Here is a 115,343-nt window from a genome sequence, read left to right as displayed (position 1 = left end):
TACATGATTCCCAAAACACATAACCATACTATTATTTTCTCGTTCATCGTGTCAAAGAATAAGGTTTGTTATCTTCTTTATAAATCCTGTTACGATTAGGCTTGCTATCCATTTCAAATTCCAACACTCCACCGGCTTGAATATCTTGTTGCGTAATATAGGCCTTCTCGTAGGGTTTCCCATTCAATTTTACAGACTTCACATAACGATTCTTATCGCTTACCTTCGCGGCACGCACCTCAAACAAATTTCCGTTTTCTAAACGCACTTTCATGTAAGGCAGGTAAGGGGCACCCAACACGTATTGATCTGTTCCGGGACATACGGGATAAAAGCCTAAAGCTGAAAATATATACCAAGCAGACATTTGCCCACAATCATCATTTCCACACAATCCGTCAATTTTGTTCCGATACATACGATTCATCACCTCTCGAACTCGATACTGGGTTTTCCACGGTTGAGAGGTCCACGCATATAAATATAACACATGGTGGCTCGGTTCATTACCATGGACATAATTTCCCATCAATCCTTCCTCCGTTATATCTTCGGTATCAGCATAATACTTCTCAGGAAGGAGCATCGTGAACAAGCTATCCAACCTCTCTGTAAAGCGCTTCTCTCCTCCCATTTGGTGAATCAAACCATTCACATCATGCGGGACATGAAATGAATAGTTCCATGAATTTCCTTCGATAAACCCTTCCCCGTGTGTATTCAACGGATCAAACGGCTCCTTCCAACTTCCATCAGATAAACGAGGATGTACAAATCCCAAACGTTCGTCAAATAAATTCCGATAATTCAATGCCCGTTTCTCGTATTCTACCATCACTTTTTGTTTTCCAAGCCTTTTGGCCGTCTGATAAATGGTCCAATCGTCATAAGCATTTTCCAAGGTAATTGATGCTCCACTACCATCCTTATCAACAGGCACATATCCTTTCTCCACGTAATCTTTAGTATCTTGATAATACAACACATTCGCACTATTTCTCATAGCCTCCAAAGCCAACGCATTATCCACATCTATTCCTTTTGCCAAAGCATCAGCAACCACCGCAACACCATGATAAGCAATCATACACCAATTCTCATTTCCCATATGCGACCAGACAGGCAAAGCTTTATGCACACTCTGTTGGTAATGTTCCAACATGGATTTCACCATATCTTGATTCCGATCTCGGTTCAGCACATTAAACAACGGGTGTAAGGCACGAAATGTATCCCACAATGAGAATACCGTATAATTTGTAAAACCATCCGCTTGATGAATCATATGATCCACGCCCCGGTAGCGACCATCCACATCCATGTAAACAGAAGGGTTTATCATCGTGTGATACAATGACGTATACAACATCGCCAATTGATTATCATTTCCTTGCGCCTCAATTACTGACAATTCTTTATTCCATTTGTCTTTTGCCTCTGCAACAAGTACATCAAAATTCTTTCCAGACGTTTCTACCTCCAGGTTTTTTAAAGCACCCTCCGTACTCACACACGAAAGAGCCACTTTCACTTCCAATTCCGGATCTTCCGCTAAATCAAAATCAAAGAACGCCACAATTCCACGGCCTCCCATTTCCGGAAAATTATCTTTCACATTAAAACGTCTCCAAAAACCTTGATATTTTACATCCTCAAAGTTCTCATGCCCGTAATTTCGAATCGGTTTGGAAAAGGTTATAACAAAATACGTGTAATTCGTTCTTGCCCACCCCCGGGTTATTCGATAACCGGTCAACAAAGTATCATTCTCCACCCTCAAATTGGCCCAAAGCACCTTGCCATCATAATTGTATATACCATGTAATAAATCCACAATCACATGCCCCTCTTTTGTTCCCATCGGATAGGTATATTTATGTACACCAACACGTTCCGTTGCCGTCAACTGCACTTTTACATTGTAATCTTGCAACTTCACTTCATAGTATCCGGGCGAAGCTTTTTCCATTTCATGTGAAAAACGAGAACGATACCCTTCTTCTGGCTTTTCTGCTGTACCAGGTACCAATTTCAAATCCCCAACCGTTGGCATTAAAAGAATATCCCCTAAATCCGAATGTCCGGTTCCACTCAAATGCGTGTGGCTAAACCCAATAATTGTTGGATCATCATACTGGTATCCAGCACAATAACGATAAGCCTCTTTTTGATAAACGCCATCAATGTTATGCGGAACATTCTCTGTATCAGGGCTCAATTGAACAGCCCCAAACGGCACGCAGGCCCCAGGAAACGTGTGTCCCATGCTCTTTGTTCCAATAAAAGGATTAACGTAATCTGCAGGATTCTTTTTTCCATCCTTTCCGGGAAACACTGCACTCAAACATAATAACAGTACACTCAAATTCATACACTTATTTATTTAAATATATCAACACTATATATAATGACACCTTGATTCTCTCAACGAGTGAAAACAAATGTAAAAAAAACAATCACTACAATTTAAACAAAAATATAAAATCACTCGTTTATCTTAATAACAAGCGCAATATGAAATACAAGATTCCGATCGCATTTGCTTTAATCTCCGCCAGTTTTCAACTATGCCTTCTCCCTCCTCTCGGGACATCCGAACCTATTTCTCCATATAACAAATATACTACACGACACACCCATATTTCAAACATAACCGTATTAAAAATCAATTTAATCGAAGGTGAATGCTGGATGAATGCAGGATGAATGCTCCGTGGTCTAAATGAACTTATAATCGAATCTCTATGAAATCACGAGCAAAGATAGCTTAATGCCATAGCAGTACCCGTCATTTCACAAGGTAATAATCTCCCATGTCCCATTCCACACCCTTTCATCCCCCTTTCATAGCCCTTCCACCATACCCGAGAAAGGAGGAGAAAAGCCTGAGATAAGTATTACGGAAGATTATTACCTATATATATACCAAGTATTTCAATGGGTTTACCTTAAAAATACATAGACTCGCCATCAGTACCCAATATTTATTCCACCGAAGAGTTTCAAAAGAAATCAGAATCGTTTATATTTGCATCACTATTAAGATAAAAGCTAAAAAAGAAGACATGGCACAGACACCATCTATTCCGAAAGGAACAAGAGACTATTCACCGGAAGTTATGGTGAAAAGAAATTATATATTCGATACGATCAAGTCCGTATTCAAACTCTATGGTTACTTGCCGCTGGAAACTCCGGCAATGGAAAATCTTTCCACCCTCATGGGAAAATACGGCGAGGAAGGGGATAAATTACTTTTCAAGATTCTGAACTCCGGAGATTTCCTGGCGTCTGTTACCAATAGCGAAGTAGAGGAACGTAATATTCCCCGGCTGACCAACAAAATTTGCGAGAAGGGACTACGTTATGACTTAACCGTGCCTTTCGCCCGATTCGTGGTACAACACCAAAATGAAATATCATTCCCGTTCAAACGCTACCAGATTCAACCCGTGTGGCGAGCCGACCGTCCGCAGAAGGGACGCTATCGCGAGTTCTACCAGTGTGACGTGGATGTCGTGGGAAGTGATTCTTTACTGAACGAGGTGGAATTGGTACAAATCGTGGACGAGGTGTACAAACGACTGAAAATAAATGTACGCCTGTTGATCAACAACCGAAAAGTGCTGGCCGGAATTGCCGAAACGATCGGCCACCCCGACAAGCTGGTTGACATCACCGTTGCCATTGACAAAATGGACAAGATCGGTGCCGAAAACGTGAATGCCGAACTCCGGGAAAAAGGAGTGTCAGAAGAGGCTATTGAAAAATTGCAACCCATATTACGCTTAGAAGGCTCCAACGAAGAGAAGGTGACCCGCTTGCAAGAAATTTTAAAAGACAGCGAAACCGGATTAAAAGGAGTTGCAGAACTTTCTACCGTATTCCGTTATTTGAATCAACTGGATATCCAAACAGAAATAAAACTCGACTTGACACTTGCCCGCGGTTTGAGTTACTACACCGGAGCCATCTTCGAGGTAAAAGCCAAGGACGTGGAGATCGGGAGCATCACCGGGGGAGGACGTTATGACGATTTGACGGGAATTTTCGGGATGAAAAATATGTCGGGTGTCGGTATATCCTTCGGGGCCGACCGCATCTTCGACGTGATGAACCAACTGGACATCTTCCCCAAAGATTCCACGGCAACCACCCGTGTACTTTTCGTGAACTTCGGGGAAAAAGAAGAGGCTTTCTGTCTTCCCGTACTGAAAACCTTACGGAACGCAGGAATCAATTCCGAGATATACCCGGAAGCCGCCAAGATGAAGAAACAAATGACTTACGCCGATAAAAAGAGTATCCCCTATGTGGCCTTAGTCGGTGAAAACGAGATAAACAATAACGTGGTCACGCTGAAAAATATGCTCACCGGAGAACAAGAAAGTGTAGCTATTTCCAGCCTAGTAGACAAACTTAAAAGCGAGAATTAAAGTATGCAACTATACCGCAAAGAACAACGCCCGCTGAAAAGCCACGGATTTGATGTTAGATTCCCGTGACCGGGAAGTGGTTTATAAAATTTGTAAGATTCATAAAGTTGAACCTTACAAACTCGCAAGGCAAAAGCCTCACTCGTGTGTATGCAATTTAAAATCTAAAATTTAAAATCTAAAATCCAATGACTCATTATATAACCCCAGAGAAATTAACTTTCGAGCAGATCGAAAAAATTTTAACTAAGAAGTATAAATTAGCTTTATCAGACGAGAGCAAGAAACTGATCAATGATTGCAAGGCTTACTTGGATCATAAAATCGCAACTTCTGACAAGCCTTTGTATGGAATCACAACCGGGTTCGGTTCTTTGTGTAAGATTTCCATCTCACAAGAAGATTTAAGCCAGTTACAAGCTAATCTGGTCATGTCTCACGCTTGTAGCTTGGGAGAACCCGTACACAAAGATATTATCCGTTTGATGTTGTTGCTCAAAGCTCACGCTCTTTCTTTGGGAAAATCCGGGGTACAACAAGTGACCGTGGAACGTATTATCGATATGTTCAACCATGACGTTCTTCCCGTGGTAAAAGAATTAGGCTCTTTGGGCGCATCCGGGGACTTGGCCCCGTTGGCAAACTTGTTCTTGCCATTGATCGGTGAGGGAGAGGTATTCTACAAGGATAAAATCTATCCGGCAAAAGAAATTAATGCCAAATTCGGCTGGGAACCCATCCAACTGGGAGCTAAAGAAGGATTGGCTTTGTTGAATGGTACTCAATTCATGAGTTCTCACGCTGTTTACGCTTTATTGAATGCCTTCAAAGTGGTAAAATATGCTGATATTATCGGGGCTTTATCACTGGAAGCATACGACGGACGCATTGATCCGTTTTTACCGCAAATCCACGAAGCTCGTCCTCATCCGGGACAAATTGAAACGGCTCGTAATATCCGCACCTTACTGGAAGGTTCAGAATTCCAGAAAATGGAAAAGACTCACGTGCAAGACCCGTACTCTTTCCGTTGTATGCCTCAAGTACACGGGGCTGTGAAAGATACCGTGGCTTACGTGGCATCTGTCGTTGAACGGGAAATCAACTCGGTAACCGACAACCCGACTATTTTCATGGAAGATGATTTGATTATTTCCGGTGGTAACTTCCACGGCGAACCGCTAGCTCTGGTATTAGATTTCTTGAGCATCGCTATCTCCGAATTGGGTAGCATCTCTGAAAGACGGGTATACCGTTTGATTGCCGGAGATCGTAAAACTCCTGAATTCCTCGTTGCCAATTCCGGCTTGAATTCCGGTTTCATGATCCCGCAATACGCCGCTGCTGCTATCGTCAGCAAGAACAAGCAGTTGTGCTCTCCGTGTTCCGTGGACTCCATCCCGTCATCCAACGAGCAGGAGGATCATGTCAGCATGGGTGGTAACGCCGCAACCAAAACAGTGAAAGTGATCGAGAACGTGGAAAGAGTGCTGGCTATCGAATTAATGAATGCCGCACAAGCCATTGATATGCAACGGCCGACGAAAACATCAGCATATTTGGAAAACTTCTTGGCCGAATTCCGCACGATCGTACCATTCAACAGCCAAGACCGGGTGATGTACCAGGACATCGAGGCTGCCGTTGAATTTTTGAAACAAGGGGAGTTCGCTAACTTCGAATAAATTCAATATAATAATATGAAAAAAGCCGGTGAAAACCGGCTTTTTTCATATCATTATTCGACTTTAACCCATTTCACAGCATCCGCAATGATCATCTGGGAACAAGTAATATTTGAATTCCCTTTTACTTTTAGCATTCTCGTTTTTATTACCGGTTGTAAATCAGTTCCACCTTTATCACTTAATCGTACAAAGTAGTTTCCCTCACTAAACTCATACGTTCCCAACTCAATCCATCCCGGAGCTTCCTCGTTCAAATCCAGTTCTACATAGGTATCCCCTTCCTCCGAAAATACTTGATAATACAACCTTGCATTTTTCAAGAAGGACCCCAAGTAAGTTGAAATCCAAAACAATAAATGTCGCCGAATGATCTTTCTCTCATAACTCGCAATTAATCGAATCTTATCAAGTGCCATACTCTATTGGTTTTAATTGAAATTCAAATACAAGGAGTGAATTGGCCTCTGTTTAAAAATAACGGTGTACAATTTTTATCGCTTTGGAACGAGACATCTCTCCGGGGCTTGTTCCAAGAACACCCTCCGGGATTGGGGTTTTATGACGTTCGAAATGCTTTTCCCATAAGGGACTGGTTTTTCCCGTCTCCTTATCTTTAAATGACATCGGAGTTGCCTTGAAAATCGATTTCCCGTTAGGACGTAAAAAAGCCAAGTAAATGATCTCACTGCAATAATATTTATCATTATCCGGTAAAAACACGTAATCATAAGGTTTCCCTAAAAATGATTTCAATATTTCTATCGCCCGGGGAATGGACTTTTGATATTTCGGTTTCAGCCTTCCGACGACAACGACCGGATTTCCATCCACGGATTTAGCCTGTTTAAGAAATTTCGCTAATGGGGTTTTACAAACATTCGGTTGAGTGGCCTCCAACACGAAAACCTGTCCATCCTCAACCAACACGACACCTACGTGGGAGAAGTTCAAATCATCCAAACTGGTTGTCACGTTCTCGATTGCTTTCACGAAAGAGGTGCGAGCCTTATTGGTCTGAAACAGGATGTCTCCTGTTTTCAGATCAAAAGTTTTTTGGGCGGAAAGAGCTATCGTTAGTAATAAAACGCCCAAGCTTAAAATAATCTTCTTTATCATGCTACCATTATTTACGGTTCGGGAAAATAAGCACGGCAATAAAGCCATATATACCACATGCCAATGTCACGACCAAATCCAAATAATTAAACAGATTCCGCATACTCCGTCTATGATACAATTTGATACAGAGCAATAACAATGTTAACGCTATATTCAAGTAAATAAACCGTTGCATGTCATAAGCCTCCACTTTCAACTTTTTGGCTCCATCACGGGTGAAACGAGCTTTAAAAGGGAATACATAATTCTCTCTCTGTCCCACTTTCGAATTTTCATAAAGAGGATAAACCAGCGTCTCGGAAGCTAGTAAATTATGTTCCTTATCCACCACGTAAATCTTGACACGATCCAAACCATACAATTGATAGGTATAGAAGAAAAGATCTTCACTCATCGTAATCAGACTTCCATAGTCCTTGTAGTCATATATCGGGAGCTGGAAAAAACTATAATCTTTGATACGCATCAAATAGATGTTATAGTTCTGATCGTACACGTATCCATAATTTACATCATCCACCAGACAATTCATTCCATTTACCTGCATACCGACTGGAAGAGGAATTTTATGGCATTGAGGTTCTCCATCATACATTTTTAAATGAAAGAAATCATCTTTATTGTCCACCATAAAATAGCCATCATCCTTTGATTTGGAGGTGGAAGGAAGTCCATAAATGTTCTTTATCGGAAATTGTATTCCCTCATTCTTCATGGCCTGGGTAAAACGCTCACTCTTTTCCTTATTCACGCCTTTAACCCGGTTAATATCCGTTTCAATAAACTCAATTCCCTCATCCGTTAGGCGAAACATATCTTCCGGAAGTTCCATTTTTATCTGATCTGTATGGGATTCGAACATCCACAATAAAGATTTTCGTCCGGGGCCTGCCCCAAGGAACAAGGGGAAACGTGCCGCATCCTGTATCATCTGTAATGTCACGTGTTGCCCACGAATCGTGTCAGGAAACCGATTCTCGTACATTAATTGCCGACAATTTCTCATCGGGAATATATCCATCAACGCTTTCGTGTCATATGTATTCCCTGCCCGATCTCTTCCGACCTGAATTTCACGTAACTGCACCGTGTCATATTCATATTTCAAGGTAACAAAATCATTCAACATTTCGCTAAATACGAGCTGAGTACGTCTTTCCCTTTGTTCGAATGTTTTCTTATATATTTTAGGGAACTCCAACGCCATTACCAATACAGCCAATAGCACTAGAGCTAATCTTATCATCTTTGGTATCATATTATTTTTCTCCTATTTTAAAACGATTAGCCGTATATATCATTCCAAGACTCGCGATGACCAGTACTATAATCATTAGTACATAGAGATTCGACACATTACCTCCCAACAGGTAAATATCCAATAATTCATACACCACGATCGCATATAAACACCGGAATTTCCAACTGGGTTCCATGGCAATCATTGCCACGAAGAAATAAGTCGTGAACCCGCCTAATATCCAAGGCAAGAACGCATTTATAGCCATAATATGCATCTCCACCGGGAAGAAATAAAGGTCTATCGTGAAAAACAGTATCATGAAGATAACCATCAATGAAAGAATCATTAGAAATCCATACAAAACCATCGTGTAAAGCATCACAATTTCATTTAACGGTAAGTGTAAGGTCAATTTTATTTTTTTTTGCAAGACCTCCGGCAAATACTGCGATCCGCCAATCAACAAGGCAATGATAAAAGGGATATTCTTGAAAATCCCATAATGCGGCCGTCCGGCTTGTGTAAACCATTCAAAAACATAATTCGATCCCCCATCAGCATTTATAATATTGCTGTTCAAGCCAATGAATGCATATAATATTGTTCCCACTCCCAACACCAGAGAAGCAAGTACAAACCATTTCGTTTTTAACCATTCTTTATAAAAAAGATGTAATGCCATAATCTTAATATTTACCTGTTAAACCAATAAAAGCATCTTCTAAAGTCATCTTTACAGGTTTAAAATCAGAATATTCCAACCCTTTTGCCTGCAACATGGCCTGAACTTCTTCTGCCGATGCATACGTGTAAAGTTCGTAATGATTTTTAATTCGATCCATCTCAACAGTCAGTGATTCTGCTTTAAGATTCACATCATCCCGGTTCAGATCAAATGTAAACTGGTGGAACTTTTCCATAAATTCGGATGCCGATCCCCGCATTAATACCCGGTTATAATCCATGATCAACACATCGTCGATCAATCGTTCCATATCCTGAATAATATGGGAGGTCAAGAATACGGTTTTATTTCCGGCCTTGGCATATTCACGCATGTGATCCACGAACAAGCGACGATAGCCGGGGTCCAATCCCAAAGAAAAGTCATCCAAGATCAATAAATCAGGATCTTGAGCAAGAATCAGCCCTAAAGCCACTTGAGCCCGCTGGCCGCATGACATACTGGAAACTTTTTGAGAAGGAAGTATTTTCATCCTTTTCATCAAATCAAAATAGGCATCCCGATTCCAGTTTTTATAAAAACCGGAATAAAATTTCTCGATCTGATAAATATTCATAAACGAGTACTGAATATGTCCCTCGATCAAATACCCTAAACGCCGTTTTGTTTCCGGGCTCAAATTCTGGGTTGATTCGCCATAGATCAAACATTCTCCGGAACGAGGTTGCAGAAAACCATTCAATATATTAATCGTGGTCGTTTTGCCACATCCATTTTTCCCCAATAATCCCATGATGTGCCCTTTCTTCACAGAAAAGTTGAGATTTTCATAGATTAACCGTTTCCCATAATAATGGGTCAGATTCTTACACTCTATTATATTTTCTTCCATTGTTGTCTAGATTAATTTATTTTCGAATCGGATAAATCAACACGCTTATAAATCCAAAGACTCCAAACGCCACGACCATGAATAGATCAATGATATGGAACGGATTTTTCACATTCAAGCCTTTACGTCGTTTTATATACAATAGAACTCCAGCTAACACGAGATTTAACCAAATGAACTTCACAAATGGTTGTCCCTCAGAACTTATATAATATCCATTAATATAAGAGTAGGTGGAAGTTACAAACGGGAAGAGAAAACCTTCAACCACTCCCGCTGCCGATTCTTCATACACGTCGGAATGCACCCCGTATTTATCCAATAATTTATAATTCCGATCAAAAACATATAGTTTCTCGTAACCGTCTTTCTGAATGGAGATCATGTGATAGAAGAGATTACCCATCACGTCAAAAACTTTAAATTGGTCATAGTTAAACTCATCCAGATCCAGTTTGATAATCTGATTGTCCACGGTCAGGATATATACACCATTATTATCTCCAAAAAGATAGGCAACAACTTCCGGATGATCAGGTTCCCATTCAACTCTTCGCAATTTGATCTGATCGGGGAGTTCGATTTTACGACAATCCGGTTTGTAAGCATGATAACGTACTTGAAACAACTGGTCTTTACTATCTATAAAGAATAAACCATCATCCCGTTTATACCCGGTAGCAGATCGACCATATATTTTTTTTGCCGGGGGACAATAACCCAATTTCCGTAATTCTTGATCAAAAAGGGCACTTTTTTCTTTATCAACCCGTCCATCCTCGCAATTATAAAATTCAATTCCATTCCGGTTTACCCGCATCATATCGTTTGTATAAATATAGCCGACACGATCCGTTCCCCCGTGAACAAGCGGAGACATGGCGTAATACCGCCCCCGCTCTGTTAAATTCACGATATGCCGATAATTATTTTCTGCCACAAGCTGAGGAGTCACCGGTACTCCCGCCACTGTATCCGGAAATTCATTTCGTTTTAGTAATTGCGGCATACTGGAGAAAGGTACCATCCGTTCATATTCCTGACGAGAATATTCATTCCCCAAAGTATCTAACAAGACACCATCTTTTAATCCCCATATCACAAACTGTTTGGTCACCTCACTATAATTCAACGAGACATATTTTACATTCCGTTTAAACGAGGTTTTATAAAAATCCGGTAGAACAATTGACGCAATAAAAACCGTCAATAGTATCATTATGATTCGTACTACTTTTGCTGTCATAATTATCTCTCTCCTTTCATGAACCGATATGATGTATACAATAATGCCGTACACGGCACAAAAGCCATGATGGCCAAGGCCGGAATAATATGGCGCGTATCTGCATGTTCTACTCCGATATAGAATTGCTTCACTAGATAATAAGCCACAAGTGCATAAATAAATTGATAGAATAAATTAGGTTCCATAGCAATCATGGCGATCATGAAATAAGCTGCAATTCCGCCCAAAAGCCAAGGCATCATAGAAGTAAGTACCGCCAAACTTTCCTCGAATGGGAAATAGCTGTTATTCAAATAAAAGAATGTCCCAAACACAACACCATATGACAAGATTAACAAAAGAAATCCGTAGCAAAGCATCGTATACAAAGCTATCGTGTTACGCAAAGGAAGATGGAGGGTCAACTTGATTCGTTTATCCAATACTTCCGGCACATATTGTGACAAACCGATACAAATCCCAATTAACAGAGGTACATATTTAATCAGAGAATTATAATAGTTCGCCTGAGGTATTCCATAAAAAACACTCATTAAATAATTGAATGAACCTTTCATTCGTACATTGTTATCCACATCCAAAAATATGTAGACAACTATCGCTAAACCCACAAGGGAAACGAAAAAAGCCGCCCAACGGGTCTTTAGCCATTCCTTATAAAAAAGGTGTAATATCATATTTTTAATATTTTCCAGTTAAACCAATAAATGCATCTTCCAATGTCATCTTTACTGATGCAAAATTTCGATACGCCAATCCTTTTGTTTCTAACATTGCCTTTACTTCATTATCAGAAGCATAGGTATAAATTTCATAGTGATTTTTAATACGATCTGCCTCAACAATCAATGGGTCTGACTTAAAATCCAGATCATCCCTGTCCAGATCAAAAGTAAACTGATGAAATTTTTCCATAAATTCGGATGCAGATCCCCGCATCAACACCCGGTTATAATCCATAATTAAAACATCATCTATCAGACGTTCCATATCCTGAATAATATGAGAGGTCAAGAATACGGTTTTATTTCCGGATTTTGCATACTCCCGCATGTGATCAACAAATAAACGGCGATAACCGGGATCCAGTCCTAACGAGAAATCATCCAAAATCAACAGATCAGGATCCTGAGCCAGAATTAAGCCCAACGCAACTTGAGCCCGTTGCCCGCAAGACATACTTGATACTTTCTGAGAAGGCAATATTTTCATCCGGTTCATAAGTTCGAAATAAGCATCTCGATTCCAATTTTTATAAAAACCGGAATAAAACTTCTCAATCTGATAGATATTCATAAACGAATACTGAATATGCCCTTCTATCAAGTAGCCTAAACGACGTTTAGTTTCCGGACTCAGATTCTGTGTACTTTCCCCATAGATTAAACACTCTCCGGAACGAGGTTGAAGGAAACCATTCAAAATATTAATCGTGGTTGTTTTACCACACCCATTTTTCCCCAACAATCCCATGATATGCCCTTTCTTCACTGAAAAATTCAAATTTTCATAGATCAATCGGGAACCATAGTAATGAGTTAGGTTTTTACACTCAATCACATTTTCTTCCATAATTCATTTTTTAACATATATAATTTACATACAAACATCTATTTTAGGCCATAGAATACCCATAAGAAAAAGATTAGAAGCGAACAAGCTCTCTTTGACAGCTTCATCTCCAAGAGCTTGTCTCTCTCAATTCATTTCCAAAACGTAATAAACTTCAATAACACGAATAATTTAATTTGAAAAATAGGGCAAATACATCAACACTTTACCCGGTATGGAATTCTCGCTAGACGCAAATTCTTCCACAACCGTTGTACGAGGGTTGATAATGTACATTGATCCTGTCTGTGTTGTTGAATTATAAGTAAATACTGCCGTATATAATTCATTACTTTCATCATTTCCAAAAAGGGAAGCATTCGGTGTCGGTACAACCGTAACAATATCATCCGGGAAACTCTTGACTATTGTGGGAGTTTCCAACCCTTCATAACTATACCGCCACAAATCTTTCCCCTTGGCAATATAAGCATAGTTCCAACCAACAGGCAGAACCGTGGTGAACCAGATCGCATTATCAGACATTCCACCAGCCCATTGGGTCACATCTTTTTCTGATAAATAAGAGATAATATCTGTTGCACCCGCAAATTGCTGGTATTCGTAAATATACATTTTATACTCATTGTCTTTCTTGCCCACGAGGAAGAATTTCAATTTAGTATTAGACAATCCTGTTGGTTCATGGTACAACCCAAGCATTTTATCCAATTTCACCACTTCTCCATTGGCATCAAACAAAGGCTGACGACTATATCCTTTATTGGCATTATAGAAATAATAATAAATACTACCATCTGTCAAACGTTGTAAGGTTACGGGAGCATTACGATTATATGGTAAGGCACCGATCACTTGCTCCACTCCTGTCTCTTCACCCGGAGAATTCGGATTGATTAACTGATAAGGATAATCACTGTTCATGGTGGAAAGGAACAATTCGTTTCCGATCAATATTTCCTGCATATGGTTGAAATAAGCATTTTTAGCTTTTACAATTGCTGTCGGTTTTTCCGTGAAAGTAAGACTTTGAACAGAACCCATTATCTGGCCAAACGGATATGTCTGTCCATCCGCAGCCTGAATCATCGTACCATATCCATCCGGATCTTGCGTGTAAATACTTAATTGTTTTGTATCAAACGTTGCTCCTACAAACGGACCTTTAATTACTTTATCCGAATTATAACGTTTAAACATTTCAGTAAAAATCGTCGTAAACTGTTGCGGCGTAGCTCGGTTGCTACCCTTAATGGATCCCCACTCAAGGGTTCCGTCAGCTTTCTCATAAATCATTACTCCAATCAACGGAATGGCTGTAGGCACAATCTTAACCTTTACCATATAAGCTCCATTATTGGAAGTAGCATAATGTTTCCAGCTTTCCCCGGTCACTTTATTACGAATGGCCAGCCAGAAATAAGCCTCTCCACTCAAGAATTCAATATTTTCAAAAGCAACTTCCCAAGAAAGTTTCAGACTAGTTCCAATAGTATCACCTCCCATAACCCACGCATACTCATAATCATTAGGATTCGTCCCCTCTTTAAAGGTAATTTTAGGATCTATCTCTAAAAGTTCTCCCTCGGACAAAGAGATACGTCCGTAAGAACTTCCCGGAATTTCTACTCCGGTCACGGAATCGATACCCGTCCACTCGGAATAGTTATAACTCCCCTTGTCCTCGTAGCATCCTGTAATGATCAGCATCAAGACAAAGGACATACATATAAAATCTTTTATCACTTTCATAGACCTGTTTTTTCAATATTCTATCGTTCCTTTAAATACTACCAATTCGCCATTGTCATACGTCGGGTTATTCTCAAACCATTCGTAAGTTTTCTTCGCATAGGCGTAGAGTATTGCCTTATTAGGAGCTTTCCAGTTTTCTTCTAATATACCATTCAGTTCAATGAACTTTTCCGCTTTCACGGATGAATAAGTCCCACCGTAAGTATCTAAAGAATTTGTCCGCCAGAGCGTGGGCTGACTACTTAATCCCACACCGGATACGTTTACAATCATGTACTGATAAAAATCCAAACCACGTACAAAGTTCTCGTTAGGAACCAATTCTATGTATATTCTTCCTTCAACTGCATCGTCTTTTACCGCTTGCACATTGATTTTCAACACCGTTGAATCGATATACCGTCCAGCTCGGAATAATTGTGTAGTTTCCAAAGTATAATGAGTATTCTCCGTAATACCATACGTTTCTTCCGGATTCACCCGCAATTTATATTCACGATCTTGATCAGAAACCGATCCTGCAACACGAATTGGAATATAAAAATCAGCCACTTCTTTTCCCCCACTGAATACGGAAGAAAATTGAAGGCTATCATACTTGTAAGTCGTGGAAAGATTCTGGTATTTAGGGAAATTCAAACTATTTTGCTCCTCCTTAAAAATCATGATCTCATCTCTACTGCAGGCATTTATACAGATACCGAGTAACAAACAAAAAATCAATAGTTTTATAGTCTCCATCATTTCTCGTTTTTAAGTTAATACGTTCTTCCACCATCAAACTCTGTCGTCGGAATATCCGGAGTATATTTTTCAACCGACATAGTAATCACGCCACTTGTAGCATACCCCTTTTCAATTTCCGGCACATTACGCCGTTTATACGCATAAAATACCTGCCCATCCCCGATCATTTCACGTCGATATTCTTTCAATATTTCCGAGATAATCGCCTCTTTATCATCACTTGTGAATATTCCTCCGTTACGAGACTGTTGTAAAATATTCAACAAACGAATCGCCTCTCCCGTAGAAACAGATTCCACCGCCCCTTCTGCCGCAATCAAGTACATTTCTCCTAGTTTCAACATTGAAACAACAGGTCTCGGGAAAAGAGCCAAATCTTTCTTCAATGTAGGACGTTCATATTTTGCCAAATACATACTTGAACCGGAACCTTTTTTCCAAGCCGTAATACGGATGTCGCCCGTGGAAGAATAGAATTTCGGATAACGGGTTGATTGTAACCGGAAACGTTCATAATAAGAATTCCCTGTCGTGTGATCCTCTTCGATATAATCCCCCAACTCATCGACAAGTAAACCAAAGATATTTTCCATGGGACAACTTCTATTCACGTAATTATTACCGGAATCCGTAGTCCCCAAATCTTCATTTGTCAAAAATCGAATACCTAGATTTTCTGCCGCTCCAATAACTTCCACGGCCGCATCATAAGCAGCTTTATACTCCCCTTTAAAAAGGTAAACCCGTGCTTGTAATGCTCTTACGGCATAATAGTTCATCTTGTATTTTCGTTCACTTTTTAAAACGGTTGTATTGTAAGTTTTTCCAGAAGAAATCGGGTCGGTATCTTTCAATAGTTTTTCTGCACGCTCCAAGTCTCCTATCAAATAACCTAATATTTCATCAGAGGAGGAGGAAGGGGTAAATTCCATTCCAAAATCCGTTTTGTAAGGAATCCGTTTCTGTGTTTTTCCTTCCTCCGTCAGATAAGGAGGCTGGAACAGACGCAACATATCAAAATGGATATAGGCTCGCAAAGCAAGAGCTTCTCCCAACACGACATCTCTCGCCCCCTCCTCAAAAATCGAAGGATCTTGCTTTTCCAAATTAGCAATCAATTCATTAGCATTTGCGATAGCATTATAGGAAGCTTTCCACATCCCTGTTATTGCATCTTCCACTTGATTATAACGAGTTGTCCGTTCATAGTAATAAGTTGCCAACCCATTAAACCACCCCTGATCATAATAAGGCTCAATAAATGAAGCTTGAAACATAGACAATGTCTGTCCCATAATTTCAACTGAACTAACCGTCATATGTTTTCCATAGGCGCTTTTATCTGCCATCTTCACGTATATACCGGCTAATGCTGAATAATAACCGTCTTCATTATCAAAAATCCCCTCTTCTGTCATTTGAGACTTCGGAAGTACATCCAGCCAATCTCCACAAGAACTAAACAGAAGAAGTCCGAATGTTATAGTTAGTAAAACACATATTTTCTTCATACGCTTTCTCTTTTAAAAATTAGCTTGTAATGAAAAATAGAAGGTACGGGCAAACGGGTAAGACAATCCTCGTTCTTGTTTAATCGTTGAAACATAGAACAGATCATTTGTTGAAAGTGTGAACTTTAACAACGAAATGCCAAGTGCCTGCAAATCATTCGCATTTAACGTATAACTCAATCTGGCCGATGTCATGGACAAAAAATCGTCTTTTTGAACAAAACGAGACGTGGGTTTTAATTGACTTGTATTTCCATACCCGCGATACTTCGCAACATCTCCTGGTTTTGTCCAACGCTGGGTTAAAGCCCGGCGATCAGCATTTTGAGCAAAATTACCTCCTTCGATCTTCTCGTATAAGGTCTTATTGTAACGATCCGCCCCGAAAGAATACTGGAAATTAGCCCCGAAACTCCAGCGCTTATAGTCAATATTAAGACCAAAATACCCTTTCAAAGTCGGCTCCGTGTTCCCGACGACAACTTGATCTGCCGCATTCCATTGGAATGTCTGAACACCATCTGCCGTTACAAAAATCTCCTGCCCTGTTCCCGGATCAATTCCCATTGAACGCACGGCAAAAATCGAATTTAAAGATTGCCCTTCTTCAAATAAGAATATCCGTTCTAATTGAGTATACCCTGCATAATTCAAATGAGCTGTCTGATTTTCTTTAATCACCTCATTATAATCTCTTAAAGCATCAGAAATATTCAACAATTTGTTCTTGTTATGAGCTCCATTCACAAAAGCATTGACAATCCAACCATTCTTCTTGATTGGGGTTATACTCAAACTAAATTCATATCCTTGGTTACGTACTTTACCCATATTCGCTTTATAAGTAGAGAAACCGGTAGAAGGTAAAATCGCAATATCCGTCAAATTGTTTTTGGTTATATTTGAGTAGTAATTGAAATCCAAGTTCACTAGACCTTGTAATAAACTAAATTCCAATCCGATGTTACGATTTAAAGTTGTTTGCCATTTCAATTCCGGGTTCGCAATAGACATAATCTCAGCTCCCATAACCCCATCATACATTTTCAAGAAATTATAAAGTGTCATGATCTGACTCAACTGGAAATTCTGATTCCCTACGGTACCAATATTTGCCCGAACAGCCAGATTTTCAAACCAACCATGAGTTTTCATAAATTTCTCATTATAAATATTCCAACGAACTCCGGCCGACCAGAAAGGTGCAGAGCGTTGTTTACTTGCGAAATTAGATGAACCGTCGATACGCCCCGTCAAATCTATCAAGTAACGATTATCCCATGAATAATTGAAATTCGCAAACATTCCGGCTGAACGAGAAATAGAACTACTCCCCGAAGGCCCTGTATAGGAATCAAATTGCACGGCGTAAGAAGGGTATCCTAAAGGATCATCCAAGAAACCAACGGTCTTATATGCATCACTCTCAGAATTCGTCTCTTTCAGTTCTCCCCCCACGATTCCTTGTACCAAATGTCTCCCGAATGACTTGGTATACGAAACATTGATGCTACCATAATAATCAAACTGGGATGAATTTGTCATCATATAAGTTCCCCGTTTGTAGATATTCTCCAAATTATACCCGTCATTCGTTTCCTCCCCGTCCGTCACAGATGTATAGTCAAAAAAATCCGCAGAAAGAGGAGAACGATACACTTCGGCTTTATCCTGTACATTAGTAATAGAGAAAGTACTTCTTACTCGCAATCCTTCTATGACTTCCCAGTTTAAGCCCAGATTGTAAGTCAGATTTGTTGTCTCCCCTCTACTGAAACTATTCAGATATTTCGCCTCATAAAGCGGATTCAATTGGGCAGAAAAAGTACTTCCCGTAAAATCCGGGGCAGGCAGTCCCTCGTAAGCCGGAATATTCTCGTAAGAAAGTCTGGGGAAGTATTTCCCATTCTCATCTTTCATCCGATAGATAGGTAACAAATTTGAATACGTTGAGAAACTTCCATACGGAGAATCTGTATTTTTCACTAAAGCGACTTGTATGTCACTTGTTATTTGCACATGAAGATCATTGTACAATAACTTCAAGCCGGCTCCATAACGATCTCGCTTTGAGCCTTTCATAACACCATTACTCGGAGCTGCCGACAAATTTACTTGATAACGCATACTTCTCCGGTCTTTCTCACCAAACCGCACACCACCTTCCAACATCAAAGAATGGGAATGTTGAACAGATGTCTGAAGTGGCTGAGACAACCAATAGGAATCCACACCATTCTCGACTTCTTTAGATAGCAAGGTGTACAAGTTCTGACGCCCCGGATTTCCCCCGACCAAATCTTCATAAATATTCGTAGAGGTATTATCTCCTTTATTTCCATTATTGAAAAGCTGGGCTTTTTCAAAATACTCCAATAATTCAGACGCATTCATTAAATTATAAGAAGTCAAGTCAGGCACCTGAATACTTCCGTTGAAGGTGTAGGAAAAACGTAATTTTCCACCTTCCGGAACTTTCGTTTCAATCACAATGACACCATTAGCAGCACGGGAACCATAGATAGATGCTGCCGCTGCATCCTTCAAGATCGTCACGGATTGTACCCGATTCATATCCAAGTCAAATACTTGTTGAACAGTAATCTGAAAACCATCCATAATAAAAATCGGCAAAGAAGTATAAGTCTGCAAATTCCCCTGTGAAATGTCAGGCATACTATTCTGGCCCCGAATTTCTATTTTGTCCGGAACTCTATTAGGGTCAGACCCAAACATTCCTTCGTCATCCAAAACGGCAAAAGACGGGTCAAATACTTTCAGAGCGGCAAATAGATTTGTCGGATTAACCTTACGTAAATCATCTCCTTTCACTTGTACGGCTGTTCCCGTAAAACTATTTTTTGCTTTCGGAACATACCCAGTTACGATAACCTCATCCATCTCTGTCGCTTCCTCCACCATCGTAACATCTATCTTTACCCGTTTTTTTATTGCTACTGCTTGTGTTTTCATTCCGATAAAAGAGAAAACCAATTCTCCATCCAAAGAAGGAACTAAAATCCGGTAGAAACCTTTTTCGTCAGTAGCCCGCCCTAGCGTAGGCGTACTCTTATAAATCACAGTTACCCCCGGTATTGGCATACCCTTCTTATCTTTTACAAAACCTGTAATTTCTAAAAGTTCCGGCTGAGTTTTAGCCGTAACCGGTTTTAAATTGGATACGACGATTGTTTTATTTACAAGCTTGTAAGTCATATCCAAAGGGGTAAGTAATGTATGTAATGCACTATCCAGCGATACATCCGTCACCTGTATTGACACTTTTTGTTTGGCATCCACCAATTCATTATTATAAAATACTTTATATCCGACTTGTTGCTGAATCATCATAAACACAGATTCCAATTCCACATTTTGTACATTCAGATTCACCTTTGTCGTTTGGGCATAACTTCGGGTTACCATTGTTCCCTGCAAAAAGAGGAACAAGCAGACACCCAAAATAACTTTCAGGATATATCCCTCTCTATTCCTGATCTTGATCAAATTATCTAATTTTTCCTTCATCATCTTATTCCATTTACAATTCCATAAATAGAGTTAATTCACAGGAATCGGCCACACATACTTAGCCTTTGTCATCTCTATACTCCGACCATTATAAGACGGAATAGAGGATAAATTCCAACGTTTATAGCAATAGAACAACTGCCCTTCTCCCAAAAATTCCCGTACATACTGTCTTTCAATCTCTTCCATAAGTTCCGTGGCTGTCGAAGTTTCCACGATAGAAGTCTTGGAAAAACGCTTATCTACAAACGAACTCAAGTAAGAATACGCCCCGGAGATGTCATTCAATTTTAAAGCTGACTCCGCACCTATTAAATAAATCTCTCCTAACTTGATATAGGGTATCTGTTGCGGAGCACCACTAAACACGGCAATACTTAAACTATCGTATTTAGGAAGTAAGTTTTGTAAGGTATTGTTCATTGACCTGAAACGAATATCATCAGGAGCTTCCTGTTTCCATTCCTCAACCTGCACAATAGGAGATAAAACGACTCCCTTGTCTCGGAATAAGGTGTATCCTAATGCCTGTAATCCCTCTTTCGGAGAAGGTAACCCCAACAAATGTTCTCTGGAAAATGCAAAATCAGTCCCGGCAGAAGTGGCAAAAGAAAAATATCCGCCTTCAAGAATTTCATCCACACAAGCCCGGGCATCAAGGTATCCGGTTTCCGTTCCTAATGCTAATGCAATACGTGCTTTTAATCCTAAAGCCGCATAATAATTCATTTTCCACACCCGATTAGAAGGCGCCATTCCGAACAACCCATCTGAATTCAAAGATTCACCTGTATAAATAGGATCATATTTTTTCAGAATTGCAATCGCCTCTGTCAATTGAGCTAACATTTTCGTACACAATTCTTGCGTAGACAATTGTTGTAGTTCATCCCCCGTACTCTCTTTCCAATATATGCCTTTAAAAGAAGGCTCAGAGGTATATGCCGGATGGAACAAGCGGACCAAATCATAATGCATTGCTACCCGCAACACTTTTAACTCTGCCAGCATCACTTCTCTAGCTCCTTTTATGAAAATCACATCTTGATTCTTATCAAATAACCGGAGCAAATTATTACATGAATAGATCGCACGGTACATGGATGCCCAAACTTGATCTATTTTTTCTTTCATGATCTCAGAATCATAATCAAATTCTGCTATCGGTTTCAATTCGGAATCAGGCACAAGAGTTTGTCCCATAAACTCTATTCCCCCCAAACCTAAATTTGAACCAAACAACTCAGATGAACGTAATTCCGTGTAAATCCCATTCAGTGCATTACGAAATGCAGATTCACTACTGAACAAAGCGTCCTCATCTATGTATTCCTCTTTCGGGGCGACATCAAACCAATTGTTACATGAACTTAGTGCCAATACCGCCACTACCATATATAGTAATTTCTTCATAATTATTTCTTTTTAAAAGGTAGCTTGAAGTGACAACGTGAAACTGCGGGCAAAAGGATAAATCAACCCTCTAGGCATTTTAACCGATGAATAATGGAATAAATCATTACAACTTAATCCAAGATGCAAATCCTGCATATATAATTTATTTGCCAGATTTTTATCAAATTGATAATCCACCCGTAAAGATGCTAAAGAAATCACATTCCTCGATTCAACAAAACGAGATGTCGGTAACGTCGTGGAATTATCAAAGCCTAAATATTCGGTCTGATCCCCGGCCTTTTGCCATTTATCCATCATATCAACCGGTCCGTTTTGTCCAATAAAGGCCTCGTCCACGTATCTCACCGCCGTTATATTGTATATCTTAGATCCGAAAGAATAACGGAACATACAATTAAAACTCCAATTTTTCAGACTTCCCAATAAACCAAAACTACCTGCCAACTTGGGAGTCGGATCTCCTTGATAAACCAAGTTAGTCGCCTCCCATTGATTCGTTTCGGTTCCATTCTGTGTAATGAAAATTTCTTTACCTGTTTGTGCATCAATCCCCTTTGAATCTACGGCATAAATCGCATTGACCGCTTTTCCTTCCTTCAGCTGAAGAGTTGATGTTTGATTACTTTCATTCCACTCAGTCATAAAATCATTCGGGCAAGTTTCTAATTTATTTTTATTGAATGTTCCATTCCATAAAAGGCCTAAAGACAACCCGTTTACATCTTTCAAGATGTCTGCATTTAACCCGAATTCTAACCCGCTATTCCGAATCTCTCCTCCATTATTCCATTTCCAAGCAGAACCATTTACAACATTACCCTTTATTCGGGTAATAACATCCTTGCTCAACGTATTGTAATAGCGTACGTTTGCTGATAAGTGGTCGAACAGAGTAAACCGGATTCCAACGTAGAAGTTATGATCACTTCTCCATTTCAATTTTTTATTATAATCGTTGATCGGATTCAATGTCACTAAACCCAGCTTATTAGAGCTACTTGTTGCATTCAAATAAGGATTATCAATATCATAAGCATACATTGGATTCACTTGATCGTAATCGAATTGGAATCCCGGAGTCATACCAATACCTGCCGACAATACAAGTTGATTTAGAATATTGCTCTCTTGCAGGAATTTCTCGTTACGAACATTCCAATATCCCCCCACGGACCAAGCCATGGTAACTCGTTTTTTTGGAGCTAAACGAGATGACTTGTCCGCCCGTAGGCTAACATCCACTCCATAACGCTGATCAAAATTATAACTACCGCTTAAATATCCGCTAAAAAGACGATCAAATGCCTCCCGGCCTCCCGGTCTTGTATTAAACGCATAAGTCTTTGCAAAAGAAATATAGTCCATATGATCACTGGGTAAGCCAACACCTATATAATTATCACTATAATCTTTTGCCGCATACCCGTGAATCCCTAATGACACGTTCAAATTGTGACGATCAAACTGATTCGAATAATTTAAAACCAAATCTTCTTCATACATTGTGGTATTTTCCCGACGGATTTTATATTGACCGGCTAGCTCGGCACTATCTAAAGGTAGATCACTAAAATATTCCGATTTAAAAGAAATATACTGATCGAACTTATTAAAATCTTTCGTAAAAGTGAAATTACCGGATAACTCCAGATGTTCCATGATCTGCCAAGTCATATTCAAGGTATTCATAACCCTTGTAGCTCTCGATTTTGAAAAACTGGATAAAGAGGCTTCATAATACGGGGATACTTGTTCACTAAAAGTTCCCTCTCCCATAACAGATGCAGAGTGTTGTCCCCCACTTCCCTTACGATAATACGGATTAATCAGCATGTAATCCTGAAATACACCATAAGGAGACTCTTTTCCATAAATCACATCTATACGTAACTCATCAGAAACATATAACTTACTATTTCGATAATCTAAACGAGTTCCGATAGCATAATGATCCCGCTTAGAGCCCTTCATGACACCTTTATTACCCGGTGTTGCCAAGAAATAGGCCCGATACAAAATTGAACTGTCCCCTCCTTCTATTTCAAGTTGATGTTTATGCCGGAATGGTGTTTGTAGAGGTACTTTCAACCAATTCGTGTTACCATTTCTCAGCCGCTCTTGATAAAGAGCATCATTCCCATCATACATACCCATACTTTTCTCTAATGCCAGTTTCTGAGAAGCATTCATTATATCGTAACTACTCAGATCTGCAACATCAATTCCTCCATCAAAACGATAATACAAGCGAAGGCTTCCTGCTTGCATTTTTTTAGTTGTAATTGCGATTACACCATTCCCGGCCCGGACACCATAAATAGCAGTTCCGGTTGCATCTTTAAGAATGGTTACACGTTCCACCCGATTTATATCGAAATCAGCCAAGCGATCCATCGATATTTCATAGCCATCGACAATAATCAATGGTAACACTCCTCCCTCTTTTCCCAAAATTGTTTTTACACCTCGAAAAGTAATTTCAGTCGGTACGTAATTAGGATCAGAGCCATACCACTCCTCAGCCCTATCTATTATCATAGAGGGTTCAACTACCTGCAAAGCTTTCAAAAGATTAGTTGGATGAAAACGTTTCAATTGATTCCCACTGAAACTATTTCCAAGGATTGCCTTCTCATCACGAGTTTGTACATTTTTCTTTATTCCGGTCTGTGCTGCCACCAATACAGAACTTCCAACCAGAATCATGACCCCGAAAATAGCTCGCCAAACAAAAATGTTACTTCGACTTTTTCCAGGATACTTTCTTTTTTTCCCTCGCAAAAGTTTAATCATAAGTTAATGAATTAATTGATTTAAGTATAAACAGTTATTATGCTTCTTCCCGGATAATTACTTTACCATTTTTAATGTCTAAAACGAAAGGAATACCTGTCGAGCGAATAATTTCAAGCACTCGATCAAGATTATCAAAACGTTTAAACTCTCCGGAGAAATGGTATTTATCCAAAAGCATATCAGGCACCTCATATTCAAAATCATACCATCGAGACAGTTGTTGCATAACCTCCCTCAACGTCGAATATCTAAAAATAAAATAACCATCTTTCCAAGCTGTATAAATCCGGGGATCAACATGCCGTAAAGAGATACTATTATTATTCTGGTTATAAACACTCTGCCTACCATTTTTTTGTAAAACTTGCCCTATATCCGGGCGATTAACCACACCCACGTTTACTTTCCCTTCAATTAACGTGGTGTAGATCATCGGAGCCCCTAAATAAGCATTAACATTAAACTCTGTTCCTAACACTTTCACCTCATGCTCGCCGGAAATAATCTTAAAAGGACGTTGCTCGTTTTTAGCAATTTTAAAATAAGCTTCCCCTTGAAGATATACAACACGTTCCTTTGCTATATCATGTACAAAATATTGCAATGTAGATTCTGCATTTAACCAGATTTCACTACCATCTGCCAATACCAGATGAAATTCTCCTCCCTTGGGAACAACAATTTTATTGTATTTTTCTTCTTTACCGATCTGATCTTTTGAATAAGTGATCATCTTCTTTCCAACTTCTATACCTCTTGTTCCTTCAATATCTAACGTATCTGCATTCAATGCAATCTGCCTATTATCATCAAGATATAAAACAGGCACTCCACGTCCCGGTAATATATTGGCAATCGCTTGATGGACCTCCACATTTTCCTTTACAATATCATCCTGTTGAAACAAATAAACGGTAACACTTAACAAAACGGCCACTGTTGCCGCAGCACCCCAGACCAATTTCCGCATCTTAGAGTGCATACTCTTCTGTTGAGCCAATTTCCGGACTTTTGCCCGTTTCCAGGCTCCCGCTATATCAAAACTTTTATAATACAATGTTTTTTCTTGGATATAATCCGGGTCTGATAATTTTTCTAACACCTTCTCTTTATCAGATGCGGTTTCATCCCAATCAGAAATTCTCCGTTTATCTGTTTCAGTCGCATTATCAGACAGTTTTCTTCCAACACTCTCTCCTAATTTAATTACATCAACAATCTTTTTCATCATCTTATTTCTCCTTTTCAATGCCTACAACACTCGTAAGAAAAAACAAGACGACACCTTTCTTAAAAAAAACGACATTTTTTTAAAGAATTATTTACATAGAAGTAATTATCAATGGATTACAAACGACTCAAATATAAAATATTCTAAAAATCACCACGACATTACGCTACCATGGCTGTAACAAGAGAAGTAAAATTCGTAATTCATTCAGACGTCCCCGAAGATATTGATAAGCTCGTGCCTTGTGTGTCCTGACCGTATTCACCGAGATTCCCAACTTTTCTGCAATCTCATCATTAGAAAATCCTTCCAATGCCAACAACATCACTTGTCGACCGACTTCAGACAATTTTAAAATTTCTTCATACACCATTCGAGATGCTTCCTCTTGAATAACGGCATCTACATAATAAGTTGTACTTTCAAGCTCTCCTTGAGCCTTTTGAAGGGAATTTACATATTTCAAAGCAATTCTCTGATGACGAATATGATTCAAACACTTATGACGTATTGTCTTATAAAAAAATGCTTTTACATAGTAGATATTTTCAAAGGATTCTTTCTGTTCCCAGAAAGTAACAAAGGTATCCTGTACAATATCCTCACAAGCATCGTCTCTCCCCAAAAAATCCTGTGCGAAAGCAACAAACAAAGCAAAGGTATCATCAAAGAAATTCTTCAGAACCTTTTGATCTCCTTGTTGCAATTTTTCAAACAAAATTTTTTCAGTAAAACGATTTACCATTATCTAAAATATAATATATAGACCACCAATTACCAATAGATCACCCACTCCCCTTCATTGCCTCAAATATATATTAAAATTCACCAATATCCAAAAAATTAAAATTTTCACATCATCCTTCACGCAATACTTAAAACGTCAATTATTTATTTTATTTTTATGGAATTTCTATTCCGTCTGCATCTATATTATAACTTTCCCCTTGGGGATTGCGAATAATACAAAATGATGAAAGGAATAACTAAAAAAGAAACGATATGATAAAGAGATTTTTTATAATCACGGTTTTACTATTCGGAGTTACCATGGCATTCGGCCAAAGCCGCAACTCCGATGCGGCAAATGAAGCTGCCCCGAAGACCGCATTACTTCAAGCACAAAAGGATTACCAGAAAGCTGTAAAAGAAAAGAACTCACCTTTGCTTATACAATCCCTGATCCGGCAGATTAAATATCAAAGCCTGATCAACTCGGATAGCATCCCTCCCATGCTGGTTTCATTGGAAGATTACATCCAAAAAGACAACAACATCGTGGAGAAAAGTATTCTTCATTCGCTAATTGCAGAACTATATAATATGTACTATCAGGCCGAGTCTCCCAAGCTTCAGACCCGCACCCCGATCACGGGATATATCCCCAAAGACATGAATGAATGGACAGGTAACATTTACCTGGAAAAAATCATACGCCACAGCTTGGATGCCGTGAAAGCACAACCCCAGTTGTCCGCAGTAAATTGCCTTCAATACAAAGAAATACTCATTTTAGGCAAAAATTCACCAGCACTTCGCCCGACCATGTACGACTTTTTAGTCTATCGCAGTATTGATTTATTACAACAACTCTATTGGGGCCAACAATATTTCAAACAAACCAAACTCACGAATAATCAATTACTCGCCCCCATTGAAGATTTCCTACAAGTAAGAATAAACGCTTCGTCCTATGATATAAACCCGAACATCGTGCAATTATACCAACAATTGTTACGAACCCAGATCGCGGCCAAACGCACGGATGCCCTTATCATTTCCGATCTCGACCGGCTGACATTCATCAACCAGAATGCAAATATCGCGAACAAAGATTCATTATATCTGAACACCTTGGAACGCCTAAACCGCAAATATCATGACTATCCTTATTCTGTCGAAATATTAAACGTAATCGCACAATACTATTACACCCCATCATACGGTTACTATAATCCACGAGAAAACACTCGAAGTAATCAAGCGAAACTATTATCCGATTACGAAAAGATTCTCAAAATATGTAATGACGGGATTCAACGTTTCCCAAAATACTTCCGAATAAATATCCTGAAAAATTGGGTTTCCACCATTAAACAACCGAACCTTAATTATACGATTGACAACAATGTATATCCGGGAGACAAACAAAAGATACAACTCAGATTCAAAAATGTTTCCAACGTTACATTTACGGTATACCAAATAAAAGCAAGCACGTTGGAATTCCTAAATTCAGACAAAAAAGAACTGAACCGGGAAAAAGTATATTCACATACATTCCGCTTGCCAAAACACCTCGTCACGCAAGACACATTACTGGAAATTCCCGTACAAGCACCCGGTTTGTACCAACTATCCGTAAATTCTTCCGCTCAATCCCTTAAAACGGATTCCCTATATTTCAACGCTAGCAAACTTTCCTCGATCGCTCGCAAAACAAGCGAAAAGGGATATAACATACTCGTTTGTGACCTGACAAGTGGCAAACCGATCCAAGGGGCAAAAGTAAAACTTTACAAGAGAACGTACCCGAACTACGAATTACTGGCCGAAGTTACGTCCGATGCCAACGGGATTGCCACCATCAAAAATCTAAACGCAAATCGCTTCTACCAGGTGACGCTGGGAAGCGATGACCACGGCCCTGTCAATCAAATGCCATATCAATACTTCAGCCATCCCCAACCGACAAAAGAACAAATCAATCTTTTCACGGACAGAGCTGTCTACAGACCGGGGCAAACTGTCTATTTCAGCGGAATATGCTGGGAAGCTGATTCCAGCGGGGCAAAAGCGATTACCAACTGTAAACATACCGTTATCCTTCGGGATGCCAATCAACAAGAGATAGCCAAACAAGAACTGGCGGTCAACTCTTTCGGCTCCTTTGCCGGCAGTTTCGTACTTCCCCAAGAGGTATTAAACGGAGAATTTACCATTCTCGCCGGAAATGCCAGCCACATGATCACCGTAGCCGAATACAAACGTCCGAAATTCGAAATCACCTTTGATCCCTTGAAGCAAGCCTATAAACTGGGAGATAACCTGACAATTACAGGGATTGCCAAGAGTTATTCCGGCGTGAATATTGAAAACGGGAAAGTCAGTTACAGCATTTCGGAAAGTACATTCGGCTGGGGTACATTTCAACAAACTCCAATCCTAGCCGGGGCAACCCAAACAGACAGTAAAGGAGAATTTCAATTCTCATTCAACACCCCGAAAACTTCGGATTTTGCACAAGGAATTCAACCCAGGATGTTTCCATCTTACCGGTATCGTGTAACCGTGACAATCACCTCTCCTAACGGAGAAACGCAAGAAGCCGAGTTTATAATAAACATCAACAATCAAAACTATCAACTAACGACACTCGTCACGCCAGAAATCAACAAGGATCAACCTGTTGAGATTCCGGTTATTGCACAAAACGCCAACGGGTACAAATTAAACCAAAAGATTCATTACACGTTATCCAGCTTGAAACCGCTGCAAAAACTAGGTGACGAATACGATTATTCGAATCCTCCCGTTGACAAAGAAATACTAACCGGTACATTCACCACGGGCGAAAAAGAAAATTTGGAATTAAAACTATCCGATTATCCTTCCGGAGCCTATTTACTAACTTTCACCGGGGAGGGAGAGAATAAGGAAATATCAACGAGACAAATCATTTACCTGTATTCACTCCAAGATAAACGCCCTCCTTATTTAACCTACAATTGGATTATTCAGGAGAAAACACAATGTAACCCCGGAGAAAACGCGGAAATTCTCCTAGGGACCTCGGCAAAAGACGTTTACGTCCTTTATGAGATTTACGCGAACGGGCAATTTGTCGCAAGAGAACGCTTCATGCTGAATGACGAAAATACCCGTCTTACCATTCCTTATCTGAACAGTTACGGGGAGACAGCCGACGTCTTGATCAGTTATGTCAAGAACGGCGAGTTCTTCCAGAACAGGATCATGCTTTCTAAAAAGCAAGAAAGTAATCACCTGAACATTATCACAAAAACATTCAGAGATCACTTAACTCCCGGCCAACAGGAAGAATGGTCATTTATCATCAAGAACGCACAGGAAAAACCAGCCATGGCTGAAATGATGACAACCATGTATGATGCCTCTTTGGATCAATTCGGGAAAAATGAATGGTATTTCAATCCGGTTTACAATTATCGTTCGATAACCCCGGACTGGAATTACATGCCAAACCGACAAACCCGCAATCTATATCGCTACTTCTACCCCCAATCAAACGAAGTCCCCAGATTCGAGTATGACAGATTAAACCTCTATGGACTCAACACATTCTATTTTAACGGGATGGGGAATATCGTAATTTGTGGATACGGTTCAACCAGATCGACAAAAAATATAATTCTTGCAGATCAAGTTGTAGAAGAAGTGGCAGAGGCAGACCATACATTATCGCTCAGTGATGGAAAGAAAATATCCTTATCTCCCGGAGCAAAACAGGAAGCAAGAGTTGCCAAACAACAAGCAGTGGAAGAAACACCTCAAAACATTCCGCTCCGGCAAAACTTCCAAGAGACCGCATTTTTCTACCCGCAACTCTTAACCGACCCGCAGGGTAACATCGTTATCAAATTCACGGTTCCCGAAGCCACAACAACCTGGCGTTTCATGGCCCTAGCCCACACGAAAGACATGCACTTCGGGCAAATCGAGAAATCCATTATCACGAGCAAGGAATTCATGGTCAGTACCAACTTACCCCGATTCGTGCGCACTGGTGATAAAATAGTTTTACAAGCTACTATAAATAATCTCACAGAAAAAGTACAACAGGGGAACGCTTACTTGGAGTTATTTAACCCTTCCACGGAAGTCGTTCTCAGCAAGCAAAACGTTCCGTTCAACGTGTCCGCACGACAGAATCAAACGGTTAGTTTCGAATTTACCGCTCCCGAAAATATTGATCTACTAGGTTGTCGCATTGTTGCTAATTCCCAGCAATTCAGTGACGGGGAACAGCATGTCCTTCCGATCGTCCCGAATGCCACGCTGGTCACTCAAACCTTACCGGTATTCACGATGAAACAGGGAGCACAAACTTTTACCCTGGATACCCCTAAAGGTGTATCGCCCTATCGTTTCACGCTCGAATTCACAGCAAACCCGATATGGTATGCAGTTCTGGCCTTGCCGACCATCAATACACCGCAAACGGAAAATGTCACGGATATCACGGCTTCTTATTATGTCAGTACCGTGGCCTCAGCCATCGCGACCGCGAATCCGCAAATCACAAGTGCGATTAAAACTTGGCTGACAAACCCGAAATCAACCCTAACTTCCCCGTTGGCTAAGAATCAGGAGTTGAAATCAGTTCTCCTGCAACTCTCCCCGTGGATGACCGAAGCTCAAAATGAAACGGAACGGATGCACTCGTTAGGCGAGCTACTGGATGTAAACCGTCAAAACTACATAACTAGCCAATCCCTGAACAAACTGACAGAACTACAGAATGAAGACGGTGGCTGGTCTTGGTTCAAAGGTTTCCAATCCAGCACGTTCATGACCGAAAACGTACTGGAAGCCATGTCCCGCCTAACCCAGCTAGGCGTTACCGAACATTCGGAACAAGCGAAAAAAATGCAGATCAAGGCCTTGAACTTCTTGGATCGTAACATCCAAACCTCTTTCGAGAAATATAAAGGGAAAGCCGGATATTCCGAAATCTTATACTTGTACACGAGAAGTGCTTACCGGGATATTCCTTTAACCAATGCCCTAGCCGCCCACAAGTATTACTTGAATGATCTGGAACAATCTTGGACGACGTTATCTCTTTACGAAAAAGCTCTACTAGCAACCACCTTGTACCGTTACGGGAAACAAGAAACCGCAAAACAAATCATCCGGTCATTAAAAGAATACTCTACAACCACACCCGAAATGGGAATGTTCTGGGCAAACAATCGGCCCACGTTATTCACCAACTCGGCCCTCCAGACTCACGTGGCAATCATGAGCGCATTCCACGAGATCGAGGATGATTCGAACGACACCGAACTCATGAAACAATGGTTGTTGCGCCAGAAACAAACTCTAAATTGGGGAAATACTCCAACCACGGTTGATGCCATTTACGCATTATTACTCACGGGTAATGATCAACTAGCCGTACAAGAAAATCTATCCGTGAAAGTCGGGAACCAAAAACTTCAACTTACCCCCGAAGAATCAAAACTGGGGTATATCAAACAAAGTTTCTCCGAAAAAGAGATCACGAAAAAGATGCTGAACGTCACCCTCACGAAAAACACGCAACAGGCAAGTTGGGGCGGGTTATACCTGCAATATTTCGAAAAACTGGATAAAATCACGAAACATTCAGGAGGAATCTCCGTGCAGAAACAACTTTTCATTGAAAAAGATTCTAAACTCATCCCCCTAGCCAACCAACCCCTGAAAGTCGGGGATAAAATAAATATCCGGATCACGGTCAACACCGATCAGGATATGCAATACGTGCATCTGAAAGACCTGCGTGCCGGTTGTTTCGAACCCACGGAACAACTTTCCGGTAACCGCTGGCAGGAATTGCTCTTGTACTACCAAGAAACCACGGACGTAGCCACGAACTTCTTCTTTGATTTCTTACCCAAAGGAACGCATGTGTTTGAATACACCGTGTGGATCGCACAAAGCGGGACCTATCAAGATGGCATCACCACGTTACAATGTATCTATGCCCCGCAATATTCGGCAAACAGTGATGCGAGAAGCATTATTGTTCAGTAAATAAAATAAGATAGAGAGAGGTCGAAACGGGAATTCCCGACTTCGACCTCTCTTATCATAACGATTTCTTTTCTAATTCTCTTCCAGAATCAACCGGAAACCTGATCCGTGTACATTTTCAATCTTGATTGCAGGATCATCTTTGAAATATTTTCTCAACTTGGTCACGTAAACATCCATACTACGAGCTGTGAAATAATCACTGGCCCCCCATATCTCATTCAATGCTTTATCGCGTTGCAACAAACCATCCTTGTGATAATACAACAATTCCAGCAAGCGGGATTCCTTCGGGGTCAATTTGATTACTTCGTCATCTTTCGTGATCGTACGTAATTCCGTGTTAAACAGGTAAGCCCCCAACTCGATCAATTTCGGCTTCACTTCTGTTTCCTCATGCTCGCAACGACTAAGAATAGCCTTGATCTTAAAGATCAACAACTCAGAATCAAAAGGTTTGATAATATAATCATCCGCACCAATCTCGTAACCGAGTTTCATATCATCTTTCATGCTCTTAGCCGTGATGTAAACAAAAGGCACTGTAACATCCAATTCCCGGATTTTTTTCCCTAACGTGAATCCATCCATTTCGGGCATCATGACATCTAACAGACACAAATCAAACTTTTCTTTACGAAAGGCTTCAAATCCATCAATCCCGTTCGTACAATGCACGACATCATAATCAGATAACTCCAAATAGGATTTCAGAACCGACCCAAAACAGGGATCGTCTTCTACCAAAAGTATTTTATGTCCCATATATTAATTTTAGATTTTAGATTTATCATTCCAACTCTATACTTTTCAACCCGTCCCCTCACTCATCTTCCATTTTAAAAATAATCTCCACCAAAGTACCTTTATTCTTCTTGGAAGTCAGGCGAATTTCCCCTCCATGCAATTCCACGATAGATTTCGCGTAACTCAACCCCAGGCCGAATCCTTTCACATTATGCACGTTCCCGCTAGGAACCCGGTAAAATCGTTTAAACACCTTATCCTGTGCTTCTTTCGGAATCCCAATCCCGGTATCCCGAACTCCGATAATAAAGCGATTTCCTTCCCGCTTCGTGTAAATATATATATTCAACGAATCATGCGAATATTTGATCGCGTTATCAATCAAATTACAAACCACATTCATCATGTGTACTTCGTCAGCCGACAGCACATATCCCTCCGGGTCCAATTCCGCCCGGATAACACCTCCCCGTTCTTCTACCTGCAAACGGAAATGCTCCACGCTCTCGTCCACCAACACGTTCAAATTCACCGGAACCTTCTTCAAATGTACCTCTCTGCGATCCAATTTTGCCTGTAACAAGATTCGCTCCACGTACTTGTTCATCCGTTCATTCTCATTCCGAATCATTGAATTGAATTTCAATATCTGGGTTCGGTCATTCAACACCTTCTCTTTCTCGATAGCGGCCGTAGCCAAAGAGATCGTGGCCAAGGGAGTTTTAAACTCGTGAGTCATGTTATTAATGAAATCATTCTTGATCACCGACAATTTCTGTTGCCGCATGATAATGATGATCGTGATAATCAACACACTCATCAAACCGATAATACAAAAACCGGAAGCGATGAACATCCACCCCATATTATTATAAAATAGCGAATCCTTTGCGTTAAACATGACACACAGGTTTGCATCCTTCGTGGTCTGGTCATTCGGGAACAATTCCACGTAATAAAAACCTTTTTTGCCGTGTTCTCGGATATATTGAACAATTTGCTCACGGGTCATAATCTTCCACGTGAACGGGTTCGTGATTCCCGTGTTGATCATTTCCTCTTTTAAATAAGGATTCAAGTCAACATTTTCAAGTCGTTTTTCCACTTGCGCGTTCTGGGGATCTTTCTCTTTCAGGTAACGGATCACGAAATCTCTCACCAAATCAGTCATCCGCTGACGTTCCACCGAATCCGCCAACCTCTCCCCCTCTGTTGTCGCCGAACGCATCACCTGGTAGAGCATATCCTTATCTCTTTCCACGACATATCCCGGAAGCATCTGTCCCCCCGTGTTCATCAGAATCCGGAAAGTATTGGAAATATTACTACTTTTTTGTCCCTCATTATTTTTACCTAACGTGTACTGGAACGAAAAAACAGATACCATATTATTATTCAATTCCTCCTCATTCATGCCAACCGAATCCTGAGGATGATTCATCGCAGAAATAACCTCTTCTACCTGCGTGTATTGCTCCTTCACATCATTAAAAAGACGGATATTATTGGTTTGCTCCACCAGATTAACAGCTTTCCCTAAAACATCATATACTTTGGAAGTAAAACGAGCTTCTCCCTCCCGCATACTATATTTTATCCAAATCCATTGCACGCTTACCACCGCAATAAAAGCGATAAGCATAATGATAGATAATATTCTGATTATTATTTTTTTTATCATAAGCTGCCATATACAATCAGCGAAAATAGCATTTTTTATGTCACAATGCAATGACTTGGAAAAAAATATCATGAAAAAGAGGTACCCGGGTAAGGTACCTCTAAAAAACAACTAAGTAATAAAAACGGGAAAATTAAAACCACTATTATGGTTTTATGCTTTATTTTAATTTACTTTCCAACACTTTGTAAATATTACTCTCTTTATTTTCTATTGCCATCTTGTTGAAAAGTTTCTTTTGCAAATCCAAACTATCCACTAACTGATCTTTAAGCAAAAATAAAGAAATTTCTTTACGAGGATTAGCAACGATCAAATCTTTTGTCCAGTTAGCCTGTTTTTTCAGGAAACGTTGTTTCTGTAACTGGTGGATACCCAGCATCACCTCATCATCTTTGGAAAGTTTTTCTTTCTTGCTGATTCTCTCAATTCGCTTGTCAACCTTCTCGATATCTTCACCGAATCTCTCCTTGTACATTTTTTTGATTTCCTTGTACTCGTCCATCAAACCGGAACCGGTAGCTTCGATCTGATCCGGGAATTTGATTTTTCCTTTGATCCAAGTCATATCTTTCGTGTCCACGATAGCCTCTACGGTCGCTTTTCCATCAATATCCACCCAAACTCTTCCCGGAATTTTAAATTGATCCGTTCTTAAATCTATTTTACCATCCTTCACTTCTTGTTGTGCCAAGATCGTCAAACCCGGTTCGCCAGGCATCTCTGCCAACAATTTCACGGTACCGTTTAAACCTTCTACTTCACCACGTACTTTCACCGAGTCATTATCACATGCACTGAACAAAAGCGTGGCAAGTACCAAAAATAAACTAATTCTTTTCATAGCAAATAAGTTTTGTCGTCCGTCCATAAATCCATTATGGATGTAAATTTCATCTGTTATTTTACAAGCTCAATATAATAAACCATACATCACAGCAAGCAATATATCACTCACTGTAAACATCGACAAATATACAAAAATAAATTATAACCCCACACTCCTTAAAAGTAATTTAGCGGAGCCCGATGGTTTTGGTGCGTTTACATCGACAATCCGGCCTTCCGGGTCGATAAGCATATAGCGGGGCATTAAAGACACCATGTAACGGGAAGAAAAAGCATGTATATTATTCACCACGAAATGTTCACCGGGCAAATCTTCCACCTGCGCCAAGCTTTGGGAAGGTCCCATGCAGAAAGTCACGAAACGGATATTCTTATCCTTGTACTCCCCGGCAAATTCTTTCCATTTCTCCTGTATATCCGGTTTCATTTCGCCATAACCGGGAGCCCAGGCGCATATATATAAAAATTCCCCTTTCAAATCTTTTAGATATAAAGCCTCCCCTTTATCATTCTGCAATGACACGCTAGGAGCCGTAACACCCGGAGATAATCTCCGCCACTGATCAACCAAACGTTTCACCTTCACGAGCTTACTGGTATCCGAAACTTCATTCCAACACACGGCAAGCAAATAATCAGAATCTCTCAGACCATTCTCCTGAAAATAGCCATAAACCACCTCTGACAATAAATAATCCCGTACTTTGACACTACTGACGTGAGATAAAATATAGTCCACCAACCGCCGCATACTTAGATTCTGTCCCTTGTAATACATGTAGTTCAACACGAATCGTTGATAGCTATCAAAAGAGAGCATTTCTTCATTATTCACATCAAACTCGGAGACAAACTGGTCAAAAATCTCACCCGGTTTATACTCTACATCCGTGGCGAGACGTCCGCGCATATAATGCATCGCCTGCTCCGCAACCCGGTACCTGATTCGTTCCCGCTCCAGCCGGGTAAACTCCTCTCCCAAATTCTTAGCTTCCAGCAAAACAATACTCGTGTTAATATTCCCTCGCATTCTATCCACGAAATCTTTTTCCTCCAACTGGAGCAAACTTGCATCATAAATAGCGACAAATCGGTATTGTTGTTCTTTCAAGTAGTTATTGATCGCGCTTAACGTTCCTTTGAACTGCAAAGAATTAGGCATATTACGAACATTATTCAAACTGATTTCCAAATCCTCCCCAGGTGTTAAAAAAACTTGAACCCAGTAAGGATGGAAACGGGCATACGTTCCCTTTTCCAGTTCAATTTTCCCTGAAAAATAATGTTTATCATCCAGCCGAAACTTGTACATGCTATCGTTTACCTGAAAATAAACGACAGAGTCACCCGTCTCGACCCGCCCCGATACTTGTACACTCGTATTACGTACACAAGCAACGAAAAGAATAATAATCAATATACCTACAAAACTCCTCATGCTTCGACACATTAACTTTTAGAATACAAAGATATGCATTCATAAAAAAACTATGTGTTAAAAAAAAGGTAAATAAAAAAGGCAACCTTACGATTGCCTTTTGATGTATTTTAACAAAACTTATTTCGTTATTGCAACAAAGTCATTGTTTTCGAAAAATTTGGCAAACTCCATATCGGTTGCAGCCAATTGTTTGAATGAAGCGTTCAAAGAACATGCTTTCTTCAAGTTCTCCATTACCATCGTAGCGTCGTTAGTTCTCGCACCGATAACAGCTTTCAAGTAATAAGACATCGGGCATTCTTTGTTTTCAGCGTTCAATTTCTTCAAAGCCTCGTTGTTATTTCCGGCAAGCACGTTAGCCAAAGCAGCGTTCACGCAATTGCATTTTCCGAAATAGTTAACAGCAGCAGCATAATCACCCGTCTTGATAGCGATGATACCCTTGTTGTAATCAACTTCTTGACCGGCTCCGGTTGCTGCACCAAAATAAACTTCAGCTTGTTTCAAATCGCCATTCTTCAATGCAACGGCACCCAAGTTATTCTGGATAACAGGATTGTTAGCAGACAAAGAGTTAGCTTTATTGAAGTTCGTTTGAGCCTCAGCAATGTTACCCATTTCGAATTGGATCAAACCAGCGTCGTTGAAACCTCTCCAGTCATTCGGGAATTGTCTCATACAAGCCTGATAGATAGCCAATTTGTCATTATTGTTATCAAACAATGTAGCAGAGTAAAGTAACTCGTCAACATTCAAAGAAGCAGCGTCCGATTTAGCCAAAGCTTTCAATTCGTCATCTGATTTACCAATCAACTCGGTATTCACAACAAACAAAGATCTTCTCAATTTCGGAAGGATTTGATCAGCAACAACAGCGAAAGCTGAAGCTATATTTCTGATTTCTCTTTCTCTTACTTCCGGATCAGAGTGCATAGCCAACACACGAAGGATCAATTCCTTATCTTGGATATTTGATGCTTCCATAGCTTTTTTGAAACCTTCCCAGTCCTCAGCTACAACGAAATTCTTAAAGAAATTCTCGTCTTTGTATTGCTCAACTTTACCTTTCTTCATCTGTTTTTTCAAGAAAGTAGAAGAACCTTTTTCACGTTGGTTAGCTAATTTCTCGTTGAAGTCATAAGCTCCATCAGGAGATGCGTATGATCTAACATCAATACTGTTCAAATTCATGTTTTCTTTGGTAGCAGCTTCTTTAATATAAGCTTCCAACTTCTTCATCTCTTCAGAAGTCATTTCTTTAGAACGGATGTTAGCTGAATTGATCAAATAATAGATTGCAGCCTCTTCTTGTTGTTTGATAATTCTTTGGAATTGATCTTCACCAAGAGTAGTAGCAGGAGCGTTCACAACCAAAGTCTCGGTAGCAATCACACCATCACCAATTTTTCTCGGTTCGAATTTAGCACTTTTAGCACCTTTTGATCCGGTAATATCAATTTCCAGATCAGAAAGTCTCATAGCATCCTCGTAAGAAATACGACTCGTATAAGAAATAGTCTTTCCCGACTCGTAAGGAATCACCTCTGCATTACCTTGAACTTTTTCTCCTTGGATAGCTTTCATTTCATAAGCTTTCTCACCGCCTTTAAACCTTAACACGGGAGTAGCTTCAAGAGCCACTTTCTTATTAAAATATTTAGCCGGGAAAGTTACGTCTATCTTCAAATCAACCATTCCACCTTTTGCCACAAGTGTTTCTGGAGTAACAGAATACGTAATTTCTCCTGCACGTTTCTTCATTTTATTCAAAGAAGAACAAGAAACAGTTATTAACCCAGATAAGGCAACAACGGCAACAAAACCTAATGTTTTTTTCATACTCATCTTAATTTTTATTGTAATACTCAAATTAGTTCACCTTTCTTTTTTCGCCAAACAAATGTATAAATTTTTATTAATATATTGAATGACTACACAAAATTTATACCAAAAACTAATTAATTTTATCCAAAATCAATTTTTCGGCTCGTTCGATCGCTTTCGTGATCCCCTCAGGATTTGATCCTCCGGCAGTTGCGAAGAAAGGTTGTCCCCCACCGCCGCCTTTCATTTCCTGCGCGGCATCTTTCACGATCTGCCCGGCATGTAACCCGAAATCCTTCACCAGCGAATCGCTAATCATCACGGTTAAATGAGGCTTATCGTTAAACACGCCCCCGATCACAAGGATCAGGTTATTCAACTCGCCCTTCAACTGGAAGGCAATATCCTTCACGTTAGCAGGGGCTATCATCACCGTCTTTACGATCATCGTGATATCTCGGATAACACGCTTTTCGTTTTTCCATCCCTCCTTCATGATCTTCAAACTATCCTGCGTGAACTTCTCGACATCTTTTTTCAACCCCTCATTCTCGTTCAGCAACTCCCTGACATTCTCCAACACGCCGCGATTCGACTTGAACATACTGTCTATTTCTTTCATCATCTTGAAATAATTCAGTATATACTCTTCGGCCTTGGCTGCCGTTATCGCTTCTATACGTCGTACTCCGGCAGAAACAGAACTTTCGGAAACAATCTTGAAGAACCCGATCTGTCCCGTGGCGTGTGCGTGCGTACCTCCACACAATTCCACAGATTCCCCAAATTTCACCACACGAACCAAATCCCCGTATTTCTCCCCGAAGATCGCCATGGCTCCCATCTTCTTTGCCTGACCGATAGGTATCGCACGACTTTCCTCCAATGAATAATTCTTCCGAATTTCACGATTCACGATAGCCGCCACCTTTTCCAACTCCTCGTCCGTCACTTTCTGGAAATGAGAAAAGTCAAAACGCAGGTATTCATCACTCACGTACGATCCTTTCTGTTCCACGTGAGTCCCCAACACCTTTCTCAACGCGTAATGCAACAAGTGAGTCGACGTGTGGTTATTCTCCGTGGCCACCCGTTTATCCAGATCCACTTTCGCCGTGAATACTTGTGTCAAATCCTCCGGCAAACGATCCGTGATATGAACCGTCAAGCCGTTTTCCTTCTGAGTATCCCAAATATTTATTTTCTCCGTTTCCGAAATCAACCAACCACGATCACCGACCTGCCCGCCACTCTCGCCATAAAACGGGGTAATATTAAACACTAACTGGTAAAGCGTCCTACCTTTCGTGCTAATCCGGCGATAGCGGGTAATCTGCACCTCCGTCTCCGTGTAATCATACCCCACGAACTCCTGAGTATCATCAGCAATCAACTCCACCCAGTCATCCGTATTCACGGCTGCAGCCGAACGAGAACGCTCTTTCTGGGCTTCCATCTCAGCCTTAAACTCCCGACGATTAACAACCAAGCCGTGTTCTTTCAGAATCAATTCGGTCAAATCCAACGGGAACCCGTAAGTATCATATAACTCGAAAGCGATATTTCCCGGTACGGTCAAATAATCTTCGGCCTTGGTTTTCTCGATAATCTTATCCAGTAATTTTATACCTTTATCTAAGGTGCGCAAGAAAGCATTTTCTTCCTCTTGTATCACCCGTTCGATCAAAACCTGTTGAGCGGATAACTCCGGGTAATGTTTTCCCATTACCTCGATCAAAACCGGCACCAACTTGTACATGAAAGCCTCTTTTTGATCCAGGAAAGTATAAGCGTAACGCACGGCACGACGCAATATCCGGCGAATCACGTAACCCGCTTTCACGTTCGAGGGCAATTGTCCGTCAGTAATTGAAAAAGCAATCGTGCGCAAGTGATCGGCAATCACCCGCATTGCCACGTCAGCGGCTGCATCCTTACCATACTCTTTCTCGCTCAAACGAGCGATCTCGTCGATAATGGGAGTAAACACGTCCGTGTCGTAATTGGACGTTTTCCCTTGCACGGCCATACACAAACGTTCGAATCCCATTCCCGTATCCACGTGATGACTCGGCAAATTCTCCAAACTACCATCCGCTTTCCGGTTATATTGCATGAACACCAGGTTCCAGATCTCGATCACCAACGGGTTATCCTTATTCACCAGATCACGCCCCGGTTTCAACTTACGCTCCTCTTCCGGACGCAAATCAATATGAATTTCCGAACAAGGACCGCAAGGCCCCATATCTCCCATTTCCCAAAAATTATCTTTCTTATTCCCGTATAGAATCCGATCTTCGGGCAAATACTGTTTCCAGTATTCCAACGCCTCCTTATCTTCCTCCAGGCGATCCTCTTTACTTCCCTCGAACACGGTAGCATACAACCGGTTCTTGTCCAATTTCATCTCTTCCGTCAAGAATTCCCAGGCAAAAGCGATCGCTTCCTTCTTAAAATAATCCCCGAACGACCAGTTCCCCAACATCTCGAACATCGTGTGATGATAGGTATCATGTCCCACTTCCTCCAAATCGTTATGCTTCCCGGAAACCCGCAAACATTTTTGTGAATCGGCAATCCGTGTTGCCTTGGGACGTACGTTCCCTAAAATAATATCTTTAAATTGATTCATCCCGGCATTCGTGAACATCAGGGTCGGGTCACCCTTGATGACCATCGGAGCCGAAGGTACTATCGTATGTGATTTCTTCTCAAAAAAATCTAAAAATCTCTGTCTGATCTCTGATGACTTCATACATTCAAAATTTAATAAATACATCCGCAAATCACGAGTTTCACGTTATCATCCTATCATGTATACCGTTCCTCTTGCCTCTCTATCACTTTGATCTGCCTTGTTTACCAAGTTGCAAATTTAGATTATTTCTTTAACTTTGCATCGCAAACACTATTTTTTATTAGTAAACTATGCGAAAAGCAGGGTACCATTTTAATTCGGACACGTTATCATTTGATAAAATAGAATCATCTTTAAGAAAAACACTTTGGAGATTATTCAAAAAATTCTTTTCTAGCTTCTCGCTGGCCATCGTCATGTTATACCTTGTCTATGCGTTCATTGATTCCCCGAAAGAAAAACTTTTGAAACGGAAATATGAAGAAGTTCTTACCCAATACAGCTTATTAAGCAACAAAGTAGAACACCTGGACAACGTACTGAAAGACATGGAGGCCAGGGATGACAACATCTACCGGGTTATTTTCGAAACCGACCCTATTCCCTCGTCTATCCGACGAGCTGGTTCGGGAGGAGTTGACCAGTACGAACACCTCCGACAAATCGACAACGCGGACCTGATCATCGGGACTGCCAAGAAGATTGACGAATTATCCAAAGCGATCTACATTCAAAGCAAATCTTTCGACAAAATCGAAGAACTGGCCAAGAACAAGATCGACATGCTGGCATCAATTCCCGCGATCCTTCCGGTCTCGTTAAAAGATAAAAGCACTCACCAAGTGACCTCCTCGTTCGGCTACCGGATGCACCCCATCTACAAGACCCTTAAATTCCATGCAGGGATGGACTTCACCGGAACAGTAGGGACCCCGATCTATGCCACCGGCAACGGGGTTGTCGTTGAGAGCAAATTTGACAAAGGCTACGGCCGTCACGTCATTATAGATCACGGATTCAGCTATAAAACCATGTACGCTCACATGGAGAAAATCCTGGCAAAAAAAGGCCAGAAAGTGAAACGGGGAGATGTCATCGGGTACTTGGGGAGTACGGGGCTTTCCACGGGCCCGCACCTTCACTACGAGGTCAGGAAAAATGATAAAGCAATCGACCCTATCAACTTCTATTTCAACGACCTTACCCCCGATGAATTCGAACAACTAGTCGAAATAGCGAATAACACGGGCCAAAGTATGGACTAAATCAATTTTCAATTGTTATGACAGAAGAATCATTAAAGTTGTATTACACCATCGGAGAAGTGGCCGATATGTTCGGGGTCAACACCTCCCTGATCCGATTCTGGGAGAAAGAATTCGACGTGATCAAACCCCATAAAAACAAAAAGGGAAACCGTCAATTCACGAAAACCGACATTGACAACTTTCACCTGATCTTTCACCTGGTCAAGGAAAAAGGAATGACGTTAAAAGGAGCCCAGCAACAACTTAAAAACCGGAAAGCGGAAACCGAATCACATTTCGAAGTCATAAAACGCTTGAAAGGAATAAAAGAAGAGCTATTATCCATCAAAAACCAACTCCCGTAGCAACTCTGTGATTTAATGATTCCCGATTAGGTGATTCCTGCCACTCGGCTCTTATGCTCTCTTTTTAATCACTTAATCATTGAATCGACAATCACTGAATTACTCGGAGCATAGAATCGGCAACCACTAAATTATTTCATTCAAATTCTAAATTTCAAGCCAAACATGCACGTAAAAGACATCATCTCGCTCATAGAAGAGTATGCCCCTCTCAAATTACAGGCCAGCTTCGACAACTCCGGGCTTCTCTGCGGGGATCCTGAACGGGAAGTGACATCCGTGTTATTATGCATCGACGTCACGGAAGAAGTCGTTGAAGAAGCCATCGCCAAGGGACACGACCTCATCATCTCCCACCACCCGCTCATATTCGGGGGACTCAAACACATTACTCCCGCCACCTACGTGGAACGTTGCGTGATCAAGGCAATCAAACACGACATCACAATTTACGCCTCCCACACGAACATGGATGTCGTGACTAACGGGGTGAGTGGACGTATGGCCGACAAACTCGACCTCGTTAATCGTCAAATCCTTCAACCGGAAGGTGATCCCCTCGCCGGGAACGGGTTCGGGATCATTGGTGAATTACAGCATCCTGTTGAAAGCATGACATTCCTACAACAAGTGAAAGAAATATTCCGGTGTGACCGGTTGCGTTACACGACTCCACACCTCCCGACCATTCAACGGGTTGCCGTCTGTGGAGGAGCCGGAGCTTCGTTCTTTAACCGGGCATTGGCAAATCACGCGGACATCTATATATCCGGGGATTTCAAATATCATGACTTTTTCCTCACGGAAAAACGCGTAATTATTGCCGATATCGGTCATTATGAAAGCGAACAATTCACAAAAGAGATATTTTATGAGATACTTACAAAAAAAATATCTAAATTCGCGATTCAGTTTTCTGAGATTAATACAAATCCGATTAAGTATTTATAATATATGGTGACGAATAACAATGAGAAAATGCAAGAGCTGACAGTTGAAGAGAAACTGCAGAACCTGTATGAATTACAACGAATTGACACCGAGATCGATAAAATCAAAACGCTGCGGGGAGAACTACCTTTGGAAGTTCAAGACCTTGAAGACGAGATCGCGGGATTAGAGACACGTATCGACAACTTGAAGGCTGAACTAAGCGAGCTTGACAAAACGACATCCACCCGGAAAATGGATATCAAGAAAGCCGAAGAATCTATTAAAAAATATAGCGAACAACTGGATAACGTTCGTAACAATCGCGAATACGACGCTTTAAGCAAGGAAATCGAGTTCCAGAAACTAGAAATCGAATTACAGGAGAAAAGAATTCGGGAAGCCTCGAAAGCAAAAGCGGAAAAAGACGCGCTTATGGAAGAATCCAAAAAGCGTTATGAAGACAAAGTATCCGACCTGGAAGCCAAGAAAGGCGAATTGAATGATATTATCAACGAGACGCACAAAGACGAGGAAACGTTAGAAACAAAATCAAAAGAATTGGCAGCCACCATTGACGAACGTTTATTAACGGCATACCGCCGTATCCGTTCCAACGCCCGCAACGGTCTGGCCGTCGTTACCGTTGACCGTGACGCCTGTGGAGGTTGTTTTAACAAAATCCCGCCACAAAGACAGTTGGATATCCGTTCCCGGAAAAAGATCATCGTCTGCGAGTACTGTGGCCGTATCCTCATTGATAAATATATCTGTGACTACGACGGTTCGCAACAAAAAGCAGACCTTGAAGCTCTTCTCGATGCACAAAAGAAAAAAGGAAGAAGACTTAGAAAATCAGAAGAATAAAAACAAGGCTGCTCGACAAAGCAGCCTTTTTACGAATATATAATTTTAATCTGAATTAAAATGATCCCAACAAACTACGATCCGCAAACGAGCGAAGAGAAATGGTATCAATACTGGTTGGAACATCGGTTTTTCCACTCCACCGTTGATAAAAAGAGAACTCCGTATTGTATTGTTATTCCCCCGCCTAACGTCACCGGTGTCCTGCACATGGGACACATGCTGAATAACACGATACAGGACGTACTCGTCAGACGCGCCCGTTTACTTGGTAAAAATGCTTGTTGGGTTCCGGGAACCGATCACGCTTCCATTGCCACGGAGGCCAAAGTTGTTGCCAAACTGAAAAGCGAAGGTATCGAGAAAAGAGACCTTTCCCGCGAAGAATTCTTGAAACATGCCTGGGCATGGACCGAGAAACACGGAGGGATCATCCTCGAACAGTTGAAACGACTGGGAGCTTCCTGCGACTGGGACCGGACTTGTTTCACGATGGACGAGATCCGTTCGGCCAGCGTGATCCGGGTCTTTATCGACCTGTACAACAAAGGACTTATATATAAAGGTGTTCGTATGGTAAACTGGGACCCGGCAGCCAAAACAGCCGTGTCGGATGAAGAAGTTATTTACAAGGACGAACACAGTAAATTATATTATCTCCGCTATAAAATAGAGGGAACCGAAGACGAATACATCATCATCGCCACAACACGCCCGGAAACCATTCTAGGAGATACTGCCGTATGCGTGAATCCCAAAGATGAACGTTTCCGCCACCTGGCCGGGAAAAAATGTATCGTTCCCCTGGTAAACCGGGTAATTCCGATCATCCAGGATGAATACGTGGATATGGAATTCGGTACCGGAGCATTGAAAATCACCCCGGCACACGACATCAACGACTACGAAATCGGATACAAACATCATCTGGAATCCATCGACATTTTCAATGATGATGGAACCTTGAATGAAAACGCCCGCCTTTTCGTGGGTAAAGACCGCTTTGTCGTACGTCAGGAAATTATCCCCGAACTCGAAAAAGCGGGAAACCTCGTGAAAATCGAGGATTACAACAATAAAGTCGGTTATTCTGAACGTACCAACGTGGTGATCGAGCCGAAATTATCCATGCAATGGTTCCTCAAGATGAAAGAACTGGCAAAACCGGCCTTGGATGCTGTCATGAATGACGATATTCTCCTGACACCGGCAAAATACAAAAACACGTACCGCTACTGGATGGAAAACGTGAAAGACTGGTGTATCAGCCGCCAATTATGGTGGGGCCACCAGATTCCCGTATATTACCTGCCGGATAGCAACGATTACGTGGTAGCTTGCAATAGCGAGGAAGCCGTAAAACTCGTGAAAGAGAAATTCGGTAAAGACATTCCGGCAAATCAACTCCGTCAGGATGAAGATTGCTTGGATACCTGGTTCTCTTCGTGGCTATGGCCGATCTCCGTATTCAACGGAATCCTCGAACCGGAAAATGAAGATATCAAATATTACTACCCGACAAATGATTTGGTATCCGGCCCGGACATCCTCTTCTTCTGGATGGCAAGAATGATCATGGCCGGATACGAGTACCGCCACGAGAAACCGTTCTCTAACTTGTACCTCACGGGAATCGTGCGTGACAAACTGCATCGCAAGATGTCCAAATCCCTTGGAAACTCACCCGATCCGATCGACTTGATCAATCAATACGGGGCTGACGGGGTACGTGTAGGAATGCTATTGTGCGCCCCCGCCGGAGGAGACTTGCTATTTGATGAAAGCCTCCCGGAACAAGGACGTAATTTCACGACCAAAATATGGAATGCTTTCCGCCTGGTCAGCAATTGGAAGGTTGCCGACATCGAACAACCGTTACACTCCAAACTGGCCATCGAATGGTTCGAGCAATATTTGAACAAATGCAAGGAGACCCTCAACACGCAATTCGAGCAATACCGAATTTCCGAAGCACTCATGACCGTGTACACCGGATTCCGAGACGAGTTCTCATCTTGGTTACTGGAAATCATCAAACCGGGATTCGAACAACCGATCGACCGGACGACTTACAATAAAACCATTTACCTCTTCGAGGAAATGTTGCAATTGCTCCACCCGTTCATGCCATTTATCACGGAAGAGATATGGCAGAACCTGAGGGAGCGGAAAGATGGCGAGAGTATCATGGTATCCGTGATGCCAACACCCGGAAAATACGACGAAAACTTCCTGAGCACGTTCGAGAACACGAAAGAAGTCATCGCTGGAATCCGTACTGTCCGCAAGCAAAACAACATCGCTTTCAAAGATGCCATCTCTTTAAGAGTAAAGAGTAACGACCGCTACCCCTTGCAATTCGAGAGTATCATCTGCAAAATGGGTAACATCAGCGATGTCGAAATGGTTGCAGACCCGGTAAAAGGAGCCTGGAGCTTCATCTGCGACACGGTTGAATACTTCATCCCTGCTATCGGGGAAGTCAACACCGAAGAAGTCCGGGCAAAACTAGAAGCAGACCTTGCTTATGCCCAAGGGTTCCTCGCATCCGTGATGAAAAAACTCGGCAACGAGAAATTCGTGAACGGGGCCCCTGCCCAAGTAGTTGAAAACGAACGCAAAAAACAAGCCGATGCCGAAGCAAAAATTAAAGCAATTGAACAACAATTAGCCGAATTGAACTAAAACATCGCTTATAAAATACGCAAGCCGCCCGTTGGAATATCGGGCGGCTTATTTTTTTTATTCCAACTTTCACAATATCTCTCGACCATTATCGCATCCAAACAAATGGATATGAGTCACTTCCGCTTGCATGTAAATGAAAAGGAAAGGAACAGGATAAGGCGTATTTAAAAAAGAATGCATCACAAATATTTATTGAGTTACTGATCAGTACCTATAATAAACTTATAATCAAATTATAAACATCCTATATAAACCTTATTATAATAGGATTTATATAAGGTAACTATAGGGTTCGTATAGGGTTCATGAAACTACTGAACAAGTAGTACACAATAATTACAGACGTATTCAGGTACCAAATTTACATATCTTCTACATCCTTCGATATTTCTCAGAATAGAATCCCTACAAATTTTATAAATTTGAGACTAAAAGGATGAAATATTCCCATCCTGCCGATCGACAGGACAAGTCAAAGATTTTCCCTCAAAATATTCAACGACGATTCAACTCGGCTTGGATCTCATTTATCACGCTTTGGGGGCGTAACGGATATTCCAATACCCTGTTCGTCACGTTTCCGGCCTTATCTATAATTTTATACGTCGGGTATCCATGCACCTCCATTTTCTTGACAATCATCTGCTGTTGTAGTGGAGGCAAATTATAATGCACGATATTTTTTCCCGTAAGATTGAATTCTTTGATAACATTTTTCCATGCCTCTTCGGGTGAGCTATAAGCAAAATACATGAATATCACTTTCTCGTTCTCGAACACCTTCTCAATATCACCCATCAACGCCAACATATCCTTACAAGGTTCACACCACGATCCCCAAAAATCGAACAAAATCACATTTCCCCGATAAGGTTCAATCAAGGCTTGCCAGAGAGAATCTGCATCCAAAATATGACTAAATCGCTCAACATCAATCAAACTGGCTTCGTGAGCTAATTTTTTACTAGCGATTTTCTGGTAAACATCGCTAGCTTCCTTCACCTTTCGATTCAATATAGGATTCGAAATTCTAGTGTCCACTAATTTCATCATCCCCGGTGCCAAAGACTTGTGATCATACTCCATTCCAGTCACGAACAATCGGGTATAACAAAGCTCCTTCAATAAGACATCGGATACCAGCGTGTCATAGAGCAATAACTCGTGTTCCCGGGTCACGACCTCCTCCAATTCCCATACCTCCGGCAAAGAGCGATAGGTATTCATTTTATCATAAAGCATGGCCTTATCCCCCACGGCCACCTGAAACGCACTCGTGTCCGTAATTTGCTGCCGGCTCAATTCCGTCATCTTCCGGCTAATACGTTCACAAGTCGCGATATCTTCCGTTGATAATTCCCCAAACATTCCGCCCTCCTTCAACCTCCTTAACACCTCATACAAACGATCATCTGGCATATAAACCAACCCAATCCCATCAACATACCTATATTTTTGACTATCTACATAACCGGTATAATCCCGCAAGAATGTTTGGTAATCCCGAGTTATAAAATAATACAAGGATTCATTCACAGAGAAATGAGTATTTACATATTCCATGTATCCCGGATCAAACCGTTCGTGGCTCCCGCGCAAATTAAACTGGTTTTGCATCAACGTCGCCGCAAACCGATATTTCCATTCATTTTCAATGGACTCTTTGCATCTCTTCGAAAGATTCGGGTATTTTCCACAAATAGAATCCAAAAATGCTACCGATTTCAAGTAATCCGCCTCGGCCAAGCGCAGGAATTCCATATCCGAACGGGCGATCTCCCTCAACTCGTACATATTTCTCATCCATAACGGATAAGGGAAACACGTATACTCCTGATGAAAACGAGCGTTCTTTCCCATGAAAAGCACATCCTTTTTCCCGTTAATCATCTCTTCCTTCGAAACATCCGGGAATACTTTCCAGTCCGAAGCATCTGCATATAACAAAACCGTCTCCCCGGGTTCTACAATAATATTTTTCCACATCCGTCCCCATTCCAATAAAACTCGTTGAGGTGCACTCACGACAAAACGAAGCGTAAAGCGCCCGGAAGAATCTACGGGGGCAACAATTTCACCTTCCTCTTCTTCAAGCAATCCATTATAGCCACAAGTAAACGTGTACCCTCGCAACGCCGGGTGAGTCACCTTGTCGAGGTTACGAATATATCCGCGTATCGTGACGGTATCGGTGATCACGAGAGGTTTTGAAAACGAAACGGTATCGACTCCTTCCCACGCAACAAAGTCTTTGCCGTTGCACGGATGGAATATTTCGCCTTTCTCATTATCACGCACTATAGAAATATTTCCATTCTTACCCTGTCTGATTTTAAGAACTATCGTCCGGTTACCATTTTCCAACACGACCTCCGTTTGTTTCCTCCCGAATTTTACACGTTTATATTTCCAGAAATCCGAGAAAGCAACGGCCCCATCTTCATAAAAACCATACTCCCAAGCTCCCGTTCCGGTGTTCGCCCAGTTACCCAAAAGATTACTCTCTATAACTTTCTGCCCCATAACTCCCGAAGAAATCACGAATACCACCACAAAGATCATCCACTTCCCCAAGCTTTGATAAAAATACATGCAAGGACACGCCGCCGATTTCAGATAATTCATATACTCACATTTTTGTTTTTCCTTCACCCGAAATCATCCGGGTGAAGGCTATAAAGGTAATAAATATATTTTTATCTCCGTTTCGGTTTGGCTTTCAAATCGGGATGACGCATGTCATACACCTTTTTCCCGTATTCCGGGGTTGTAACTAAATCGGTCGGGATTTGTTTCCCCTCCTCCAAGGCTCGCTTCAACAAATATTCCAAACCTTGCACATAATAAAAATGAGGCATGGCATCATCCCGATCATACATATTGTAGGCAACATATCTCAAAGCTCGAACTTTGTTCGCCAAGGTTTCATAAGGCAAATCTTTATCCGTGTATTCCGGGGACACTCGCACGTGGAACACAAGCGATTTCACGAACTTGTGCTGGTCGATCGACGGGTCAGCCTTCAAACGCTCGACCTCGGCAAATGCCTCGTCGTACTTTTTCTGGTTGAAAAGATCGGTCATTACACGCATTTTGATATTAAAATCCTTTCCCTCGAAATCGCATAATCCTTTTGTAAACTGAACTGGGGCATAAGATGTTGCCTCCGTTAATTTCTCGTCTACTTCCTTTTTACCGAATAATTCCGTGAATCGCACGTAATTATCGGAAACTTCCTTCAAATAAGGATTTTGGTATCCCGTGATACATTTACGGTATAAATTCCACACATCCGCATCGGTCAATTTCGCCCCTTTAGAGATCAACTCATCGAAATATGTCTGCACCTCCCGGCTTCCCGTTGACTTTTTGTAACGGATGTAATTTTTCAGAAAATCCAAATCATATTTTCCCTCGGTGTATTTTTTATCCATATACACGGATCCCAGTTTCGGGTTAATCCCCCCTTGGGCATCATAAAGAAAATCTTCAACCGGTTTGTTGCTCCCGCTACGATGTACAATCTCCTGATTCTTCGGATTCACGAAAATATAGGTCGGGTAAGAATTGACGGCATAACGTTTGGCCAGTTCCCGCCCCTCGCCTTTTTCCGCGTCAATCTTCAAACAAACAAAATTCTTGTTATATACCTCTCCCACTTGCGGAAGCACGAACACGGTCAACGACATATTCAGACACGGGCCACACCATTCCGTGTAAAAGTCTACAAATAACTTTTTCTTCTCCTTTTTTGCCAAAGCGATCGCCTCATCCCAAGTCCCGTGAAAAAAACGAATCCCACTATCTTGGGCTCTCAACGAGAGTGAGAAAGCAAACAACACGCATAAAAAAATAAACTTTTTCATTAATTTCAAATATTAAATTTACCCTACCGACAAAGCGCCAGTAGGGTAAATAATTCACAACACTCTGTTATTTAGAAACTTTTTTGAAAGCACGAGCATAAATATATCCTAAATATTCATCAGCACTATCACCATATCCTACCTGTTTCGTGGAGTAGTTATAATTATAAAACAATTTTCCCTTTCCACCTGTTTCCGTGGTCGAAGAATACAATGTCTTTGCAGAAAAATCCCAATTTGTTGTATAAACACCCAATTCTTTCATTTTCTCCTGTATAACAGCCACGTTAGAAGCAATTGCTTCCAACTCTTTTACGGCAGGTAAATACCACCCTGAAACACCTTTATAAGAATACTCTGCAGCCCATACAAATGCAGAATTCGCAGCAGACAATGATAAATTCAAAGCTTCTTTCCTTGCTATCATTTTAGCAGTATTCCCTTCTCCATCATATTGATCCGGGGTTTCAAAATCATTACCAAGTCCCTCTCCATACCAAACATTTCCATAGGAATTAGGACCTTCAAGATTAATGATCTTCGCCTCCTTGATATTCGCGTTATTCACCCAACAAACCACACCTACCGGTTCGAAATCGTCGTTATAGTAAATATCTCCCACTTCGAAGTACTCTTTCGGGGCTTTCAATTCATAGGAAATCGTATCCTTTGCAGTCTGCCCGCCAATAGATACGGTCAAAATCATTTCTCCTTTACGGTCGATATCTCCGAAGAAATCAACCGGGCCTGTCATACTAACGGTTTTACCGTTCAACCGATAATTCCAACCTTTAGGCTCACCGGTAACGGTCAATTCCGCCCCATCCGTATAGTTAATACCAAATTCTATTTTCTCCCCGCACTGGGCAACAATCTCGTGGGTCTCGCTTGTCACGAAACAATTTACGGTTTCCTGATCCATCGGGTGAGCCGACATAAACTCCCACATCAGGGTGGTACATCTCACGACATTAATACCATGTCCCTCTTCAAGTAAGGTATAAATTTCCAAATCAGCATTTCCTCCATGCCACACGCGGGTATCCACGGTTTTATACTCTTCGATCTCAAATGCTTTTGCAGTATAAACCATGTCAGCCGGGAAATACCCGCCGATCTTTATCGCCCAGTTTGTCATGTTTTCCAACACGGCAGAATGAATAACCGTCTCGTCGATCTCGCCCGCAAACACACGAATCGGAACTGCCCGTGCCGGTAACGGTTCGTCATCCCCGAACTTCATCTGTCCCGCACGCGGGGTTATAGCTGCAAATTTCTCCGAACGATAGAATGCCAAAACAAAAGAGAAAATGGCACCACTCGACTGCCCGGTGGAATAAACCCGTTTCGGATCAACGGACGGGGTGCTTTTGCCAAAGAAATCCAGCATCGCATCCACGAAAGGTAAATGGTTCTCGCTATTCTGCCAGTTCACCGCACCGCTACCATCCGTTTGCGTCACGACCTCTCCCGCCGGGAAACACACAATACAATTCTCTCGTGTTGCCAACTGGCACAAAGCATTAGTCTTCGACAATCCCTCCAACGGGTCTGAAGGAAGTTCATCACTTTTAAATTCATAACTCCCGTGAAATTCAAAAATCAACGAAATGGGCTTACTCGTCACCAACGTTGAAGGCATGAAATACTTGAACCTTCTCGGCACGACAGTCCCGTCCGGCTGTTCGACATCCAAGGTTATTAAATGCACCCCCGGAGTCAACACGCCATCCACGGGAGGTTCTTCTTCCCCACCGCCGGGGGTAACACCTTCCACATCCACCTTTTCCTTCTCTTGGGATTCATAAGAGCTGTTGTCATCCACGCAGGAAAACAACGCCAAAAAAGGAACGATCAATAAAAATAAATACTTTCTCATAATATCCTATATTAAGTTTTCCGACTTAAATATTATCTTTCAGTTCACCCTTAAACATACCATCACGCCAATGCGTCTGGTATTTGATCTCCACGTCTACCGGGATTCCGGAAATACCCTTGTAAGATTTCCCCTCGTTATACTGAACGCCCAACGTACTACTGTTCAGGTCAAAGTACAACAAATCACCCTTTGCTTCTTCCCCGGCAGCCTCCGTGTCATTCCCATAACGCGAAACACCTAACAAAAGAGTTTTCTCTGTCCGAGACACGCAAATATCCGTGATAACGGCAGTTGCATCATAACCGAGATCCGTCAATTTCGCCACCAGATTACGAGCATTCGGGGCCATACCACTCTGGATATCCAGTAGATTGTAGAGGTAAAGACTACCGTCCGTCACGAAGAACATGTAATTCGTGTATTTCATACAGTAGAATTTCGTCGTCGATTTGATCAAGTTACCGGCGGCAATATCTGCAACCCATTTCTTCGTGGTATTTTTCTCGTTTTCCTCTTCCTTTCCGGTTTTAAACAATACCAGACGACAATTATCCCCGTCATTCAACACGGCCACGCAGGCATCGTCTGCCATATTCGTGGCACTCCCCCACAACAGATTGTACCCTTCAAAATATTTAAAATCGGCCTTTTTAATCTCCTTCACGCCACCGTAAGCACTACCATATACAAACCGACCATAAGTTTTATCAAACAAAATAAGATCACCACAACTATAACCCATGTTAATCAGGGTAGGCGAATCGGCCGTCGGGTTCATCCCATCCCAGAAACCGAAAGCCGAAAGCACTCCTTTATGGGGACTTTTACTTTTATACGAATAACTTGGGGTCCAGATACTAGGAGCCAAAACCGCTGTATACAAGGTTCCTCCAGAAATCTCGGCAAAATATGTCATTTGTTGAAATGAAGCACCATAGGGATTACCCCTCCAGATAGAAATTCCCTCTTCCACTAAATATTGACTTTCGTATCCCTCAATATCTGGTGGTGGATAAGAAGCCAGTCCGGTGTAAGCCTCGCCCGTCAAGTAAGGGTTCAGCGTGTCCTGCATCAACGTACTCTTATCCAGCAAACTCACCCGGTTATCCGCCAAAACCATCATCCGGCCATAAGCGTTCACGAAAGGTTGGCAACGACTTGCCTCGGCATACAAAATCCGTAACTGTTTCGGCTCGACACCCAGCGGGGCCTCGTAACGATCCATGAAATAATTAATCGCCCAGTTTGAAGGTTTATCCAAACGCAGATAGGACAACTCCGCCCGTCCCTGGTATTTACTCAACACCGTGATCAGATCGCCTGCCGTGGAAGAACTCACGTTCAACGTGAAACGATGATACTTTTCGACCTCGGTTTCCTTGTCCTTAACCACGAATCGGCATGACCGCTCTCCCGGCACCATATCCACCTGTATCTCCAAGTTATACGTCTCGGCTAACTTCCGACCGGCAGCCTCCCAGCGATACGTGAAACGTGACGTGTCCTCGTACATCGTTCCCTTCAAGACGGGGTAAATACGCAAACTATCGTCCACGTCTCTGGCATACGAGGCTTCGATTCCTTCCACCGTGATCTCGTTGATCTCCCGGTAATCGTAATTTCCCTTGTCATCATAGCATGCATAGAAAAACAATGCCATGACAAAAAAACAACATATATTCTTCAAATTCATAATTTATCAATTATTTTTCAACATCCTATTTCTCGACTTCCTGCATGTAAGTCAGGTAAAGGCGCATACCTGTCTCGTCGTCGTACGTGGGTACGTTTCTCAAATAGCTATCCAATCCTTGGGCATACGTTCTCCCCTCGTTGTTCTGGTTGAACGAGCAATTCGATTTGGCATAATCCGCATTAAAAGAAATCAGGATACGCCATTTCTTCGGGTGGAAATATCCCAATCCCCCGTGACCTGTCCACCAGCTTGGTTGGGACAAATAATCGTTCAACAACACTCTCATACTGATCCCGCCCCGTAAGCCCAGATCGAAATCCTCGCTTTCCTCCAACCGCAAATACAAACTCTCGTTTTTGGGATTAGCGAAACTCTTACTCAAATGATCCCGGTAAACCACGATACGCAACGTATCCGTCAGTTTATCGGGACGGAATGTCTGCACCTCCGGGAAGGCCTCGTAATGGGTTCCTTCCACGGCAGTCGTGGAATCCGCCACGATTTTCACGTTATAGGTACGTGCCTGATCCGATCCCTTACCCAAGTACTCCATCACGATTTTCGCCGTGTCCACGTGAATCGTATCACTCAACAAACCGAATGAAAATACCACCGAATCCGTGTAAACACGTTTGTTATTCACCACGGAAAAGTGCTTGAACTGAATCCGGTCTTTCCCCTCGTAAGGGTAATCTATATCCTGATCGCACCCGGCAAACGAGATTATGATATAGATAACAGCAAACAGGTATATTAATTTACTCATATTTCTACGTATTAAAAGATTAATTCTATCTATGTCCGTCTTCTATCTCGGCATCAGGCATCGGGAACACGTACACCACATCCGAAGGTTCAATGCTTCCATCTGCCGAACCGGTCTCGATTTTCAGATTATTCCGTTTCATCACGTACCACATTTGTCCTTCACCCAAGTATTCCCGGCGCATCTCGTCCTGAATCGACTCTTTAGACAGGTATTGCAGATGCACGTGATTCCGAATCCGGTGGTCACGCAACATGTTCAAATACTCCAAAGACACATCCGAATCCGTGTCAAAAGAACACTCGGCCACGATCAGGTACATCTCGGAAAGCTTGATCATCGGCATCTTGCGGAAAAAGAGATCCGTGTTAGCCATGTAATATTTCATGAAATCGCCCAAGTTAAACCATTTCGAATACCGGACATCATCATTATTCCCCTCGTACCAGTTATAATAACTTCCAAACGGTAACGGTTTGGCTTGCGTGGCTCCATCCTTTTTCTCATCACGATGTAACTTCTCGCTGTAATCCTTCAAATCCTTGTTGCGCAAAGAAAAGATATGTTCGTCCGAAAACAACACGTCCGTCGCTGCCTCCGTCTGGTCCACGCTGGAAAATTCAAGCAAACGGAACTTACCGCTCTCGATCACCTCTTTCGCGTAATCGACAGCCTTCACGTTATCCCCTTTTGCCTGATAAGCCCTCGCCAGCATGGCTTTCACCCCGTACAGGTTTATCCGGGCAACATATTTATCCGCGTCATTCTTCGTATCCAACGTGTAGGGTACGGTAGAAACAATCGGGTCATTCGCCAGCAAGGTTTCCGCCTCTTTCAAATCGTTGATAATCAACTGCACGATTTCCTCAACCGTGTACATCGGGGGTAAAGCAACCCCGAACTCCTTGTTATAAGGAATTCCTTCCGTCTGGGGTGAAAATTTCACATCCGGACAAAACAAACGATACAAGTCAAAATGCAGGAATGCCCGCAAAGCCAACGCTTCTCCGCGAACCTGATCCCGGTCGGTCCCGGTCAAAACTCCCGCGTTTTTGTCCGCCCAGTTCAAAATATTATTAGCGGCAGCAATACAACTATACAAATTGTTCCAAAAGGAAGCAATCGTACTTTTCACAGTCTTGTCCGTATATTTAAAGTCCTTGAAATACGTGTAAGCGGTACCGACTGAATTATAGGAATAGTACTGCCCCATCAAATCCACGTACTCCATCGTGAGAGCCTGACCGTACATACTCTTCCCGGCCATCTGGCTATACACCCCCGCCAAGGCCTCCTTAAACCCTTCGGTTGTGCTGAACAATTTATCCTCGTCCACCTTATTTTCCAACTCCACATCCAGCCATTTATTGCAAGAGGTCAACGAAAACAACAAACAAACCATTATAAATAACTGTGTCTTCATATATCAGTTTTTAAAATGTTAGATTAAGCGCGAATGAAAATGAACGTGCGAAAGGATAAGACGTTCCCCGTTCCTGTTTGATACTGGAAATGCGGAATACATCCGTCATGGAGAAAGTCAGCTTACACCGTTCTATAAAAGTTCTGGTTAATATGTCTTGCGGCACGTCATAAGAAAGAGACAGGCTGGAAAGATTGATAAAATTATTATCCTGCACCAAGCGGGTCGTTTGATACAAATCACTCGTGTCGTCTATACGCCGGAACATGGCGACATCCCCCGCTTTTTTCCATCGGTCGTACAGCACACGTTTATCCGCGTTATATAGCGGGTCGGCTCCTTCCACCTTCGTGGCCAACGTGGTATTGTAAATCTTAGCCCCGTACTCGTAATTGAATAACAAATAAAGATTAAACCCTTTCCAGTAGAAATTCGTCTGGACATTCCCTTGGAATTTCGGGTTCTCATCTCCCACTTCCACTTTATCGTTCACGTCATACTCGTAAGTCAACGAACCGTCTTTCTTGATATAAATCTCGTTACCGGTAGCCGGGTCGATCCCCAGAGAACGTACCACCATCAAGGCACTTTGGGAACGTCCCTCCTCGTACAAACGGAACATCGTGGTATCCCCCTTGGAATTGGTGGACTTCAACGCTTCCTCGTTCATTTTTTTCATGGCAGTAGACAATTTCCGGATCTCGTTCTTATTATGAGCCGCGGCAATCGTCACGTTCCACGTCATATCCCTAGAACGATCATTAATCAGGTTAAAGCGCAAACGGGCTTCAAAACCTTTATTATCAATTGATCCCATGTTCTCCTTGTAAGAAGAGAATCCGGTAGAGGGAGCCACATCAATGTCCAACAACAGATTTTGCGTACGTTTCAAGTAAGCATCGAAATTAACCACGATCATATTTCTCCAAACACTTGCCTCAACACCGGCATTGTATTGCAGGGTATTCTGCCATTTCAGCGACGGGTTACCATAAGCGGAAAGCACCGCACCGTAAATACCGTTATATTCCGAGGTACTTTGGTACAAATATTGAGTTAACGCCTGATCCGACGTGAAATTCGTGGTACCCGTGCTACCCACGGAAGCCCGAATCTTCATGTATCCCGTTCCCGTCCAGAAAGATTCCTTGTCCAGATTCCAGGCAGCACCTACCGACCAGAAAGGAGCGAAACGGGAATTACGCCCGAACTTGCTGGAACCGTCCGTACGGAAAGAAGCATCCAAGAAGTAACGATTATCATACCCCACGTTCAAATTGGCAAAGAAACCCACCATCTTCGTCTTATCGTAACTTCCCGTGGGTTTCGAATCTTTCTTAAACTGTTGGGCATACTGGATATTCTTCAACCTGTCGCTCAGGAATCCCACGGCCGTGAAACCCTCTCCCGTCAAATTCGAAGTAGAAAGCTCGCTACCGATACCGGCGCTCACCGTGTACTTGTCAGCGAATACATTGTTGTACATGAACCGGAGATTCGCGTCGAAATTAATCGTCGTGGAATTACTGATCGTGTAACTTCCCTTCTGGTTCGGGTCTGTCTGCGTGTCAAATTCCGAAGACTCCGCCGAACGATATTTATCATTCTTGGTTATATTTTTGGTCAATGCAGCCAATCCCTTGATCTGGAAATGAGATGTTACCCGCCATTCGACACTCAGATTATCCTTCACTTCCGTGTAACGATTATAATCCGTGTTCGGTAAAGTGGCATCCAACAAAGGATTTTTCAGGTTATTCGATGCAAACCGACGGATAAGTTCTCCCGTTTCCGGATCTTTCTCCCGTTCGTACGGGTTCAACTTCGTGTACTGGGAGAAGTCCCCGTAAGGAGAATTTTCACCTTTCACGTCATCCACGTTCAAATCATTCGTGACAATCAATTTATTATCTAAATTGTAGTTCAAATTTATCTTGGCCCCCCAACGCTCGCGACCGGAACCTTTCATAACTCCCTTATCCGTATCATATTTCAAATCAACCCCGTAACGCATGTGTTCGTCACCACCTTCCACGAAAACACTGTAACGCTGGTTTACTGACGTACGCAACGGCTTCGACAGCCAATACGTGTCTACCCCGCGTGCGACCTCTTCCAGACGACTATTATACAACTCGTCTTTATTCATCTGTTCTTCCAGACCTCCTTTACTCGTGTACACTCCCGCCAATTTCTCGTACTGCAACTTCTCACGGGCATTCATCAAATTATAATCACTCAAATCCGGTGCTGAAATATCATAGCGAGCGTTCACGGATACCCGTAACTCCCCGGAACGAGGCCGGACCGTCGTGATCAGGATAACCCCGTTGGCACCTCTCGACCCGTAAAGGGCCGTGGCCGAAGCATCTTTCAAAATAGAGAACGCCTCCACGCGGTTCATATCCAAGTCGTATACCGTGGTAGCGGAAACCTCGATACCATCCATGATATACAACGGGGCATTCGGGTTAGAACGAGAATCGTCGGCTGAACTTCTCAAATCAAAACCATTCTCACCTCGAATAGAAATCTCCGGTACATGGTTCGGGTCACTACCCCATTGATTGTTCGGGAGCGTGCGCACGGAAGGATCGAACGCCGAAATGGCCTGCAACATATTTAACGATCCCACTTTCCGAAGTTCCTCGCCTTTCACGGAAACCTCCGCTCCCGTGGAACTCTGTTTGGTGCGATTGAAATATCCGGTAACGACCACCTCCTCAACCTCTTTCGAGTCCTCTTTCAATACCACGTTAATCTCTTTCTGGTTCGTAAACTTCACCTCTTGGGCTATCATCCCGACAAAAGTGAACACAAGAGAGGCATTTTTCTGATCCACCCATGACAATTCATACAACCCGTCGATGTCCGTGGCCGTACCGATCGCGCTGGACTCCATTCCCGGAATCTTCACGACCACGGTAACACCGGGTAAAGGATTTTTCGCCTCATCCGTCACCTTTCCTTTCACCGTCACTTTTTTCACCGTGTCGGCCGCAACAGCCTGTTGTTTGCTGGCAATCACCATAATCACATCCCCGTCGAAAGTACATCTTAATGTTGTTTCATGAAAAACATCTTTCAGTACCTCCTCCACGGCCTTATCCTTCACCTGCAGGTCAAACCGGGCAACTTTTGCCACGTCCCGGTCATTGTACACGAAACGCAAACCTGTCTGTTTCCAGATTTCTTGAAATAACGTGCTTACATCACATTGATATAAGTCCAACGTCACAGTCTGTTTCTGCGAGAAGCTATTGGCGGAGGCTCCGAACACAAAAACAAACATACAAATCGTAAATAATCTCATGATCTTTGTAATTTGAGAAATTTTTACCCCTGATAAGGCATAAAGTCCTTTCAATTTCATAAATTTGTATTTGAACATTAAACAATAGAATAGGATCAAGCCATATTTGTTACCTATTCATTTACTAATTTCAAAAGGTGAAGGTGGTCGCACACCCTCATCTTTTTTTATTGCACACTCACATTAATTACTACTGATTATCACATTTTTCCCCTGTATCTTAAAACGGGCTTCCGAAATTTGTTCGAACTTGGAAAACAGTTTCCCGACATCTGAGAATCGCTCCAAGTTTCCCGACAGACGTATATCCCGCAACCCTTCATTAGCATAGAACACGTTCAGATCATACCAAACGGACAATTTATTCATGATACTCTCCAGGGACTCGCTTTGAAATATAAAATTACCCTCCCGCCAAGCCACATGGGGCTGCACGTCTACATCCGTCAGTTCGAAACGACCTTCCACCGTACGGTAATCCGCCATTCGGTTCGGGGTAAGTACCACGTGTTCTCCCGCACGATTTCTCAAATCCACGCTTCCCTCGACCAAAACGGTCTTGATACTTCCCTCCGCGTAAGTGTTAATATTAAACTGGGTTCCAAGTACCTGAATCCGCACCTCGTCGACATGCACGATAAAAGGATGCAAGCTATCGGGTTTCACATCGAAATAAGCCTCACCCCTCAAAAATACCTCCCGTTTCTGCCCGGCAAAGGCCGTCGGGTAAGATAATTCACTATCGGAATTCAACCAGACAGCCGTCCCATCCGCCAAGATCAGTTTAAATTCTCCCCCGCGAGGAATAACGATCCGGTTAGAAAGTGTTTCTTCTTGCTGTTGTCCCCCGGTCACCCGATAGGCAATTCCCTCCTTTCCGTCAATCTCTATCCGGGTTCCGTCTTTCTCTTTCATGACTCCCGTCTGCCCGTCAACATTCACCACATCACCGGAGGCCATGTAAAGTACCGCCTTCGATTTACCCGGTTCAATTTTCTCCGTCACGTACACGGGTTCATCTTCCGGGAGCATCCACAATATTCCCCCGACACTGAACAACACGATCAGGCATGCCACACTCCAATACAAAACCCGCAAACGACGTTGCCGTGCCTTCACTCGCCGATGCGTCAGAGAATCATGTACCACCGCATTGGCACGCATCCCCCATTCCATTTTTAGGTGAAACATCTGAAAATCTTTGTAATATTCCGCATGCTTTTCATCAGCCGCAATCCACTCCCGCACCAGCACTTTTTCATCGTCATTCATTTCTCCTAACACGTAGCGCATTAACAAGAAATCAATATCCTCTATCTCTCTCATTAAACGATCGTTTAATGAGAGTCACCTATCAAAAAAACAAAATGTTTGGAAAAAAAACAGCAATATTGCTAATTGCTTAATTATGATACATAAAGAAAATACAAGCGACCCCAATAATCGCTCTAAAAATAAGGCTTTGAAAGAATCATTAAACGATCGTTTAATATCTTTTTATACACCCTCCTATATATAGTACAAGCTAAAACAAAAAATCATTGAATCAAAAATCAACTTTTTTTTCAAAAAAAATCCTTCACGCAAGAACTTTCTCATTTTCAGCGACAAGAGAACGATATATCGAGAAAAGAAGTATCACATTTTCGTTCTCTTTGGAAACCTGTCTTAACTTTTTCAACGCATTTACCAATAACGTATTCACCGTGGCAACCGAAATATTCAGCATTTCCGCGACCTCTTTATATCGCATCCCTTTCAAGTACACGCATTGTACAACCTCCCGGCTTCGTTCGGGTAATTCTTTTATTGCTTTTTCTACCTTATATATGATTTCCTCTTTAAAATTATCATACTCCTCCCACGGCTCATCAAAACAAGCCAAATCGCAGGCATGTCGTAAAGGATCTGTTTTTATACTCGCGTTTAAAGCCAAATTACGCACGGAAACATACAAATAAGATTTCAACGTGGAAGGTAAAAGTTTCTCGCAAGTCCTGTTTTCCCACAACTTAACAAAAAAATCCTGAACCAAATCTTCGGCTTGACTGACATCATGCAAAAAAGTAGCTCCCCACAGGACCAAAGGCTTATAATAAACTTCAAAAAGACACGTTAGTCCCTTAGGGTTTCTCTTTTTTAGTAATTCACATATTTGAATATCTTCTTTTAGCATAATATCACCATTAACCGCTCCCCGCAAAGGTATAAAATTTCCGCACTTTAACCATATTCAAATAAAAATCACACTTCAACAATCAAGGAAAAAACATTTAATAACACATTCGCACAAAAAAGCATTTAACAAAGCGCCCGAAAAAAACAATTAACCGCATGGCAAACATTGCATATATCGAATTCGTATTATATTTTAGCATTTGAAATATAAAACTCAATTACTTAATATATGAAAAGGATGATCTTACGCCTCACATTCATCGCGCTGGCATTTTTACTTCTTTCGCGCTGTGCCACGGTGCCACTCACGGGCAGACACCAACTTATTCTGTTCCCAGAGGATCAAATGGTATCCATGAGTTTAACCTCGTACAGCAGTTTCCTGAAAGAAAATAAACTCTCCACTGATGCGGTAAACAAACAACGCATAAAAAACGTGGGAGCCCGTATTTCCAAAGCCGTGGAACAATATCTGGCGGCAAACGGCTTGCAGGATCAGATTGCCAACTTTCAATGGGAATTCAACCTTGTTGCCAGCAACGAGCCGAACGCATGGTGTATGCCCGGAGGGAAAGTCGTTTTCTACGAGGGGATTCTGCCCTATTGCCAAACAGACGCGGGAATCGCTGTCGTTATGGGACACGAAATCGCTCACGCCGTCGCCCACCACAGTAACGAGCGCATGAGCCAGCAAGCCCTTATCCAGTACGGACAGGCCGCCGCAACTGAAATTCTGGGACACAACCAAAGCGACACGAGAAAAGCCCTACTTTCTGCCGCAATCGGTATGGGAACCAACGTGGGAATCACACTCCCGTTCTCCCGGAAACACGAGTACGAAGCCGACCACCTAGGACTTATCTTCATGGCAATGGCCGGATACGATCCCAACGAGGCGGTAGCTTTCTGGAGTAGAATGGCCAATGCCGGAACCGGAAAACAACCCGAATTCCTTTCCACCCACCCGGCCGACGCGAATCGTATTGCCAAGCTGAAAGCCGCCATTCCCGAAGCAATGAAATACAAAAAGAATTAAAGCAAATCGCATACACATAGAATAATCAATACATTAGCTTACACATATTCGTTATCTCTTCGATATACTATCGTCAAATACTCCTCTATAGAGACGAAGATATATCGAAAAGATAACGAAAAGATAACGAATATATGTAAGACTTGAAGAAGTGGAAAATATATCATAAAACGACAAAAAACGGGCATTAATTTACCATTTCCCGTTATTTTCAATGATAAAATTTCTACTTTTGTTGAATCATATCAATAAAGCATTATAGTATCATGGAAAACAAATTAACGATATACAACACGTTAAGTCGTAAAAAAGAATTATTCGAACCTATTAACCCTCCTTTCGTGGGATTATATGTCTGCGGTCCGACCGTGTACGGGGATGCACATCTCGGTCACGCTCGTCCGGCAATCACGTTCGACTTGTTATTCCGTTATCTTAAATTCATCGGGTACCATGTAAGATATGTACGCAATATCACGGACGTGGGGCATCTCGTGAATGACGCGGATGAAGGAGAGGACAAGATCACCAAGAAGGCCCGGTTGGAACAACTGGAACCCATGGAAGTCGTGCAATTCTACACGAACCGTTACCATAAAAACATGGAACAGTTGAACACGCTTCCCCCCAGCATCGAACCGCATGCCTCCGGCCATATCATCGAGCAACAGGAATTAATCAAGCAAATCATCGAGAACGGGTATGCCTACGAAAGTCAAGGTAATATCTATTTCGACGTGGAACGCTACAATCAAAAATATCACTATGGTAAACTTTCCGGCCGCAAGATTGACGAATTATTTGCCAATACCCGGGAATTAAGCGGACAACAAGAAAAACGGAACCCGTTTGACTTCGCCCTGTGGAAAAAAGCTACTCCCGAACACATCATGCGCTGGCCGTCGCCCTGGGGTATCGGGTTTCCCGGCTGGCACTTGGAATGTTCCTGCATGAGCCAAAAATATCTGGGAGATACATTTGACATTCACGGAGGTGGGCTAGACTTGCAATTCCCGCACCATGAATGCGAAATAGCCCAAAACGTAGCAGCACAAGGCCACGAATCGGTGAAATACTGGATGCACAACAACATGGTTACCATCAACGGGCAGAAAATGGGTAAATCATTGGGCAACTTCATCACGTTGGATCAACTCTTTGCCGGAGACAACAACGTGCTGGAACAAGCGTATTCGCCCATGACCGTGCGTTTCTTTATCCTGCAAGCCCACTATCGCAGTCCGCTGGACTTCTCCAACGAGGCCCTGAAAGCCGCGGAAAAAGGATATCAACGACTGATTGCCGCTATCGCGCAATTAAATCGGTTGAAAACGTCCAACGAGAACACGGTTGACGTTGACACGCTAAAAGCCAATTGTTTCGAGGCCATGAACGACGATCTCAATACCCCAATCCTCATTGCCCATTTGTTCGACGGGGTCAGAATGATCAACTCGATTGCTGCCGGAAGCGAAAAGATCAATACCGAGAACTTGGAAACCTTGAAGAACCTGTTCCATAGCTTCGTGTTCGATATCCTCGGACTGAAAGGAGAAGATGATTCAAGCGCCAGCAATCAAGCTTTGGGAAAAGTTATCGACGCCATGATGAACGTGAGAAAAACAGCCCGGGCAAACAAAGATTGGGCAACCTCGGACAGCATTCGGGACGAGCTGAAGAATGCCGGAATTCAAATAAAAGACACGAAGGACGGCTACGAATGGAGCCTTGAATGATTTTAGATTTTAAATTTAGAATTTTAAATTGCAGATATAAATTTCATAATTTAAAATCTACAATTTAAAATTCAAAATATTATATATTATGCCTTTTCTCTACTACATATTACTTTCAGTTCTACTTCTCTCCGCCTGTCAGAGAGAAAAAAAGAGCAAAGAAAATCAAAACGCGGTCACATCAGTAGATAATGCAAAAAGTCGCAACACGGGTCCCAAGTACGTGAAAAGCGTGCAATTCGTTTACCCGATGAAATTCGACACCTGCCAGTTCAACGAGGAACTCAAAATAGTATACGCGAACAACAAGCATTATAAAATTGATTCCGCCCATTTGTTCTTCAACCAACAACAAATAGCCACTCTCGACAGTGCCACAAGAGAATACGTGTTCAAAATCCCTAAAGAAAAATGTGGAACCAACACGTTGAAAGTAATAGCGTTCCACCCGAACAATAAATGTGGTGTCGCCACCCAAACATTTATCGTGAAACCGGATAAGGCACCGAAATCCCTTTCATATCAACTGATAAAAACATACAAACACGACACGGACGCATCCACGCAAGGACTGGTATATATTGACGGGATCATCTACGAAGGGACCGGGATCAAAGGTCACTCCTCCCTACGTAAAATTGATCTGGAAAGCAACAAAACCTTAGCTACCTTAGGCTTGGACAACCAATATTTCGGGGAAGGTATCACCGTTTATAAAGATAAGATTTATCAACTCACGTGGACTTCCCAAAAAGCATTCGTGTATGATCTCGCTTCATTCACGCTTTTAACGACATTTGATTATGCCATGCGGGAAGGCTGGGGACTCACGACCATGAACGACAAACTGGCGATGAGTGACGGTTCCCACAACCTGTACCACTTGGATCCGGAACTCTTTAGCGTGATCAAAACCGTGGAAGTATACGACAACAAAGGTCCGGTAGTCCACTTGAATGAACTCGAATATATCAACGGATATATTTGGGCCAACGAATGGCTCACGGACCGGATCGTGGTGATCGACCCGCAATCCGGAGAAGTCGTACAGGAGTTACTACTCCCGAACCTGCTCACTGCGGCCGAAAAAGCTAAACTGGATCAAAATGACGACGTGTTGAACGGTATCGCGTACAACGAAAAGAAGGGCACGATTTACGTTACAGGAAAACACTGGCCGAAGTTGTTTGAAATAAAAACATATTAATTTTAAATTCTAAAAAAAGTTATGGTTGACGTAAAAATCGAGCCCTCTTGGAAAGAACTCTTAAAAGATGAATTTGAGAAACCTTATTTCTCCGAATTGATTCAATTTGTAAAGAACGAGTACAAGACCACCAGAATTTACCCCCCGGGAAAACTCATTTTCAACGCATTCGACCATTGTCCTGCCGACCAGACCAAGGTCGTGATTCTCGGTCAAGACCCTTATCACGGTCCCGGGCAGGCACACGGGCTTTGCTTCTCCGTCCCGGAAGGCATCGAGCAACCGCCTTCATTACAAAATATCTTCAAAGAGATAAATAACGATCTCGGTCACCCGATCCCCACCTCCGGCAACCTGGAACGCTGGGCAGAACAAGGCGTGCTTCTGTTAAACGCCACCCTAACCGTAAGAGCCCATCAAGCCGGATCACACCAAAACAAAGGTTGGGAAACCTTCACGGACGCAGTCATCAAAGCGATATCCGAGCAAAAAGAACACCTCGTGTTCTTCCTGTGGGGATCATACGCCCAACGCAAAGGAGCCTTCATCAACCCGCAGCGACATTTGGTGTTGAAATCCGTTCACCCTTCACCACTATCGGCTAACCGGGGTGGCTGGTTCGGGAATCACCAGTTCAGCCAAGCAAATACCTATTTGAAATCTCACGGCTTAAAAGAAATAGAGTGGTAAAACACTCTATTTTTTACCCGTGAGATTTCAAATCACAAGTTCATCTTTCCCTAACTTGTAACCCGCAACCTGCAGAGCCGTAGGCTCAACCTGCAACTTGAAAATTCTCCGAGTTTTCAATCTCCGCAAACGTTTGAAATTTTTATCCGGATTCCTTGCAAATCTTTATTTTTAATATATAACTTTGATGCACGAAATATAAATATAACAGCTATGGTTAATTACAAAGACTTAGGACTGGTTAATTCCAGAGAAATGTTCAAGAAAGCAATGGAAGGCAAATACGCCATACCGGCTTTTAATTTCAATAACATGGAGCAAATGCAAGCCATCGTTGCAGCTTGCGTGGAGACAAAATCTCCTGTTATATTACAAGTATCCAGTGGTGCCCGCAAATATGCCAACCAAACGATTTTGCGTTACATGGCACAAGGTGCGGTAGAATATGCCAAAGAACTCGGATGCAATATCCCGATCTGTCTTCACTTGGACCATGGCGACACTTATGAACTGTGCGTGTCTTGTATCGAAATGGGCTTCTCATCCGTGATGATCGACGGATCGGCTCTTCCTTACGAAGAAAACGTGGCATTAACCAAGAAAGTTGTTGAATACGCTCACAAATATGATGTTACCGTAGAAGGAGAACTTGGAGTGCTGGCCGGAATTGAAGATGACGTTGTTGCCGCTGCAAGCGTTTACACTAGCCCGGATTTGGTAGAAGATTTCGTGAAGAAAACCGGAGTTGACTCGTTAGCCATCTCGATCGGTACTTCTCACGGGGCAAACAAGTTCAAACCGGAACAATGTACCCGGAACGCAGACGGAATTCTCGTTCCTCCCCCATTACGTTTCGACATCCTCGAAGAAATCGAAAGAAGAATTCCCGGATTCCCGATCGTTCTTCACGGATCATCTTCCGTACCTCAGGACAAAGTCGCCACGATCAATAAATATGGCGGTGCGTTAAAAGACGCCGTGGGTATCCCCGAAGAACAATTACGCAAAGCAGCCACTTCTGCCGTTTGCAAAATCAATATCGACTCTGACGGTCGTCTTGCCATGACCGCAGCCGTTCGTGAAGTATTTGCAACGAAACCTGCAGAATTTGACCCGCGTAAGTATCTCGGCCCCGCCAGAGAGGCTTTAAAAGAATTGTACAAGCACAAAACGATTAACGTTTTGGGAAGTGCGAATAGGGTAGAATAAAAAAAAGGGGCTTAATAAGCCCCTTTTCTTTGAAAAAACATTAACTTTGCGCCCTATTTGGATTTAATACCATAGGAGCAAGATGCAGAAAATTAGAAACATCGCGATTATCGCGCACGTTGACCACGGGAAAACCACATTGGTCGACAAGATGATTTTTCAAGGAAACTTATTCAGAGAAACAGAAAATACGGGTGATCTATTGCTGGATAATAACGACCTGGAGAGAGAAAGAGGGATCACCATCCTAGCCAAGAACGTCTCAGTTCATTATAAAGATTATAAAATCAATATTATTGACACCCCGGGCCACGCCGATTTCGGAGGAGAGGTTGAACGCGTGTTAAACATGGCTGACGGAGTATTATTGCTGGTTGATGCTTTTGAAGGCACCATGCCTCAAACGCGTTTCGTGCTTCAAAAAGCACTTGCCTTGGGCAAGAAACCGATTGTAGTCGTGAACAAAGTCGATAAAACGAACTGTCGTCCCGACTTCGTGTACGAACAGGTATTTGACTTGATGTTCTCGTTAGACGCCACGGAAGAACAATTAGATTTTACCGTAGTCTACGGTAGTGCCAAACAAGGTTGGATGTCCACAGACTGGCACAAACCCACGACAGACATCACCCCGTTGCTTGATGCGATCATCAAAGATATCCCGGAACCCAAAGTACAGGAAGGGACTCCACAGATGTTAATAACTTCACTGGAATATTCCTCTTACGTGGGACGAATCGCTATCGGGAAGTTGACCCGCGGGACATTAAAATCCGGGATGCCCGTCACGCTGTGTAAAAGAGACGGTGTCACCTTCGTGAAGACAAGAATTAAAGACCTCATGACCTTCGAGGGAATGGGAAAACAAAAAGTGGAAGAAGTCCAATGCGGTGAAATCTGTGCCCTTGTCGGAATTGAGGGATTCGAGATTGGTGATACCATCGCTGACTTCGAGAACCCGGAAGCCTTGGCTCCTATTGCCATTGATGAACCGACCATGAGCATGTTGTTCACCATTAACGACTCCCCCTTCTTCGGACGAGACGGGAAATACGTGACCTCCCGCCACATCAAAGAGCGATTGGATCGGGAATTGGAGAAAAACCTCGCCTTACGGGTTGAACCGGGCCAGTCTGCCGATTCTTTCATCGTGTTCGGACGTGGTGTACTTCATTTAAGCGTGCTAATCGAAACCATGCGCCGTGAAGGTTACGAATTACAAGTAGGACAACCGAAAGTTATTATTAAAGAGATAAACGGGGTTAAATGCGAGCCCGTTGAAGAATTAACCATCGACCTACCGGAAGAAGTATCCGGTAAAGCTATCGAGATGGTTAACCGCCGGAAAGGAGTCATGACGAACATGGAACATCGTAACGAGCGGGTACACCTGACCTTTGATATTCCCTCCAGAGGAATCATCGGTTTAAGAAGCAACCTTTTAACCGCCACTGCGGGAGAGGCGGTTATCGCCCACCGTTTAAAAGGTTTCGAACCCTACGCCGGGGATATCGAAATGCGTACCAACGGTTCGCTGATTGCCATGGAAACGGGAGATTCATTCGCCTACGCGATCAATAAACTACAGGATCGGGGCAAATTCTTTATCACCCCGGGAGACGAGGTATATGCAGGACAAGTGATCGGGGAAAGTACCCGTCAAGATGATATCGTGATCAACGTTTGCAAATCCAAAAAATTGACAAACATGCGAGCCAGCGGTTCCGACGAGAAAACAAATATCGCCCCACCTATCCTGTTCAGCCTGGAAGAAGCTCTCGAATATATCAAAGAGGATGAGTACGTGGAAGTAACCCCCAAAGCGATGCGCCTCCGCAAGATTTATCTCGACGAGAACGAAAGAAAGAGAAGAAACAAAACCATAGAATAGGGATCTCGATACAAGTCCCTGTTTATTGAAATAACTACCTCCTACACAGGAGGTAGTTATTTTTTTATCCTTACCATTATTCAAAAATAAATTGTATCTTTGTTGAGAGTATCGCAAACAAGCTACAAATGGAACAGAAAGACAGGTACATTCGTTTTGATTGGGCTATCAAACGATTGTTACGAAACAAAGCCAACTTCGGGGTCCTTGAAGGACTTCTTACCGTGTTACTCGGTAAGGGAATCCATATTATTGATATTCTCGAAAGCGAGGGAAACCAGCAAAGCGGTGACGACAAGTTTAACCGAGTGGATATCAAGGCCCGGAACAGCGAGGACGAAATCATTCTCGTCGAGGTACAAATCACCCGTGAAATTTATTTTCTTGAACGTATCCTTTATGGTGTAGCGAAAGCGATCACTGAACATATCGAGTTAGGAGATGTATACTCGGAGGTGAAAAAAGTGTACTCTATCAGTATTCTTTACTTCGATATAGGTAAAGGTGACGACTACTTGTACCATGGTCAGAATTCATTTGTCGGCGTGCATACAGGCGACTTGCTTCAAGTAACGACCAAGGAAAAAGATGCCATCGTGCGTAGACTACCATCGGAAATTTTTCCCGAGTATTTCCTAATCCGGGTGAACGAATTCAACAAGGTTGCGGTCACCCCGTTAGAAGAGTGGATCGACTATCTTAAAAGCGGTCACATCCGCCCCGATACGCAGGCTCCCGGCCTGGCAGAAGCCCGTCAGAAGTTGATCTATTACAACATGGATAAGACCGAACGTGAAGCTTATGACCGTCATGTCGATGCTATCATGATCCAGAACGACGTGTTGGGCACCGCCAAATTCGAAGGATTAATGGAAGGAAGAATGGAGGGAAGAGAAGAGGGAAGAGAAGAAGGAAGAGAAGAAGGAAGAATGGAGGGAAGAATAGAAGGAGAGAAAAAGAAGCAACTGGAGATCGCCCGAACAATGAAAACGGATGGTATATCAACAGATGTAATAGCTAAATACACGGGAGTATCTCCGACTGAAATAGAAGCGTTATAATTTATCCAGTGAAATCCGGATATTATTTCATACCTTTACAGGATAGTACGTGTTACTTAAAAACCAGGTCATGAAAAGAAAAAAACAAACTTCCGAAAAAGAAACCGTGCTCACCACGGAGAAGAAACTACGGAATGTACGTACATGCCTGTATGTTCTAATCCTTGCCGCGATCACCAAAATAGCCATGACAGATTTTTACGAAGTCTCCTATCGCCCGTGGCTCAACGTGATCATCATGTTTTTGATCATCTTCCTTGTTCTTGCCGTGGAAAAAGGTTTACGCAAGAAACTGAAGGAAGAGAAAGAAAAAGACGAGGAAATATGGGAATAACCCGCCTTATTTTCTCGGGACGGTAAACCAAAACCTAGAACCTCGTCCCTCCTCCGATTCCACCCCGATCTGTCCTTTCCACTTTTCCACGATCGTGGAACAAATCGAAAGCCCCAGCCCGGTGCCCTGTTTAAAGGAATCCAACTTCACGAAGCGCTGGAATATAGCGGCCTGTTTCTCTTGTGGTATACCCGTTCCCGTGTCTTCCACGAAGAAATAAACCTCGCTCTCCCGGACCACGTACCCGAAATGAATGTACCCCCGCGTGGTAAATTTCAAAGCATTATTCAAGAAATTACATATAATCTGGCTCAACCTGTTCTTGTCCACGAGCAGGAAATGCAAACCCGTCTGTCTACCCACCAATTTAATCTCCACGTCCTCCGGGGCTTTCAAGACATACAGAGCCTCGATACCGGATAACAACAATTCCACGTCCACCTTCTCCGGGATAAAATCCAACACCCCGGCCTCGATCTTCGAAAGGTCAAGGATATCATTTATCAACTGAAGCAACAAATCCGTATTCGTACGGATCAGTTTCATGTACTCGTCCCGGGCTTCCTTGTCCGTATCCTCCTCCATCGTGAGTAATTCCGAGAATCCCACGATAGCATTCAACGGGGTACGAATCTCATGAGACATGTTAGCAATAAAAGCAGACTTCAACCGGTCTGACTCCTCCGCTTTCGCCCGGGCCTTCACGAGAACCGTGTTATCAATCCACACCATCATGTAGCCCAACGGGCCTCCCTGTTCATCTTTCAACTCCTTGATATGAACGGTGAAATAACAATTCGATTCCCGGTTAGAATGTACCTGATGCAATCGCAGCCAAGCCTCTGGGGCAAACTCGTATTCCATCACCAGTTGTCCCTCCTTATCCAAGACAGCCCATCCTTCATCCGTGATAAATCGCAAGGAATATAACGACAAGCCAAAAAGTTCTTCCCGATTTTCGACCCCGATCATCTTCAGGAAATGATCGTTTATCTCCTGCACGATACCTTTAGAGTCGAACAGGCAAATAGCTAACGACATATTCTTGTAAAGATAACCGAATCGCAACTCGCTCTCCTTCTGCAAGGCCGTTGAACGGAAATGCGCGATACCGATACAAAGCACGTGGATCAAGGTCATGATATACAACTTGTCTTGCTCGGTCCAATTCTTCCTTTTCCTCACGAAATCCACCCCGACAAACCCCCACGTCCGGTTCCCGGAATGCAAGGGAGCTAACAACACGGATTGTATCCCCTGATCGGCCAGCACCCGCCACTCCTCTTCGGACATCTTCTTCCGCGCACCCGTCCAATCATCTTCAATCACCATCCTCTCATTCAGGAACGTGCTATAAATATAAGGGACACTACTTAACGGGATGCCCTGCAAATTTCCCTTTTGGGAAGCGATACCTTCAGCTACAATCTCGTACGTGTTATCACAATACTGTTCTGCACGGTCAAATTCAAAAATATAAGCCCGATCGGCATGATATTCATTTATCATCCGCAACAACATCCGATCCACCGCTTCCTTCTCCGTCTTAGCCTGAAGAAAAATCTCCAATATCTCGGATACATGCTTCTGGTTATTCAAAGAAACCGTCAAGCTATCACTCACCCCCTCCAACGACAACAAATACCTCTTGGTTCGATAGAAATAAAAAGCAATCATCAACAGCAACACGAACAACAACGCCCCGATCAAAACCTCAACCAGCAGTGTCCGGTGTTTTTCCCAGACAGAATGAGGAAACCCGAAATACGTGATCGGCCCTTGCAAGACAGACGCATCCAATCCATACTCGATCACCAGCGACTTGTTCAGATGCACGCCGAAATCTTTCCCCGCCGACGCGAGAGGGATATCCTGCGGGGATTCTCCCTCCAGCAAACGAACGGCAATATCCGCCAAACTCTGCCCGTAATTCACGGAAGAGGTATAACAACCTCCCATAGACCAGCTTCTCTTGCCACCCCAATCGGAAAGCGTGAACACGGGTTTCTCTCCCAATTCCAGTATCTTGGCATTCACGGCATCAAATTCCGTCGTGTGCCCCTCCATATCCTGGAGCCAGGAGGCTAACAAAATACCCGAATCCTCCGGCAAAGACTGCAATCTCTTGTAAAGAGAATCCGTCGTCATAAAACGCCCGTCCAATGCAATATAGTTCAATTCGGGATGATCTTTCGGGATAAATCTATTAGCTAATAACGTAGAAAATATACCAAAAAAGCAATTATCACCAATAACAACAACATTCTTCATATCGGGAAACAACCGTTTCATCATATCGACCGTCCCGCTCACGCCAACCCGCTCGGTAAGCCCGGTAGCATTATACCGTTCACACAACTCTGCCGTCTCGATAAAATCGTTCACCGTCAAATCCCGCTTGTTCACGTATCGATCAAAATCTATTCCCCAATCTTTCACCCCGGCCAACAACACTTTGACATCCCCCCATTGCCCGGAATAAGCCTTGCGATAGGCCATCCAAGCCTCGTCGGCAATCAACACGACCAGTTTAGGCGGCTGGGAAGCATGATTCTTTATGATCAGGCGCATCGTCTCCAACCACGTTTCCGGTGAAGAAAAACGATCACAATTCAGGTACTCGCTATAAATACTCACGGACTTCACCTCCTTCGCGACTCCCACACGAAAAGCGTTCTCGATCACTTTAGGCCAAGGATACCGGCTGCTGTACGAACTAATCACAAGAATATAATCATCCGATTCCCTCTCTTCCGCAAAAAGATTCGTTCCAAAAAATAATAATAAGACGACAGCAACATACTTCATATCGTAATCCTGATTTGAGTACCATAATCCACGTCATCCGTGAAAGCTTGGTTAAAATTATATTTCCCGGCATATATCAAAGCCGCACGAATCGTTCCCCCGTGAGTGAACACGCATACTTTCCGGTATCCCGAATCCTTCAAATCATCCAAAAAAGCCGAAACCCGGTTATATTGTTCCAAGAAACTTTCCGCACCACCTGCCGGGATACTCAACCAGTCATCGTACCATTCCCGTAACCGGGGGTCCTGAATCTCATCCCAACGTTGACCTTCCCAGCTCCCGAAATTCAACTCTTTCAGCCGATCATCCAGAACCGGGTTCTCGTACCCGCAATAAACGGCCAGCTTCCGACACCGTTGTAACGGGCTGGAATAAATTGCATCAAATCGTTCCCCCTCCAATCTCACCCGTACTCTTTCCGCCTCTTCAGGGAAAGACCCGGCAACATCAACATCTGAATTCCCGTAACACGTCCCGGGAACCACGGCCGTTCTCGTATGTCTGATCAAAAACACATCCATATAGTAATCTTTTACTTTGTAAAAATCGCCTTTTTTTCAATATATAACTAAGATTTTGCCAACAAATTTATACTTTTGACATGATTAAGCGTGTTTTACCTAAAAAAACAACATGAAAACTTCTTTCATCATATACGTTTCTTGCGTCCTCCTAGCACTTTCATGCAAAGACCAGCATTTCACGGGTTACGCCCATCAACTGGCCAACGGGAAATGGGGTTACATCAACGAGCGAGGCGAGGACATCATCCCCCACAAATTCGACCACGCCCACGATTTCAGCGAAGCCCTGGCCGCCGTGCGAATGGGAAACAAATTCGGGTACATCAACACCTCGGGCGACATTGTCATCCCCTTGAAATACGAAACGGCCGAAGCCTTTAAAAACGGGTTGGCGAAAGTCTCCTCCCAAGGACTTTACGGGATCATATCCACGGAAGGAAAAGAACTGGTGCCCCGCATTTACGATGAAATCGGGACCATTTCCGGTGACTCGATCATCAAAGCCCGGAAGCAAAACCGCTACGGCTACATCACCCTTTCCAACAAAATCGTCATTCCTTTTCTTTACCAGGAAATCGGGACATTCGACTCCACGGGCATTGCGACCGCCAAAAGAGAAAATAAACTCGGGTTCATTAACCAGAAAGGGAAGGAAATACTCCCCTGCGAATATGACGAAATCCGGGAATTCGGCCCGACCCTTTACCGGGTAACCCGTGACACGCTCCACGGGCTGATCAACCCCTCACGCCAAGAGATCGTTCCTTGTGAATACCAGTCATTAACCTTCTGCGACGGTAACGGAGTACTTTTCGCCGGACAACTCATCCGCATGGAAAAGAACGGGAAATACGGCCTCATGAACGGGGATGGCCGGGAATTAACCGAGTGTAAATACGACCGGATCGAGGATTTCCAGAATTTCAAAACAGCATCGGTCAAGCTCAACGGACTATACGGCTACATGAATCGTTCCGGCCAAGAAATCATCGCCCCGGAATACGACGCCATACAAGATTTCGGCAACGGATTATTCCGTGTTAAATCAAAGAATACCTATGGACTTGTTGACAGCACCGGGGGCGAATTACTCGCTTGCAAATACAGTTCTATCGGACAACTCGGCAACAACCTCTACCGCTTCGCCCAAGACAACCGCTACGGCCTAACCAATCAAAAAGGGGAAGTCATCCTGCCATGCAAATACAAAGACATCTACTGGTTGAACCAGAACGAGAAAATCCTCCTCATCATGGACGATGAATTCATGGTCGGACTACGCGACGGCAAAGGACAGGAAATCATACCATGCAAGTACACCTACATCGGAGAACTCTCTCCCGAAGGATACGCTATCGTTCGGAGCGAGAAATTGGAAGGCTACATTGACAGAACAGGAAAAGAAATCGTTCCCTGCAAATACAAAACCGTCTACCCCATAGAAGAAGACGGCACGTTACAAGTTCAACAGACAGACGGACACATCGTCCGTATAAAGATCAACACCCCATCCGACGCTATTTAAACTTGACTCTCACCAGATAAGCCGAGGGCTTTTGCAGGGAAGACAAGGCAATTTGTCCCAGTATCCGTTTCAGTAGAGGGTCTTGGGTATTCATCATAAGCTCTTGCGTTGCAGGTTCCACGATCGTGTAAAAACAAGTATCGTCCGCGGCGAAAAAATGAATCTCCATTTCAGGGTCTCCCTTCCAGCAAACCCCGGAATTTCCCTCTCTAGGGTATAAATAATTATACAGCGTTGCCCCCGGACCACAACTAGCGAAATAAAGCGCTTGGGCCGTTTCACAAAAATAAATCGGCATCTTATAATAATCCGCCCTCAAGTAATCCGACAATGCAAGCACCTCATTCACTTTCCCGTATGAATCAGGAATCCCCTTATCCCCGAAATCGACCGTGTACGCCTTTTTTAACACGCCTTTCTCATCTACCCGGTAACAAGCGTTATCCCCTCCTTGCGTCCGGATCAGATAGGTATTACCCCGTGACTGTGACACGAGAAAAGCATTCACCGTGTAACCGACCTGAGGAACCGAACTCTCCAATTTCTGGCCTTCCCGACCAAATCGAGTTAACATCGGCACTCCCGTTTTAAAATGATTCGTACCGGGATTCGGTACTTGATAATAATAAAAACCACCATCCGGGGCCGGGGCGATCGCTTCAAACGATCGTAACGGCTTATTCATCGGAAGACGTTCAACCTCTCGCCCGTCTTCAAGATCAAAAAACACGACTTCACTATCCCCGTGAGCAAACAACAATCTTTTCCGATCCACGCTAATACACGCATCCTGATGAAAAGCACACTCCTCGCCCTTGTCATATTTCATCGAGAACCAATACTTACCACTGTCATCAAAACACAAAACCTCGCTACCATACACGAGCAAGAAATCCCCTTTCGGGGTAATCAATAATTTCTTCTGAAACCACTCCTGCGACCGCGGATCAAAATGACGTTGCAAAGGAATAGCCTTCACCTCTTCAATCCGGTCATTCAAATCCGTCACCGGGGTACATTGTTCCAACGGATGCAATACCCGAACCTGTTCCTGTGCTGAAAGCGCATGGCCCCAGAATCCCAAGCAACAAAAGCAAAAACAGACAACAATTGATTTCATTTTCATAAGTCGTTTTGGTATTCTACAAAGATACAAAGAACTCGCAAAAAAACGGCAAAATTTGGATAAATAAAGTAAGTGTTTGGTATTGAGGAGAGTTAAGCCAAATTCTTCTATACCTTTCCAAATCGCTAAAATGCAGGATAATGAAAGGTTAAGAGAAAGATTTGCTACTTATCCGTTGCCTTTTTTAGCCCCGGATAATCCGGCAAAATAACGCTTAACCACCTGCGGTTTTACCGTTCACCATGCAAAGAACCCTATATTTTGCCCGTAAAGATAACCGTTTTTTTCCGTTTTTCATGGAAATACAGGTTATGTTACCGGCATCCGGGGTTTTATTCTTTGTTCCGCTATAATTTTCATAACTGTAAATAACTCTATATCAAGTAATTTTGCAACATAAAAAAAATAGAGTTATGAAACAGACGGATGTAACGGTTACGTTCTACCTCAAAAAGAGCGAAATGAATGACGAGGGACATTGCCCGGTCATGGCGAAACTTGCCGTCGGCAAATTTTCAGAAGCGGCTTTTAGTGCGAAAATGTCCGTACCCGCTGCACTGTGGGCATCCGGACGTGCCACGGGTAAAAGTAACGCCGCGCGGGAAATCAACCGGCAACTGGACGATTTGCGAGCTTCAGCCATTTCCATTTATGACGAACTGTCAGCCACCCGTGAGAATGTAACGGCTGAAGAAATAAGGAATCTGTTGTTGGGGACGGCTTTCGGGCAGGAAACCCTGTTGGGTTATTTCCGGACGTTCATCGAACATTTCGAAAAACGTGTCGGCGTGAACCGGGAAAAGGGAACAGCACAATCTTACCGCTATGCTTGTAACTGTGTGGCTGCTTTCATCCAGGAGAAATACAAGTTGTCGGATGTTCCTTTCACGGCCCTGAACCGTTCATTCATCGACAACTATGACCTCTACCTACGCACGGAGCGCCGCTTTGCCCTGGGAACTATCGTGTTGCTTGTCACACGGTTGAACACGATTGTCGGGGAAGCCATCGCGGAAGGGATTATCACTGCCGACCCGTTCGCGGGGTATGAAGCCGAACATCCCGAGCGGGAACAGAAATACCTTACCGCCGCAGAGTTACAACGGCTGATGACCACACCCCTGCACGACCCGAAACTCTACCATATCCGCGACCTGTTCCTCTTCTCCTGCTACACGGGTATCCCTTACGGGGACATGTGCCGCCTGACGACGGAGGATCTGGAAGTGGCCGAGGACGGTGAGGTATGGATCAAGACCGCCCGCAAGAAGACGAAAATCGACTATGAAGTGCCGTTGCTCGACATACCGTTGCTCATCCTCGACAAGTACCGGGATATGGCCCCGGAAGGAAAACTGCTGCCGATGTACAGCAACAACGAACTCAACCGGACACTGAAACGTATTGCCGCCATTTGCGGAATTGAACGGAAGCTCGTCTTTCACTGCGGACGCCATACCTACGCCACCGAGATCACACTTTCGCATGGTGTCCCGCTTGAAACCGTCAGTAAAATGCTGGGGCATAGCCGCATTTCCACGACGCAGATTTACGCCAAAGTGACCGATGACAAGATCGACATGGATACCCGGTCTTTAGAGGAAAAGATTGCCGGCCGCTTCTCCGTAGCTATTTAATCTATCATTGACAATCAAATTCACAACGATTATGGAAACGAATAATAAAGAGATAAAACGCCGCAGCACGTTCTCCCTGCTGTTCTACATCAACCGCACGAAAGTCCGCAAGGACGGAACATGTAAATTGTTATGCAAGGTAAGCATCGACGCCAAGTCGGCCCCGATCAATATCAACGCGTTTGTCGATCCATCGCTTTGGAATCCGGAAACCAAAAGGGCGAACGGACGAAGCGAGAACGCCCGAACGGTAAACCAGGCAATAGAGAAACTGACCGAAAAAATCACCGGACATTACCGTCATATTCGTAAAAGCCTCGGTTTCGTGACGGCCGAGCTGGTCAAAAACGCCGTGGAAGGAATCGGGCAGAAACCGTTCACCCTCCTTGCCTTGTTCCGCGAGCATAACGAGGAGTTCCGCAAGCGTATCGGCGTGGATCGCAAGGAAGAAACTTATGAAAGTTACGAGAACTCCTATAATATTTTAGCCTCCTTCGTGAAAAAAAGGAAGGAAAAGGAGGATGTAGCGTTGCGGAGCCTTGACCGGGAGTTCTACGATGATTTTGAAATATTCCTGCGTACAGATCGTGAAATGAAACCCAAGACAGTACACGAGCATCTTTACCGGTTGAAAAAAATGACCAAGCGGGCTGTCAGTCAGGGTACACTCCGGCGCGACCCTTACGGGAAGCTGCACCCGGAACTGCCCCGGCGCAAGAGCCGCCATTTGAAACTCGAAGACCTCAAAAAACTGATGGAAACTCCCGTCGGTAAACCCAACCTCCAGCGGGTGCGGGACTGGTTTCTCTTCGCTACCTTCACGGGGTTGTCCTACGCCGACCTGAAACGCTTGTCCGAAAAAGACATCACGCAGTCGGACGACGGAACGTACTGGATACACATCCGGCGCCAGAAGACCGAAACGCCCTCGGCCATCCGCCTGCTGAACGTGCCGTTGCAGATCATCGAGAAATACCGCCACGAGCGTAAAAGCGACAGGATTTTCAACCTCTATTGCCGGGGGTATCTCATCAAGCTCACCAGAGAACTGGGACGGACATACGGCTTCGACATGACCTTTCACAAGGCGAGGCACAATTTCGGGACACATATCACGCTCTCGCTGGGTGTGCCTATCGAAACTGTCAGCCGCATGATGGGACACAAGAGCATTTCCACCACGCAGATTTACGCCAAAGTGACCGACCGCAAGGTGGACGAGGACATGAAACGTCTGAAAGAACAGACCAAAGGCCGGAAAATAAATCTCTACGAGGAGGACGAACCGGAAACGGCAGATATTATAACGGTAAACGGTTGAACAGTATAACAAAAATTGATAAATTTGTATGACTATGACGACAAGAGAACCTATCAGCATTGAAAACGGGCGGGTGGAAATCCACACGCCGGAGAACCGTGTATGGCTCACGCGCCACCAGATTGCCGACCTGTTCGGAGTCTTCGTTCCTGCCGTGGGGAGCAACATCCGCTCCATACTCAAAAGCGGCATACTCCGTGAGGAGCGGGTTTACCGCCGGGAGCGCAACCGTGACGGCGGTATTGTCGAGCTGTATTCGCTCGAAATGATCGCCGCGCTGGCTTTCCGCTTAAAATCCGGGAATGCCGAAGCCTTCCGACGGTGGCTTGTCCGAAGGGCCACGACGACCGCCGTCGTCTGGCAGCTCCCCGGCATGAACACGATATTGAACTGAAAAAGAAGAACGGCCGTGATGGCCGTTCTTCTTTTATACCCATTCCTGTCCCCCGATACATTTCTTCCGGGAATCTTCCAGAAATTTCTGTATCTCGGATTCCATGTATAGTACCTTGCCCTGAATCAAATAATAGGGAATGATCCGCGCCGTGCGGTATTCCTGCAATGTACGCCTGCTGATTTTCAGCAGCCGGGACAATTCCTCGTCGGTGACGAACCGCTCTCCCTTGAGTGTCCGGCCTCCGGAGGATTCCAGTTTATCCAGTGCCTTGCCGGCCTTTTCCAAACGCCGGAAGAGATCCGCCACACGCGGATCGTGCTTGTCGATGAAATAATGGCTCATAACGCGGCGGTATTAGGATAGTGCGACGATTGCAGCAGTTTCCCGACATCTTCCGGTTTGTAGAAGATTTTGTGACGGATGCGGCTGAAAGGCAGCAACCCTTTCTCCCGGTAGGTTTGCAGGGTACGTTTCGATATACCCAGCACGTCACAGACATCCTGGTTGTCCAGCCATTTTTTCAAACTCACGTCCTCTTGCCTGCGGCATAACGCCTCGGCTTTTCTTTCAATGGCTTCCACGTGCCCTGCCAGCGCGTCGAAAGCCTTCACGTCCATACTTATTATTTCCATGTTCTGTTTCATTTTTTGTTTCCCGGATGCCCAAAAGTACACAAATGGACAGTATCTTGTTATCAGCCAGTGGCATATGGACGTATCCGTCTTAAAAGTGGCAGCGAGTGGCGCCACGTCCGGCGGAAACGATCCTCCGCCGATACGGGATCGGCACGCTCCGATACGCCAATCGCCCGTGAAAGGAAATGTTCGCGGGCGATTTATCATTCCATGCAGGGTGAGCCGTGAACCGACTTTCGCGAGCGTTCACGGCATATCGTTTTCTCCCCGTTTCTCTCCCATAACCTTTTCCTCTCTTTTTTTTCATGCCGCGGAGCGCGGTATGGAAATCTGTTGTCAGTAGCAAAGGTAGTTACGGGGCTCACGCTGCTGCAAGATCGGGCCGCGGGGCGGTTTGCCGCAAAATCTTCCTCTTTCCCTGCGGGCGAGCGTATTTTCCGACAAAATCTTGCAGCAGCTATCCCCGACACCTTTTGATGCTACCGAAACAGATTCCATCCATACCGGCTCCGCTACGGCATAAAAAAAAAGTCAAAGGTTATGAGAAACGAAGAGAAAAATAAATGGAAACAGAAATCCTCCAACCTTCCACTTGGCATAAAGGCAAAGGTCGGGTTGGCGGTAAAGGTCGGGGCGGTGGCTTTGGGCTTCCACGTGTGGGGTATCGACTTTATTTGGGTCGTTTTGGGCTTCACGTTCTGTTATGACATCCTGCGGGGCATTTTCTCCTGCCTTGTTTCTCTCGTGGCTCTAACCGGCTTTTTCTATTTCCTATTCACTCACATCTTCTAAATTATTACAGGTATGACAAAGTACATTTCATTATTCGGAGCGACTACCACGGACACACGGGTGCAGGTAGTCAAGGAAAACCAGGTAATCATCGGTATCGGTGCGGGTGCGAGCAGAAAGCGTTACGTCGTTTACAAGGTGGAACACACCGCCCGTGGCTACGTGTACCACATGGTCGATACCGAAACAAAGGAAATCAGCCAAACGGACATTCTGCGACCCCTCTCGCAAACATTCGGTATCGGCAGGTACTACGACGACGTGAACCCCGAGTTCATGGACGCTTTCGAGGTGGCTTTGCTCGTGGGGCAGGCGGAAGAGCAAGCCACGGCGCAGGCCATCGCCGCCGCCAAAGAGAAAGCCGAGCATGACCGCATAGCGGAAATAGGAGCGCAGAGGTTACGCCGCATCATGCCCGAAGGGGTGCAGGGCGTAATCATCGCCGAACTCAACGAAACGGAATACACTGACCCCTCTTACGAGTGTTCGACCACCCGAAGCGTGCGTACCGTCATTCTCGGCTTTTCGGCCACCTCCCGCAACGGCTTCGGGGAGTTGAGAAAGGCGGCGGCCAATTTCCCGCAAACGGCGCACCTCTCCGAATACGACCCCAAGAACGAACACCGCTATCCCGTTTTCACGCTCGGCAAAAGTCCGAAATACGGGTGGAGTGTCTGCAAACTGACCCACTACACACGTGAAGGGTACATCGACAGGCTGGCATATATCGCAGGAAACGAGGAGAATATATGTCTGCCCGAGCCGAAAGACGAAAAACGGGCGGAACGCACTGAAACGAGCGTGCAAGGCGGGTTTATCATCGTGGACTATTCCGAGAAGGCGATAGCCGTATTCGGGGACACCAAGCCCGTCAAGGACGCCCTTCACGCACTCGGGGGACGCTTCAACGCACGGCTGACGCATGACGGGCAGAAGAGAGCGGGATGGATTTTCCAAAAGACCAAAGAGGACGAGGTGCGGCGGCTTCTCGGAAAGGACGAATAAATGTTGAACACGGGGCGGCTCGCCGCCCCACAATACCAAAAAATCATGGCACAAGGAACAGATTATTTCAAACTGACGATACAGAACTATCTCGACGCACGGGCACGGGAGGACGAACTTTTCGCACCCCGATACGCCAACCCGAAAAAGAACATTGACGATTGCTGCACTTTCATCATCAACCAAGTACGGCAGAGCGGTTGCAACGGGTTTGCCGACGAGGAAATATACTCTATGGCACTCCACTATTACGACGAGGAGGACATCGACATCGGCAAACCCGTCAGTTGCAAGGTAGTGGTCAATCACACCGTTGAACTGACCGAGGAGGAAAAAGCCGAGGCACGGCGGAACGCCATACGGAAGGCCGAGAGCGAAGCCTACGCCAAGTTGGCGAAAGCCAAGTCCAAACCCAAGAAAATCGAAGATAACAAACTAATGCCCAGTCTATTTTAGTTATGAAACCGAGAACAAAATTCCAACAGAGCGTTGTGGCGGCAAGTAAACACCTGCCGCCGCTTACCCCCGCACAAATCGAATGGGGGTACAAGAACTGCATCGAGCATATCGGACGCCGCACGCCGAAAGGACTTATCACCTGCACCGAGTGCGGCCACACGTGGCAGAGCGAAAACGGAGAACTCACGGACAATCTGTTAGGGTGCGAGTGTCCGCACTGCCACACCCCGCTGAAAGTGGAAACCACCCTGCGCCGCAAGTTCAACGATTACGAGTATTTGTGCATCGTAACCCGCTGCAAGGGTTTTCAAGTCCTGCGCTTCGTCTATATCGAGTGTTGGGCGAAAGTGGGACAGACGCCCGTTTACACCCATATCGAAGCCGTACAGCGGTGGATTGCCCCCGACGGACGCTCCGCAACCTTCGCACGGCTGCGCCCGATGGGCTTCTTCGTTCACGGGTGGAGTTGGTCGAGCGCATTGGAACTGCGGGCGGAGAACGACGGGAAATACAACATCACGCCCACACGCATCTATCCCCGACAACGGCTTATCCCCGAACTGCGCCGAAGCGGCTACGGTAAACAACTCCCCGATGTAACCCCTTTCGACCTTATCCACCTGCTGCTCTCGGAGAACAAGGCCGAAACGCTGCTTAAAGCGGGACAAACGGCACTCGTGCGATTTTTCGCCCGTTCCTCCCGCAATATCGCAGACTATTGGCCGGCCATCCGTATCGCCATCCGTAACGGGTACGCTATCGGGAAACCGACGGAATGGTGCGACTACATCGACCTGCTGCGATTTTTCGGGAAAGACCTGCATAACGCCCATTTCGTGTGTCCCGCAGACCTGCCCGCAGCGCATGACCTCTACATGGCAAAAAAACGGCGGCACATGCAAATGGAACGGCGGCAGGAGGAACGGCGCAAGGCGTTGGAACAGGAAGCCTCGTTTGTCGAAGCCAAAGGGCGGTTTTTCGGAGTGGAGTTTTCCGACGGGGAAATCTGCATCAAGGTATTGGACAGCGTTGAAGCCATACGGCAGGAGGGCGAGGCCATGCACCATTGCGTGTTTACCAACGAATACTATCTGAAAGCCGACTCGCTCATACTCTCGGCCACAATCGACGGCAAACGTATCGAAACGATAGAGGTGTCCCTAAAACGCATGGAGGTCGTGCAGAGCCGTGGCGTGTGTAACAAGAATACCCCATACCACGGGCAAATACTGAAACTGATGAAGGGGAACATGTCCCTTATACGGAAACGAATGACAGCATAAAAATCGGGGCGGCGAAAGCCGCCCGCAAAAACAAAATAGAATGAACCAAATAGCATATAAATTCGTGTCGTGGGACGTTCCCGCACTCGAAAGCCTTGCAGGCTCAAAAGCGTACATATTACGCAAACGGCTCAATGACGGGGGAACGCTCACCCGTGAGGAGAAAGACTGGATTACCCGTGAGGTAAACCATAACACCTATTTCAAGGACTCCATTCCGCTTTTAGGGTATCGTTTCAACTTTGTCGATGTACTGAAAACATTCGTGGTAAAGCAGTACGGGCATTACACGGAATACAAGGGCGTGGACAAGACGAGCATACGCTCCATGTTGTACGGCAGAGTGGAAAGGATTGTCGAATTATAAAATCGGGGCGGCGAAAGCCGCCCTACAAAAAAAAATATAACAATGAAAATCATCTATAAAAGCTACATGGCACGCCCGCTCAAACCCTTCGGGGAGTGGGATTGGGAAGTTCGGGAAGCAGTCAAGACGGCCCTTGCGCTCGTCGAGGGGAAAAACGGGTTCAAAACCCATTCCGAGATATGGCGAAGGTGCAACCTCGTCATTACCGTGGGACACAACATCTACACCACGAGTATCGAGATACGACCACCCGAGCAGGACGTGATACGCCGCAGGAGCAACTGGCATAACGGCTACGCCTACTACTGCAACGGCGTGTTCTGGGCGAACATGAGCAGGGTTAGAGTGGAACTTGTCTGATTAAAAAATTTCGGGGCGGCAAAAGCCGCCCGTAAAAAGCGAGAATATGAAAACGAATGAAGTAAACAAGGAAATCTCCTATGAAACGCTGCTCGTAACCTTCGGCGAGGGTATCGGGCGGCTCAACACCATGTTCGACGACCCGCAGGTGTGGGGCGTTGCCACGCTGAAGCAGTGGATCGACGGGTATGAAACTACGCGCTTCACCGAAATCGACGACCGAACGGCGGTTATCACATCCGAATACAACATGGACAGCGTGAAGGAATGGCTGCAAAAGAACACACCGATTATCAACCTGGAAAAACGATAAAATCATGCGCAAGTACAAATTATTCATCGGCTACCGGCTGCTGGGAGAGTTTTCCGGTATATGGGAAGCCAAAAATTTCGCCGCTGAAAGCGGCATGAGCGGAATTTTCTCGCTCGTGGGAGAAAATTACCGGGACAGTTGGTACGAACCAAAAAAACAGGACAAGAATGGAAACAAAGATTAAAGACATCACGGGAGCGGAAATAACCGTTACCGACTTAAAAGAGGCGGTACGCCAATGCCGGGAGTGCCTCGCAAGTCCCTACCTGATGCCCTCGGGGCATACCGTGGGGGAAAACCATGCCTACATGTTGCGGCAACTGCTCGCCCTGCAAAGGCGGAAACGGGAACACGGCAGGCAACGGCCGTGAAAATACGACGCGAAAAAAATCGGACGATAACCGTCCGATTTTTTTGTTTCCCGTCAATCGACCGCCGTATGGTCGCCCAGCTTCCCGTGCAGTTCACGCCCGATATGTCCGGCAATGCCACGGGGAGAAATTTCAGAGATTGAACCCCACCCGCCATGCGTGTATATGCACGTCTTGAGCGGTTCGGTACGGGAAAGGTAGAACAGATAGCCGTTGCGGAGCAGGATGCCCACAAACACCGAGCCGACCTCGATGTCGGCGATCTCGTCAAAACGTATCTTCCCGTCATTGTATAATACTGCCGTGCCATCCGCATCGGGAATGACGAACAGATCGTCTTCCATGACAATCCCGTGCAACTCGATTAGCGACCCCAGGCATTCACTCGCCGATACCCGGTCGTAATCACCCTTTACCTCATTTGTCGATTTCGTTTCCATATCGCTTTTCTTTAGGTTCAGACAAATACCATACGAAAAAGGCGTGAGAATACGTTAAATACCGGCATTGAGGTACAGCCAAGCACCCATCCACTCGATAGATAATTTCTCCCCACGCCGCTATCGCATACGCTTGACGCATATAGACACGACGATGAAGAAGAGAACTACCCATTATTTTGCGAGCGGATTAAAATTTGGCTGTTTTCAATGCCCCACCATAATGTGTTCCTTCCGTATGTAAATCGCCCGGCGGCACGCCGCCGGAGGATTCGATTGCAAATATAACGATTTCATTCGGGTATCGGCGACAACACGTGCGATTTTTAACAACCTTCCTGCCAAAGAACTACCCGCCGTCCTACAATTTCGGCCCCCGGGCGGGTTTGCGGGGCGCGACCTTCGGCTGCGCCTTCTTCTCCCTGGGCGGTTCGACGATCCGCAGTTTGAGTTTCTCCGTCTTACGGTCGTAACGCACCTCGCAGCAGTCAATCTCACCCGCAACCGACGTCCACACGTTGTTCACACGCACCGCGCCGCCCGAGTAGAGGGTCTTGTATTGTTCGTATTCGAGCGGCTGCCGCAATTTCGCGTCCACCTGACGGTGGAACGAGTAGATATTACGTCCCTTTGCTATTTCGTCGGGAACGTAAACCCGCAACTCGGGATGGGCGGCCTCGGCATAGAGGCACAGATCCGCCGTGCGAAGCTCCCTCGGAACCCACTGGATCATCCTCGGGTCGCCCCGCACGGCCGTATCGGCCACGAGCGGCGTGATGGCCCTCTGGGGAATGTCGTACAGCACCCCCGCATCCTTGCGAACGGCCTCCAACGCCACCTCCTCCGTTACAAGCCGGCGGTTCAGGTGCAGGACACTCATCAACCGGTGTATCTGCTGCGGGTCGTCCTGCTCGCGGAACACCTGCAAGACCAGGGCGGGGTCGCTCAACGCGCTGATAACCGAGAAATCGGTTTTGTCCTTCCCGTAGGTACGCTCGAAAGCCTCCCGGCTCATCTCCGGCGTCCGGGCTTCGCGGGGGACGCCTTTCAGGTTTTGCGGGTTCTCCCGCACCAGGCTCATGTATAGATCCGGGCTTTTCATGCTCTCGGGCAGGTGGGCGATGGCATAGGGACTGCGCCGTATGGCCTCCATGCACAACTCCGGCGTTTTCCACTTCTCGGGGACATATTGCAGGTAGCTCCCGTCGTGCCCGACGGCCCGGCGGCACATCTCCTCGTTCTTGGCGTGGTCGGGAAGGTTGTAGAACAGCTCCGGCTCCAGGGCGAAAATTTCCCGGGCCACCCTCGGCGTGAGGAACCAGGGGTTCATGTTCTCCAAAAAATCGAAGGTCTTATCGTAATTCGTGCAATAGAACCCCAACACTTTCAGGTGTATCTCCTCGAAGGGGATATAGCGGAGGACACGCAGGTCGTCGGTACGGGCCAACGCCCGGTTGCAGACCTCCGGCGTGAGCTGTTCGGGGTTGAAAAAGCGGATGGCCAGGGGATCGCGCTCCAGCGCCATCCCGCACAGACGGTCGGTTTTCAGATGTTTCGGAACGTACTCCAGTGCCAGGTAGTTCGAGGACACGGCGGCCTCGCAGACCCGTTCCGTGCGTAATTCCTCCGGCACTTCATGGAGCAGGATGCCGTCCCCGCTGACGGCACGCAGGCAGACTGCCTCCGTGCGCAGTTCCACCGGCACGAGCGAAAGGCAGGACGCGTCCATCCCCACGCCGTGAAGGGCCAGTTCCCCGGTCATGACCTCCGGGGCAATGGAGGCGAAAATCTCGAACTTGTCCACGAACGACATCCCGAATTTTTTCAGCCCTTCCAGGCATATATCGGGATACGGAATGTAAGGGAGTATCTTGTAATCGGCACTGTCCACCGCTTTCAACGCCGCACGGCATATTTGCGGCGTCCTCAATTCCCCGGGGACGGCCTCCAGCACCAGACCGTTGCGCTTCACGGCCGCCATGCACAGTTCGGGGGTCTTCAACCCCTCCGGAACGTAATACAGCGCGTAGCTGTTGCTATCGACGGCGGCACGGCACATTTTCGGTGTCTTCAGACGGTCAGGGACGAATTTCAGTGTTTCGCCCCGGTGGCCGGCCGCGGCAAGACAAAGTTCCGGCGTTTTCATCGCTTCGGGAACGAACTCGATGTTGAAAGCCGATTTCTTGATGGCGAAACGGCAGACTTCCGCCGTTTTCCGATCCTCGGGCAGCGTCTCGAAAAGGTTCTCGCGCCACGGGTTCTCGTACACCCCCGTATCGAGATAGGCTATATCTATTCTCTCTTGCTCTGTCATGGTTTTCAGTATTTATGGAAAGCGCCCGGGTGACGGGCGCTTCTCTTGGTTAGACATATTCCGTTATCGTTCCGTTTCCTCCGTCCCGTTCTCGCTCTGGAACGTGAAGGAGGTCTTCACGACCTGACCCGTGTTGTCCTCGACATAGACGTCGATGGTCTGCTGGTCATCGCTGCGCGATGTGTAATAGAGGCGGAACACCTCACGGTCGAGCGGATAGCGGTCGTTGGGCAGGAACACCGTACCGTCGTCCATCCTCAACTCACCGCGCCCGTCGGGCTGGAAATAGCGGATCGTGTAACGCGCGCCGTCATATCTCCCCTCCCGCACGAGCGTGCAGCGGATTTCAGCGGTTTCACCAACGGAGATTCGCTTCTGAACGGGCATCGTTTCCAGAGAGAACGTGTACGCCTGCTGTATATCCAGCCCGTTGTCGCAGGATGCGCATAAAAGACCCAGGGCGGCGATCCAGACCGCCAGGGCCAATATCTTTTTCATCTTTTTCATGTCGCTTGCAAGTTTAATGGATTATGAATTTCACGCCCAGGCCGAACTGCGCGTGGAAATGTCCCGTTGTAGTGCCCCATAGGATACGCTCACGCCCCGTCAGCGAGAGGATAATCCTGTCGGTCAGGTACGCATCGACCTCCAGCGTGACGGCCCCGCCATAGAGGAAACGGTCGCGGTGGCGGAGCGTAGAGCCGTCATAGAGCCGCCTCTCGCCCCGGTTCACGCTCTCGTAACCGGCCAGCGCCGAGCCGCCGAGGTAGAAGAAAAAAGTCCTGGACGGGTCAGCGAGGAACTTGTAATAGTAACCTCCCTCGGCCGTGAACTGCGCCACCGGGATACGTTCCGACTTGTAGGGGTAATAACGGTTCAGGAACTCCGCGCCGAACACCCACTTGTCGGCATTCTTCGCGTAACGGCTCATGGCCAGCCCGAACCAGTAGCCCGTTTCGCTGCGGCTGTCCCGGGTATAGAAGCCGTCGGCCATGCCTCCCCGTATTTCCAGCCCGCGCATGGCGGGCAGGGCACGCTGGGCGTGCGCCCCGTCCGAAAGGAGGAGGCATAACCCCAGCGTGAGAATGAATATCGCCCGTTTCATATCACTTTACCTTTAACTCGTTGATAACACGTGCGCGCACCAGGTCGGCATTCTCCACCGTGAAAGTCTGGTGTCGCCCGCCCTGCTGCTCGTGCAGTTCCACGACCAGCTGCTTGTCGTCGGCCAGCGTGAACTTCGGGAGCGTGAAGACCATGCGCTCGGTACGCTTGCCGCCGATGACCTGCACGTTGTTGTACGCCCGCACGGGCCATACGACCTGCTCCTGGATGGCCGTGCGTTTGGCCACCTTCTTGTCCGTAATCTTGAACGTCAGGTAGTCCACGTTGAAAGGCACGTTGGAGGAGTTCTTCAGTTGGAGGTGGAAATAAAGCAGGTCGTTATGCACGTAGATACCTTTGAGGAGGTATTGTACCCCGAAACGCTTGCAACCGATATGCTTGATCTCGCGGCGGTCATTCTTGTAAATGGACTGCATGATCAGTTTGACCAGCAGTGGAGATTCGCATCCCAACTCCTGCAAATAGATGTCCAGCGCGTTATTGGGGCGGTTTACCGCCTCCCCGTCATGCAGGAAGTCCGCCATCTCGACCGACAGTTTCACCGGCTCGTCGGCATACTTGACATTGAAGCTATAATAGGCCCCGTCCTCGGTAATGACCGAAAGGTTGCTCTCGCGCGAGAAATCACGCAGGGCCGCCTTTACACGCAGCACGTTTTCCGTGCCGTCGGCTTTCGCCGCCAGAAGATCCGAAGACCCCAGATCGACGTAACGGATGGCCGAGGGGAAAATCACATGAACGGTCTTGCTGAACGTCACCTCCAGCGCGTAGGGCGGGATAACCCGGTTGAAGGTCAGCGGACGGGTAAGACCGTCGTACAAATCGCCCGTGGAGGGCTTTTCCTGCGCGTGGGCAGCGAACATGCACCCGATAAAAGCGAGTGCCAGAAGAATCTTTTTCATACTCGATAAATTTTTGATTGTTGATAAAAATGGATTTTTTCAGTGGTGTACGGAAGTACGTTGTTTGTACCCTTATTGAAGGGGCGGGAGCAGCAGGACGCTGTAACCGGCCTTGAGCGTGACCTTGACCGAGCGCATCTTCTTGCTCACGTATTGCGACACGCCCTGGATGGCGCTGCGCCCCAGGTCGGAGAGCAGTTGCGAACCGGCATCGTCCGTGATCGTGATACTGCTGCCCATGCCCGCGCCCATATTGGCGGCGATCTCCTTCACGGCATTGAGTTCTTCCGACCCCGGCACGGGAATACCCTCGTTGCCGTTCGTGTCATAGACCGACAGATCGACCGGAACGACCGCCCCGCCGTGCTGGACAGCGCTGACCTTGACCGTCAGCCGTTCGCCGTTGATCCTCGCCGCCCCCGTTACGGGCGTACCCGAGGGGATGAGCAGATCTCCCGCCATCATCGGTTCCAGCAGCCGGAAAGTAACCTCCCCGCCATCGGTGAGCGTCACGGTTTGCTGCACGGCGGCACGGATACTGTTGCGCTCGGGCTCGCGAAGGTCGCTCCCCACCGTGTTGAAACCCCAGTTCCGGGGCTTGACGAACTCACGGGCGAAGACCGAATCGGGCAGCGGGGCGGCAAGCAGCGACACGATGTTACGGCGCACCTGGCGCACGGGCTGCACGGAAGCCTTGCCGGAAACGGAGGCTTTCTGACGCGGGGCTTCAGGGGCCTGACCGCCGTTCATGTAGCGGGCGGCGATCTCGTAGGACTTCTCCAGCAGCGCCACCTGCTCCTCCTGGGCCGTTTTCTGCGCCTGCTGTTCTTCCAGGCGGCGTTCCAGTTCCTCGATGCGGGCCTGCATCTCGCGCTCTTCCCCCGTTTCACCGGCGGTCTCCTCGTAGAAACTGCCTAACTGGCGGTTGATGTCGGCATAGGCGGCACGGGAAGTCCGGAAAGCTCCCGACGAACCGCCGGCAGGGCCGGAAGACTTATCCGGCACGGCAGCGGGCATGACGGGCTCTTCCTCCTCGTCCTCCATTCCGAACGCGAAATCCTGCAAGGAGCGCATCTTTTCCCGCTCCCTGCGCCGCATCTCCTCCTGCACGTAGGCATCACGCTTGTCCGAGAGGATACCCTTCGATTCCGGGGTCGGCAGCTCCGTGTTGAAACCCGCCGAAGGCTCCTCCCGTTCTTTTTCGCCGGGGGAGAAGATCAGCCACATGCACCCGGCAAAGGCCAGGAAAAAGAGCGGGAAGACCACCATCTTCTTCCGCATCTGTATCTGCCGGGGCGTGAGTTCCTTTTTCCCCGCCTCCGGCCGTTTATTCTGTTTTTCGTTCGTCGTCATAATTGAAATCTTTTAGATGTTTTACACTGTCGGCCTCCTGCCGTTGTCTTAATTCCAGCTCCAGCCGCTCGATATGCCGTATCTGCATCCGTTCCCCGGCTCCCTTGCCGAAGCGGTAGATGGAAGACACGGTAAAGTAGAGCGACAAGACGGAAAAGAACAAGAGCAGCGTGAGGATCACGATAATCCGCTTATCGGGCGAGAGCGCCCCGCAAGCGCGGCGCAGGTGGTCTTCGACCCACTCCCCGAAAGCCTTTATTCTCTTCTTTGCCATAGCCTTATCTTTTTAATGTACGTAAATCGCGGTTCTCCAGAATCTCGAATTTCTCCATGATGAAACCCTGCGGGTTATTGTCCGAACGCCCCGAGTTGATCAGCTCGCAACGCGTGACCAGCGAACGCTCGGTGATGTTGCTCTCGCGGACAATCATTTGCCGGGCATAGGTCATGGCCCGGTAGGGATAGGCGTTGAAGTCGCACACCACGGAGTCCACCTCGATACGCTGGCTGATGTTCCCCGACACCACACGGTTGTAGTAACCTTTCTCCTGCATGTCCTGGTAATAGGCGAAGGCGCTCTTATCGACCAGAAACAGCGCGCGGTTGATGTTGCTCTCGATGGCCGCACGGTCGGGCGAGAGGGTAAAGAACAACTCGTGAAAACGCCGGATATGTTCGCGCGCCTCCACGGGGCGGTTCTGGCTCAAATCCTGCGAGAGCGCCAGCATCAGCGACTTGCCCCCGTCCAGGACGTAGATCTTCTCGCGCTGCTTTTCGGCGAAACGGAAGCTCGCGACCACGCTGAACACGGATACCAGCGCGCACAGGCAGAGGAACACGATACCGAAAAGCCGAATCTGCCTGAAACTTGTTTCGATGTTTTTTAATGACTTGAATTCCATTGTCCAAATTGTTATGAATGATTATTGTTACCTTGTGTTGCCAGGTTGCGCCCGTTGGGGGCACTGCCCGAAGCCGGGCCACCGCCGCCGTTACCGGAGGAGGAACCGCCACCGCCGCGACGCCCGAACGTGCGGCCGATCATGTTGCCGGCGATACCGCCCGCGACACCCGTGGCGAATGCCCCGGCCTTGTTGATACCGCCCATAGCCCCGCCGGCTCCGCCCGACTGGATCACCCACTCGGCAACGGTGGGGATCGTGAAATAGCCTATGATACCTATAATCAAAAAGATAATATAGACACCGCTGCCGCTGTCGGGAATGTAGTTGGGGTCTTGCAGGGCCAGAACGTCCGCCTGGAGCATCAACGTCTGGATCTTGGCCAGCACCGCGGAGAACAGGTCGGCGATGGGAAGCCAAAGGTACACGCTGATATAGCGGGAAATCCAACTCGCGAGCGTCGAGTGGAAGCCGTCGTAAATGGAGAGGGCGAACGACAAGGGCCCCAGAATCGACAGCACGACTAAAAAGAATGTCCGCAGCGTGTCGATGGTAAGCTCCGCGGCGTTGAACAACAACTCGAAAAAGTCCCGGACAAGCTGCCGGAAACCGGCCTTGATGTCGTACCACGTGCGTTCGGCCCACATGCTGATAATCTCGCCCAAATCTGTGATACCCATATCCGCAAGCCGTTGTTCATACACCTCGTCGTCCACTAACCAAGCCTTGCCCTCGCGCCTGCGGGCCTCGGCTTCCAAATCGTCCTTCTGTTGCTGGTATGCCTGCAAATCCAATGTCTGCCCCTCCAGTATGGCGTGCGTGCCCTGCACCACGGGCGACATCACGGCGTTGATCGTCCCCAGAACCACGGTGGGAAAGAACATCACGCACAAGCCGATGGCGAAAGGCCGCAGGAGCGGGAACACGTCGATAGGCTCCGCATTGGCCAGTGCCTTCCATACCCGGTAAGCCACGTAAAAGAGCGCACCCAGGCCGGCGATACCTTTCGCCACCCCGATCATGTCGCCGCATAGCGGCATCATCTCCTGATACAGGTTCCGGAGAACCTGGTGTAAATTGTCGAAATCCATGACTGCCTCCGTTTTCAGGTTACCAATATCTGTCGTTCGGGTTCCCGTAAAGTGCCAGCACCCGGTGCGCGTCGCCCTTTTCGCGGCTGCGGATGAAGGACACGGAGATGGTCTTGCGCGTGTAATAGCGCGTGAGGTTGCGGTACTCCAGCATCTTCGTGTAAACCTGATCCACCACGTCCATCCGCTCCTTGTCCGAGAGCGAGAGGCCGTTGCCGCCGGTTATGACCGTCTTGAGTTCCGCCACCAGCGCACCGCCCTCCTCCAGCAACCGGGCGTAACCCGCCGAGATCGCCGCCAGCTCGTCCACCGTGAAGTTCGGGTCTGAAACCATACGGTTGAATCCCGAGGTGTAGATTTCCGTGATCTCGCTGACCATTTCGAGCGTCAGCTTCACCTTCCGGGCATCCTTGATGATGTTATGCACCGATTTGAGGGCGTCGTAGTAAGCCTTGCTCTGGTTATAAATCTTGATACTCTCTTGCAGCGACTTGACCATGTTGGTCGCCGTGGTCGAGCTTTGAACCGCGCTCTTGATGTTCTGAACGAGGTTCGACGGGTCGATGACCGTCCACTGCGCTTTTGCCTGGTACGTGAAGCAAAGAAGCCCCACGAACAGCGTTAAAATCAATCGTTTCATCCTTTTCATTATTTAATTCGTGAATACTTGGGCGGTCATTCCGACGCCCGGTAATAATCCCCGTAGGCGGAGAGCTGGAGCACCTCGCGCCCCGCATCGTAGGCCAGGGCGACATACCCGTAGAGGTCGAAGTAACGGATACCTCCCCAATACTTCCTTACGGGACGGGAGAAGCGTGTCCCGTCCTTGTAGGACACCTCCACGTAAAAACCGCCGCCCCGGCGTCCCGGGTTGCGGTAGATGCGAACCCGGGGAGAACCCGAGCGGCTTTCCCACTCGCCCGCCACCTCGTACAGCGCGAAGTCCAAACGCGCCGCCGTGGGGTCTGATCCGATACACTTGCGATACATGGCCTGCCCTCCCTTTAACGTTTGCCCTCGGCGAGCTGCCTGATCGCCAGTTCCATATCACCGCCCAGCTCGCCGGCAAGCCGCTGTACCTCCACTTTCTCCGTTTCCTCGGTCGTGTAGGCCAGGTACTCCGGGACGCTGACCTCCGTGGCATAGACCGCCGACTGAACGCCGCCCAGACCGATCCAGACCTCCTTGTATTTACGGGAAGGGTCGTTGGACTGGTTGATCGAGAGAATCTGCGCCTTCTCCTTGTCGGTCAGCCCCAACAAGGACTGAATCGCGTCGAAACGGTTCATGAACTTGCGCTGGTCGAGCAGGATCTTGCAGTCCGAGTTGTTGATGATCGCCTCCTTGACCACCGGGCTGGAAATGATGTCCTCGACCTCCTGCGTCACAACGATGGCCTCACCGTAGTATTTGCGGACGGTTTTATACATATAACGCAGATATTCAGCCATATTGGCCGTAGAGAGCGCCTTCCAGGCCTCCTCGACGATGAGCTGTTTGCGTACCCCCTTGAGCCGTCTCATCTTGTTTATGAAAGCCTCCATGATGATAATGGTGACCACGGGAAAAAGCTCCTTGTTTTCCTTGATGGAATCCACCTCGAAGACCACGAAGCGCTTCGAGAGCAGGTCGATGTTGGCCCGGGAGTTCAGAAGGAAGTCGTAGCGTCCGCCCTTATAATACTGCCGCAGGGTGATGAGCATGTTGTCGATGTTGAAATCCTCGCGGCTGACCCGGATCTCCCGCTCCTCCAGCTCGCGGCGGTAGTCGTCCCGCAGGTACTCGTAGAAACTGTCAAAACACGGCACGATATTCCGGTCGGCGCGGATACGCTCGATATAGGCGTTCACGGCACTGCCCAGCTCGCCGCTCTCGGTCTTCGTGATCTTGTCGTCCTCGGTTTTCCAGAGTGTCAGCAGCAGCGTCTTGATGCTGTCCTTCTTCTCCACGTCGAAATAGTAGTCGTCGGTGTAGAACGGATTGAAACTGATGGGATGTTCCTCGGTATAGGTAAAATACACGCCGTCCTCACCTTTGGTCTTACGCCGGATCAGCTCGCAAAGGCCCTGGTAGCTGTTACCGGTATCCACCAGCACGACATGCGTGCCCTGCTCCCAGTATTGGCGGACTAAATGATTCATAAAGAATGACTTGCCTGACCCCGAGCCGCCTAACACGAATTTATTCCTATTCGTAATGATCCCTTTTTTCATCGGTTCGTCCGAGATGTCCAGGTGCAGGGGCCTGCCGCTTACGCGGTCGCACAGCTTGATGCCGAAAGGGCTGGACGAGGATTTATAGTTGGTTTCCTCCGTGAAGAAACAGACCGCGGGCTCGATGAACGTGTAGAACGATTCCTCGGCGGGGAAATCCCCCGCGTTGCCCGGCATACCCGCCCAGTAGAGCGTGGCGGCGTCCACGGTGTTGTGGCGCGGGCGGCACTCCATCAGAGCGAGCTGGCTGCCCACATCGTTGCGGATATGCCGGAGCTCCTGCACGTCGTCCGACCAGGCCAGCACGTTGAAATGGGCCCGGACGGATTGAAGACCGAACGAGTGCGCCTCGTTGAGATACTGGTCGATGTCGAGTAGGTCAGCCCCCTTACGGGAGCTTTCCCCTCTAAGAACCGTACGTGAGAGTTTCCCCTCATACGGCTCAAGCAATTCAAAACTTTTATTTGTAACTAAAAGCCGGCTCATAGTAACTTCCATTTATTTCTGTTAGTAATTCGGCTGCAATGGTCATGTATTAGGACTTTCGCCTTTCTACTGCTCCCTGTCATTTCAGTAATTTTCCAGGGAGTTTCCCGTGTGATGTGCTTGCCACACACAGGGCAACATTGCATTTGCTGATTCCACAGGCGATAGATATATTGCTTGCCGTCTAAGTGTGCAAGCATTCTTCGGGTCTTGTATTGATCGAAGAAATCTTTCCAATCGGCATCATACGGGTTGGCCTCACTGCGGATTTTGATATGTCGCTTTATTTTCGTATCCGACAATCTCACAAGAGTGTGGTATTTATCCACTTTCCTGTTTTCAAGCGGTACGGCAAAAGTCCAGCTTCTACCTCTTACAGTGTGATAATACTTGTTGGCAATCCATCGTTTACCTTTTTTGGGATGTCTTCTGCGAGACCATCGCCATAGTTTGTTGAAAATTTGTGCATCTGTTTTACGGAAAGTTTCCGATGCAGAACACCCCTTGTAGTAGTTCGCCCATCCTCTAATGACTGGGTTTAGCAATCGTATCAAAGATTGTTGCTTAGAAGACTTGTTCTTGTCCACTATTTCACGAACCTTATCTAAAAATCTCTTTCGACTCTTCTTGGATGGTTTTGTGATAAACTTGCCTTTATATTTTCTGATATTGAACCCAAGAAAATCAAACCCTTCTTCTATATGAGTTATCTTAGTCTTTTCTTCTGATAAGGTAAGCCCTCTTGCTTGAAGAAACTCAATGACTAATGGTTTAACATGGTTCTCCAACAACTCCTTACTCTCTCCTGTGATAATAAAATCATCCGCGTAGCGAACAAGATTTATCATAGGAGTATAGTAATTTTTCTTCGAGCGGTTTATCGGAAAGCTATCGGCAAGCAGTTTTTCCAGTCCGTCCAAAGTCATATTTGCAAGAGTTGGGGAGATGATGCCGCCTTGAGGAGTTCCCTCCTCTGTCGGAAAAAGTTGCTTGTTGAAAATAAATCCACTTTTCAACCATTTACGGAGCAAAACTTTATCCATAGGGATATTGTCAAGCAACCATTCATGACTGATATGGTCGAAACAACCTTTGATATCACCTTCTAAGATCCATTGTGGGGATGTCGTCCTTGCCAGGTCATTGAAGCATTGTTGAACGGCATCTGCCGTGCTCCTTTCTTTTCTGAAACCATAAGAATTGGCATCAGCCGTTGTTTCAGCTACGGGAGCCAGTGCCATCAGATACAATGCCTGCATAGCCCGGTCTTTCATAGTTGGTATACCCAATGGTCTTAATTTCCCGTTACTCTTTCTGATATGTACTCGTCTCAGAGGTTGGGGTGTATAACCTCTCCTTTTCAGTTCGGTTATTGCACACACTTTAGCATCTGGCGTTTTCCATGTTACCATATCGACGCCAGCCGTTTTACTCCCATTATTGGAAGTTACACGTCTTACCGCTAATGCTTTAGCGTAAAACGAGTGGGTCAGTGTCCACTGCAAGGCTTTGACCTTGTTGTGGCGACCCTCTTTTTGAGCCTTTACAATACGCGCTTGTAGCTTTTGAACCGCAGCTTCGCATTTGAGCCAATTTATACTGTCCCATTTGCTCTGCGTTTGGTCAGTCGATGCACACGATTTTTTAATTTCGTTCATTTGCTTTTCTCCTTTTAAAAGTTCTAAAAGTTTCTTGTAAAGAATCACCTACCGCAGAAGTCAGCCTGCTTTCGCAGCGGGATGATGTTTCAATCCCTATTCACCCCATTACAGGGTGGCATTCGCTTTTTCTGCAATCCTATACCCGCACTCCATTCGGCATTCCTTACGGTCTGCTTACCTGTCATTGGCAGGAGAAATACGGGCTTACTACGTTCCGTGCAAGTAACTTATAAGTGGGTTAGGTTCTGTCTATTACACCGGCAGTACTCTGTTCGTGTATTCCCAGAATGGAGAGGAATAACCGACTGCTTCCCTTTTGGGCTGAAGCCTATCAGTATCTTTGGCTTCTTCAACCTTACGACGTTTAGACGACAGTTCGCTTACGCTAACCATACCACCCAAGCCAAGCTCCCTGACTGTATGATACTAACAGCCATTGTCTTTCCCTCACGGTTCTGACTGCTCCTTTCGGAAGGGCTACCTTGTCTGGACAGCTTTGATACAGTATATTACTATTGGTGCATCTGTCCATAGGCTACCGTTGACGAAACAACGGGTTAAATCTAAGTTTAACAATTACTTACACAGCGACGTATCGCACCCACTCCTTGTTTATCTGGTTCCCGCGGGAGTAGCGGGAAAGGGACTGCATGTTACGCGCACGTTTCTCGAACATACGCAGGTTTTCGTCGCTGTCTTCCAGGAACACGTACTGGTTGTAAAGGTGGTCGCAGGAAAGCAGAAGCCCCACGGGGGCCGCGAACGACAGCAGGCAGTCCGAACGGTCGGTGGAAAGACGCTCGTAACGGGTGTCCGTACCCACGCGCCCCGGCAGGTCTTCCGTGTCCGAGAGCGTGTGCAGACACACCCGTTTGTTACCCACGCGCAGAACCTCGGCCCCCAGCTCGATGTCCTGAAGAGAAGTCGTCTCCGAGAGCGAGAGGGAAAAATACCGTTCCAGCAGGCCCGGACAATCCGCCGTACCCGTGATCTCGTCCCCCGTGAGGCGGACAAGGGTCAGGAAACCCGAATCGTTCAGAATACGCTCGAACTGTTCCGCCGCCTCCAGGAATTTTGTCGCCGATTCCCGGTTTACCTCTTTGGGAATGATGTTGCCCCGGCAGAGGGTCGAGAAGTCTGAACGCATGTGCATACGCTCCCTCGTCGTTTTCGTCAGGTAGAGGAAGCAGGCGTGGGTCAGGAACGGACGCTCGTTGAAATGCCGCTCGTAACTGCGGGAGAGGAAACTCATGTCCCCCTCGCCCGTGGCCGGGCGGTAACGCTCGCGGATGAACCAGTCCTGCTTGTGTACCACGCTGTATTCGGGCAAGACCTTCAGGGCCTTGCACCAGGCGGCGTGGATCGCCTCGTACTCGGCGGACGTGACGGTGAACAGCTCCGGGAGTTCGACCCGATAGGCGACCGTTATGTCCGCGTCCTTGCTGATGATACAACCGCCTTCCACGGCCAGGAGCGGGAACTTGCTTTCCAGCGTGGTGGCTTTCAAGATGTTTCTCATACGCGGCCCCCCTTTCTTTTCAGCAACCGGCGCAGGGACTTGCGGTTGAGCAGGTAGCGGGGATGCCGGCGCGCGGCGAGCAGCTTCATCAGCCCGTGTTCCCCGTAACGGGCGTTCAGGCGGAAGGTAAGCCAGACCAGCACCGAAGCCGCCGCAACGCCGAAAGCGATACATACCCACTGATCGACCCCTGCCATGTAGAGGATGACGAACACCACGAAGACGGCCAGCAGGCCGCCCGCGAAGATGAAGAGGTACTGCGCCTTCAGGCGTAGGCTAAGAACCCGGTGCCTTGCCGTATTTCTACGGTAGGTTTCCAAGAACTCGCCTCCGAACCGTGCTTGCACCTCTCGGCGCACACGGCTCTCCACTAACATATTCAGTCTATTATCCCGTGATGTATCTTGTTGTGACAGGGAATACATACAGCTAACGTCTTTCTCTGACGTCCAATCATTTGGATTTTCCATGGCTCTTTGCCTTTTAAGTCTTTGAGTCTTTTGACGTGGTGTATTTCAATGTTTTCCGTTGCGCCACACAATTCACACTTACCCGCTTTTAACCTTTGTATAAGGCTTGATACAGTGGTATTGAAAATCGTGTTGGCTACATAATCACAACTCGCGTCCATCGCGGTTGTTTTACGCTTAAAGCTCCCGTTGAAGAATACCCGCATCTTCTTTCCTCCTTTCTTGTCCTCATAGAAAACCGCAAAATCTTTGTGATGTCGATACTTTGCGATAATCTTTCGGGCTGTCGTACTGTACTTTCGTGCAAAAGTCTTATACAGACTGTATTGCATGATGTACTTGAAAGAATTCAGGTGTGAACTGTTATTTGCGATAGAAAAATAGTTTGCAAAACCTCGGATTTCTCTGTTATAGGCATCCAGTATTTCGAGGTCGTCCAGATGTAGCAACTTTGTCCGGCTTGTGGGTTTCCATTTCGCTTTACCCTCGAATTGATGAATTTCCATCGCCTCGTAGTAGAGAAGTTTATCCCGCATTGTGGACATTGGCACTTCCAACACTACCTTTTTGCCGTAAGCCTTAATAAGTACTCCCGATTTCTCGCCTCTTAACGTCTTATCCGTGAATGGTCGGACATAGATTTCATAGCCGAGGAATTTTGCCTTTCTATTGCCGTGCGTGATTAAGGTCTTTTCTTTGGAGAGCGTCAATTTCAGTTTCTCGCCGAGGAAATTCTTAATATCCTCTTTGATGGCCTCACAGTCCGATTTACTGCCAATCACTCCGATAATAAAATCATCGGCATACCTCACATACTTAATCCGTCTATATCCCTCGTCCATTTCATCGACAGAGGGTAAGTGCATCCTGTTTTTCTGATGTTGCTTAATCGCGTCAATCAGTTCCTTCCGAGTATCTTTATCCTCGGTTTGTTTCAGCTTTGTGCCGAGCCACCAAATTTTCCTGGAATACCGTTTGTACTCAAGGTTCATTGCCCGTCTGTCGCCTCTATCGAATTGACAGGCATACTCTTTCATGTACTTATCCAGCTTGTCGAGATAGATATTAGCCAGTATCGGGCTAATGATGCCACCTTGCGGTGTTCCGCTGTATGTTCTATGAAATGTCCAATCTTCGATGTAGCCAGCTTTCAAAAATTTCCACATTAGCCGGATAAAGCGGTCGTCTGCGATACGTTCTTTCAAGATTCCGATAAGTACATCATGGTTGATGTTATCGAAGAATCCCTCAATGTCGCCCTCGATAAACCACTTGGCCGCAGTAAAATTCTTCTGCACCTGTATCAGTGCGGTGTGGCAGCTGCGTTTGGGTCGGAAGCCGTGCGAGGTGTTCTCAAAACTACCTTCATAAATTGCTTCCAACAGCATTCGCAATACCTCCTGCACTAATTTGTCGTCGATAGACGGTATGCCGAGAGGTCGCATGTTCCCGTTTTTCTTCGGGATGTACGTCCTTCTTGCCGGTTTTGGTTGGTACGACTCATCTTTGAGCGCATCAATCAAATTTTCAATCCGTTTCAGGCTCATTCCGTCGATAGTTTTACCGTCGGAACCTTCCGTCATATTTCCCTGCCTACCTTGTATATTATGGTAGGCGAGGAGAAACATCTCCGAATTGAATAGAACCCTGTAGAGCCGTTCAAACTTGTAGCTCGAAACTTTGCTGTGCTCTGACAGACTGTTTAATACTCTCTCTGGATTTCTCATAATGTCTCACACATTATCCGTTAATTTGTATTAAAAATGTTAGCTGCCACCCTTCGCCATGTACGAGGCTTTCCCTCGCTCGGACTACTACGGTGGCTCCGTTGCCATACCGGATTTTCATAGGTCTGAAACCTAATAGCCTTTCGGCATTCCGGGTTAGGCAATCCACGTTTAATTCTTCGGCAACATAGCTTTGATAGATTGTCGGATACGACTTTCATCCGTTTCTGCTTATCGCAGTTGTGCTGTAACCTGTTCTGCACCCAACCCTCCAAGGTCGAATCGAGTGTGTTACAGTATGGCGTCTGTAGTTACCTTCCGCCACAGTTTCGAGTTGTGCCACTTGGACTATCGTTCAATCAATCCAGACTTTATCCTCGTATCTATCTTTCATCTCCTGATTCAGTCGCATACTTGGTAACTGTATGACTTATCAGTTTATCGGCAGGCTATACTCCCCGTCCGGTTTCCCTTTCGGATAAGCCGATCGATGATAGGCTATCGAACACTTGCCTAACGTCTTGCTATCGACGCATTTGCCAAAGAACCATTACGTGCGCGCCCCGGAACTCCACGCTCTTGCCGATTCCCTTGTTGATTCCATATTCCATAATTATTTGCATGACAGGTTGGACTACAAGAAGAAAGAGCGTAGGATCGTCGCGGCGACAATCAGGAAAATACACGCGCCGAACCAGCTCGCGGCGGTCTTCGACGTGTCGGGGTCGCCGCTCGAAAACTTGTTATAGACCTTGATCCCCCCGATAAGGCCGACCACAGCCCCAATCGCGTAGATGAGCTTCGTTCCGGGATCGAAGTAGCTGGTTACCATGTTGGTAGCCTCCGTAATGCCGGCGATGCCGTTGCCCTGCGCGAAGGCGGAGGAGATGGCGGCAAAGAGAAATGCCGCCGGAAGAAGAATCTTGTTCTTTCTCATAACTCGATAATGTTTGAATTGTGGCGCGGGGATGGATAGGCCCCGCACCGGGTTAAACTTCTTGATTCGGATTTTTTCAGTGGTTCGAGGATAGCCTCACGCGCTACCCGTAGTCTTTTTCTTTCATCGTGATGTCATTATGGGGTTAAACAAACTCACGGACGTCGAAACCCGTGGGAACCGAACCCTGCGGAGATGGGCTTTCCGCAGACCTCTCGGACATACGCCGGTGAAAGGCCGAGAGGTAGGTGTCGATCAGGGATTTTACCCTGTCGTTCCCGTCGGGGCGGCCCGAAACGATGACCTCGAACATGTCGGTCTGTTTCAGGCCCAGGAGGACACGTCCCGTTTCCTCCCTTTGCTCGTCTGTTGAAGGTGGATCGTGTACCACGTGGCGGTAGGCTTCGCCCATCTGTTCAAAACTAACCCCCTGGGCAAGCGAGCGGCCCAAAAGGGGCAGCTCTTCGGTGTCGTCTTCATCCTCGTCATAATCCGGCTCCTTCGCGTCCGCATCCGGGAAAGATTCATCGTACAGCGGAAAGTCGATTTCCAGAGGTTCGTTAGGCTCCCCCTCGGGAGCGACACCGAACACTTCATCCAGGTCTTCCGGCGGAATCTGCCGGGGGTGTTCGGGTACATTCGTGGGCACAAATATATCGGCTTTTTCCGTAACTTTTTCAGTTTCAGATTCTACGGCAGCTTGTGGCCGGGAGTGGCGCGGGTCGAGGACAAAGCGGCTCCTGCCGATGATCTCCTGCCGGCAGGGCGTGTCTTCGGCAACGATCCCGTCTGCCGGTTCGTTACGTTCCATCCGCCGCAGGCGGAAAAACGCCCACAAGGCATACCCCACGGCAAAGAGGGGCAGCAGCCACAACGCCCCGTTCATCGCTCCTCCGCTTTGGGTTGCAGGGAGGCCACGGCCTCACGCTCCTCGAAAAGCCGCTCGATGGTTTCCCGGTTATCGTCCAGGTGCGCCTTGAGAACCTTGTCCACGTAGGCCGTGATCGTCACGTCGCCACGACCGATGACACGGGTGATCTCGCGGATACGCTCGTGGTACGACGGACGTATCTTCACGTGCTTGTTACCGGCGAAAGGCAGCCGCAGCAGGCAGATGTAACGGGCCAGGTACTCGGCCTCGGGGGTGGGGACAGTCCCCACGGCGACCTCCCCCGAAGGGCCGTCGGGGACGATAAGGGTTTTCATCCTGCGCCGGTAGCGGCACACGCGGAAGATGAAGGGTACGGCGACGCAAAGGACGGCCGCCAGGATAACAGATAAAATAATTGCTTTGTCTGACATGATGGATTGTTTTTAATGGATTGTAAAAATATTGGGTTCATAACTAAAAAATATCGGAGTTCCGTTTCTTGTAGAGTTCCGAAATTTCCTCCTGATAGGTCGCGAAATGCTGCTCCAGCACATTGTCCAGGTAGCTATACAGCGAGAGTTCGTTCTTACCGATAACCTGCACTATCCGGGTTATACGCTCGTGAAACTCCTTGCGGATATACACCGTTTTGCCGCTTCGGGTATTGGAGGGGGCGTTCCGGATAAAAAGACGCTCGTAATCCTGGCCTTTCCCTCTTCGGCGGCGTCCCTCCTCTTTCGTAGCCGACGAGGAGGCGGCCTCGCCGGACGGTTCCGATAGAGCCGATGCCTCCTCCTCTTTTTCCGGCGTGTAAGGATGTAGTGGCCGGTTTCGGCTTTTGGCCTGGCTGATGATGAAGGAAGCGTCCAAACCGTCGTCATGTTCTTTTCCGCTCATAAGATTCTACTTTAACAGTTCGATCAATTCATCCACGAGTTTATCCAGGTTGCTGCCCCGGATCAAAGAACGGTCTGCCGGGAAGAGCGTGGAGCGGAAGACAGAGCGACGGCTGGCGTTCTGCTCACGACGAAAACGCTTGGTGTCAGGCAGGAAGGTCTTCAGAACAGGAAGCTCCAACTCTTTCATTACCGCCTCGTAAACCTGATATAATTCTGTCTTTTCACGTCCGTCCACCATGTTCCATAGCATATACAGCCCTTTCATCCGGGACTTCTCGCGGCCCATTATATGCTCCTTTACCACAACTGCGTAATTCAGGGTGCTTTCCATGACAACCCGGTCGGCACTGATCGGGGCGACGAGATAATCCATTCCGGCCAGGGAATGAATCAGATCCTCGTTATTGATCGTACCGGGAAGGTCGAAGAACACATAATCGAAATCACCTTGCGGCAGGAGGTAGTCGGCATCGGCCAACGCCTCTTTCGTGTTGCTTTCCACGACAGGATAGGCTTTCTTTTGAAGCCGGGTGAATTGTTCGTAAGCTAACCTCTTGTAATGTTCGTCTTCGAGGGCAAGCTTCAGGTCACGTTCCCGCATCTCCACGATGGAGTGTTGGGGATAATCGCAGTCGATGACCGCGACATTGAAACCCTTTACATAGTGCAGGTAAGAGGCTGCCAGCACCGTGAGGGTGGTTTTGCCCGCTCCGCCTTTTTGGGTGGAGAAGGCCACGAATTTCGTTTTCTCTTTCATTGTTCCATGCGTTTTTAGTTATACAATCGGGTAATCGTTCATCTCTTCACGTATCCGGGCAAGTGACGGCATGAGATTTTATGCAGGTATGCCGGCACGCATATATGCTGGTGCGCTGGCAGGCTGTTACGCCGGTATGCCGGTGCATGGGCGCGTGTCCGATTTTATACTCATGCGCAACCGCATTTGCTTATCCGGACAAAGACCCGCTTTTTCCTCTGCACACGGTGTTTTCTGCATCCGTCCGCACGTGTGCGGACAGGAGGATGTGTCATTGCCCGTATCCGTTCTCACGTGCAAAGTAAACCCTTAAAAACACGGGTTGTATGCTCTTTTTCCGCTATGGCCGCGTGTGGCGTCAAAGTGGACGCAAGTGGCATAATCGCTTGTGGTACAAGCGATTGAATAGGTCGGTATCTTTGCCTCGTGAACGATCCCGACGCTAATGAAGCCGTCCTTGCCCCGTTTTACGGCGGCTCTTTCAATGTTCTGTCCGCGAGCGGGCAGAAGGTATTTGCAAAGGGCAAATAGCAAGCTGTGTTTTCTGCTGCACGATTCTCGTTTTGCAGCAGAAAACAGCTTGCCCGCAAGGGGGAGAAAGCACCTCCGGAGTCGGTGCTTTTCAGAAGGGCGGCAAGCCGCGAAGGGATCGGAATTTTCAGGAACCGGTGGGGCCCTGGCCTCTCCTTAAAATTTCGATGCGATGGAAAAGAACAGAAAGCCCCGAGGGGGCAAAGGGGGACGACCCGCGAAAAACGACCCGGCCGTTTACCGCTTTTCGGTAAACTTTTCAGCCGTGGAACATGCCCGTTTCCTCGACCTTTACGAGCAGTCCGGGCTATTGTCCAAAGCCGCTTTTATCAAAGCGAGAGTGTTCAACGAGGCGTTCCGGGTGGTAAAGACCGACCGGGGAACGCTCGAATACGTGGCGAAGCTGACCGCTTTCCACGCCCAATTCCGTGCCGTGGGAACGAATTACAACCAGGTGGTGAAGGAGCTGCACGCGCATTTTTCCGAGAAGAAAACACTCGCGCTGCTCTATAAACTGGAGAGAGCGACACGTGAACTGGCGGCCGTCGGGCAGCAGGTCGTGTCGCTCTCCGAAGAGTTCAAACAGCGATGGTAGCCAATATCACCACCGGAAAAGACGTGTACGGCGCGCTGGCGTACAACCAGGAGAAAGTCGATCGGGGCGACGGGAAGGTGCTGCTGACCCACATCGTGAGGGAGCCGGCGGATGGGCGCTTCAACGTGGCCGCGACGGCAGAAGACCTCCTGCGCTGGATGCCCTCGCACTACCGGACGGAAAAACCCGTCGTGCACGTGTCGCTCAACCCGGCTCCCGAAGACCGCCTCGACGACGGGCAACTCGCGGAGATAGCCGGGGCCTACATGGAGCGCATGGGCTGGGGAGGACAACCTTATATCGTATTCAAGCATACCGACATCGGACGGGAGCATATCCATATCGTGTCGGTGCAGGTGGCCCAGGACGGGCGCAAGATAAACGACAGCAGGCGCAACGAACGCAGCGTGGCCGTTACCGAGGAACTGGAACGGGAGTACGGACTGCATCCCGCCAAAGGGAGAAGGCGGGAGAAAGGGCAAGGGATCGTCCCCGCCGATTACACGCGGGGCGACCTGAAACGCCAGGTGGCAGCGGTAATAAAACCGGCCGTGGCGACATACCGCTTCCAGACCCTCGGCGAGTTCCGGGCATTGTTGTCCTTATATAATATAGGTATAGAGGAAGTCCGGGGAGAGCGGAACGGAACCCCCTACCGGGGATTGCTCTACACGCTGCTGGACGAGAACGGGGACAAGGCAGTGGCCGCGCCGCTCAAATCCTCACTGTTCGGTAAAGAGGTCGGGTATGACGGGCTGGAACGGCACATGGAGCGCAACGCCGAACGGTTCGGGAAGGACGACACGAGGAGGCAAATCCGTGGCCGGGTCGATAAAGCGCTTCGGGGAGAACCCACGGAGGAAGAACTGCGCGAACGCCTGCGGGGAGCCCGGGTGGATCTCTACATACGACGCAACGAAAACGGCCGCATCGTGGGAGTGACGTTCATTGACCACGAAACACGGACGGTCGTGAACGGATCACGGCTGGGAAAGGCATACTCGGCCAACGCCTTCGAGCTGCGCTTCGGCGGGAAACGGAATCCCGGGGAAAACACGAGGGACTTGTCCCCGAAACAAGCGCCTGCCGGACGGGACGGGCAACGGAAGCGGAATACCTCACGACGGAGGAAAGTATAACATCTCAATTATCATTCATTTATTAAATTTTACGGTTATGCAACAGGAAGACGACCTTCGGGGTCTTGCAAAAACAATGGATTTCATGCGGGCATTGAGTATCTTGTTCGTGGTTATCAACATCTACTGGTTCTGTTACGGGCAGATACGGGAATGGGGAATCAATATCGGCGTGGTCGATAGGATTCTGCTGAACTTCGACCGCACCGCGGGGCTGTTCCGGAATATACTATGGACGAAACTTTTCGCCGTCGTGTTCCTCGCCCTTTCATGCCTCGGGACAAAAGGAGTAAAAGAGGAGAAAATTACCTGGCGGAAAATCACGGCATCGCTGGCCACGGGAGGCGTGCTGTTCTTCTTCAACTGGTGGCTGCTGGACTTGCCGCTGACGGCGATGGCGAACGCGGCTTTCTACATACTGACCCTATCGGCCGGGTATATCTGCCTCTTGATGGGCGGCGTGTGGATGTCCCGCCTGCTGAAGAACAATCTCATGGATGACCCTTTCAACAACGAGAACGAATCATTCCAGCAGGAAACACGCCTGATCGAGAACGAGTACTCCATAAATCTGCCGACGAAATTTTACTATAACAAACAGTGGAACAACGGGTTCGCCAATGTCGTAAACCCGCAAAGGGCTTGCATCTGCATGGGAAGCCCGGGCAGCGGGAAGAGTTATTGTGTTGTAAACCAGTTTATTAAACAGCAAATCGAAAAGGGCTATACCCAATACATCTATGACTACAAGTTTCCCGATCTTTCGGAAATCGCTTACAACCACCTGCTGAATCACCAGAAAGGTTACAAGAAAATCCCGACTTTCTACGTCATAAATTTCGACGACCCGCGCCGCTCGCACCGCTGTAACCCCATTCACCCGGACTTCATGACCGATATTTCGGACGCCTACGAGAGCGCCTATACCATCATGCTCAACCTGAACCGAAGCTGGGTGCAGAAGCAGGGCGATTTTTTTGTGGAAAGCCCCATTATCCTTTTTGCGGCCGTGATCTGGTTCCTGCGCATCTACGACAACGGGCGGTATTGTACCTTCCCGCACGCCATCGAGTTCCTGAACAAGCGGTACGAGGATATTTTCCCGATTCTGACATCCTACCCGGAACTCGAAAACTACCTCAGCCCCTTTATGGATGCCTGGCTCGGAGGCGCTCAAGACCAGCTCCAGGGCCAGATAGCATCGGCCAAAATTCCGCTTTCCCGCATGATTTCGCCCCAGCTATATTGGGTCATGTCGGGCGACGATTTCACGCTCGACATCAACAACCCGGACGATCCCAAGATACTCTGCGTGGGGAACAATCCCGACAGGCAAAACATTTACGGAGCGGCTTTGGGATTGTATAATTCCCGGATTGTCAAGCTCATAAATAAGAAAGGCCAGCTCAAATCGGGCATCATCATCGACGAGTTGCCGACAATCTACTTCAAGGGACTCGACAACCTGATCGCCACGGCCAGAAGCAACAAGGTCGCCGTGCTGCTGTGCTTCCAGGATTTTTCACAGTTGAAGAGGGACTACGGGGACAAGGAGGCCGCCGTCGTGATGAACACGGTGGGCAACATCTTCTCCGGGCAGGTCGTAGGTGAAACGGCCAAGACACTCTCGGAACGGTTCGGTAAGGTATTGCAGAAGCGGCAGAGCATGACGTTGAGCCGCAGCGACAAATCGACATCCATATCCACGCAGCTGGACAGCCTGATCCCGGCCTCGAAGATCTCGACGCTCACGCAGGGAATGTTCGTCGGGGCCGTGGCGGACAATTTCGACGAACGTATCGAGCAGAAGATTTTCCACTGCGAGATTGTCGTGGACAACGAAAAAGTGAAAGCGGAAACGGCCCGGTACAAGAAGATACCACAAATTACCGATTTCACGGACGAGAACGGGACGGATCACATGAAACAGGTCGTGCAGGAAAACTACGAACGTATCAAGGCAGAGGCCGGCCGCATCGTCGCCGAGGAACTGGAACGTATCAAGAACGACCCGGTGCTTTGCAAGCTCCTGCCGGAACAGAACTAAATGAACACAAACACCCCCGCAAACAACCTCCGTGACCTTAACCGGGGCTGTTTCCTGGTTTTATAACCGTACAGCCGGTGTTTTGGAGCATAAAGTAGTGATTATGTGAACGGAAAACATTATTTTTGTGTTCGGAATCCTTTTAATTATAAGTATGACAGTTACCGATATATACGAAGCAATGAACAGCAAGGCGGAAGCGTTTTTCGAGTGGTTGCAGGCTCACCCGAAATACGGGTTGCTGTTTGGTGTCGGGTTGCTTGCCCTATGGCTTGCAGGGTTGCTGTTCCGTTGGAAATGGGCGTGTCATTGGCAGTTTAACAGCAAACTGTGGTTATTTGATGATTGCAAGCCTGAAACACGCCGCAGGGTTCAGATTGTGTTGGTCAGCGTTCTGATTATACTTATATTGGTTGGTTTCTTTGTATGGAGATAACGGTATGGAAAAGGACAATCGCAAATACCGGATCTGCTTCATCGACTATATGTGGTATGTAGCCGAGATATGGCACGAAAGGGAGCGTACCAATCTCAACGGACGTATGCTACTGTTTTGGTGCTGGCTCTTCGTCCTACTCATACCGCTTGGGTTTCCGCCGATATTGCGCCTTTTCGGCTGGATGATTGGTTTGGCCATAGTGATTCCTCTCTGCTTTCTTCCCGATTTATTCTGCAAGCTACGCTATACAGCCGGACGGCGTGAAGCGCTCCGTGAACATTACGGGAAGATGAAACATCCCGGCAGGAAGCTCGCCAAAATAGTTCTTATCGCTATCGCCCTGATCGTGGCAAATGTAGCGCTGATGTTCCACCTCGGATTTATACATTGGGCATGATGAAACGGCAGGAGAATAAGCAACGGTTTTATCTCTGGGATTACCTCTGGTGGATGGGGGAGAAATGGAAGCAGGCAAGACGAACAGGCAGGGTCGATGGCGAAATGATGCTCTCGATTTATATCTTCGCTCTTTTGATATTCCCTATGATGACTGTTACTATCCGGCTTTTTCCAGGTGTGTCGGCATTGTTGCCATGTGTCGTTTTTAGCATTGTCACATTTGCCGTTATGTCGCTCGTCAGCAGGATTTACAAATGGCGAGGCAAAGCAGTGATGTCTCACTATGCCAAGTGCAGGTTTAACGAACTCCTTGCGGTTCTGTTATTTTTCCTTGCGATGGCCATTATCTGCTTTATGATGTATCTTCTTGACAAAAAGTGATACATACTTTGATACGGACTCCGGGCCGTTATATCGAATGGTCTAACTCGATGTACCAGTTTCCCTTGATGGGCTTGTAAAGCGTGGTGTCGTTGTACGTCCTGCGGTAGATCTCGTTCAGGTCGCCATGTTCGGTGATACGGATATTCCGACGGCTTCTCAATCCGGGATCGTAAACGAAACTCTTGGACGTTCCGGCATCCACGATGCCGTGGGAGTAGTACGGCATAACGAGGCTCACATATACCGAATCTGCCGTTCCCCATTCCCTGCGATCAACAAGGATAAAACCGCATCCAATCTCTGATAACAGGGAGTCGAGTAGGATTCGCTCCGGCTTCAACAGTCCATATACCGGGATGTCTTGTTCATCATTCGTTTCATGGGATGTATCGCTTTGCTCCATTGAATCAAGTATAATAACCTCTTCCGGAGAAAGCGGCGGGGAGTGAAAACTACCTTCTGAACTCTCTGCCATGATTTCGTACACCTTACGGAACGCCACCTCGTGCGTGGTGAAATGGCGTATCATTTCCTCGTCCGACGGCGGCATGGGAGGCTCTCCGCAGCTTACGGCAAGCAGGATTACAAATAACAGGATTATGACTGGTGTTCTCATTTTCTAATGTTTAATGTTCTGTGGCTAACCAATCTTGTTTAGGGAGTTGAACCATTTGTTAATAGCACCCAATCTGTTATTCTGTTTAATGGTATCTTCATTTCTACATAATTTGATTTGCCGAATAACGGAGTTCTGCATAATTGAATCGGATTTGAAAAGCAGTTCTAAAACGGCTTCATAACATTTGGAATATCTGGACAATTCATCCAATATATTTGCGTCTTTTAGAATATACAGGTTGAAATTGTACACAAATGACTTGTAACTGAAAATCTCCGACTGTAATGCTGCTGTATCAAGACAAGTATAAAACAATTCCTTATCGTGCTGATACAGCCACATATAATCAGATGGATTCAGGTTGTAGTGCAATAAAGTTTCCGAACGGACAAATGGAAGCCCCGTATTTGAGCCTACCAGATAACGGTATGTCTCAGTGACTATTGACTCAACTATTTCAATGGATTCTGATTGTTTGTCCGATTCCCGTATTTCTGTAAATGTATCGGCAATAAGAACTTCCACATCCTGCGATTTGTAATATATACCGTTTTTTTGCCAGCGGAATCTACGGATATATTCTTCAGAAGTCGGACAACAGAACAGTAAAGTATTTAACAATCGGTTCAGATATATTCGCTTATCTGGAATATGACAACGGTGTAACCCTATTATGGAGCCATAAGCGTATAGCTTTCCAAACTCGTTTTCCTCCGAATTTGAATTTTTAGGCATGTAATACAACCGCACGATATTGTCAATGAAATAATACATATCAAGATATTTCAATGTATCAGCCGATTCTCCATATTTGTTAAGTAAATGCCGCTCCAGTTTCTCGCCATACCATAAGTAGCCATCGGGATTTATTTGAAACAACCGATGAAACTTAGGTCTTGATAATGAAAAGTTCTTGTTTCTACTTTTCATTCGTTCCAGTAAGGCGAGAATAATTCTATTCGTTATATCCATAGCTGTAATATTTATTGGCTAACCGATCATTTAGGGAGATTAATCCGTATGTGTATGTTATGGTAATTTATTCATATTGTTCACATTCTTGTTCTATATCAGATTTTACCTCTTGAACTTTACGAATAATACCTTTTCCTTGTGTTAAAGGGAATACAGCCAACATAACACTGTCTTTCTCTAACTTAGGCAGTAATTTTTCCATGAAGTCATCAAGAGGAATTGGAGTTGGCTGATAATTATCCCATTTACACAATTCAGCAAATTCCTTTTCACTCCATATTGGAAACAATACTTGTTCTTCACTTCCCATTAAAGCCCATCCTTCTGCATCCTTTAAGCCCCAGACTTCTTCAAAATCTGCAACTTTACGGATGAAGTAATCATATCTTTCCGATGCCGTCAGATTTATCACATTATCAATTTTACTATTTCTCATATTTTTATTCTTTTACTTCTACCATAATGTTCGGCAACGTTCCGCTTATTCAGTCGGTCTGCTGTTTGTTATCAATGCCTTACCGATTATAAAGTTGATTTAGCATTTTGAAATAATCATTTCCAAACCCTTCAACATAATCATCCATTACGCCGTATATGTTGTTTTTACTATCAACAAGCAAGACCATATATCCATGTTCGTATTCCCCAAAAGGACAAATATCCGAAACATGGAGTAGTTCACAAAATTGGTCGTAGAATAAGTAATGCGGATTATCGTTTAATGTTTTCTTTAGATTAAAATGCACATCCACTTTTGGAAACTGAAATTCCTGATTGTAGAAATAAATAAGGAAATCTATCAACTTTGAAGTCGGTTGGTAGTTTGCTTTAGAATAAATTGCCATAAGTTCATTCGGGCTTATGATTACCCGATTTTCCCAGTGGCAATTCGTTTTAAGATATTGCTTCAGTTCCATACTACTTTTTTTATTTTGCACATTGATAATGTTTGGCAGCGTTCCGCTTATTCAGTCGGTTTGCTGTTTGTTAGCATCATCAGAAATCCATAAACGTATCATTTTCCATATAATAGTTCAACGCATCAATATAGTCATTAATTGATGCAGTTTCTTTTTGATCAAATACGGACATCAATACATCTTCAAATTGTTGCCCGTAATAAAATAAATCCAAAGACTTATCTCTTACAAAATCTGGATATACTTCCTCATCATTATCATCTATCGTAGGATATAGTTCCAAATAGCATAATTGATTCAATTGGGCTGTACCCTCATTGGAGTATAAGCAATAGTTAGAGTCAGTGAAGCCATTATTAGCTATATTTTTAGAAACTATTTCGATAATTTCTTGTAAACGATATGGTTTTCTTAATTCTAATTCTTTCATAATTTCAATTTTATATGATGCTAATGTTTGGCAGCGTTCCACTTATTCAG

General features: G+C 45.6%; 98 protein-coding genes and 2 pseudogenes (1 of these 100 running past the window's edge). 35 read left to right on the top strand and 65 right to left on the bottom strand.

The window, feature by feature from the left end; genetic code table 11:
- Both DWW52_RS16525 and DWW52_RS16520 read right to left on the bottom strand, forming a co-directional pair.
- A protein-coding gene (locus DWW52_RS16525) for a basic secretory protein-like protein (protein WP_118716570.1) crosses the window boundary here: on the bottom strand, positions 1-47 show its beginning. It extends 727 nt beyond the left edge of the window; 47 of the gene's 774 nt are visible here — the first part of the coding sequence; its start codon is at positions 45-47; its stop codon lies beyond the left edge, outside the window.
- Positions 44-2,371: a GH92 family glycosyl hydrolase gene (locus DWW52_RS16520; protein ID WP_118716569.1), complete on the bottom strand. Its 2,328-nt coding sequence runs from the start codon at positions 2,369-2,371 to the stop codon at positions 44-46. The genes DWW52_RS16525 and DWW52_RS16520 overlap by 4 nt, the downstream gene beginning before the upstream one ends.
- A gap of 694 nt (positions 2,372-3,065) precedes the next feature.
- Here DWW52_RS16520 and hisS point away from each other — a divergent pair.
- Together hisS and hutH are read left to right on the top strand one after the other, a co-directional pair.
- Entirely contained in the window at positions 3,066-4,436 is a 1,371-nt protein-coding gene (gene hisS / locus DWW52_RS16515; protein WP_118716568.1) for a histidine--tRNA ligase, read from the top strand.
- Positions 4,437-4,624: 188 nt separating this feature from the next.
- The gene (hutH, locus tag DWW52_RS16510) at positions 4,625-6,121 is read left to right on the top strand and encodes a histidine ammonia-lyase (RefSeq protein WP_118716567.1); all 1,497 of its coding nucleotides are present in this window, start codon (positions 4,625-4,627) and stop codon (positions 6,119-6,121) included.
- A 53-nt stretch (positions 6,122-6,174) separates the two neighbouring features.
- On the opposite strand, the gene DWW52_RS16505 is transcribed toward hutH, so the two are convergent.
- From DWW52_RS16505 to DWW52_RS16430, 16 genes are all read right to left on the bottom strand, one after another.
- A complete protein-coding gene (locus tag DWW52_RS16505; RefSeq protein ID WP_118716566.1) occupies positions 6,175-6,540 on the bottom strand; it encodes a hypothetical protein in 366 nt (121 codons plus the stop codon).
- A 52-nt stretch (positions 6,541-6,592) separates the two neighbouring features.
- Complete coding sequence (locus DWW52_RS16500) at positions 6,593-7,240, bottom strand: YiiX/YebB-like N1pC/P60 family cysteine hydrolase (protein ID WP_233556949.1); 648 nt, start codon at positions 7,238-7,240, stop codon at positions 6,593-6,595.
- Between the two features lie 7 nt (positions 7,241-7,247).
- A complete protein-coding gene (locus DWW52_RS16495) occupies positions 7,248-8,489 on the bottom strand; it encodes a DUF4857 domain-containing protein (RefSeq protein ID WP_158582641.1) in 1,242 nt (413 codons plus the stop codon).
- 13 nt (positions 8,490-8,502) lie between these two features.
- Positions 8,503-9,168, bottom strand: coding sequence for a hypothetical protein (locus DWW52_RS16490; RefSeq protein WP_118716564.1), 666 nt, complete (start codon positions 9,166-9,168; stop codon positions 8,503-8,505).
- A 4-nt stretch (positions 9,169-9,172) separates the two neighbouring features.
- Positions 9,173-10,063, bottom strand: coding sequence for an ABC transporter ATP-binding protein (locus DWW52_RS16485; protein ID WP_118260853.1), 891 nt, complete (start codon positions 10,061-10,063; stop codon positions 9,173-9,175).
- A 16-nt stretch (positions 10,064-10,079) separates the two neighbouring features.
- Positions 10,080-11,309, bottom strand: coding sequence for a DUF4857 domain-containing protein (locus DWW52_RS16480; protein ID WP_118260852.1), 1,230 nt, complete (start codon positions 11,307-11,309; stop codon positions 10,080-10,082).
- Positions 11,310-11,311: 2 nt separating this feature from the next.
- Positions 11,312-11,989, bottom strand: a complete 678-nt coding sequence (locus DWW52_RS16475; RefSeq protein WP_118260851.1) for a hypothetical protein — start codon at positions 11,987-11,989, stop codon at positions 11,312-11,314.
- Positions 11,990-11,993: 4 nt separating this feature from the next.
- Positions 11,994-12,884 (bottom strand): ABC transporter ATP-binding protein, encoded by an 891-nt coding sequence (locus DWW52_RS16470; RefSeq protein WP_118716563.1) that lies wholly within the window; start codon positions 12,882-12,884, stop codon positions 11,994-11,996.
- Between the two features lie 171 nt (positions 12,885-13,055).
- Positions 13,056-14,636, bottom strand: a complete 1,581-nt coding sequence (locus DWW52_RS16465; RefSeq protein WP_118716562.1) for a PKD-like family lipoprotein — start codon at positions 14,634-14,636, stop codon at positions 13,056-13,058.
- Between the two features lie 12 nt (positions 14,637-14,648).
- Positions 14,649-15,383 carry a DUF4843 domain-containing protein gene (locus tag DWW52_RS16460; RefSeq protein ID WP_118716561.1) on the bottom strand — a complete coding sequence of 245 codons (735 nt, stop codon included), beginning with the start codon at positions 15,381-15,383 and terminating at the stop codon, positions 14,649-14,651.
- 14 nt (positions 15,384-15,397) lie between these two features.
- A complete protein-coding gene (locus DWW52_RS16455; RefSeq protein ID WP_118716560.1) occupies positions 15,398-16,897 on the bottom strand; it encodes a RagB/SusD family nutrient uptake outer membrane protein in 1,500 nt (499 codons plus the stop codon).
- Positions 16,898-16,909: 12 nt separating this feature from the next.
- A complete protein-coding gene (locus DWW52_RS16450) occupies positions 16,910-20,428 on the bottom strand; it encodes a SusC/RagA family TonB-linked outer membrane protein (protein WP_233556947.1) in 3,519 nt (1,172 codons plus the stop codon).
- A 30-nt stretch (positions 20,429-20,458) separates the two neighbouring features.
- Positions 20,459-21,841 carry a RagB/SusD family nutrient uptake outer membrane protein gene (locus DWW52_RS16445; RefSeq protein WP_118716559.1) on the bottom strand — a complete coding sequence of 461 codons (1,383 nt, stop codon included), beginning with the start codon at positions 21,839-21,841 and terminating at the stop codon, positions 20,459-20,461.
- A gap of 12 nt (positions 21,842-21,853) precedes the next feature.
- Complete coding sequence (locus DWW52_RS16440; RefSeq protein WP_118716558.1) at positions 21,854-24,640, bottom strand: TonB-dependent receptor plug domain-containing protein; 2,787 nt, start codon at positions 24,638-24,640, stop codon at positions 21,854-21,856.
- A 37-nt stretch (positions 24,641-24,677) separates the two neighbouring features.
- The gene (locus DWW52_RS16435) at positions 24,678-25,874 is read right to left on the bottom strand and encodes a FecR family protein (RefSeq protein WP_118716557.1); all 1,197 of its coding nucleotides are present in this window, start codon (positions 25,872-25,874) and stop codon (positions 24,678-24,680) included.
- Positions 25,875-26,040: 166 nt separating this feature from the next.
- Positions 26,041-26,619 carry an RNA polymerase sigma factor gene (locus DWW52_RS16430; protein WP_118716556.1) on the bottom strand — a complete coding sequence of 193 codons (579 nt, stop codon included), beginning with the start codon at positions 26,617-26,619 and terminating at the stop codon, positions 26,041-26,043.
- A gap of 257 nt (positions 26,620-26,876) precedes the next feature.
- Here DWW52_RS16430 and DWW52_RS16425 point away from each other — a divergent pair, with 257 nt between their 5' ends.
- Complete coding sequence (locus DWW52_RS16425) at positions 26,877-32,654, top strand: alpha-2-macroglobulin (RefSeq protein WP_118716555.1); 5,778 nt, start codon at positions 26,877-26,879, stop codon at positions 32,652-32,654.
- A 72-nt stretch (positions 32,655-32,726) separates the two neighbouring features.
- On the opposite strand, the gene DWW52_RS16420 is transcribed toward DWW52_RS16425, so the two are convergent.
- From DWW52_RS16420 to alaS, 6 genes are all read right to left on the bottom strand, one after another.
- On the bottom strand, positions 32,727-33,419 hold the full coding sequence (locus DWW52_RS16420) for a response regulator transcription factor (RefSeq protein ID WP_118716554.1): 693 nt from the start codon (positions 33,417-33,419) through the stop codon (positions 32,727-32,729).
- Between the two features lie 58 nt (positions 33,420-33,477).
- Positions 33,478-35,082: a sensor histidine kinase KdpD gene (locus tag DWW52_RS16415; RefSeq protein ID WP_118716553.1), complete on the bottom strand. Its 1,605-nt coding sequence runs from the start codon at positions 35,080-35,082 to the stop codon at positions 33,478-33,480.
- Positions 35,083-35,242: 160 nt separating this feature from the next.
- Positions 35,243-35,926 (bottom strand): hypothetical protein, encoded by a 684-nt coding sequence (locus tag DWW52_RS16410; protein ID WP_118716587.1) that lies wholly within the window; start codon positions 35,924-35,926, stop codon positions 35,243-35,245.
- A gap of 144 nt (positions 35,927-36,070) precedes the next feature.
- Entirely contained in the window at positions 36,071-37,369 is a 1,299-nt protein-coding gene (locus DWW52_RS16405; RefSeq protein ID WP_118716552.1) for a hypothetical protein, read from the bottom strand.
- 120 nt (positions 37,370-37,489) lie between these two features.
- Positions 37,490-39,211 carry a M48 family metallopeptidase gene (locus tag DWW52_RS16400; protein WP_118716551.1) on the bottom strand — a complete coding sequence of 574 codons (1,722 nt, stop codon included), beginning with the start codon at positions 39,209-39,211 and terminating at the stop codon, positions 37,490-37,492.
- 115 nt (positions 39,212-39,326) lie between these two features.
- On the bottom strand, positions 39,327-41,954 hold the full coding sequence (gene alaS / locus DWW52_RS16395) for an alanine--tRNA ligase (RefSeq protein ID WP_118716550.1): 2,628 nt from the start codon (positions 41,952-41,954) through the stop codon (positions 39,327-39,329).
- 173 nt (positions 41,955-42,127) lie between these two features.
- Between alaS and DWW52_RS16390 the strand changes: the two genes are divergently transcribed.
- From DWW52_RS16390 to DWW52_RS16370, 5 genes are all read left to right on the top strand, one after another.
- Positions 42,128-43,102, top strand: coding sequence for a M23 family metallopeptidase (locus tag DWW52_RS16390; protein ID WP_118716549.1), 975 nt, complete (start codon positions 42,128-42,130; stop codon positions 43,100-43,102).
- An 11-nt stretch (positions 43,103-43,113) separates the two neighbouring features.
- Positions 43,114-43,449, top strand: a complete 336-nt coding sequence (locus DWW52_RS16385) for a MerR family transcriptional regulator (RefSeq protein WP_199692014.1) — start codon at positions 43,114-43,116, stop codon at positions 43,447-43,449.
- Between the two features lie 165 nt (positions 43,450-43,614).
- On the top strand, positions 43,615-44,400 hold the full coding sequence (locus tag DWW52_RS16380; protein ID WP_118716547.1) for a Nif3-like dinuclear metal center hexameric protein: 786 nt from the start codon (positions 43,615-43,617) through the stop codon (positions 44,398-44,400).
- Between the two features lie 3 nt (positions 44,401-44,403).
- Positions 44,404-45,246: a zinc ribbon domain-containing protein gene (locus DWW52_RS16375; RefSeq protein WP_118716546.1), complete on the top strand. Its 843-nt coding sequence runs from the start codon at positions 44,404-44,406 to the stop codon at positions 45,244-45,246.
- Positions 45,247-45,306: 60 nt separating this feature from the next.
- Complete coding sequence (locus DWW52_RS16370) at positions 45,307-47,931, top strand: valine--tRNA ligase (RefSeq protein WP_118716545.1); 2,625 nt, start codon at positions 45,307-45,309, stop codon at positions 47,929-47,931.
- A gap of 498 nt (positions 47,932-48,429) precedes the next feature.
- Here the strand turns inward: DWW52_RS16370 and DWW52_RS16365 are convergent, their stop codons facing one another.
- From DWW52_RS16365 to DWW52_RS16325, 9 genes are all read right to left on the bottom strand, one after another.
- Positions 48,430-50,559, bottom strand: coding sequence for a thioredoxin-like domain-containing protein (locus DWW52_RS16365; protein ID WP_118716544.1), 2,130 nt, complete (start codon positions 50,557-50,559; stop codon positions 48,430-48,432).
- A 71-nt stretch (positions 50,560-50,630) separates the two neighbouring features.
- On the bottom strand, positions 50,631-51,800 hold the full coding sequence (locus DWW52_RS16360) for a thioredoxin family protein (protein WP_118716543.1): 1,170 nt from the start codon (positions 51,798-51,800) through the stop codon (positions 50,631-50,633).
- 67 nt (positions 51,801-51,867) lie between these two features.
- Complete coding sequence (locus DWW52_RS16355) at positions 51,868-53,679, bottom strand: PHB depolymerase family esterase (RefSeq protein WP_118716542.1); 1,812 nt, start codon at positions 53,677-53,679, stop codon at positions 51,868-51,870.
- A gap of 25 nt (positions 53,680-53,704) precedes the next feature.
- Entirely contained in the window at positions 53,705-55,375 is a 1,671-nt protein-coding gene (locus tag DWW52_RS16350; RefSeq protein WP_118716541.1) for a PKD-like family lipoprotein, read from the bottom strand.
- 25 nt (positions 55,376-55,400) lie between these two features.
- Positions 55,401-56,144: a DUF4843 domain-containing protein gene (locus DWW52_RS16345; protein ID WP_118716540.1), complete on the bottom strand. Its 744-nt coding sequence runs from the start codon at positions 56,142-56,144 to the stop codon at positions 55,401-55,403.
- 25 nt (positions 56,145-56,169) lie between these two features.
- A complete protein-coding gene (locus DWW52_RS16340) occupies positions 56,170-57,567 on the bottom strand; it encodes a RagB/SusD family nutrient uptake outer membrane protein (RefSeq protein ID WP_118716539.1) in 1,398 nt (465 codons plus the stop codon).
- A gap of 10 nt (positions 57,568-57,577) precedes the next feature.
- The gene (locus DWW52_RS16335; RefSeq protein ID WP_158582640.1) at positions 57,578-60,880 is read right to left on the bottom strand and encodes a SusC/RagA family TonB-linked outer membrane protein; all 3,303 of its coding nucleotides are present in this window, start codon (positions 60,878-60,880) and stop codon (positions 57,578-57,580) included.
- Positions 60,881-61,063: 183 nt separating this feature from the next.
- Positions 61,064-62,206 carry a FecR domain-containing protein gene (locus DWW52_RS16330; RefSeq protein WP_118716537.1) on the bottom strand — a complete coding sequence of 381 codons (1,143 nt, stop codon included), beginning with the start codon at positions 62,204-62,206 and terminating at the stop codon, positions 61,064-61,066.
- 253 nt (positions 62,207-62,459) lie between these two features.
- Positions 62,460-63,056 carry a sigma-70 family RNA polymerase sigma factor gene (locus DWW52_RS16325; protein WP_118716586.1) on the bottom strand — a complete coding sequence of 199 codons (597 nt, stop codon included), beginning with the start codon at positions 63,054-63,056 and terminating at the stop codon, positions 62,460-62,462.
- A gap of 240 nt (positions 63,057-63,296) precedes the next feature.
- Here DWW52_RS16325 and DWW52_RS16320 point away from each other — a divergent pair, with 240 nt between their 5' ends.
- From DWW52_RS16320 to DWW52_RS16285, 8 genes are all read left to right on the top strand, one after another.
- Positions 63,297-64,094, top strand: coding sequence for a M48 family metallopeptidase (locus DWW52_RS16320; protein ID WP_199692013.1), 798 nt, complete (start codon positions 63,297-63,299; stop codon positions 64,092-64,094).
- A gap of 266 nt (positions 64,095-64,360) precedes the next feature.
- Entirely contained in the window at positions 64,361-65,830 is a 1,470-nt protein-coding gene (cysS, locus tag DWW52_RS16315) for a cysteine--tRNA ligase (RefSeq protein WP_118716535.1), read from the top strand.
- Positions 65,831-65,918: 88 nt separating this feature from the next.
- Positions 65,919-67,037, top strand: coding sequence for a glutaminyl-peptide cyclotransferase (locus DWW52_RS16310; protein WP_118716534.1), 1,119 nt, complete (start codon positions 65,919-65,921; stop codon positions 67,035-67,037).
- A 21-nt stretch (positions 67,038-67,058) separates the two neighbouring features.
- The gene (ung, locus tag DWW52_RS16305) at positions 67,059-67,727 is read left to right on the top strand and encodes a uracil-DNA glycosylase (RefSeq protein WP_118716533.1); all 669 of its coding nucleotides are present in this window, start codon (positions 67,059-67,061) and stop codon (positions 67,725-67,727) included.
- A gap of 213 nt (positions 67,728-67,940) precedes the next feature.
- Positions 67,941-68,936 carry a class II fructose-bisphosphate aldolase gene (locus DWW52_RS16300; RefSeq protein ID WP_118716532.1) on the top strand — a complete coding sequence of 332 codons (996 nt, stop codon included), beginning with the start codon at positions 67,941-67,943 and terminating at the stop codon, positions 68,934-68,936.
- A gap of 82 nt (positions 68,937-69,018) precedes the next feature.
- Complete coding sequence (gene typA, locus DWW52_RS16295) at positions 69,019-70,827, top strand: translational GTPase TypA (RefSeq protein WP_118716531.1); 1,809 nt, start codon at positions 69,019-69,021, stop codon at positions 70,825-70,827.
- A gap of 128 nt (positions 70,828-70,955) precedes the next feature.
- Positions 70,956-71,888 (top strand): PD-(D/E)XK nuclease family transposase, encoded by a 933-nt coding sequence (locus DWW52_RS16290; RefSeq protein ID WP_118716530.1) that lies wholly within the window; start codon positions 70,956-70,958, stop codon positions 71,886-71,888.
- A 70-nt stretch (positions 71,889-71,958) separates the two neighbouring features.
- On the top strand, positions 71,959-72,222 hold the full coding sequence (locus DWW52_RS16285) for a hypothetical protein (RefSeq protein ID WP_118716529.1): 264 nt from the start codon (positions 71,959-71,961) through the stop codon (positions 72,220-72,222).
- Between the two features lie 6 nt (positions 72,223-72,228).
- On the opposite strand, the gene DWW52_RS16280 is transcribed toward DWW52_RS16285, so the two are convergent.
- Positions 72,229-75,030 (bottom strand): ATP-binding protein, encoded by a 2,802-nt coding sequence (locus DWW52_RS16280; RefSeq protein ID WP_233556945.1) that lies wholly within the window; start codon positions 75,028-75,030, stop codon positions 72,229-72,231.
- Entirely contained in the window at positions 75,027-75,554 is a 528-nt protein-coding gene (gene cobC / locus DWW52_RS16275) for an alpha-ribazole phosphatase (protein WP_118716528.1), read from the bottom strand. Before cobC ends, DWW52_RS16280 begins: the two co-directional genes overlap by 4 nt.
- A gap of 112 nt (positions 75,555-75,666) precedes the next feature.
- On the opposite strand from cobC, the gene DWW52_RS16270 reads away from it, so the two are divergent.
- Complete coding sequence (locus DWW52_RS16270) at positions 75,667-77,082, top strand: WG repeat-containing protein (RefSeq protein ID WP_118716527.1); 1,416 nt, start codon at positions 75,667-75,669, stop codon at positions 77,080-77,082.
- On the opposite strand, the gene DWW52_RS16265 is transcribed toward DWW52_RS16270, so the two are convergent.
- A complete protein-coding gene (locus tag DWW52_RS16265) occupies positions 77,075-78,202 on the bottom strand; it encodes a hypothetical protein (protein ID WP_148315389.1) in 1,128 nt (375 codons plus the stop codon). The genes DWW52_RS16270 and DWW52_RS16265 overlap by 8 nt on opposite strands.
- 419 nt (positions 78,203-78,621) lie before the next feature.
- On the opposite strand from DWW52_RS16265, the gene DWW52_RS16260 reads away from it, so the two are divergent.
- From DWW52_RS16260 to DWW52_RS16250, 3 genes are read left to right on the top strand one after another with little or no spacing between them, the layout of a single operon-like run.
- Positions 78,622-79,845, top strand: coding sequence for a site-specific integrase (locus DWW52_RS16260; RefSeq protein WP_007486356.1), 1,224 nt, complete (start codon positions 78,622-78,624; stop codon positions 79,843-79,845).
- A gap of 31 nt (positions 79,846-79,876) precedes the next feature.
- A complete protein-coding gene (locus DWW52_RS16255; RefSeq protein ID WP_118418063.1) occupies positions 79,877-81,166 on the top strand; it encodes a site-specific integrase in 1,290 nt (429 codons plus the stop codon).
- A gap of 28 nt (positions 81,167-81,194) precedes the next feature.
- On the top strand, positions 81,195-81,560 hold the full coding sequence (locus DWW52_RS16250) for a hypothetical protein (RefSeq protein ID WP_007559043.1): 366 nt from the start codon (positions 81,195-81,197) through the stop codon (positions 81,558-81,560).
- A 33-nt stretch (positions 81,561-81,593) separates the two neighbouring features.
- On the opposite strand, the gene DWW52_RS16245 is transcribed toward DWW52_RS16250, so the two are convergent.
- The 3 genes from DWW52_RS16245 to DWW52_RS21130 form a co-directional block, all read right to left on the bottom strand.
- Complete coding sequence (locus DWW52_RS16245; protein ID WP_004295430.1) at positions 81,594-81,905, bottom strand: helix-turn-helix domain-containing protein; 312 nt, start codon at positions 81,903-81,905, stop codon at positions 81,594-81,596.
- Positions 81,902-82,195: a helix-turn-helix domain-containing protein gene (locus tag DWW52_RS16240; RefSeq protein ID WP_004319131.1), complete on the bottom strand. Its 294-nt coding sequence runs from the start codon at positions 82,193-82,195 to the stop codon at positions 81,902-81,904. Before DWW52_RS16240 ends, DWW52_RS16245 begins: the two co-directional genes overlap by 4 nt.
- Before the next feature lie 91 nt (positions 82,196-82,286).
- Positions 82,287-82,505, bottom strand: a complete 219-nt coding sequence (locus DWW52_RS21130) for a hypothetical protein (RefSeq protein ID WP_173023375.1) — start codon at positions 82,503-82,505, stop codon at positions 82,287-82,289.
- Positions 82,506-82,738: 233 nt separating this feature from the next.
- Between DWW52_RS21130 and DWW52_RS16230 the strand changes: the two genes are divergently transcribed.
- From DWW52_RS16230 to DWW52_RS16190, 9 genes are read left to right on the top strand one after another with little or no spacing between them, the layout of a single operon-like run.
- Positions 82,739-82,990 carry a hypothetical protein gene (locus tag DWW52_RS16230; protein ID WP_004303766.1) on the top strand — a complete coding sequence of 84 codons (252 nt, stop codon included), beginning with the start codon at positions 82,739-82,741 and terminating at the stop codon, positions 82,988-82,990.
- Positions 82,991-83,002: 12 nt separating this feature from the next.
- Positions 83,003-83,995 (top strand): hypothetical protein, encoded by a 993-nt coding sequence (locus DWW52_RS16225; RefSeq protein ID WP_007559037.1) that lies wholly within the window; start codon positions 83,003-83,005, stop codon positions 83,993-83,995.
- A 45-nt stretch (positions 83,996-84,040) separates the two neighbouring features.
- Positions 84,041-84,451 (top strand): PcfK-like family protein, encoded by a 411-nt coding sequence (locus DWW52_RS16220; protein WP_009132163.1) that lies wholly within the window; start codon positions 84,041-84,043, stop codon positions 84,449-84,451.
- Positions 84,452-84,453: 2 nt separating this feature from the next.
- Positions 84,454-85,737 (top strand): PcfJ domain-containing protein, encoded by a 1,284-nt coding sequence (locus DWW52_RS16215; protein WP_017141505.1) that lies wholly within the window; start codon positions 84,454-84,456, stop codon positions 85,735-85,737.
- Between the two features lie 40 nt (positions 85,738-85,777).
- On the top strand, positions 85,778-86,104 hold the full coding sequence (locus tag DWW52_RS16210) for a hypothetical protein (RefSeq protein WP_004295437.1): 327 nt from the start codon (positions 85,778-85,780) through the stop codon (positions 86,102-86,104).
- A 42-nt stretch (positions 86,105-86,146) separates the two neighbouring features.
- Positions 86,147-86,464: a hypothetical protein gene (locus tag DWW52_RS16205; protein ID WP_004295436.1), complete on the top strand. Its 318-nt coding sequence runs from the start codon at positions 86,147-86,149 to the stop codon at positions 86,462-86,464.
- Between the two features lie 46 nt (positions 86,465-86,510).
- Positions 86,511-86,777: a hypothetical protein gene (locus DWW52_RS16200; RefSeq protein ID WP_004295438.1), complete on the top strand. Its 267-nt coding sequence runs from the start codon at positions 86,511-86,513 to the stop codon at positions 86,775-86,777.
- Positions 86,778-86,781: 4 nt separating this feature from the next.
- Positions 86,782-86,961, top strand: a complete 180-nt coding sequence (locus tag DWW52_RS16195; protein WP_004295439.1) for a hypothetical protein — start codon at positions 86,782-86,784, stop codon at positions 86,959-86,961.
- Positions 86,945-87,148: a hypothetical protein gene (locus DWW52_RS16190; protein WP_004295440.1), complete on the top strand. Its 204-nt coding sequence runs from the start codon at positions 86,945-86,947 to the stop codon at positions 87,146-87,148. The genes DWW52_RS16195 and DWW52_RS16190 overlap by 17 nt, the downstream gene beginning before the upstream one ends.
- A 53-nt stretch (positions 87,149-87,201) precedes the next feature.
- On the opposite strand, the gene DWW52_RS16185 is transcribed toward DWW52_RS16190, so the two are convergent.
- From DWW52_RS16185 to DWW52_RS16075, 21 genes and pseudogenes are all read right to left on the bottom strand, one after another.
- Positions 87,202-87,588, bottom strand: coding sequence for a hypothetical protein (locus DWW52_RS16185; protein ID WP_004295441.1), 387 nt, complete (start codon positions 87,586-87,588; stop codon positions 87,202-87,204).
- A 361-nt stretch (positions 87,589-87,949) separates the two neighbouring features.
- Entirely contained in the window at positions 87,950-89,902 is a 1,953-nt protein-coding gene (locus DWW52_RS16175; RefSeq protein WP_074784395.1) for a DUF4116 domain-containing protein, read from the bottom strand.
- A gap of 63 nt (positions 89,903-89,965) precedes the next feature.
- Positions 89,966-90,409: a DUF3872 domain-containing protein gene (locus tag DWW52_RS16170; RefSeq protein ID WP_004295445.1), complete on the bottom strand. Its 444-nt coding sequence runs from the start codon at positions 90,407-90,409 to the stop codon at positions 89,966-89,968.
- A 13-nt stretch (positions 90,410-90,422) separates the two neighbouring features.
- Positions 90,423-91,007, bottom strand: a complete 585-nt coding sequence (locus DWW52_RS16165) for a conjugal transfer protein TraO (protein ID WP_004319140.1) — start codon at positions 91,005-91,007, stop codon at positions 90,423-90,425.
- Position 91,008: 1 nt separating this feature from the next.
- Positions 91,009-91,929 (bottom strand): conjugative transposon protein TraN, encoded by a 921-nt coding sequence (gene traN / locus DWW52_RS16160; RefSeq protein ID WP_004303795.1) that lies wholly within the window; start codon positions 91,927-91,929, stop codon positions 91,009-91,011.
- A gap of 72 nt (positions 91,930-92,001) precedes the next feature.
- On the bottom strand, positions 92,002-93,282 hold the full coding sequence (gene traM, locus DWW52_RS16155) for a conjugative transposon protein TraM (RefSeq protein ID WP_118422410.1): 1,281 nt from the start codon (positions 93,280-93,282) through the stop codon (positions 92,002-92,004).
- On the bottom strand, positions 93,257-93,556 hold the full coding sequence (locus DWW52_RS16150) for a TraL conjugative transposon family protein (RefSeq protein WP_004295449.1): 300 nt from the start codon (positions 93,554-93,556) through the stop codon (positions 93,257-93,259). The genes traM and DWW52_RS16150 overlap by 26 nt, the downstream gene beginning before the upstream one ends.
- 4 nt (positions 93,557-93,560) lie before the next feature.
- Complete coding sequence (gene traK / locus DWW52_RS16145; protein WP_004295450.1) at positions 93,561-94,184, bottom strand: conjugative transposon protein TraK; 624 nt, start codon at positions 94,182-94,184, stop codon at positions 93,561-93,563.
- A gap of 11 nt (positions 94,185-94,195) precedes the next feature.
- Positions 94,196-95,275: a conjugative transposon protein TraJ gene (traJ, locus tag DWW52_RS16140; RefSeq protein WP_118716525.1), complete on the bottom strand. Its 1,080-nt coding sequence runs from the start codon at positions 95,273-95,275 to the stop codon at positions 94,196-94,198.
- A gap of 19 nt (positions 95,276-95,294) precedes the next feature.
- The gene (locus tag DWW52_RS16135; protein WP_004295452.1) at positions 95,295-95,915 is read right to left on the bottom strand and encodes a DUF4141 domain-containing protein; all 621 of its coding nucleotides are present in this window, start codon (positions 95,913-95,915) and stop codon (positions 95,295-95,297) included.
- A 35-nt stretch (positions 95,916-95,950) separates the two neighbouring features.
- Positions 95,951-96,265: a DUF3876 domain-containing protein gene (locus DWW52_RS16130; RefSeq protein ID WP_004303798.1), complete on the bottom strand. Its 315-nt coding sequence runs from the start codon at positions 96,263-96,265 to the stop codon at positions 95,951-95,953.
- A 14-nt stretch (positions 96,266-96,279) separates the two neighbouring features.
- Positions 96,280-97,857 (bottom strand): annotated as a pseudogene (locus DWW52_RS16125) (TraG family conjugative transposon ATPase); the annotation flags it as partial.
- Positions 97,858-97,970: 113 nt separating this feature from the next.
- Positions 97,971-99,632 carry a group II intron reverse transcriptase/maturase gene (ltrA, locus tag DWW52_RS16120; protein ID WP_004319152.1) on the bottom strand — a complete coding sequence of 554 codons (1,662 nt, stop codon included), beginning with the start codon at positions 99,630-99,632 and terminating at the stop codon, positions 97,971-97,973.
- A 601-nt stretch (positions 99,633-100,233) separates the two neighbouring features.
- Positions 100,234-101,154 (bottom strand): annotated as a pseudogene (locus tag DWW52_RS16115) (TraG family conjugative transposon ATPase); the annotation flags it as partial.
- On the bottom strand, positions 101,151-101,531 hold the full coding sequence (locus tag DWW52_RS16110; protein WP_231864134.1) for a DUF4133 domain-containing protein: 381 nt from the start codon (positions 101,529-101,531) through the stop codon (positions 101,151-101,153). The pseudogene DWW52_RS16115 and the gene DWW52_RS16110, both read right to left, overlap by 4 nt.
- A 2-nt stretch (positions 101,532-101,533) precedes the next feature.
- Positions 101,534-103,351 carry a reverse transcriptase domain-containing protein gene (locus tag DWW52_RS16105; protein WP_118716524.1) on the bottom strand — a complete coding sequence of 606 codons (1,818 nt, stop codon included), beginning with the start codon at positions 103,349-103,351 and terminating at the stop codon, positions 101,534-101,536.
- 634 nt (positions 103,352-103,985) lie between these two features.
- Entirely contained in the window at positions 103,986-104,288 is a 303-nt protein-coding gene (locus tag DWW52_RS16095) for a DUF4134 domain-containing protein (protein ID WP_004303800.1), read from the bottom strand.
- Between the two features lie 145 nt (positions 104,289-104,433).
- Positions 104,434-105,174 (bottom strand): hypothetical protein, encoded by a 741-nt coding sequence (locus tag DWW52_RS16090; RefSeq protein ID WP_117747440.1) that lies wholly within the window; start codon positions 105,172-105,174, stop codon positions 104,434-104,436.
- Complete coding sequence (locus tag DWW52_RS16085; protein WP_004303802.1) at positions 105,171-105,590, bottom strand: DUF3408 domain-containing protein; 420 nt, start codon at positions 105,588-105,590, stop codon at positions 105,171-105,173. The genes DWW52_RS16090 and DWW52_RS16085 overlap by 4 nt, the downstream gene beginning before the upstream one ends.
- A gap of 43 nt (positions 105,591-105,633) precedes the next feature.
- On the bottom strand, positions 105,634-106,056 hold the full coding sequence (locus DWW52_RS16080; RefSeq protein ID WP_004295459.1) for a DUF3408 domain-containing protein: 423 nt from the start codon (positions 106,054-106,056) through the stop codon (positions 105,634-105,636).
- Positions 106,057-106,062: 6 nt separating this feature from the next.
- Complete coding sequence (locus DWW52_RS16075; RefSeq protein ID WP_015547221.1) at positions 106,063-106,815, bottom strand: ParA family protein; 753 nt, start codon at positions 106,813-106,815, stop codon at positions 106,063-106,065.
- Positions 106,816-107,518: 703 nt separating this feature from the next.
- Here DWW52_RS16075 and mobA point away from each other — a divergent pair.
- From mobA to DWW52_RS16040, 6 genes are all read left to right on the top strand, one after another.
- The gene (gene mobA, locus DWW52_RS16065; RefSeq protein ID WP_004295462.1) at positions 107,519-107,941 is read left to right on the top strand and encodes a conjugal transfer protein MobA; all 423 of its coding nucleotides are present in this window, start codon (positions 107,519-107,521) and stop codon (positions 107,939-107,941) included.
- Positions 107,935-109,080, top strand: coding sequence for a conjugal transfer protein MobB (mobB, locus tag DWW52_RS16060; protein ID WP_004319166.1), 1,146 nt, complete (start codon positions 107,935-107,937; stop codon positions 109,078-109,080). The genes mobA and mobB overlap by 7 nt, the downstream gene beginning before the upstream one ends.
- 37 nt (positions 109,081-109,117) lie before the next feature.
- Positions 109,118-111,127 (top strand): conjugal transfer protein MobC, encoded by a 2,010-nt coding sequence (gene mobC, locus DWW52_RS16055; RefSeq protein WP_004319168.1) that lies wholly within the window; start codon positions 109,118-109,120, stop codon positions 111,125-111,127.
- A 154-nt stretch (positions 111,128-111,281) separates the two neighbouring features.
- Positions 111,282-111,563, top strand: a complete 282-nt coding sequence (locus DWW52_RS16050) for an Imm17 family immunity protein (RefSeq protein WP_004295465.1) — start codon at positions 111,282-111,284, stop codon at positions 111,561-111,563.
- Between the two features lie 4 nt (positions 111,564-111,567).
- A complete protein-coding gene (locus DWW52_RS16045; RefSeq protein WP_004295258.1) occupies positions 111,568-111,963 on the top strand; it encodes a hypothetical protein in 396 nt (131 codons plus the stop codon).
- Positions 111,960-112,346 carry a hypothetical protein gene (locus DWW52_RS16040; protein WP_004319173.1) on the top strand — a complete coding sequence of 129 codons (387 nt, stop codon included), beginning with the start codon at positions 111,960-111,962 and terminating at the stop codon, positions 112,344-112,346. Before DWW52_RS16045 ends, DWW52_RS16040 begins: the two co-directional genes overlap by 4 nt.
- 28 nt (positions 112,347-112,374) lie before the next feature.
- Here the strand turns inward: DWW52_RS16040 and DWW52_RS16035 are convergent, their stop codons facing one another.
- The 5 genes from DWW52_RS16035 to DWW52_RS16015 form a co-directional block, all read right to left on the bottom strand.
- Positions 112,375-112,965, bottom strand: coding sequence for a DUF4948 family protein (locus tag DWW52_RS16035; RefSeq protein WP_118716523.1), 591 nt, complete (start codon positions 112,963-112,965; stop codon positions 112,375-112,377).
- 24 nt (positions 112,966-112,989) lie between these two features.
- Entirely contained in the window at positions 112,990-113,940 is a 951-nt protein-coding gene (locus tag DWW52_RS16030; RefSeq protein WP_118716522.1) for a hypothetical protein, read from the bottom strand.
- Between the two features lie 67 nt (positions 113,941-114,007).
- A complete protein-coding gene (locus DWW52_RS16025; protein WP_005647538.1) occupies positions 114,008-114,379 on the bottom strand; it encodes a DUF2750 domain-containing protein in 372 nt (123 codons plus the stop codon).
- A gap of 79 nt (positions 114,380-114,458) precedes the next feature.
- Positions 114,459-114,860, bottom strand: coding sequence for an SUKH-3 domain-containing protein (locus tag DWW52_RS16020; protein WP_032581404.1), 402 nt, complete (start codon positions 114,858-114,860; stop codon positions 114,459-114,461).
- 79 nt (positions 114,861-114,939) lie between these two features.
- Positions 114,940-115,293, bottom strand: coding sequence for a hypothetical protein (locus DWW52_RS16015; RefSeq protein WP_032581402.1), 354 nt, complete (start codon positions 115,291-115,293; stop codon positions 114,940-114,942).
- Positions 115,294-115,343: the final 50 nt, after the last annotated feature.

Origin of the sequence: Odoribacter sp. AF15-53, assembly GCF_003479425.1 — a bacterium.
Classification (GTDB): Bacteria; Bacteroidota; Bacteroidia; order Bacteroidales; family Marinifilaceae; genus Butyricimonas.
Note: the sequence above shows the minus strand (reverse complement) of the source record. Positions and strands in the feature narration are given on the sequence as shown.

Excerpts from the sequence above, each read along its gene's own strand:
- DWW52_RS16040 (WP_004319173.1), top strand. The coding sequence starts at position 111,960 with ATGATGAAACGGCAGGAGAATAAGCAACGGTTTTATCTCTGGGATTAC.
- DWW52_RS16375 (WP_118716546.1), top strand. The coding sequence starts at position 44,404 with ATGGTGACGAATAACAATGAGAAAATGCAAGAGCTGACAGTTGAAGAG.
- hisS (WP_118716568.1), top strand. The coding sequence starts at position 3,066 with ATGGCACAGACACCATCTATTCCGAAAGGAACAAGAGACTATTCACCG.
- DWW52_RS16150 (WP_004295449.1), bottom strand. The coding sequence starts at position 93,556 with ATGGCAAAGAAGAGAATAAAGGCTTTCGGGGAGTGGGTCGAAGACCAC.
- DWW52_RS16190 (WP_004295440.1), top strand. The coding sequence starts at position 86,945 with ATGGAAACAAAGATTAAAGACATCACGGGAGCGGAAATAACCGTTACC.
- DWW52_RS16300 (WP_118716532.1), top strand. The coding sequence starts at position 67,941 with ATGGTTAATTACAAAGACTTAGGACTGGTTAATTCCAGAGAAATGTTC.
- DWW52_RS16030 (WP_118716522.1), bottom strand. The coding sequence starts at position 113,940 with ATGGATATAACGAATAGAATTATTCTCGCCTTACTGGAACGAATGAAA.
- DWW52_RS16365 (WP_118716544.1), bottom strand. The coding sequence starts at position 50,559 with ATGAATTATCTGAAATCGGCGGCGTGTCCTTGCATGTATTTTTATCAA.
- DWW52_RS16370 (WP_118716545.1), top strand. The coding sequence starts at position 45,307 with ATGATCCCAACAAACTACGATCCGCAAACGAGCGAAGAGAAATGGTAT.
- cysS (WP_118716535.1), top strand. The coding sequence starts at position 64,361 with ATGGAAAACAAATTAACGATATACAACACGTTAAGTCGTAAAAAAGAA.
- DWW52_RS16400 (WP_118716551.1), bottom strand. The coding sequence starts at position 39,211 with ATGAAAAAAACATTAGGTTTTGTTGCCGTTGTTGCCTTATCTGGGTTA.
- DWW52_RS16025 (WP_005647538.1), bottom strand. The coding sequence starts at position 114,379 with ATGAGAAATAGTAAAATTGATAATGTGATAAATCTGACGGCATCGGAA.
- DWW52_RS16195 (WP_004295439.1), top strand. The coding sequence starts at position 86,782 with ATGCGCAAGTACAAATTATTCATCGGCTACCGGCTGCTGGGAGAGTTT.
- DWW52_RS16165 (WP_004319140.1), bottom strand. The coding sequence starts at position 91,007 with ATGAAACGGGCGATATTCATTCTCACGCTGGGGTTATGCCTCCTCCTT.
- DWW52_RS16290 (WP_118716530.1), top strand. The coding sequence starts at position 70,956 with ATGGAACAGAAAGACAGGTACATTCGTTTTGATTGGGCTATCAAACGA.
- DWW52_RS16490 (WP_118716564.1), bottom strand. The coding sequence starts at position 9,168 with ATGGCATTACATCTTTTTTATAAAGAATGGTTAAAAACGAAATGGTTT.
- DWW52_RS16260 (WP_007486356.1), top strand. The coding sequence starts at position 78,622 with ATGAAACAGACGGATGTAACGGTTACGTTCTACCTCAAAAAGAGCGAA.
- DWW52_RS16110 (WP_231864134.1), bottom strand. The coding sequence starts at position 101,531 with ATGTTAGTGGAGAGCCGTGTGCGCCGAGAGGTGCAAGCACGGTTCGGA.
- DWW52_RS16465 (WP_118716562.1), bottom strand. The coding sequence starts at position 14,636 with ATGAAAGTGATAAAAGATTTTATATGTATGTCCTTTGTCTTGATGCTG.
- DWW52_RS16320 (WP_199692013.1), top strand. The coding sequence starts at position 63,297 with ATGATCTTACGCCTCACATTCATCGCGCTGGCATTTTTACTTCTTTCG.
- DWW52_RS16450 (WP_233556947.1), bottom strand. The coding sequence starts at position 20,428 with ATGATGAAGGAAAAATTAGATAATTTGATCAAGATCAGGAATAGAGAG.
- DWW52_RS16210 (WP_004295437.1), top strand. The coding sequence starts at position 85,778 with ATGAACCAAATAGCATATAAATTCGTGTCGTGGGACGTTCCCGCACTC.
- DWW52_RS16230 (WP_004303766.1), top strand. The coding sequence starts at position 82,739 with ATGAGAAACGAAGAGAAAAATAAATGGAAACAGAAATCCTCCAACCTT.
- DWW52_RS16330 (WP_118716537.1), bottom strand. The coding sequence starts at position 62,206 with ATGAGAGAGATAGAGGATATTGATTTCTTGTTAATGCGCTACGTGTTA.
- mobA (WP_004295462.1), top strand. The coding sequence starts at position 107,519 with ATGGAAAAGAACAGAAAGCCCCGAGGGGGCAAAGGGGGACGACCCGCG.
- DWW52_RS16095 (WP_004303800.1), bottom strand. The coding sequence starts at position 104,288 with ATGAGAAAGAACAAGATTCTTCTTCCGGCGGCATTTCTCTTTGCCGCC.
- DWW52_RS16310 (WP_118716534.1), top strand. The coding sequence starts at position 65,919 with ATGCCTTTTCTCTACTACATATTACTTTCAGTTCTACTTCTCTCCGCC.
- DWW52_RS16485 (WP_118260853.1), bottom strand. The coding sequence starts at position 10,063 with ATGGAAGAAAATATAATAGAGTGTAAGAATCTGACCCATTATTATGGG.
- DWW52_RS16200 (WP_004295438.1), top strand. The coding sequence starts at position 86,511 with ATGAAAACGAATGAAGTAAACAAGGAAATCTCCTATGAAACGCTGCTC.
- traJ (WP_118716525.1), bottom strand. The coding sequence starts at position 95,275 with ATGGATTTCGACAATTTACACCAGGTTCTCCGGAACCTGTATCAGGAG.
- typA (WP_118716531.1), top strand. The coding sequence starts at position 69,019 with ATGCAGAAAATTAGAAACATCGCGATTATCGCGCACGTTGACCACGGG.
- DWW52_RS16455 (WP_118716560.1), bottom strand. The coding sequence starts at position 16,897 with ATGAAGAAAATATGTGTTTTACTAACTATAACATTCGGACTTCTTCTG.
- DWW52_RS16225 (WP_007559037.1), top strand. The coding sequence starts at position 83,003 with ATGACAAAGTACATTTCATTATTCGGAGCGACTACCACGGACACACGG.
- DWW52_RS16495 (WP_158582641.1), bottom strand. The coding sequence starts at position 8,489 with ATGATAAGATTAGCTCTAGTGCTATTGGCTGTATTGGTAATGGCGTTG.
- cobC (WP_118716528.1), bottom strand. The coding sequence starts at position 75,554 with ATGGATGTGTTTTTGATCAGACATACGAGAACGGCCGTGGTTCCCGGG.
- DWW52_RS16500 (WP_233556949.1), bottom strand. The coding sequence starts at position 7,240 with ATGATAAAGAAGATTATTTTAAGCTTGGGCGTTTTATTACTAACGATA.
- DWW52_RS16405 (WP_118716552.1), bottom strand. The coding sequence starts at position 37,369 with ATGAGGAGTTTTGTAGGTATATTGATTATTATTCTTTTCGTTGCTTGT.
- DWW52_RS16135 (WP_004295452.1), bottom strand. The coding sequence starts at position 95,915 with ATGAAACGATTGATTTTAACGCTGTTCGTGGGGCTTCTTTGCTTCACG.
- DWW52_RS16380 (WP_118716547.1), top strand. The coding sequence starts at position 43,615 with ATGCACGTAAAAGACATCATCTCGCTCATAGAAGAGTATGCCCCTCTC.
- DWW52_RS16420 (WP_118716554.1), bottom strand. The coding sequence starts at position 33,419 with ATGGGACATAAAATACTTTTGGTAGAAGACGATCCCTGTTTTGGGTCG.
- DWW52_RS16185 (WP_004295441.1), bottom strand. The coding sequence starts at position 87,588 with ATGGAAACGAAATCGACAAATGAGGTAAAGGGTGATTACGACCGGGTA.
- DWW52_RS16250 (WP_007559043.1), top strand. The coding sequence starts at position 81,195 with ATGACTATGACGACAAGAGAACCTATCAGCATTGAAAACGGGCGGGTG.
- DWW52_RS16350 (WP_118716541.1), bottom strand. The coding sequence starts at position 55,375 with ATGAATTTGAAGAATATATGTTGTTTTTTTGTCATGGCATTGTTTTTC.
- DWW52_RS16470 (WP_118716563.1), bottom strand. The coding sequence starts at position 12,884 with ATGGAAGAAAATGTGATTGAGTGTAAAAACCTAACTCATTACTATGGT.
- DWW52_RS16130 (WP_004303798.1), bottom strand. The coding sequence starts at position 96,265 with ATGTATCGCAAGTGTATCGGATCAGACCCCACGGCGGCGCGTTTGGAC.
- DWW52_RS16270 (WP_118716527.1), top strand. The coding sequence starts at position 75,667 with ATGAAAACTTCTTTCATCATATACGTTTCTTGCGTCCTCCTAGCACTT.
- DWW52_RS16440 (WP_118716558.1), bottom strand. The coding sequence starts at position 24,640 with ATGATTAAACTTTTGCGAGGGAAAAAAAGAAAGTATCCTGGAAAAAGT.
- DWW52_RS16475 (WP_118260851.1), bottom strand. The coding sequence starts at position 11,989 with ATGATATTACACCTTTTTTATAAGGAATGGCTAAAGACCCGTTGGGCG.
- DWW52_RS16340 (WP_118716539.1), bottom strand. The coding sequence starts at position 57,567 with ATGAAGACACAGTTATTTATAATGGTTTGTTTGTTGTTTTCGTTGACC.
- DWW52_RS16205 (WP_004295436.1), top strand. The coding sequence starts at position 86,147 with ATGAAAATCATCTATAAAAGCTACATGGCACGCCCGCTCAAACCCTTC.
- DWW52_RS16415 (WP_118716553.1), bottom strand. The coding sequence starts at position 35,082 with ATGATAAAAAAAATAATAATCAGAATATTATCTATCATTATGCTTATC.
- traN (WP_004303795.1), bottom strand. The coding sequence starts at position 91,929 with ATGAAAAAGATTCTTCTGGCACTCGCTTTTATCGGGTGCATGTTCGCT.
- alaS (WP_118716550.1), bottom strand. The coding sequence starts at position 41,954 with ATGAAGTCATCAGAGATCAGACAGAGATTTTTAGATTTTTTTGAGAAG.
- DWW52_RS16425 (WP_118716555.1), top strand. The coding sequence starts at position 26,877 with ATGATAAAGAGATTTTTTATAATCACGGTTTTACTATTCGGAGTTACC.
- DWW52_RS16035 (WP_118716523.1), bottom strand. The coding sequence starts at position 112,965 with ATGAGAACACCAGTCATAATCCTGTTATTTGTAATCCTGCTTGCCGTA.
- DWW52_RS16175 (WP_074784395.1), bottom strand. The coding sequence starts at position 89,902 with ATGACAGAGCAAGAGAGAATAGATATAGCCTATCTCGATACGGGGGTG.
- traK (WP_004295450.1), bottom strand. The coding sequence starts at position 94,184 with ATGGAATTCAAGTCATTAAAAAACATCGAAACAAGTTTCAGGCAGATT.
- DWW52_RS16280 (WP_233556945.1), bottom strand. The coding sequence starts at position 75,030 with ATGAAGTATGTTGCTGTCGTCTTATTATTATTTTTTGGAACGAATCTT.
- DWW52_RS16080 (WP_004295459.1), bottom strand. The coding sequence starts at position 106,056 with ATGAGCGGAAAAGAACATGACGACGGTTTGGACGCTTCCTTCATCATC.
- DWW52_RS16075 (WP_015547221.1), bottom strand. The coding sequence starts at position 106,815 with ATGAAAGAGAAAACGAAATTCGTGGCCTTCTCCACCCAAAAAGGCGGA.
- hutH (WP_118716567.1), top strand. The coding sequence starts at position 4,625 with ATGACTCATTATATAACCCCAGAGAAATTAACTTTCGAGCAGATCGAA.
- DWW52_RS16215 (WP_017141505.1), top strand. The coding sequence starts at position 84,454 with ATGAAACCGAGAACAAAATTCCAACAGAGCGTTGTGGCGGCAAGTAAA.
- DWW52_RS21130 (WP_173023375.1), bottom strand. The coding sequence starts at position 82,505 with ATGAAAAAAAAGAGAGGAAAAGGTTATGGGAGAGAAACGGGGAGAAAA.
- DWW52_RS16015 (WP_032581402.1), bottom strand. The coding sequence starts at position 115,293 with ATGAAAGAATTAGAATTAAGAAAACCATATCGTTTACAAGAAATTATC.
- DWW52_RS16505 (WP_118716566.1), bottom strand. The coding sequence starts at position 6,540 with ATGGCACTTGATAAGATTCGATTAATTGCGAGTTATGAGAGAAAGATC.
- DWW52_RS16435 (WP_118716557.1), bottom strand. The coding sequence starts at position 25,874 with ATGATGAAAAAGATTGTTGATGTAATTAAATTAGGAGAGAGTGTTGGA.
- DWW52_RS16105 (WP_118716524.1), bottom strand. The coding sequence starts at position 103,351 with ATGAGAAATCCAGAGAGAGTATTAAACAGTCTGTCAGAGCACAGCAAA.
- DWW52_RS16445 (WP_118716559.1), bottom strand. The coding sequence starts at position 21,841 with ATGAAGAAATTACTATATATGGTAGTGGCGGTATTGGCACTAAGTTCA.
- DWW52_RS16430 (WP_118716556.1), bottom strand. The coding sequence starts at position 26,619 with ATGGTAAATCGTTTTACTGAAAAAATTTTGTTTGAAAAATTGCAACAA.
- DWW52_RS16285 (WP_118716529.1), top strand. The coding sequence starts at position 71,959 with ATGAAAAGAAAAAAACAAACTTCCGAAAAAGAAACCGTGCTCACCACG.
- DWW52_RS16240 (WP_004319131.1), bottom strand. The coding sequence starts at position 82,195 with ATGGAAATAATAAGTATGGACGTGAAGGCTTTCGACGCGCTGGCAGGG.
- DWW52_RS16090 (WP_117747440.1), bottom strand. The coding sequence starts at position 105,174 with ATGAACGGGGCGTTGTGGCTGCTGCCCCTCTTTGCCGTGGGGTATGCC.
- DWW52_RS16335 (WP_158582640.1), bottom strand. The coding sequence starts at position 60,880 with ATGAGATTATTTACGATTTGTATGTTTGTTTTTGTGTTCGGAGCCTCC.
- DWW52_RS16345 (WP_118716540.1), bottom strand. The coding sequence starts at position 56,144 with ATGAGTAAATTAATATACCTGTTTGCTGTTATCTATATCATAATCTCG.
- DWW52_RS16410 (WP_118716587.1), bottom strand. The coding sequence starts at position 35,926 with ATGAAAAGAATTAGTTTATTTTTGGTACTTGCCACGCTTTTGTTCAGT.
- DWW52_RS16245 (WP_004295430.1), bottom strand. The coding sequence starts at position 81,905 with ATGAGCCATTATTTCATCGACAAGCACGATCCGCGTGTGGCGGATCTC.
- DWW52_RS16170 (WP_004295445.1), bottom strand. The coding sequence starts at position 90,409 with ATGAAAAAGATGAAAAAGATATTGGCCCTGGCGGTCTGGATCGCCGCC.
- DWW52_RS16325 (WP_118716586.1), bottom strand. The coding sequence starts at position 63,056 with ATGCTAAAAGAAGATATTCAAATATGTGAATTACTAAAAAAGAGAAAC.
- DWW52_RS16355 (WP_118716542.1), bottom strand. The coding sequence starts at position 53,679 with ATGAGAAAGTATTTATTTTTATTGATCGTTCCTTTTTTGGCGTTGTTT.
- DWW52_RS16460 (WP_118716561.1), bottom strand. The coding sequence starts at position 15,383 with ATGATGGAGACTATAAAACTATTGATTTTTTGTTTGTTACTCGGTATC.
- DWW52_RS16520 (WP_118716569.1), bottom strand. The coding sequence starts at position 2,371 with ATGAATTTGAGTGTACTGTTATTATGTTTGAGTGCAGTGTTTCCCGGA.
- DWW52_RS16045 (WP_004295258.1), top strand. The coding sequence starts at position 111,568 with ATGGAAAAGGACAATCGCAAATACCGGATCTGCTTCATCGACTATATG.
- ung (WP_118716533.1), top strand. The coding sequence starts at position 67,059 with ATGGTTGACGTAAAAATCGAGCCCTCTTGGAAAGAACTCTTAAAAGAT.
- DWW52_RS16480 (WP_118260852.1), bottom strand. The coding sequence starts at position 11,309 with ATGACAGCAAAAGTAGTACGAATCATAATGATACTATTGACGGTTTTT.
- ltrA (WP_004319152.1), bottom strand. The coding sequence starts at position 99,632 with ATGAACGAAATTAAAAAATCGTGTGCATCGACTGACCAAACGCAGAGC.
- DWW52_RS16390 (WP_118716549.1), top strand. The coding sequence starts at position 42,128 with ATGCGAAAAGCAGGGTACCATTTTAATTCGGACACGTTATCATTTGAT.
- DWW52_RS16265 (WP_148315389.1), bottom strand. The coding sequence starts at position 78,202 with ATGAAATCAATTGTTGTCTGTTTTTGCTTTTGTTGCTTGGGATTCTGG.
- DWW52_RS16085 (WP_004303802.1), bottom strand. The coding sequence starts at position 105,590 with ATGTCAGACAAAGCAATTATTTTATCTGTTATCCTGGCGGCCGTCCTT.
- DWW52_RS16220 (WP_009132163.1), top strand. The coding sequence starts at position 84,041 with ATGGCACAAGGAACAGATTATTTCAAACTGACGATACAGAACTATCTC.
- DWW52_RS16255 (WP_118418063.1), top strand. The coding sequence starts at position 79,877 with ATGGAAACGAATAATAAAGAGATAAAACGCCGCAGCACGTTCTCCCTG.
- DWW52_RS16020 (WP_032581404.1), bottom strand. The coding sequence starts at position 114,860 with ATGGAACTGAAGCAATATCTTAAAACGAATTGCCACTGGGAAAATCGG.
- mobC (WP_004319168.1), top strand. The coding sequence starts at position 109,118 with ATGCAACAGGAAGACGACCTTCGGGGTCTTGCAAAAACAATGGATTTC.
- DWW52_RS16360 (WP_118716543.1), bottom strand. The coding sequence starts at position 51,800 with ATGAAAAAGTTTATTTTTTTATGCGTGTTGTTTGCTTTCTCACTCTCG.
- traM (WP_118422410.1), bottom strand. The coding sequence starts at position 93,282 with ATGACGACGAACGAAAAACAGAATAAACGGCCGGAGGCGGGGAAAAAG.
- DWW52_RS16050 (WP_004295465.1), top strand. The coding sequence starts at position 111,282 with ATGACAGTTACCGATATATACGAAGCAATGAACAGCAAGGCGGAAGCG.
- mobB (WP_004319166.1), top strand. The coding sequence starts at position 107,935 with ATGGTAGCCAATATCACCACCGGAAAAGACGTGTACGGCGCGCTGGCG.